Source organism: Vibrio sp. Vb2960 (assembly GCF_033337665.1).
In the GTDB taxonomy this organism is placed as follows: domain Bacteria; phylum Pseudomonadota; class Gammaproteobacteria; order Enterobacterales; family Vibrionaceae; genus Vibrio; species Vibrio alginolyticus.
Genome location: NZ_JAWORD010000004.1, coordinates 1 through 115,343 on the forward strand (window position 1 = coordinate 1; position 115,343 = coordinate 115,343).

At 45.6% G+C, this 115,343-nt stretch carries 95 protein-coding genes, 1 tRNA gene and 1 riboswitch (1 of these 97 running past the window's edge); of the genes, 52 read left to right on the plus strand and 44 right to left on the minus strand.

The annotated features are described in order from the left end of the window. Nucleotides 1-89: 89 nt before the first annotated feature. Nucleotides 90-728, minus strand: a complete 639-nt coding sequence (gene msrA, locus R7O03_RS04480; protein WP_005379620.1) for a peptide-methionine (S)-S-oxide reductase MsrA — start codon at nt 726-728, stop codon at nt 90-92. A 167-nt stretch (nt 729-895) separates the two neighbouring features. Here msrA and R7O03_RS04485 point away from each other — a divergent pair, with 167 nt between their 5' ends. The 4 genes from R7O03_RS04485 to R7O03_RS04500 are packed head-to-tail and all read left to right on the plus strand — an operon-like array spanning nt 896 to nt 7,173. Beyond that, entirely contained in the window at nt 896-2,608 is a 1,713-nt protein-coding gene (locus R7O03_RS04485) for an autotransporter assembly complex protein TamA (protein ID WP_005383121.1), read from the plus strand. After that, a complete protein-coding gene (locus tag R7O03_RS04490) occupies nt 2,605-6,369 on the plus strand; it encodes a translocation/assembly module TamB domain-containing protein (RefSeq protein ID WP_225473404.1) in 3,765 nt (1,254 codons plus the stop codon). Before R7O03_RS04485 ends, R7O03_RS04490 begins: the two co-directional genes overlap by 4 nt. 44 nt (nt 6,370-6,413) lie before the next feature. After that, nucleotides 6,414-6,761, plus strand: coding sequence for a gamma-glutamylcyclotransferase (locus tag R7O03_RS04495; protein ID WP_005379626.1), 348 nt, complete (start codon nt 6,414-6,416; stop codon nt 6,759-6,761). Nucleotides 6,762-6,810: 49 nt separating this feature from the next. Next, nucleotides 6,811-7,173 (plus strand): DUF2799 domain-containing protein, encoded by a 363-nt coding sequence (locus R7O03_RS04500; protein WP_042522443.1) that lies wholly within the window; start codon nt 6,811-6,813, stop codon nt 7,171-7,173. 73 nt (nt 7,174-7,246) lie between these two features. On the opposite strand, the gene ppa is transcribed toward R7O03_RS04500, so the two are convergent. Both ppa and fbp read right to left on the minus strand, forming a co-directional pair. Beyond that, a complete protein-coding gene (ppa, locus tag R7O03_RS04505; RefSeq protein ID WP_005379635.1) occupies nt 7,247-7,777 on the minus strand; it encodes an inorganic diphosphatase in 531 nt (176 codons plus the stop codon). A gap of 127 nt (nt 7,778-7,904) precedes the next feature. Then, entirely contained in the window at nt 7,905-8,921 is a 1,017-nt protein-coding gene (gene fbp, locus R7O03_RS04510; protein ID WP_005383114.1) for a class 1 fructose-bisphosphatase, read from the minus strand. A gap of 312 nt (nt 8,922-9,233) precedes the next feature. On the opposite strand from fbp, the gene mpl reads away from it, so the two are divergent. The 5 genes from mpl (at nt 9,234) to thiQ (ending at nt 14,807) form a co-directional block, all read left to right on the plus strand. After that, a complete protein-coding gene (gene mpl / locus R7O03_RS04515) occupies nt 9,234-10,592 on the plus strand; it encodes a UDP-N-acetylmuramate:L-alanyl-gamma-D-glutamyl-meso-diaminopimelate ligase (protein WP_225473405.1) in 1,359 nt (452 codons plus the stop codon). 5 nt (nt 10,593-10,597) lie between these two features. Continuing rightward, a complete protein-coding gene (locus tag R7O03_RS04520; protein WP_025768362.1) occupies nt 10,598-11,236 on the plus strand; it encodes a flavin prenyltransferase UbiX in 639 nt (212 codons plus the stop codon). Nucleotides 11,237-11,273: 37 nt separating this feature from the next. After that, a riboswitch (TPP riboswitch) is annotated at nt 11,274-11,410 on the plus strand. A 72-nt stretch (nt 11,411-11,482) separates the two neighbouring features. Then, nucleotides 11,483-12,475: a thiamine ABC transporter substrate binding subunit gene (thiB, locus tag R7O03_RS04525; protein ID WP_104978741.1), complete on the plus strand. Its 993-nt coding sequence runs from the start codon at nt 11,483-11,485 to the stop codon at nt 12,473-12,475. A gap of 41 nt (nt 12,476-12,516) precedes the next feature. Continuing rightward, nucleotides 12,517-14,103 (plus strand): thiamine/thiamine pyrophosphate ABC transporter permease ThiP, encoded by a 1,587-nt coding sequence (gene thiP / locus R7O03_RS04530; protein ID WP_017820277.1) that lies wholly within the window; start codon nt 12,517-12,519, stop codon nt 14,101-14,103. Beyond that, a complete protein-coding gene (gene thiQ / locus R7O03_RS04535) occupies nt 14,103-14,807 on the plus strand; it encodes a thiamine ABC transporter ATP-binding protein (protein ID WP_005379648.1) in 705 nt (234 codons plus the stop codon). The genes thiP and thiQ overlap by 1 nt, the downstream gene beginning before the upstream one ends. 18 nt (nt 14,808-14,825) lie before the next feature. Here the strand turns inward: thiQ and R7O03_RS04540 are convergent, their stop codons facing one another. After that, nucleotides 14,826-15,773, minus strand: coding sequence for a LysR family transcriptional regulator (locus R7O03_RS04540; RefSeq protein WP_042522435.1), 948 nt, complete (start codon nt 15,771-15,773; stop codon nt 14,826-14,828). A 92-nt stretch (nt 15,774-15,865) separates the two neighbouring features. Between R7O03_RS04540 and R7O03_RS04545 the strand changes: the two genes are divergently transcribed. After that, on the plus strand, nt 15,866-16,942 hold the full coding sequence (locus tag R7O03_RS04545; RefSeq protein WP_025768366.1) for an alkene reductase: 1,077 nt from the start codon (nt 15,866-15,868) through the stop codon (nt 16,940-16,942). Between the two features lie 63 nt (nt 16,943-17,005). On the opposite strand, the gene R7O03_RS04550 is transcribed toward R7O03_RS04545, so the two are convergent. The 4 genes from R7O03_RS04550 to argR form a co-directional block, all read right to left on the minus strand. After that, complete coding sequence (locus R7O03_RS04550) at nt 17,006-17,443, minus strand: universal stress protein (protein ID WP_005379654.1); 438 nt, start codon at nt 17,441-17,443, stop codon at nt 17,006-17,008. 45 nt (nt 17,444-17,488) lie between these two features. After that, on the minus strand, nt 17,489-20,068 hold the full coding sequence (locus R7O03_RS04555) for a TRAP transporter permease (RefSeq protein ID WP_017820274.1): 2,580 nt from the start codon (nt 20,066-20,068) through the stop codon (nt 17,489-17,491). Nucleotides 20,069-20,359: 291 nt separating this feature from the next. Beyond that, nucleotides 20,360-21,328, minus strand: a complete 969-nt coding sequence (locus tag R7O03_RS04560; RefSeq protein ID WP_005379657.1) for a TAXI family TRAP transporter solute-binding subunit — start codon at nt 21,326-21,328, stop codon at nt 20,360-20,362. 405 nt (nt 21,329-21,733) lie between these two features. Beyond that, complete coding sequence (gene argR, locus R7O03_RS04565) at nt 21,734-22,204, minus strand: transcriptional regulator ArgR (RefSeq protein ID WP_005379659.1); 471 nt, start codon at nt 22,202-22,204, stop codon at nt 21,734-21,736. A gap of 359 nt (nt 22,205-22,563) precedes the next feature. On the opposite strand from argR, the gene mdh reads away from it, so the two are divergent. Both mdh and R7O03_RS04575 read left to right on the plus strand, forming a co-directional pair. Then, complete coding sequence (mdh, locus tag R7O03_RS04570; protein WP_005383098.1) at nt 22,564-23,499, plus strand: malate dehydrogenase; 936 nt, start codon at nt 22,564-22,566, stop codon at nt 23,497-23,499. 113 nt (nt 23,500-23,612) lie between these two features. Further along, nucleotides 23,613-23,804 (plus strand): hypothetical protein, encoded by a 192-nt coding sequence (locus R7O03_RS04575; RefSeq protein WP_005379661.1) that lies wholly within the window; start codon nt 23,613-23,615, stop codon nt 23,802-23,804. A gap of 93 nt (nt 23,805-23,897) precedes the next feature. Here the strand turns inward: R7O03_RS04575 and ispB are convergent, their stop codons facing one another. Then, nucleotides 23,898-24,869, minus strand: coding sequence for an octaprenyl diphosphate synthase (gene ispB, locus R7O03_RS04580; protein ID WP_005383097.1), 972 nt, complete (start codon nt 24,867-24,869; stop codon nt 23,898-23,900). A 256-nt stretch (nt 24,870-25,125) separates the two neighbouring features. Between ispB and rplU the strand changes: the two genes are divergently transcribed. The 6 genes from rplU (at nt 25,126) to folA (ending at nt 29,061) form a co-directional block, all read left to right on the plus strand. After that, on the plus strand, nt 25,126-25,437 hold the full coding sequence (rplU, locus tag R7O03_RS04585) for a 50S ribosomal protein L21 (RefSeq protein ID WP_005383096.1): 312 nt from the start codon (nt 25,126-25,128) through the stop codon (nt 25,435-25,437). Between the two features lie 20 nt (nt 25,438-25,457). Then, nucleotides 25,458-25,715: a 50S ribosomal protein L27 gene (gene rpmA, locus R7O03_RS04590; protein ID WP_005383095.1), complete on the plus strand. Its 258-nt coding sequence runs from the start codon at nt 25,458-25,460 to the stop codon at nt 25,713-25,715. 212 nt (nt 25,716-25,927) lie between these two features. Continuing rightward, nucleotides 25,928-27,103 carry an Obg family GTPase CgtA gene (gene cgtA, locus R7O03_RS04595; protein WP_005383091.1) on the plus strand — a complete coding sequence of 392 codons (1,176 nt, stop codon included), beginning with the start codon at nt 25,928-25,930 and terminating at the stop codon, nt 27,101-27,103. A 195-nt stretch (nt 27,104-27,298) separates the two neighbouring features. Beyond that, nucleotides 27,299-28,099 (plus strand): threonine/serine exporter family protein, encoded by an 801-nt coding sequence (locus tag R7O03_RS04600; RefSeq protein WP_005383089.1) that lies wholly within the window; start codon nt 27,299-27,301, stop codon nt 28,097-28,099. Further along, complete coding sequence (locus R7O03_RS04605; RefSeq protein ID WP_005379665.1) at nt 28,099-28,572, plus strand: threonine/serine exporter family protein; 474 nt, start codon at nt 28,099-28,101, stop codon at nt 28,570-28,572. The genes R7O03_RS04600 and R7O03_RS04605 overlap by 1 nt, the downstream gene beginning before the upstream one ends. Nucleotides 28,573-28,581: 9 nt before the next feature. Continuing rightward, entirely contained in the window at nt 28,582-29,061 is a 480-nt protein-coding gene (folA, locus tag R7O03_RS04610) for a type 3 dihydrofolate reductase (protein WP_005379666.1), read from the plus strand. A gap of 269 nt (nt 29,062-29,330) precedes the next feature. Here folA and apaH read toward each other — a convergent pair whose 3' ends face one another. The 6 genes from apaH to lptD form a co-directional block, all read right to left on the minus strand. Continuing rightward, nucleotides 29,331-30,137 (minus strand): bis(5'-nucleosyl)-tetraphosphatase (symmetrical) ApaH, encoded by an 807-nt coding sequence (apaH, locus tag R7O03_RS04615; RefSeq protein ID WP_005383087.1) that lies wholly within the window; start codon nt 30,135-30,137, stop codon nt 29,331-29,333. A gap of 15 nt (nt 30,138-30,152) precedes the next feature. Then, complete coding sequence (gene apaG / locus R7O03_RS04620; RefSeq protein ID WP_005379668.1) at nt 30,153-30,533, minus strand: Co2+/Mg2+ efflux protein ApaG; 381 nt, start codon at nt 30,531-30,533, stop codon at nt 30,153-30,155. 75 nt (nt 30,534-30,608) lie between these two features. Beyond that, nucleotides 30,609-31,418 (minus strand): 16S rRNA (adenine(1518)-N(6)/adenine(1519)-N(6))-dimethyltransferase RsmA, encoded by an 810-nt coding sequence (gene rsmA / locus R7O03_RS04625; protein ID WP_005379669.1) that lies wholly within the window; start codon nt 31,416-31,418, stop codon nt 30,609-30,611. Beyond that, a complete protein-coding gene (pdxA, locus tag R7O03_RS04630) occupies nt 31,415-32,413 on the minus strand; it encodes a 4-hydroxythreonine-4-phosphate dehydrogenase PdxA (protein ID WP_005383085.1) in 999 nt (332 codons plus the stop codon). The genes rsmA and pdxA overlap by 4 nt, the downstream gene beginning before the upstream one ends. Then, on the minus strand, nt 32,403-33,686 hold the full coding sequence (gene surA / locus R7O03_RS04635; protein ID WP_005379672.1) for a peptidylprolyl isomerase SurA: 1,284 nt from the start codon (nt 33,684-33,686) through the stop codon (nt 32,403-32,405). Before surA ends, pdxA begins: the two co-directional genes overlap by 11 nt. A 59-nt stretch (nt 33,687-33,745) precedes the next feature. Beyond that, a complete protein-coding gene (gene lptD, locus R7O03_RS04640) occupies nt 33,746-36,091 on the minus strand; it encodes an LPS assembly protein LptD (protein ID WP_005379673.1) in 2,346 nt (781 codons plus the stop codon). 266 nt (nt 36,092-36,357) lie between these two features. Between lptD and djlA the strand changes: the two genes are divergently transcribed. Beyond that, nucleotides 36,358-37,212 carry a co-chaperone DjlA gene (djlA, locus tag R7O03_RS04645; RefSeq protein ID WP_005383076.1) on the plus strand — a complete coding sequence of 285 codons (855 nt, stop codon included), beginning with the start codon at nt 36,358-36,360 and terminating at the stop codon, nt 37,210-37,212. Between the two features lie 138 nt (nt 37,213-37,350). On the opposite strand, the gene R7O03_RS04650 is transcribed toward djlA, so the two are convergent. The 5 genes from R7O03_RS04650 to leuA form a co-directional block, all read right to left on the minus strand. Next, nucleotides 37,351-38,133 (minus strand): DUF547 domain-containing protein, encoded by a 783-nt coding sequence (locus R7O03_RS04650; protein WP_318131547.1) that lies wholly within the window; start codon nt 38,131-38,133, stop codon nt 37,351-37,353. 335 nt (nt 38,134-38,468) lie between these two features. Next, nucleotides 38,469-39,071 carry a 3-isopropylmalate dehydratase small subunit gene (leuD, locus tag R7O03_RS04655; protein ID WP_042522424.1) on the minus strand — a complete coding sequence of 201 codons (603 nt, stop codon included), beginning with the start codon at nt 39,069-39,071 and terminating at the stop codon, nt 38,469-38,471. Nucleotides 39,072-39,082: 11 nt separating this feature from the next. Continuing rightward, nucleotides 39,083-40,483, minus strand: a complete 1,401-nt coding sequence (gene leuC, locus R7O03_RS04660; protein WP_005383069.1) for a 3-isopropylmalate dehydratase large subunit — start codon at nt 40,481-40,483, stop codon at nt 39,083-39,085. 110 nt (nt 40,484-40,593) lie between these two features. Next, nucleotides 40,594-41,685, minus strand: coding sequence for a 3-isopropylmalate dehydrogenase (gene leuB, locus R7O03_RS04665; protein ID WP_005383068.1), 1,092 nt, complete (start codon nt 41,683-41,685; stop codon nt 40,594-40,596). An 82-nt stretch (nt 41,686-41,767) separates the two neighbouring features. Then, nucleotides 41,768-43,315: a 2-isopropylmalate synthase gene (gene leuA, locus R7O03_RS04670; RefSeq protein WP_005379685.1), complete on the minus strand. Its 1,548-nt coding sequence runs from the start codon at nt 43,313-43,315 to the stop codon at nt 41,768-41,770. A gap of 519 nt (nt 43,316-43,834) precedes the next feature. Between leuA and R7O03_RS04675 the strand changes: the two genes are divergently transcribed. The 8 genes from R7O03_RS04675 to R7O03_RS04710 all read left to right on the plus strand — a co-directional run bounded on the left by R7O03_RS04675 (nt 43,835) and on the right by R7O03_RS04710 (nt 54,661). After that, a complete protein-coding gene (locus R7O03_RS04675; protein WP_025768373.1) occupies nt 43,835-44,632 on the plus strand; it encodes an SH3 domain-containing protein in 798 nt (265 codons plus the stop codon). A gap of 152 nt (nt 44,633-44,784) precedes the next feature. Then, nucleotides 44,785-45,333 (plus strand): phosphatase PAP2 family protein, encoded by a 549-nt coding sequence (locus R7O03_RS04680; protein WP_033906038.1) that lies wholly within the window; start codon nt 44,785-44,787, stop codon nt 45,331-45,333. Between the two features lie 3 nt (nt 45,334-45,336). After that, on the plus strand, nt 45,337-46,383 hold the full coding sequence (locus R7O03_RS04685; protein ID WP_005379691.1) for an MJ1255/VC2487 family glycosyltransferase: 1,047 nt from the start codon (nt 45,337-45,339) through the stop codon (nt 46,381-46,383). Between the two features lie 555 nt (nt 46,384-46,938). Beyond that, complete coding sequence (gene calR / locus R7O03_RS04690; RefSeq protein WP_005379693.1) at nt 46,939-47,898, plus strand: LysR family transcriptional regulator CalR; 960 nt, start codon at nt 46,939-46,941, stop codon at nt 47,896-47,898. Between the two features lie 293 nt (nt 47,899-48,191). Next, the gene (locus R7O03_RS04695; protein WP_005383062.1) at nt 48,192-50,000 is read left to right on the plus strand and encodes an AMP-dependent synthetase/ligase; all 1,809 of its coding nucleotides are present in this window, start codon (nt 48,192-48,194) and stop codon (nt 49,998-50,000) included. 449 nt (nt 50,001-50,449) lie between these two features. Beyond that, a complete protein-coding gene (locus R7O03_RS04700; protein ID WP_005383061.1) occupies nt 50,450-52,174 on the plus strand; it encodes an acetolactate synthase 3 large subunit in 1,725 nt (574 codons plus the stop codon). A 1-nt stretch (nt 52,175) separates the two neighbouring features. Next, entirely contained in the window at nt 52,176-52,670 is a 495-nt protein-coding gene (gene ilvN, locus R7O03_RS04705; RefSeq protein ID WP_005379697.1) for an acetolactate synthase small subunit, read from the plus strand. Nucleotides 52,671-52,780: 110 nt separating this feature from the next. Beyond that, nucleotides 52,781-54,661, plus strand: a complete 1,881-nt coding sequence (locus R7O03_RS04710) for a diguanylate cyclase (RefSeq protein ID WP_031780797.1) — start codon at nt 52,781-52,783, stop codon at nt 54,659-54,661. Nucleotides 54,662-54,715: 54 nt separating this feature from the next. On the opposite strand, the gene R7O03_RS04715 is transcribed toward R7O03_RS04710, so the two are convergent. Continuing rightward, nucleotides 54,716-55,402: a GntR family transcriptional regulator gene (locus R7O03_RS04715; protein ID WP_005383058.1), complete on the minus strand. Its 687-nt coding sequence runs from the start codon at nt 55,400-55,402 to the stop codon at nt 54,716-54,718. Nucleotides 55,403-55,559: 157 nt separating this feature from the next. After that, nucleotides 55,560-56,972, minus strand: a complete 1,413-nt coding sequence (pykF, locus tag R7O03_RS04720; protein ID WP_005392243.1) for a pyruvate kinase PykF — start codon at nt 56,970-56,972, stop codon at nt 55,560-55,562. Nucleotides 56,973-57,405: 433 nt separating this feature from the next. On the opposite strand from pykF, the gene R7O03_RS04725 reads away from it, so the two are divergent. Next, on the plus strand, nt 57,406-58,167 hold the full coding sequence (locus R7O03_RS04725) for a DeoR/GlpR family DNA-binding transcription regulator (RefSeq protein WP_005379701.1): 762 nt from the start codon (nt 57,406-57,408) through the stop codon (nt 58,165-58,167). Nucleotides 58,168-58,277: 110 nt separating this feature from the next. Then, nucleotides 58,278-60,110, plus strand: coding sequence for a glutamine--fructose-6-phosphate transaminase (isomerizing) (glmS, locus tag R7O03_RS04730; protein WP_005383056.1), 1,833 nt, complete (start codon nt 58,278-58,280; stop codon nt 60,108-60,110). Nucleotides 60,111-60,194: 84 nt separating this feature from the next. Here the strand turns inward: glmS and R7O03_RS04735 are convergent, their stop codons facing one another. Then, nucleotides 60,195-61,277: a glycerol dehydrogenase gene (locus R7O03_RS04735; protein ID WP_171344397.1), complete on the minus strand. Its 1,083-nt coding sequence runs from the start codon at nt 61,275-61,277 to the stop codon at nt 60,195-60,197. Between the two features lie 353 nt (nt 61,278-61,630). Between R7O03_RS04735 and dhaK the strand changes: the two genes are divergently transcribed. From dhaK to ptsP, 3 genes are read left to right on the plus strand one after another with little or no spacing between them, the layout of a single operon-like run. After that, the gene (gene dhaK / locus R7O03_RS04740; RefSeq protein ID WP_213970544.1) at nt 61,631-62,689 is read left to right on the plus strand and encodes a dihydroxyacetone kinase subunit DhaK; all 1,059 of its coding nucleotides are present in this window, start codon (nt 61,631-61,633) and stop codon (nt 62,687-62,689) included. 14 nt (nt 62,690-62,703) lie between these two features. Continuing rightward, entirely contained in the window at nt 62,704-63,339 is a 636-nt protein-coding gene (dhaL, locus tag R7O03_RS04745) for a dihydroxyacetone kinase subunit DhaL (protein WP_213903651.1), read from the plus strand. Between the two features lies 1 nt (nt 63,340). Further along, nucleotides 63,341-65,740, plus strand: coding sequence for a phosphoenolpyruvate--protein phosphotransferase (ptsP, locus tag R7O03_RS04750; RefSeq protein WP_318131548.1), 2,400 nt, complete (start codon nt 63,341-63,343; stop codon nt 65,738-65,740). An 80-nt stretch (nt 65,741-65,820) separates the two neighbouring features. On the opposite strand, the gene dhaR is transcribed toward ptsP, so the two are convergent. The 5 genes from dhaR to R7O03_RS04775 all read right to left on the minus strand — a co-directional run bounded on the left by dhaR (nt 65,821) and on the right by R7O03_RS04775 (nt 74,080). Then, on the minus strand, nt 65,821-67,746 hold the full coding sequence (dhaR, locus tag R7O03_RS04755; protein ID WP_054728466.1) for a dihydroxyacetone kinase operon transcriptional regulator DhaR: 1,926 nt from the start codon (nt 67,744-67,746) through the stop codon (nt 65,821-65,823). A gap of 145 nt (nt 67,747-67,891) precedes the next feature. Further along, nucleotides 67,892-68,422, minus strand: a complete 531-nt coding sequence (locus R7O03_RS04760) for an MltR family transcriptional regulator (RefSeq protein WP_005379708.1) — start codon at nt 68,420-68,422, stop codon at nt 67,892-67,894. 86 nt (nt 68,423-68,508) lie between these two features. Then, nucleotides 68,509-69,657: a mannitol-1-phosphate 5-dehydrogenase gene (locus R7O03_RS04765; protein ID WP_053306863.1), complete on the minus strand. Its 1,149-nt coding sequence runs from the start codon at nt 69,655-69,657 to the stop codon at nt 68,509-68,511. A gap of 111 nt (nt 69,658-69,768) precedes the next feature. Further along, nucleotides 69,769-71,721 carry a PTS mannitol transporter subunit IICBA gene (locus R7O03_RS04770; protein WP_005379710.1) on the minus strand — a complete coding sequence of 651 codons (1,953 nt, stop codon included), beginning with the start codon at nt 71,719-71,721 and terminating at the stop codon, nt 69,769-69,771. A gap of 595 nt (nt 71,722-72,316) precedes the next feature. Then, nucleotides 72,317-74,080 carry a lysophospholipid acyltransferase family protein gene (locus R7O03_RS04775; protein WP_318131549.1) on the minus strand — a complete coding sequence of 588 codons (1,764 nt, stop codon included), beginning with the start codon at nt 74,078-74,080 and terminating at the stop codon, nt 72,317-72,319. Between the two features lie 233 nt (nt 74,081-74,313). On the opposite strand from R7O03_RS04775, the gene R7O03_RS04780 reads away from it, so the two are divergent. Continuing rightward, complete coding sequence (locus tag R7O03_RS04780) at nt 74,314-75,033, plus strand: SIMPL domain-containing protein (protein WP_054576654.1); 720 nt, start codon at nt 74,314-74,316, stop codon at nt 75,031-75,033. A gap of 43 nt (nt 75,034-75,076) precedes the next feature. On the opposite strand, the gene R7O03_RS04785 is transcribed toward R7O03_RS04780, so the two are convergent. Further along, nucleotides 75,077-76,126, minus strand: coding sequence for a DUF4382 domain-containing protein (locus tag R7O03_RS04785; RefSeq protein WP_318131550.1), 1,050 nt, complete (start codon nt 76,124-76,126; stop codon nt 75,077-75,079). Between the two features lie 229 nt (nt 76,127-76,355). Here R7O03_RS04785 and R7O03_RS04790 point away from each other — a divergent pair, with 229 nt between their 5' ends. Next, nucleotides 76,356-76,631: a D-fructose-6-phosphate amidotransferase gene (locus R7O03_RS04790; RefSeq protein WP_213970540.1), complete on the plus strand. Its 276-nt coding sequence runs from the start codon at nt 76,356-76,358 to the stop codon at nt 76,629-76,631. 95 nt (nt 76,632-76,726) lie between these two features. On the opposite strand, the gene R7O03_RS04795 is transcribed toward R7O03_RS04790, so the two are convergent. From R7O03_RS04795 to rpsU, 6 genes are all read right to left on the minus strand, one after another. Beyond that, nucleotides 76,727-77,530 (minus strand): MetQ/NlpA family ABC transporter substrate-binding protein, encoded by an 804-nt coding sequence (locus R7O03_RS04795; RefSeq protein ID WP_017633488.1) that lies wholly within the window; start codon nt 77,528-77,530, stop codon nt 76,727-76,729. Nucleotides 77,531-77,786: 256 nt separating this feature from the next. Continuing rightward, nucleotides 77,787-77,862: transfer RNA gene (locus tag R7O03_RS04800), tRNA-Ile, on the minus strand. A 155-nt stretch (nt 77,863-78,017) separates the two neighbouring features. Further along, on the minus strand, nt 78,018-79,880 hold the full coding sequence (gene rpoD, locus R7O03_RS04805; protein ID WP_005395986.1) for an RNA polymerase sigma factor RpoD: 1,863 nt from the start codon (nt 79,878-79,880) through the stop codon (nt 78,018-78,020). A gap of 99 nt (nt 79,881-79,979) precedes the next feature. Beyond that, nucleotides 79,980-81,746, minus strand: a complete 1,767-nt coding sequence (gene dnaG / locus R7O03_RS04810; RefSeq protein ID WP_054576656.1) for a DNA primase — start codon at nt 81,744-81,746, stop codon at nt 79,980-79,982. Nucleotides 81,747-81,895: 149 nt separating this feature from the next. Beyond that, nucleotides 81,896-82,339: a GatB/YqeY domain-containing protein gene (locus R7O03_RS04815; protein ID WP_054574265.1), complete on the minus strand. Its 444-nt coding sequence runs from the start codon at nt 82,337-82,339 to the stop codon at nt 81,896-81,898. Nucleotides 82,340-82,366: 27 nt separating this feature from the next. Further along, nucleotides 82,367-82,582, minus strand: a complete 216-nt coding sequence (gene rpsU, locus R7O03_RS04820) for a 30S ribosomal protein S21 (RefSeq protein WP_001145625.1) — start codon at nt 82,580-82,582, stop codon at nt 82,367-82,369. 230 nt (nt 82,583-82,812) lie between these two features. On the opposite strand from rpsU, the gene tsaD reads away from it, so the two are divergent. Both tsaD and R7O03_RS04830 read left to right on the plus strand, forming a co-directional pair. Then, complete coding sequence (tsaD, locus tag R7O03_RS04825) at nt 82,813-83,829, plus strand: tRNA (adenosine(37)-N6)-threonylcarbamoyltransferase complex transferase subunit TsaD (protein ID WP_005379854.1); 1,017 nt, start codon at nt 82,813-82,815, stop codon at nt 83,827-83,829. Nucleotides 83,830-84,005: 176 nt separating this feature from the next. Further along, entirely contained in the window at nt 84,006-84,821 is an 816-nt protein-coding gene (locus R7O03_RS04830) for an alpha/beta fold hydrolase (RefSeq protein WP_065274166.1), read from the plus strand. Nucleotides 84,822-84,855: 34 nt separating this feature from the next. Here R7O03_RS04830 and plsY read toward each other — a convergent pair whose 3' ends face one another. Further along, on the minus strand, nt 84,856-85,467 hold the full coding sequence (gene plsY, locus R7O03_RS04835) for a glycerol-3-phosphate 1-O-acyltransferase PlsY (protein WP_005379857.1): 612 nt from the start codon (nt 85,465-85,467) through the stop codon (nt 84,856-84,858). Nucleotides 85,468-85,717: 250 nt separating this feature from the next. Here plsY and folB point away from each other — a divergent pair, with 250 nt between their 5' ends. Genes folB through R7O03_RS04850 form a run of 3 tightly spaced genes read left to right on the plus strand, consistent with a single transcriptional unit; the run spans nt 85,718 to nt 87,374 of the window. Continuing rightward, nucleotides 85,718-86,077, plus strand: coding sequence for a bifunctional dihydroneopterin aldolase/7,8-dihydroneopterin epimerase (gene folB / locus R7O03_RS04840; protein ID WP_005387458.1), 360 nt, complete (start codon nt 85,718-85,720; stop codon nt 86,075-86,077). Then, complete coding sequence (gene folK / locus R7O03_RS04845) at nt 86,074-86,556, plus strand: 2-amino-4-hydroxy-6-hydroxymethyldihydropteridine diphosphokinase (protein WP_005387457.1); 483 nt, start codon at nt 86,074-86,076, stop codon at nt 86,554-86,556. Before folB ends, folK begins: the two co-directional genes overlap by 4 nt. Before the next feature lie 14 nt (nt 86,557-86,570). Continuing rightward, nucleotides 86,571-87,374, plus strand: a complete 804-nt coding sequence (locus R7O03_RS04850) for an undecaprenyl-diphosphate phosphatase (protein WP_137281697.1) — start codon at nt 86,571-86,573, stop codon at nt 87,372-87,374. Nucleotides 87,375-87,426: 52 nt separating this feature from the next. Here the strand turns inward: R7O03_RS04850 and R7O03_RS04855 are convergent, their stop codons facing one another. Next, nucleotides 87,427-88,647: a multifunctional CCA addition/repair protein gene (locus R7O03_RS04855; RefSeq protein WP_213962863.1), complete on the minus strand. Its 1,221-nt coding sequence runs from the start codon at nt 88,645-88,647 to the stop codon at nt 87,427-87,429. 138 nt (nt 88,648-88,785) lie between these two features. Here R7O03_RS04855 and R7O03_RS04860 point away from each other — a divergent pair, with 138 nt between their 5' ends. The 3 genes from R7O03_RS04860 (at nt 88,786) to ggt (ending at nt 93,092) form a co-directional block, all read left to right on the plus strand. Beyond that, nucleotides 88,786-90,402: an ExeA family protein gene (locus tag R7O03_RS04860; RefSeq protein ID WP_005387440.1), complete on the plus strand. Its 1,617-nt coding sequence runs from the start codon at nt 88,786-88,788 to the stop codon at nt 90,400-90,402. Beyond that, a complete protein-coding gene (locus tag R7O03_RS04865; protein WP_005387437.1) occupies nt 90,402-91,088 on the plus strand; it encodes a general secretion pathway protein GspB in 687 nt (228 codons plus the stop codon). Before R7O03_RS04860 ends, R7O03_RS04865 begins: the two co-directional genes overlap by 1 nt. Before the next feature lie 273 nt (nt 91,089-91,361). Further along, a complete protein-coding gene (gene ggt / locus R7O03_RS04870) occupies nt 91,362-93,092 on the plus strand; it encodes a gamma-glutamyltransferase (RefSeq protein ID WP_318131551.1) in 1,731 nt (576 codons plus the stop codon). 88 nt (nt 93,093-93,180) lie between these two features. On the opposite strand, the gene R7O03_RS04875 is transcribed toward ggt, so the two are convergent. The 3 genes from R7O03_RS04875 to R7O03_RS04885 all read right to left on the minus strand — a co-directional run bounded on the left by R7O03_RS04875 (nt 93,181) and on the right by R7O03_RS04885 (nt 96,042). Further along, nucleotides 93,181-93,792: a TIGR04211 family SH3 domain-containing protein gene (locus tag R7O03_RS04875; protein WP_154204849.1), complete on the minus strand. Its 612-nt coding sequence runs from the start codon at nt 93,790-93,792 to the stop codon at nt 93,181-93,183. A gap of 178 nt (nt 93,793-93,970) precedes the next feature. After that, complete coding sequence (locus R7O03_RS04880) at nt 93,971-95,230, minus strand: inorganic phosphate transporter (RefSeq protein ID WP_005379898.1); 1,260 nt, start codon at nt 95,228-95,230, stop codon at nt 93,971-93,973. Nucleotides 95,231-95,361: 131 nt separating this feature from the next. After that, nucleotides 95,362-96,042, minus strand: a complete 681-nt coding sequence (locus tag R7O03_RS04885; protein ID WP_005379896.1) for a TIGR00153 family protein — start codon at nt 96,040-96,042, stop codon at nt 95,362-95,364. Between the two features lie 212 nt (nt 96,043-96,254). Here R7O03_RS04885 and R7O03_RS04890 point away from each other — a divergent pair, with 212 nt between their 5' ends. Continuing rightward, nucleotides 96,255-97,787 carry an inorganic triphosphatase gene (locus tag R7O03_RS04890; RefSeq protein ID WP_005379894.1) on the plus strand — a complete coding sequence of 511 codons (1,533 nt, stop codon included), beginning with the start codon at nt 96,255-96,257 and terminating at the stop codon, nt 97,785-97,787. A 41-nt stretch (nt 97,788-97,828) separates the two neighbouring features. On the opposite strand, the gene R7O03_RS04895 is transcribed toward R7O03_RS04890, so the two are convergent. Further along, the gene (locus R7O03_RS04895) at nt 97,829-98,602 is read right to left on the minus strand and encodes a potassium channel family protein (protein WP_005387432.1); all 774 of its coding nucleotides are present in this window, start codon (nt 98,600-98,602) and stop codon (nt 97,829-97,831) included. Between the two features lie 105 nt (nt 98,603-98,707). Between R7O03_RS04895 and R7O03_RS04900 the strand changes: the two genes are divergently transcribed. The 3 genes from R7O03_RS04900 (at nt 98,708) to hldE (ending at nt 104,419) form a co-directional block, all read left to right on the plus strand. Continuing rightward, entirely contained in the window at nt 98,708-99,964 is a 1,257-nt protein-coding gene (locus tag R7O03_RS04900) for a methyl-accepting chemotaxis protein (RefSeq protein ID WP_005379890.1), read from the plus strand. A 113-nt stretch (nt 99,965-100,077) separates the two neighbouring features. After that, nucleotides 100,078-102,921: a bifunctional [glutamate--ammonia ligase]-adenylyl-L-tyrosine phosphorylase/[glutamate--ammonia-ligase] adenylyltransferase gene (glnE, locus tag R7O03_RS04905; protein WP_238844406.1), complete on the plus strand. Its 2,844-nt coding sequence runs from the start codon at nt 100,078-100,080 to the stop codon at nt 102,919-102,921. 67 nt (nt 102,922-102,988) lie between these two features. Beyond that, complete coding sequence (hldE, locus tag R7O03_RS04910; RefSeq protein WP_017633601.1) at nt 102,989-104,419, plus strand: bifunctional D-glycero-beta-D-manno-heptose-7-phosphate kinase/D-glycero-beta-D-manno-heptose 1-phosphate adenylyltransferase HldE; 1,431 nt, start codon at nt 102,989-102,991, stop codon at nt 104,417-104,419. A gap of 178 nt (nt 104,420-104,597) precedes the next feature. Here the strand turns inward: hldE and tolC are convergent, their stop codons facing one another. Beyond that, complete coding sequence (gene tolC, locus R7O03_RS04915; protein WP_005379884.1) at nt 104,598-105,926, minus strand: outer membrane channel protein TolC; 1,329 nt, start codon at nt 105,924-105,926, stop codon at nt 104,598-104,600. 229 nt (nt 105,927-106,155) lie between these two features. Between tolC and nudF the strand changes: the two genes are divergently transcribed. The 6 genes from nudF to parC all read left to right on the plus strand — a co-directional run bounded on the left by nudF (nt 106,156) and on the right by parC (nt 113,168). After that, nucleotides 106,156-106,806: an ADP-ribose diphosphatase gene (gene nudF / locus R7O03_RS04920; protein ID WP_017633602.1), complete on the plus strand. Its 651-nt coding sequence runs from the start codon at nt 106,156-106,158 to the stop codon at nt 106,804-106,806. Then, on the plus strand, nt 106,806-107,249 hold the full coding sequence (locus R7O03_RS04925) for a DUF1249 family protein (protein WP_017633603.1): 444 nt from the start codon (nt 106,806-106,808) through the stop codon (nt 107,247-107,249). Before nudF ends, R7O03_RS04925 begins: the two co-directional genes overlap by 1 nt. A 61-nt stretch (nt 107,250-107,310) precedes the next feature. Further along, nucleotides 107,311-108,117, plus strand: coding sequence for a 3',5'-cyclic-AMP phosphodiesterase (gene cpdA / locus R7O03_RS04930; protein WP_047101984.1), 807 nt, complete (start codon nt 107,311-107,313; stop codon nt 108,115-108,117). Between the two features lie 47 nt (nt 108,118-108,164). After that, the gene (yqiA, locus tag R7O03_RS04935) at nt 108,165-108,749 is read left to right on the plus strand and encodes an esterase YqiA (RefSeq protein ID WP_005379875.1); all 585 of its coding nucleotides are present in this window, start codon (nt 108,165-108,167) and stop codon (nt 108,747-108,749) included. Nucleotides 108,750-108,998: 249 nt separating this feature from the next. Further along, nucleotides 108,999-110,879 carry a DNA topoisomerase IV subunit B gene (gene parE, locus R7O03_RS04940; RefSeq protein ID WP_005387417.1) on the plus strand — a complete coding sequence of 627 codons (1,881 nt, stop codon included), beginning with the start codon at nt 108,999-109,001 and terminating at the stop codon, nt 110,877-110,879. Between the two features lie 3 nt (nt 110,880-110,882). Then, entirely contained in the window at nt 110,883-113,168 is a 2,286-nt protein-coding gene (parC, locus tag R7O03_RS04945; RefSeq protein WP_318131552.1) for a DNA topoisomerase IV subunit A, read from the plus strand. A 37-nt stretch (nt 113,169-113,205) separates the two neighbouring features. On the opposite strand, the gene degS is transcribed toward parC, so the two are convergent. Then, the gene (gene degS / locus R7O03_RS04950; protein WP_017633606.1) at nt 113,206-114,270 is read right to left on the minus strand and encodes an outer membrane-stress sensor serine endopeptidase DegS; all 1,065 of its coding nucleotides are present in this window, start codon (nt 114,268-114,270) and stop codon (nt 113,206-113,208) included. A 190-nt stretch (nt 114,271-114,460) separates the two neighbouring features. Further along, nucleotides 114,461-115,343, minus strand: the 3' portion of a protein-coding gene (locus R7O03_RS04955; RefSeq protein WP_025768400.1) for a Do family serine endopeptidase. Its footprint extends 485 nt past the window's final position; only the last 883 of its 1,368 coding nucleotides appear in the window; its start codon lies beyond the right edge, outside the window — the gene reads right to left on this strand; its stop codon occupies nt 114,461-114,463.

Sequence of the window (115,343 nt, forward strand, 5' to 3'; positions counted from 1 at the left end):
ATTGGCGCTGGACTAAACAAAGGCCCCCTTTTAGGGGGCTCACACAAAGCCACCTTCTTTAGAAGGTGGTAATTTACTGCTGGTTAGGTTTATCCTTGGAGGCTTGGTGGGAAGCAAACTCCCGTTCCTCCGATGCCACAGTAACCATCAGGGTTTTTCGCCAAATATTGCTGGTGGTAGGTTTCCGCAAAGTAATACGGACCTGCTGGTTGTATTTCGGTGGTGATGTTCGCGCGTTGCTCTTCTTGCAGTGCTTGTTGATACAAGAGTTTCGATTTCTCTGCGCTCTCGAGCTGCTCCGTCGAATAAGTGTAAATTGCAGAACGATATTGAGTACCTAAGTCGTTACCTTGACGCATTCCCTGAGTTGGGTCGTGTTTTTCCCAAAAAACAGCCAGTAGCTTTTCTAATGAGATGACGCGTTCATCGAAAACGACTCGTACGACTTCTGTATGACCCGTTTTACCTGTACAGACCTCTTCATAGGTGGGATTGGGTGTGTACCCCCCAGCGTAACCGACCGAAGTAGATACAACGCCGTCGAGTTGCCAAAATACGCGCTCAGCGCCCCAAAAACAGCCCATTCCGAGCAAAATCTGCTGTTGGTGTGACGCCAGAGGCGCCTTTAGGTTAGATTTGTTTACAAAATGATGATCGTCAATCTGCATTGGTTGATCTCTACCTGGCAAGGCATCTTCTATACTGATCAATGTTTGTTTGTTGAGCATGGTATTTGTCCTTCAATACGTGTCTTAAATTTGCGAACTTTTTCATTTCGTCTGTATCTGATGCTGTGATGACATAGACCGCGTTAAACCTATTAATATTACAGACTTAGAATCTAATTGGCGTTATCATTATTTACGTTTACTTAACCTCATTCAGCCATAAAAGCATGATAAAAAAAGCTCTCCCCACCATTGTTGGCCTGTTTGCCTTTTCTCATGGTGCCTATGCCGATGTTTCTTTGACTTTGAAAGGCATTGATGGCGCTTTAGAAGAGAATGTCAGTGCGTATCTATCATCTATTCCAGAGAAGGATTACTCCACTTCTCTGCGTTTTCAAGCGAGATTAGATCAAAGTATCACTGAAGCGCTTAACGCGCTTGGGTATTATCATGCAAAAATTTCATACTCTATTCCTGAAGCGAATGATGAGTTAATTGTGCTCATCAAGCCGGGCTTGCCAGTGAAAGTGAAAGTCATGGATGTGGTCATCACTGGAGAGGCCAAGGACGATGAAGAGTTTGCAAAACTTATTGAGCGCTCTCCGCTCAAAGTTGGTCAAGTTTTGAATCAAGGCCAATACGACAGCCTTAAGTCAGGCATTCGTAACTTGGCGCTTCAGCGTGGTTACTTCAATGGTGAGTTTACGCTAAGTCGATTAGAGGTTATCCCTGATCTGAACGAAGCTAATGTCCGTTTGCACTACAGCAGTGGAATACGTTTCAATTTTGGCGACGTTTCTTTTATTGGCAACCACATCTGGGAAGACCGTGTCGCATCATTACAACCTTTTAAAGAAGGGGACCCATACAACGTTTCGAAGCTGGGCGAGTTTAATCAGAAGCTATCAAATACGGAGTGGTTTTCCTCAGTTTTTGTTGAGCCTGAATTGGATAGGCTTGATGATGGCCGAGACTTGCCAATTAAAGTGTCTTTATCTCCTGCTTCGAAGAATCAGATCGAGACGGGTATTGGTTACTCAACGGATGTCGGCGTTCGAGGAACGTTGAAGTGGAAGAAACCTTGGGTGAGCTCCCGAGGACACAGTTTCAACACTGCTTTATCCCTATCTAAGCCAGAGCAAACCGTGACTGCTTCTTACAAAATTCCTTTAGAAGATGTCGCTAACGATTATTATCAAGTTCAATATGGGCTTAAAAACCTAGACAACCGTGACACGCAGAGTATCGAGTCTAACCTTGCAGTGGAGCGTCATTGGTTAGCAGACGGTGGTTGGCATAATACCGTTTATGTTCGTCATTTGTACGAGAGCTTTACGCAAGGTTTACAAGATGATGAATTCAACTTCGTACTTCCAGGTGCGACATTTTCTCGGACTAGGGTTCGAGGGGGCAATATGCCAATGTGGGGAGACAAGCAAAGCATCACTATTGAGTATGGTGATACCGCTATGCTTTCTGAAACTAGAGTGCTCCGCTTAATTGGCTCGACTTCTTGGATTCGTGGTATTGGAGAGAATCATCGTGGTTTGTTCCGCTTAGAAGGTGGTGCGAATATTACCGATGAACTTGAAAAGCTATCACCGTCGCTGCGTTTCTTCGCAGGTGGTGACAATAATATTCGTGGTTACGGCTATGAATCTATTTCACCTGTGGATGAGAGTGGTGCTTTGACGGGTGGTAAATACATTGTTAGCAGTACATTAGAATACCAATATCGTGTTTATGGAAACTGGTGGGCTGCAACGTTTTACGATATTGGTGATGCGTTTAATGAAACACCAGATTGGAAATCAGGTGCTGGTGTTGGTATCCGCTGGGCGTCTCCGGTGGGCCCTGTTAGTTTTGATTTTGCATGGGGGTTGGATGCAAAACCAGAACGAGAGTTTCGTATCCACTTCTCATTGGGGCCTGAGCTATGATCAAAATGATGTTTAAGTGGACCAAATGGCTGTCGCTCAGTTTGATTGGTCTATTGCTGTTGCTCATCATTATTGTCGCGACAGTTTTGTTTACCCACCCAGGCCTCAAATTTGCCTTGTGGGGAGCTGAAAAAGCATTACCACAATTGCAGATTGAAAAAGTGCAGGGTTCATTGTTTCCTCGCTTCGAACTGCATAACGTCAGTTTTGTCGATGAGTCTTTGAATATCGACGCCAAAGTCGAGCGTTTAGCTTTGGCAGTGAACTTCCGCTGTTTCTTTGACCCTAAGGTCTGTGTCGATGAGTTAAGACTGCAGGGGCTTGACTTTAAGATGCCAGAGCTACCGCCAGCAAGCGAGGAGCAAGAGGAAACACCACCACTGCGTTCTATCAGTACGCCAGTGCCAATTTTTGTTAATAAAGTCAGCTTTAATGACATCAATGTCAATGTGCTGGGCAATCAAATTGATTGGCAAACATTCTCGACCGCTTTGTCGATGCAGGGTGATCGTTTGGTGATCGCACCTACCGCGTTGAAAGACATTAATGTGGCTTTAGCACCAAGTGAGGCTGAACCTGAAGCGGCTGCCGAGGAGCCGAAAGAAACTGACGTTACGCCGCAAGATATTGTGTTACCCGAAGTATGGATTCCACTGACGGTTGAAGCGCGTCGTCTTGATATTCACAATTTCAAACTGGCGGGTGAAACGCCAGTGATCGTCAATCATCTTGGTTTGGTTGCAAGAGCAGGCGGTGAACGTGTTGATGTCAAAACGTTAGAGCTCGACATGCCAGAAGTGGAAGGCAAGTTGAGCACACAAGTGACGCTTTCTTCTGATTACCCTATCAAAGCGCAACTGGACGCGTTAGTGAAGCAAGCGGATGCGAAGGGACAAAAACTGTCGCTTTCGGTCTCGGGTTCGGTTGGTGATTTGTCACTAAATGCTACGCTTTCTGAGCTTGTACAAGCGGAGATCAAAGGTGATATTCAACCGCTTAAAACGCAGTTACCGTTTGATGTCGTGATTAAAAATGTACAGGCGCAATGGCCGCTATTTGGACAAAGCGATTACCAGGTTTCTGTACCAAGCTTGGTGGCAAAAGGCTCACTTGATGGCTATGAAGTCGCATTAGAAACCAAAGCGTCAGGCAAAGATATTCCCGCCGTTGATGTCGCACTAAACGGCAAAGGTACGTTAGAGCAAATTGACCTCGAAAGCCTTGTAGTGAAAACCTTAGGGGGCGAACTCTCTGGGAAAGTCATGGCCAATTGGGCCGCGCCAATCAACTGGCAAGCTGACTTAAACCTGAAAAACATTCAACCAGGTTTAAAATGGAAAGAAGCCGAAGGGGATATTAGCGGTAATCTTTCGACTTCGGGGTCGTTAACAGAACAAGGCGGTTGGCAAGTCAGTTTGCCTAAGTTAGACATTGACGGCATTTTGCGAGGTTATCCGCTGAATGTTGAAGGGCAACTTGAAGCGTCTGATAAAAACGGCAAAGGCGAAGACATCCAACTTACCACTCAGGGTTTAGCGCTTTCTCATGGTCCAAACCAACTCAGTGCAAAGGGTAAGATCGATAAGCAAATTCTGATGGATGTTGAGGTTAACTTCCCTGATTTTGCGAAAAGTGTTCCGGATCTTGCAGGTAAAATGCAAGGTAAAGTCGCACTACGTGGTAGCTTGAAAGAACCAGACATCAATCTTGATCTCGCTTTAAATCAGATAAACTGGCAGCAACAGGCGAACGTAGAAACGATCACCTTAAAGGGTGATGTGAAGCCTCTGCCAGCACCAAAAGCGAACATAAGCCTAATTGCGAACAACATTACCTATGACGACATAAAAGTTGATAGTGCTGACCTTGAAGTCTCTGGGGATGAAAAACTGCATCAACTGACGCTCGATGTAGTGTCTGACCTGGTGTCGACCAGTTTAGAAATTGAAGGGACATTCCAGCAGAAACCAGAAATGATTTGGAATGGGGCGCTGCGCCGCTTGACGCTGAGCTCGCAACAAGGCCCGTGGGCGTTGCAAAAATCGACCGCGGTGAAGGTCAATATCGACAAACAGATCGCGAACGTTCAAGCGCATTGTTGGTTGCAAGCGGAGTCGAGCGTATGTCTAACCGAAGACATTAGTGTCGGTAAGAGTGGCCAGGCGAAGTTAGCTATCAATGATTTTGATTTTGACCAAATCAAACAATTCCTGCCGCCAGAAACCAAGCTGCAAGGCTCGGTTAATGCACAGGCTTTTGCTAAATGGGCACCAGAGAAAAAGCCTGAAGTAACCTTAAGTGTCAATATGCCAAAAGGCCAAGTTGAACAAGCGCTTGAACAGCCAATTAAAGTCGGTTGGGAAAGCTTCAACTTTAAAGCAGCATTAGCGAAAGACAAGCTTGATGCCGAGTGGCTATTTGATGTGAAAGATAACGGTGACTTGTCTGGTAAGGTTTCTTTACTGAATGTCTCGTCTGAAAAGCCCACTATTGATGGTAAGGTTTCACTCTCTACGTTCCACTTGGATTTCTTGGCACCGTTGATTGGTGAGTACAGCTTGTTTAAAGCAAACATGAATACTGACCTAGCGATATCAGGTGACGTCATGCATCCGAAGGTGAACGGCCAGTTCTTGATTGACCAAATGAAGCTACAGGGTGAAGTCACACCGATAGATATAAACTCAGGGCAGGTCGTCATCAACTTTAAAGGCCATCAAGCGGACTTGGATGCCGGAATTTTAACCCCGGATGGTGAGTTGAACGTTACCGGTGATGCCGACTGGCAGGACTTACAGAACTGGCGCACTAAAGCGCGTGTATTTGCTAAAGAGCTCAATGTTGATTTGCCTCCAATGGTAAAAATCAAAGTGGAGCCTGACATGACAATAGATGTGACCCCTCAGCTTGCGAAAATTGAGGGTGATATTAATTTGCCATGGGGCAGAATTGTCGTCGAAGAGCTTCCACCAAGTGCGGTAGGCGTATCGAGTGATACCGTTATTCTCGATAAAAACTTGCAGCCAGTGGACGATGTGGCTGCGATGCCGTTTGATGTGGAAACGAACATCAACATTAAAATTGGTGATGACTTCCAACTTGCCGCTTTTGGTTTAAAAGGTGGGTTGAAAGGGAACCTAAACGTGACACAAAAAGACAAAGGTCCTTTCATCGTTGGTGAAGTGAATGTTGTCGACGGTTCTTATCGTTCGTTTGGTCAGGACTTATTGATTAAAGAAGGTAAGATTCTGATGAATGGTCCACCAGATCAACCTTACTTGTCTATCAAAGCGATTCGTAATCCAGACAATACCCAAGATGATGTCATTGCGGGGGTACAAGTGTCAGGCCCAGCATCTGATCCGAGTATAGAAATTTTCTCAGAGCCCGCGATGAACCAAGCCAATGCACTTTCTTATCTACTTCGTGGTCAAGATATTGATGGTGAAGCCGGTGGTAATGCAATGACGACTACCTTAATTGGTTTAAGCTTGGCGAAGAGTGGTCGTGTGGTTGGTGAAATCGGTGAAGCCTTTGGCGTACAAGATTTACAGCTGGACACTGCTGGGTCGGGCGATGATTCGCAAGTGACGGTGAGTGGTTATATTCTGCCAGGTTTGCAGGTGAAATATGGTGTCGGCATCTTTAACTCCCTAGGTGAGTTCACTGTGCGTTACCGATTGATGCAAGACTTGTATTTAGAAGCAGTATCTGGTGTAGATAGCGCCGTTGACCTACTCTATCAGTTTGAGTTCGATTAAAGTGCTTTAACCTAAGCATACACAGTCATGACTAAGGAGTGGTTATGCAGCATTTGATTTTTGTCTACGGCACGTTACGCAAGGGAGAGTACAACCATCAGTATTTGCGCTCGGCGCAGTTTCTTGGTTTACATGAAACGGATGCTCAATTTGCAATGTATGACTTAGGCCCTTATCCAGCGTTGTCTGATGGGCAACGCTCGATTCAAGGTGAAGTGTACCTGATTGACAGTGAAACCTTATCTGAGCTAGATAGGTTAGAAGATGTGCCAGTGGAATATCGCCGAGAGAGCATCGTTACGCCTTTTGGCCAAGCTTGGATCTACTTATATCAAGATACTGAGCAATTAACCGAAGAAATCGCTTCCGGAGATTGGTGTCAAAAGGTGTGAGCTATACTGACATTATCAATAGCAACGAGCTAAACACTAAGGAGTCACGATGAAAGCATTCGTAATTGGAGTAATGGCGTTGCTTCTTGCTGCATGCGCACAAACAACACTACCGACTTCGAATAATGTGACCGATTGGCAAGTGTTTGGTAGGCAGTCAGCTTTAGATGGATTACGGGAGTTATCTGAGGAGCGAATTGCGAAGCTGGATGATGTTAACCATGCGACGCCAGAACTGATAATGGCTTATCAAGCGGGTTACCAGCAAGGCAAACAAGAGTATTGTGAGCAAAGTGCTTATATGCTCGGTGTTATCGGGCGGCCGTATTTTGGCATTTGTGATGATGTTGACCCCTTCTTTCAACATGACTACGACGCTGGACGAATGTCTTCAGCAGGCGCACCTATCTAGTTGACACAGGTAAGATGAAAGCAAAAGAGCTGCCCTAGAGCAGCTCTTTTTAATTTTGTATCAGCAGTGATGCTTATTTTTTCTGAGCTCGTTCGTAAGATTCTAGGATTTCAGCTTTGGCGGCAGCAACATCTGCCCAACCATCCACTTTCACCCATTTGCCTGCTTCAAGCTCTTTGTAACGCTCAAAGAATTGCGTGATCTGCGCTTTCAATAGTTCTGGGATATCGTCCACATCTTGGATGTGCTCGTACTCTTTCGAGATTTTTGAGTGGGGAACCGCAAACACTTTTGCATCTTCACCCGATTCATCTGTCATCTTCAAAACGCCAACAGGACGGCAGCGAATGACTGAACCTGGCATGAGTGGGTATGGTGTTGGTACCAATACGTCGACTGGGTCGCCATCAAGAGACAGGGTATTGTTCACGTAGCCATAGTTGCATGGGTAGAACATTGGTGCAGACATGAAACGGTCGACAAATACAGCACCAGAGTCTTTATCTACTTCGTACTTGATTGGATCTGCATTTGCAGGAATTTCGATAACGACATAGATATCTTCAGGCAGCGACTTGCCTGCTGGTACATGGTTTAAGCTCATTAGAATATTCCTTTTCATTAACGATGAGTCACACAAAAGCGGCTTCATCTGATGATAAATTCGCGTTTCACTTTAGCGACAAAAACGCGGCAGGTAAACACCTGCCGCGTTGGACAAAGGTCTGAAATTATTCTTCGTCGCGGTGCAGTTCAAGGAACTCTTCAACTTTGCGAACCATGTTCTTCGAACCCACAAAGAAAGGTACACGCTGGTGCAACTCAGTAGGCTTGATGTCCATAATGCGATTCACGCCGTCCGATGCAATGCCGCCAGCTTGCTCAATGAGGAATGCCATAGGGTTACATTCGTAAAGCAGGCGTAGCTTGCCTTGCGGGTGGCTTTGTGTGCTTGGGTAAAGGTAGATACCGCCTTTCAGTAGGTTGCGGTGGAAATCAGCAACCAGCGAGCCAATGTAGCGAGAAGTGTATGGGCGACCGTCTTCTGGCACGTTTTCTTGGCAGTACTTGATGTACTTCTTCACCCCTTGAGGGAAACGAATGTAATTACCTTCGTTGATGGAGTAGATCTTACCATCATCAGGAATCATCATGTTTTCATGAGAAAGACAGAAGCTGCCGATAGATGGGTCGTAAGTAAAGCCGTTTACGCCGTTACCAGTTGTGTATACCAACATGGTGGAGGAGCCGTAAATCACGTAGCCCGCAGCCACTTGTTTGTGACCAGGTTGTAGGAAGTCTTCTTCAGTTGGTGGAGTACCGATTGGAGAAACACGACGGTAAATCGAGAAGATAGTACCAACAGAGACGTTCACATCGATGTTAGAAGAACCATCAAGTGGGTCCATCAATACTACATATTTGGCGTTTTGGTTGAGTTCTTTATTGAACGCAACTGCTTCGTCTTCTTCTTCACTGGCAACGCCACACACTTGATCACGAGCTTCAAGCGCGGCTTTGAACTTATCGTTCGCGTAAACATCGAGCTTTTGCTGATCTTCACCTTGGACATTTTCCGTGCCTACAGCACCAGTGATATCACCGAGACCCGCTGCGTTGATTTCGCGGTTAACGATTTTTGCAGCTAAACGAATGGAGGCTAAAAGGGATGATAGATCACCGCTAGCGTGGGGGAAATCCGCTTGTTTTTCGACAATGAACTCGCCTAGGGTGCGCAGTCCTGACATGGTTAATCCTTACATTTTCATTTCATTGGGGGTAGTGCGCAAGTGAGCATCTCTTTATGGATGTTAAACGATTGCGCTGGATGTAAGTTTAAGTCGCAGATCTTTTTAATGGTAATGAAGTAACTGTTTGAGATCTCAATTTATTTGTAGACTTGTTTGAGGGATTCATCAGTAAGCAAGAGGTTGTACAGTCTGTGTTCAACCTTGTCATATTTGTGAAAGGGACTGCAAGAAGAAGGCTAAAGTCACTCGCTTTTCAGGCGGTAATCGCGATAATGAAAGCATTAAAGAACGCATTACAAGGTTTAGTTTATGCACATTCATATCTTGGGTATCTGTGGCACATTTATGGGCGGCGCTGCGATTTTAGCGCGCCAATTAGGGCATAAAGTCACTGGTTCTGATGCCAACGTTTACCCACCGATGAGCACGTTGCTTGAGTCTCAAGGTATTGAAATTATTGAAGGCTTCGACCCGTCTCAACTCGACCCTCAACCAGACCTTGTTGTGATTGGTAATGCCATGAGCCGTGGCAACCCGTGTGTCGAGCATGTGCTCAACACTAACATGCGTTACACCTCTGGCCCGCAGTGGCTCAACGAGTTTTTGCTGCATGATCGGTGGGTATTGGCGGTATCGGGTACACATGGGAAAACGACTACGTCGAGCATGCTTGCTTGGATACTTGAAGATTGTGGTTATCAACCGGGTTTCTTAGTCGGTGGGGTACTCGGTAACTTCGGAGTGTCTGCTCGTTTGGGTGAAAGCATGTTTTTTGTCGTTGAAGCGGACGAATATGACAGTGCTTTTTTCGATAAGCGTTCTAAGTTTGTGCATTACCATCCTCGCACTTTAATCATGAACAATCTTGAGTTTGATCATGCTGATATCTTCGATGATCTAGAAGCGATCAAGCGCCAATTCCATCATTTAGTGCGAACGGTTCCCGGCAATGGCTTAATCTTAGCTCCGAAGCAAGACCAAGCTTTGGCGGATGTATTCGAGCGTGGTTGCTGGACAGAAAAGCAGTTTTCAGGTGTTGATGGCGACTGGCAAGCGCACAAATTAGTGCTTGATGGCTCAAAATTTGACGTTGCGTTGCAAGGCGAGAAGGTTGGTACCGTCGAATGGAATTTGGTGGGTGACCACAATGTGGATAATGCGCTGATGGCAATCGCTGCTGCACGACATGTTGGAGTCACTCCGGATCTTGCTTGCCAGGCATTAGGGCGTTTCATCAATACCAAGCGCCGTTTAGAGCTGAAAGGTGAAGAACAAGGTGTGACGGTTTACGATGATTTTGCGCATCACCCAACGGCAATTGAACTTACTGTCGGTGGTTTGCGTAACAAGGTAGGTGAAAAACACATCCTTGCTGTGTTGGAGCCGCGTTCTGCCACCATGAAGCGAGGTGTACACAAAAACACACTTGCAGAGTCACTACACAGTGCAGATGAAGTCTTCTTGTTCCAGCCAGATAATATCGAGTGGTCTGTGCAAGACATTGCCGACCAATGCACACAGCCAGCGTTTGTCGATGCGGATATAGATAACTTTGTAGCCAAGATCGTCGAACGTGCGCGACCAGGTGACCAAATTCTAGTCATGAGTAACGGTGGCTTTGGTGGTATTCACGGAAAACTTCTTGAGCAGTTAAAACAAAAAGCCTGATTGATATGCAAAACAAAACACAACCCTCTCATAAAAAAGCCATCACGTTGGCATTAACGGGTGCTTCTGGTGCTCCCTACGGCCTTCGTCTTTTAGAATGCTTGGTTGCGGCGGATTATCATGTCTACGTTCTGATTTCTTCGGCGGCTCGTGTTGTGATGGCAACCGAGCATAATCTTAAGTTGCCAAGTGGCCCAGAAGCGGCGCAGCAAGCATTGGTAGAGCACCTGAACTGCAATCCAAATAACATCACCGTTTGCGGTAAAGACGATTGGTTCTCGCCGGTTGCGTCTGGTTCTGCTGCACCTAAGCAAATGGTGGTTTGCCCATGCTCTGCGGGAAGCGTTGCGGCCATAGCACATGGTATGTCGGACAACTTGATCGAACGGGCCGCTGATGTAGTAATGAAAGAGCGCGGGCAGCTGTTGCTCGTGGTTCGCGAAACGCCATTTTCAACGCTACATCTGGAGAACATGCACAAGCTATCGCAAATGGGCGTCACCATCATGCCAGCGGCTCCGGGTTTCTACCATCAGCCAAAGAGCATTGAAGACTTAGTGGATTTTATGGTGGCGAGAATTCTCGACCACTTAGGTATTGAGCAAGGTTTAGTGCCTCGTTGGGGTTATGACCAGCGTTCGTGAGCTGATTGTGTAACCACTCAAATACCTTTACAATCCATCCAACTCATCGGGGAGCAAACCCATTTAGCATTGAGTCAATCAATGCATTGGGGCGCTGAGACCTAAGTGTTTAACTAGGGACCCGTATTACCTGAACCAGATAATGCTGGCGTAGGAATTGAGTCTGGATATTGGAAGTCCTTAATAGCCGCCTCAAACCCTGTGCCGCTCAACTTATTTCTCTGAAATACTCATGGAGAGCGAGCAGTGAAACCCACTCTAAATCTGATTGCCCTAGCTGCAATTACTTCAACTTCAGCGTTTGCTGCTGAAAACCCATTAACTATTTATACCTACGATTCTTTTGCCGCAGATTGGGGGCCGGGTCCTAAAATCGAGCAAGCTTTTGAAGCAAAATGTGGCTGTGACGTTAACTTCGTAGCGTTGGACGATGGTGTGTCGATTCTGAATCGTCTTCGTCTTGAAGGCGGTAATAGCAAAGCGGACATCGTATTAGGTTTGGATAACAATCTGATGGCAGAAGCGAAGAAAACCGGTCTGCTTGCCGAGCACAATGTAGATACGTCCAATACAGTGTTACCAAACGGTTGGAGTGACACGACGTTTGTACCGTACGATTACGGCTACTTCGCGTTTGTGTACAACAAAGAGAAACTGGCTAATCCGCCGAAAAGCATGAAAGAGCTGGTGGAAACGCGCGACGATCTGAAAGTGATTTACCAAGATCCGCGGACTTCAACGCCGGGCCAAGGCTTAATGCTATGGATGAAATCTATTTATGGCGACGATGTGACGCAAGCGTGGCAGAAGCTAGCGAGCAAAACCGTAACGGTCACGAAAGGTTGGTCTGAGGCGTATTCTATGTTCCTCAATGGTGAGTCCGATTTAGTGCTTTCTTACACCACTTCACCTGCGTACCACTTAATTGCGGAAAACGATTCGAAGTTTGCTACGGCGAATTTTGCTGAAGGCCACTACATGCAAGTTGAAGTAGCCGCCAAAGTGAAAGGGGCAAAAAACTCAGAACTTGCTGATCAATTTATGAGTTTCATTTTAAGTGATGAGTTCCAATCGGCGATGCCAACGGGTAACTGGATGTACCCAGTCACTGACGTTGAGTTACCTAAAGGTTTTGAAACTTTGAGTGTTCCAAGCAAGTCGTTGAGCTTTAGTGCTGATGAAGTGGCAAAAATGCGTAAGTCTTGGATTCGCGAATGGCAAAGCGCATTGACGTTTTAGCTGACGTTTCCATCCTCATCTGAATGAGATAGGTTTTACCTTTGAATTCTGTTCCAAAAATAGGTTTAGGGGTCGCGATGATCATCGCGACCTTTGTTATTTCTGCCCTAGGTGCTTTGATTGTTCAAGCCCCTTCACTTGATGTGTCTGTGGTATGGGGCGACCCGTACTATCAACATGTCACCAAGTTCAGTTTCTACCAAGCGTTTCTTTCCACATTGCTCAGTGTTGGCTTTGCCATTCCAGTAGCGCACGCACTTTCGCGTCGCCAATTTATTGGTAAATCATTACTGCTTAAGCTGTTTGCATCGACACTGGTTTTGCCGGTTTTGGTTGGTGTTTTTGGGCTGTTAGCGATTTATGGCAACAGTGGTTTGTTGGCGCAGTGGTTGCAAAGTTTCGACACTAAACTGCCATTCTCTATTTACGGTTTGAACGGCATTTTACTCGCCCATGTGTTCTTTAATTTACCTTACGCGGCACGATTGCTTCTGCAAGCCTTGGAGTCTATTCCTGCCGAGCAGCATAAGCTTTGCGCGCATCTTGGGATGAGCCATTGGGATAAGTTTCGCTGGGTAGAATGGCCGCGTTTAAGGCAGCAGCTTCCCCACGTTTGTGGGTTGGTGTTTATGTTGTGCTTTACCAGTTTTGCCACTGTAATGGCGTTGGGGGGCGGGCCAAAATCCACCACCATTGAATTGGCCATTTACCAAGCGATTAAGTTTGATTTTGATTTACAAGCTGGGGCGTTATTGGCGCTGTGGCAGATGCTGTTATGTGGACTGCTTGCTATTGGAGTGCAGAAGTTAACAAGGCCTGTTTCTATCAGTGCTGGAAGCACATCGGTACAGCAATATTTAACGAAGGATCATGGGTGGTCAAAAGCTTGGGATAGCTTTTGGATCATAGGTGCCTTTTTACTGGTAATACCGCCGTTATTGATGGTGTTACTGAGTGGCATCAACCAACAAGTTTGGACAGTATTAACCGATGAGCGTTTTTGGTCTGCGCTATTGAACTCCCTCAAAGTCGCCTGTGTCGCTAGCGCGCTTGCGGTCGCTGCAGGGGTGTCCATACTATTGACCAGTCGCCGTTGGCGGTTGCAGTACAAAAACACGCGAGCCGATCAGATTGAGTTAATCGGCACCGTTATTTTGGTGACTCCAGGTCTGGTGATTAGCACCGGTTTATTCTTACTACTGCGCGCATTTACCGATGTTTTTAGCTTGGCATTTTTTGTCGTGATTTTGGTGAACGGTTTAATGGCTTTGCCTTACGTGATCAAAACGCTAGCGCAGCCAATGCTGCACATTGAACAACAGTATCAGTATGTATGTGCCAGCTTAGGCATGCGTGGCTGGCAACGGTTTAAAGTGGTGGAGTGGCAGGCGCTACGCAAGCCGTTTGCACATGCGTTTGCGATCAGCTTTATGTTTGCAATAGGGGATTTAAGTGCCATAGCACTGTTTGGTGGACAAGAGTTTCGTACCTTACCTCTGTATTTGTTCCAGTTGCTTGGCAGTTATCAGATGGACGCAGCTGCGGTGGTATCGGTGACCCTATTGTTGTTGAGTGTGGGCTGTTTTGCCTTGATTGAGAAAGTATTGAAAACGAAGGAGAGAGCGTAATGTTAGTGTTGGATGATGTGCAGTACACCTACCAACGTGAACTGTTTCGTTTTGACTTAACGATTGAGCAAGGACAGATTGTATCGCTGATGGGACCAAGTGGGGCAGGGAAGTCAACCTTGCTGGCGTTGGTGGCAGGATTCATCCATCCTGACCGTGGTGATATTTGTGTTGATGGTGAGTCCATTGTGCGTAAAGAGCCTTATCTGCGTCCGTTCTCTATGTTGTTCCAAGAGCACAATTTGTTTGCTCACTTATCGGTGCGTGACAACATCGGTTTGGGCTTACACCCAGGGCTAAAGCTTACGGTGGACCAAAATCGTCAGATTGAACAAGCCGCGCAGCAAGTTGGTGTTGCAGAGTACCTCGACCGTTTGCCAGAGCATCTTTCTGGTGGCCAGCGTCAACGTGTTGCCTTAGCGCGTTGTTTTGTTCAGCCTCATCCCATGTGGCTGTTGGATGAGCCGTTCTCGGCGCTTGATCCGGTGTTGCGTGAAGAGATGCTGAGCTTGGTAAAAAAACTGGCAGCAGAGCGGGGAATAACCGTATTGATGGTCACGCACCATTTAAGCGATGCCAAAGCGATTGCCAGCCACTTTGTGTTTGTGGCGGATGGTAAAGTGGAAGCCGCGGGTGATATGTCTGCATTGAGTGAACAGCATGCTAGTGAGAAGCTTGCGGCATTTATCCGAGCCGCATGCTAGTGCCTGATAGTTGCTAGGTCATGCTTCTCCGCAACACAAACCATGCCTAGGGCCAAATTCAAATTGAGATCTTAAGCTCATGATATGGTCAATCATTGCTTGTACGCGCCGTGGGCGGTTTGCTCCAGGACGATAGACTAGATAAATAGGCATTGGTACCGTGTGCCATTGCGGCAACACTCTGACTAAGGTGCCACTTTCTAGCTCTTGCGTCATGTTTTGCACAGGTAAGTTAGCGATGCCTAGTCCTTTAAGTGCGCCTTTTAATATTGCTTCTACAGTTGTACTTGAGAAGTTACTGGTTATTGAAACATTGACGGTATTATCGTGTGAGATCAGCGTCCAAGGCCCTATTTCTGAAACATATTGATACCTCAAACAGTTGTGTTTTGTCAGGTCTTCTGGCGTTTCAGGTACGCCGAACTCAGCTAAATACTCAGGGCTAGCAGCCAGGACTCGAGTCGTATAGCCTAATTTTTTTGCGATCAATCGATCATCAACTATCTGACCGACTCGAATTGCCATATCAAAGCCGTGTGAAAACAGATCAACAAAATCGTTCGATGCTTCTAACGCAATTTGTACTTTTGGCCATTGTTTTAAAAATGGCAAAAAGATGTGTTCCGCCATATACGCATCCAACGCTGGTGGCGCGGAAATACGCAGCCGGCCTTGGATCTGTTGTTCCATCTCCAGTACGTCATGGCCAATTGAGTGGAATTCCTCAACTAAGCTTGCAGCACGCTCTAAAACCATTTGGCCAGCTTCGGTGATCACTAACTTTCGGGTTGTGCGCTCTAGGAGTTTGGCTTCAAAGTGTTGTTCGAGTTTGGTTATGGCTTTACTAACAGTAGATTTCGGTAGGTTTAACTCCAGCGCGCACTTGGTTAAGCTCAGTAGTCGACAGCTTGTGACAAAGATAGAAAGCGTTCTAAAGTCAATTGTTTCTAAATTGCGAACAATCACTTTCAATTATCCATATTGTTTCAATATTAATCTGATTATAGTCTGGCACCTCATCCTTAGCCATCAAGTTATTGTCATTTGAGGTAAACAACATGTCCAACTCTGTAGACTTATTTTCTCCTATCGAACTCGGTCAATTAGCATTAGATAACCGTGCTATTATGGCGCCTTTAACGAGAGCTCGTGCTGGCGCAGACCATATTCCTAATGACCTTATGGTTGAATACTACGCTCAACGTGCGAGTGCCGGACTTATCATTGCTGAATGCACCATGGTGATGGAAGGTACGTCTGCTTTTATGGCAGAACCGGGCATTTACAACGAAGAGCAAATCGCAGCTTGGAAAAAGGTAACGGATGCGGTTCATGAGAGAGGCGGTAAGATTGTACTGCAAATTTGGCATGCGGGACGAGCTTGTCATCCTGATCTGAATGAAGGAAAAACACCTGTAGCGGCGAGCGCATTGGCCATTCGTGATGAATTAGTCCATACCCCTTCGGGTAAGCAAGCATATACGGTACCACGAGCACTCGAAGTGGATGAGATAGCTTCCATTGTTGCGGCGTTTAAACAAGGTGCAGAAAACGCCAAGAAAGCCGGCTTTGATGGGGTCGAGATACATGGCGCCAATGGTTATCTTATTGATAACTTCCTTCGTGACGGCTCAAATTTACGTACCGATGAATACGGTGGCTCGGTTGAAAATCGTGCTCGATTTTTACTTGAGATAGTGAAAGAAGTCGTTGAGGTGTGGGGACCCGGAAGAGTCGGTCTGCGTACATCTCCGCTAAATGGATTTAATGACATGAAAGACAGTGATCCAGTTGGTTTGGTGCGTTACTTAGCAGAGCAACTTAATTCTTTCGATCTTGCTTATTGGCACGTGATGCGTGCGGATCTGAAAGGCGTACAAAAAGCAGATGTTCTCAAGCCAGCACGCGAAAACTATCAAGGTCACTTAATGGCGAACGTGGGCTACAGTGCACAAGAAGCGGCAACAGCAATTGCAGAAAACAAAGTTGATGTGGTCGCATTTGGCGTTCCCTTTATCGCAAACCCAGATTTAGTTGAGCGATTTAAGAAAAATGCACCTCTTAATGAGGCGAAACCAGAACACTTTTATTTGGGGGGAGCAGAAGGTTATACCGATTACCCAGTGATGGCATAACCCTTACTTGTTTCATATAAAAAGGACGCTAATGTTAGCGTCCTTTTTCGTTTCTGTATTTACTTAGCCTTGCGGTTTTACGACCATCACATTGATTGGAGAATATTCCACAACCTTACTCGCGACAGAGCCAAGCATTACTTTATTGATTTTAGAGCGCTTGTGGCTTGGCATAATGATGAGATCAGCGCCTAAACGTTCTGCATAATCAAGAATGGTCGCGTAGGCCTTGCCTTCAGCAACATGCACTTGGTAAACCACATCTTCAGCAATATGCTCATTAGCGAAAGTTTTTAGTTGCTGCTTCACGTCTTGCTTCATTTTGGCCGCAGCATCTTTCGGAAAGTATGTGGCAACCATCGACATGTGAATACCAGGTAGTACAGTCAGAAGATGGATTTGAGCATTTGCTTGCTTTGCCTGCCAAACCGCTAGTTCAACCGCTCGGTCTGAAAAGCCTTGGTCATTTAGATCAACCGGAACAAGAATTTGTTTGTACATTCAATGTCTCTCATTAAGGCCCCTTTATCCTCGGGGCCAAATCGGTTATGCGCTCAATTGTTCCTTACGAGCACGACGTTTTTGGTTCATTGCAAGCACCAGCAAAATCATTAAGCATGGTACAAACACCCACTCTTTCATCGGACGGTCTGCATCCTGGATAACCCACTTGATTTCCCAATCAAAGTCGATACCTGCGGACTCTGCTGGACTACCAAATTCAACCATATCGACAATCATTTTGTTGTCACTTTCGGTCAGCATCAGACCCATAGATGAAATACGTGCGTCTGCTGTTGTCGCACTGTCTTCGAATGGAAGACGAACCGTTTTCTCAATGTAGTCGCCCTCAAGGTTTTCACCGGCAACACGTAACTCCAATGATTCTCCTACATTTAGTGTTTCCGTGATTTGAGCTACCTCAACGCCAGGAGAAAGAACTTTCGCTGGGTACAGCATGTCCCACCAAAAACCTGGACGGAAAAACGAAAATGTCAGTACTAATAATAGGACTGTTTCCCACCACTTGTTACGCGTGAACCACCACCCTTGAGTTGCCGCAGAGAATATCAGCATTGCAATGATCGATGAGATGACTGTGAGTGCCAAATGCCACCAAGAGTCGATCCCCATTAACAATAGCTGGGTATTGAACACAAACATGAACGGCAAAATAGCGGTTCGAATATCGTAAGTAAAACCTTGGATACCAGTACGAATTGGATCTGATTTCGCAATTGCTGCTGCTGCAAAAGCCGCAAGGCCTACAGGTGGGGTATCGTCGGCCAAAATACCAAAGTAGAAAACGAACAAGTGCACCGCTATCAACGGAATAATTAAGCCATGCGCTGCGCCGAGCGTAACAATAACCGGCGCCATTAGCGTAGAGACCACGATGTAGTTCGCCGTTGTTGGCAGACCCATCCCCAGAACCAAGCTAATGATGGCGGTAAACAGCAGCATAAGAATGATGCTGCCACCAGAGATAAACTCGACGAAGTCGGTCATCACTAGGCCGATACCCGTTAGTGTAACAACACCAACAACGGTGCCCGCTGCCGCGGTTGCAACGCCGATACCAATCATATTGCGCGCACCAGAAACTAAGCTCTCGGCAAGATCGACAAAGCCATCTTTGGTTTGCTGAAGCATGTCTCCTTGCTTTGACAGCAGTGCAATCAACGGACGTTGAGTCAGCAAAATGAAAATCATGAATACCGTTGCCCAGAATGCCGAAAGGCCAGGTGAGAAACGTTCGACAGTCAAACACCAAACCAATACGACGATAGGGAGTAGGTAGTGCAAGCCTGACTTAACGGTTGGGCCAGGATCAGGTACTTCTGTTAATTCTGCATCAATCTCAATTGCGCCATCTTGCACGTGATTTGCTGAGACTTTCACCAACCCAACGTACGCGATTAATAGTGCGACGGTAACAATTGGTGTCGCGGCATCACCAAAGACGTCCTTTGTCCAACCCACTCCGTAGTAAACCAATGCGCTGATCACACACAATCCTAAGATTGTGCCAGTAAAGGACAGCAGACTTTGTACTAGTGTTGGATTGTGGCGACGAGGAAGGCCTGTCATGCCTGCTTTACATGCTTCAAGGTGAACAATGTAAATTAAAGCAATATAAGAGATTAGCGCTGGAAGTAGGGCAGCTTTAATCACCTCAACGTAGGAGATACCGACGTATTCCACCATCAAAAATGCTGCTGCACCCATGATTGGCGGTGTTAACTGACCATTGGTTGAAGCCGCTACCTCTACCGCACCCGCTTTTGTGCCGGGAAAGCCAACACGCTTCATCAGTGGAATGGTAAAGGTGCCAGTTGTTACTACGTTTGCGATTGAAGAACCAGAAACCAGACCAGATAAACCTGATGCAACAACGGCCGCTTTAGCAGGGCCACCTTTCATATGGCCAAGCAACGAGAAGGCAACTTTAATGAAGTAAGCACCAGCACCAGCGCGTTCCAGCATTGCTCCAAACAATACAAACAAGAAGACAAAAGAGGTAGAAACACCTAGCGCAACTCCAAATACGCCTTCAGTTGTTAGCCACAAGTGAGACATGGCCTTGTTCAAGCTTGCCCCTTTGTGCGCGATAACGTCAGGCATGTAAGGGCCTGCAAAGGTGTAAGTAAGGAAAACAGCAGCCACGACCATTAATGGTGGACCAAGTGCTCGGCGTGTTGCTTCTAAAAGGAGGAGCATACCGATAACAGCAACAACGATATCAACTGTTGTCGGTGCGCCTGAGCGTCCTGCTAGCTCAGTATAAAAAAGGTATATATAGGCTGCTGAAAAGCTGCCTGCCAACGCGAGTATCCAATCAACAAGAGGGATATGATCGCGAGGAGAATTCTTCATCGCTGGATAAGCAGTGAAAGCCAAAAAGATCGCGAAAGTAAGGTGGATAGATCGCGCTTCCGTGTCGTTCAGTACGCCAAAATTGAAAATAAATGGTAACGGGGATGCGTACCATAATTGAAATAGTGACCAACACAGAGGAACAAACCAAAGGATTCGTCCTTGCATTCCCGAAGGGCTACGTGCACCTGTGTCTGCCTGAGCCACCATTTCTTGCACATCTTGTGACGGAGCTTGATTCGTCGCCATGTACTTTTTCCTTATTATTGATGGTCCTGTCTGATTTTTATCGAGAACCACACTTCGCCTCTATCAGTGTAGTGAATGGAGCGAAGTTTGCTTTCGAGTATTTTGCTGCCTGAACTCAAAGTGTTGATTGTTGGATACTCTGTTAGGCGGCGTTTAAGTTTTCTTGGGTATGAGCTCGCAGTTTTCAGAAGAAAACTGGCGAATGAAGCATGCAGTTAGAACGTGCTACAACCTGTATGCTCAAACAGGCAGAAAATATTCTTTCCTGCCTGTATGTAGAGTCTGAGGTAATTACTTAATTAGACCCATTTCTTTGTAGTATTTTTCTGCACCTGGGTGAAGAGGAATAGAAAGACCAGCTTTCACCATGTCTTCTTTCTTCAAGTTTGCGAATGCAGGGTGTAGACGTTTGAAGGTATCAAAGTTTTCAAACACAGCTTTTGCCACGTTGTAAGCGACATCGTCTGAAACATCAGAGGTCGTTACCATTGTTGCTGCAACACCAAAGCTGTTTACGTCTTTGTCTGTACCGCGGTACATACCAGCCGGTACTGAGCTAAAGGCGTAGTATGGGTTGTCGGCAACAATTTTATCGATTTTAGGGCCTGTTGCTGAAACTAGCTTCGCATCACATGATGTGGTTGCTTCTTTGATTGAACCGTTCGGGTGGCCGACCATGTAAATGAAGGCGTCAATTTTGTTATCACAAAGTGCCTGAGAGCGTTCAGAGCCTTTTAGCTCAGACGCCAATTTGAAGCTGTCGTTTGTCCAACCCATCGCTTCCATGACAACGCCCATCGTTGCACGGTCACCAGAGCCTGGGTTACCGATGTTTACTCGCTTACCTTTCAGGTCTTCAACGTTTTCAATACCTGAATCTGCACGCGCAATGATGTTGAAAGGTTCTGTATGAAGAGAGAACATTGCGCGTAGCTTCTTGTACGGGCCTTGTTCTTCAAACTTGCTCGTACCGTTGTAGCCGTGGTACTGCCAATCCGATTGCACGATACCAAAATCTAATTCGCCTGCACGGATAGTGTTAACGTTGTAAATTGAGCCACCAGTCGATTCTACTGAACAACGGATGTTGTGGTCTTTACGACCTTTATTTACCAACTTACAGATAGCACCACCAGTTGGGTAGTAAACACCTGTCACAGAGCCAGTACCGATGGTAATAAACTCTTGAGCGTTAACTGCGCCTGCGCCCATTACGGCTGCAGCGATAGCGCCTACTTTGAGAAGTTTGTTAAATGCCATGAATTTCCCTTCCTTATATTCATTATTTACCCGGAAATAACCATAAATCACTTCTGGAGTTTCCTATTTGGAAACGGCACCTTTTTCAATCCAATCGTTTGAAAAAGCGAGCGAATCATAACAAAAAATTGGCAGAAAATTATCCAATTGTTAAATGTTATAGTTGATAAGTCTGAATTTTGTATCAGGGGATAGGATTCAATTTGTGATTTAATTCTTTTTATAACAATTACTTAATTAACGTTTAGTGACTGAAATGAAAAAGATCAATTGCGTGATGTTAATCACAAAATGGGTGGTTAAAGAACGAGCGGAGTAAGCAAAAAATTTACATAAATTATGGGCTACAAAATGAGACTTCTTTTATAACCCACAATGAGTTAGCTGATTGAAGCTTTATAGAACTTAACCAGTATATTCGAACAGCTCGCACACTGATTTGAAGAGTTGCTCAGTCGTAATTGCCATGGTTGGCGTAATGAAAATGGTATCGTCACCCGCGACAACGCCAAGAATACCTTCGGATTTACCGAGTGAATCAAGCAAGCGAGCAATCAACTGTGCTGCACCTGGGCCGGTGTGAATTACCACTAACGCTGCATTACGATCGATGTCTAGTACCAGTTCACGCAGAGAGCTGCTGACTGTTGGGACACCTAGCTCAGCAGGAAGACAGTAAACCATTTCCATTTTTGCATTGCGCGTACGGACGGCGCCAAATTTAGTCAGCATACGTGAGACTTTAGATTGGTTGATACTCTCAAACCCTTGCTGTTTGAGTGCGTCAACAATCTCGCCCTGTGAGCCAAAGCTTTCTTCTTTTAACAGGGCTTTAAAGGCGCGAACTAAGTTGTCTTGTTTTTCTGAATTGCGCATAGTCATTACAAATCTCTTATTACGGGTCAGCAATTTTGCATATTCTCGCATATATATTCAGGCGGTGCCAAAGAGTCCCAGGATTATGTTAGATGCGTCACTGTAAACTATATACCACATAGAATTCTTTAGCGCGCTGAAGTAGGGCTGTATCTGTTTTCTTGAATTCCTTGTCATTTCAACAGAATAAAAGAATAATCCAAGCCCCATTTGTAGCACGGTAACAGCGAGTTGCGCGAGGTCGCAAAGCTAGCGTTAATTGATTGTAATCAAGTTGTGATTCCGATAGCTTTATTTAAGTTGGTTACAAACTACCCTACGAATACGTTTATAAGAGAAATACTCTCAAGGAGAACTACATGAAAGTAGCCGTTATTGGTGCCGCTGGTGGCATCGGTCAAGCCCTGGCCCTTCTACTTAAGAACCGTCTTCCTGCTGGTTCTGATCTAGCCCTATATGATATTGCTCCAGTAACTCCTGGTGTGGCCGCTGATCTTAGCCACATCCCTACGCCAGTTTCTATCAAAGGTTACGCTGGTGAAGATCCTACTCCAGCACTAGAAGGCGCGGATGTTGTGCTAATTTCTGCTGGTGTTGCGCGTAAGCCAGGTATGGATCGTGCGGATCTATTTAATGTAAACGCTGGTATCGTTAAATCGCTAGCGGAGAAGATTGCGGTTGTTTGTCCGAAAGCTTGTGTTGGTATCATCACAAACCCTGTAAATACAACAGTGCCAATTGCTGCTGAAGTTCTTAAAAAAGCGGGTGTTTATGATAAGCGTCGTCTATTTGGTGTAACAACGTTGGATGTTATCCGTTCAGAAACGTTTGTTGCTGAGCTAAAAGACAAAGATCCAGGTGACGTTCGCGTGCCAGTAATTGGTGGTCACTCTGGCGTAACGATCTTACCTCTACTGTCTCAAGTGGAAGGTGTTGAGTTTACAGCTGAAGAAGTAGAAGCATTAACGAAACGTATTCAAAATGCAGGTACTGAAGTTGTAGAAGCGAAAGCGGGTGGTGGTAGTGCAACACTATCAATGGGCCAAGCTGCATGTCGCTTTGGTCTGTCTCTGGTTCGTGCTCTTCAAGGTGAAGAAGGCGTAGTTGAGTGCGCTTACGTTGAAGGCGACGGCGAACACGCGACTTACTTTGCGCAACCTGTGAAACTGGGTAAAGAAGGCGTTGAAGAAGTACTAAGCTACGGCAAACTCAGCGATTACGAAAAGTCTGCATTAGGCGGTATGCTAGAAACACTAAATGGCGACATCAACATTGGTGTTGAATTCGCAAAGTAATCTAGAAAGCCTATATAAGAAGAAAGCCGATCATTTTGATCGGCTTTTTTGATCCTTGATTTCTCAACTTCGTAAAAATGGTCGAATAAAACCACGTAGTGAAGGAGAAGATGATGGAAGCGAGTCGAATCCGTAAAGGCATGGTTGTTGAGTGCCAACAAGGCGTCGGTACGATATTAGTGGTCGACCATGAAGCAGAGACGGTATTGTTGTCCAAACAAGGGACTGAACAGCAACTCGCCGTTAGCTTTGATGAAATAGAAGATGATCCACAACTGCATGGCGGTAGTGACAGATATTACTAGCGCCTCGGGCGTCGTCATTAGGTATCAAACGTAAAAAAGGAAGAGTATGCTCTTCCTTTTTGCTATAAGTCTTGCGTTATGGGTAGCTATTGATTACTTCGTGCGTTGTACTGCGACATGAGCCAGAGTAACAAGCGCTTGTTTGTATTCAGACTCTGGCAACACTGATAGTTCTGCGATTGCTTTGTCTGCTTCTTCTAGAGCTTTTTGCGTTGTGTATTCCAGAGAGCCTGCTTCTTTCATGACCGCAAGAATTTCTTCTAAGCGATCCATGCCATTCGCTTTCTCAATCGCTTCACGAATCATGATGGCGTTTTCTGGTGTGGTATTACGCATAGCATGGAGTAGAGGTAAAGTTGGCTTGCCTTCGGCCAAGTCATCACCCACATTTTTACCCATGTCTTCGCCATCAGAAGTGTAATCCATGACGTCATCAATGAGCTGAAACGCAGTGCCTAGATACTTACCGTAATTTTGCATTGCGATTTCCACATGCTCAGGAGCATCATTTAAGATTGCACCGATTTGAGTTGCGGATTCAAATAAGCGCGCAGTCTTAGAGTAGATGACTTGCATGTAGCTTTCTTCTGTCGTGTCAGGGTCGTTACAGTTCATCAACTGCTGTACTTCACCTTCGGCGATCACGTTTACGGCATTGCTCATTAGTTTAAGGATCTTCATGGATCCTAGTTCCGTCATCATCTGAAATGAGCGTGTATAGATAAAGTCCCCAACTAATACGCTAGCCGCATTGCCAAATGCTGCATTCGCAGTGGCTTTACCACGGCGCATGTCTGATTCATCTACCACGTCATCATGCAGCAAAGTCGCTGTATGGATGAACTCAATAAACGCAGCTGCCATTGTATGACCATTGCCTTGGTAACCAAGTGCACGGGCTGACAGTATCGCTAAAAGCGGTCTTAGACGTTTGCCTCCACCACTCACGATATAAAAACCGAGCTGGTTGATTAAAGAGACATCAGAATTAAGTTGGGCTTGAATTGTTTCATTCACTTTTGCCATGTCATCGGCAGTAAGCGCTTGGATAGTTTTAAAATCCATCGTATATCCGGCTGAAGTTAGACCCTGCAAGGCTTATTCGATTTATATAATTGTCGAATAATACACTAAAAAACGTTGATTAATACATTACTAAAGGGCATGATTGCCGCACTTTTCTTTGGCGATTAGCTTTTCGCCAATTTTTTCAAAATATGGCTTGTCATAGGAGCATCTATTCTGTAGAATCTGCGCCCTATTGATGATTAGTTTAGCGCACACCCTCAAGAAAGGCTGTGCGGAAAAAGCGGAGTAAAATATGTACGCTGTTTTCCAATCTGGTGGTAAACAACACCGTGTAAGCGAAGGTCAAACTCTTCGTTTAGAGAAATTAGACGTTGAAACTGGTGCAACTGTAGAATTTGATAAAGTTCTTCTTGTTGCTAACGGCGAAGACATCAAAGTTGGTGCTCCTCTTGTAGAGGGCGGCAAAATTGTTGCTGAAGTTGTACAACACGGTCGTGGCGATAAAGTTAAAATCGTTAAGTTCCGTCGTCGTAAGCACTCTCGTAAGCAACAGGGTCACCGTCAGTGGTTCACTGAAGTGAAGATCACTGGTATCAACGCTTAATCTATTAGGAGAGTTTAACAATGGCACACAAAAAAGCTGGTGGTTCTACTCGTAACGGCCGCGATTCAGAAAGCAAACGTCTAGGTGTTAAGCGTTTCGGTGGTGAATCTGTACTTGCAGGTAACATCATCGTTCGTCAACGTGGTACTAAGTTCCACGCTGGTAACAACGTAGGTATCGGTAAAGACCACACTCTATTCGCTCTTACTGAAGGTAAAGTGAAGTTCGAAGTGAAAGGTCCTAAGAACCGTAAGTTTGTAAGCATCGAAGCTGAGTAATTAGGTTTTTAACCAAATTACTTAATAGCTTTAAGCTGAATTCAAAAGCCCTGCCGAATCGGCGGGGTTTTTTATTTGTGGCAGTCGACATATCGAAGTTTCTCGCTAAGATCCTAAGCGATTTGAATCTGGGAGCTTAGATCTGTCATCTGCTAAAATTGTCGGATGACATAGTAAGATTTAATCCACGCACGAAGTAGTCGGAGTAAAAGATGAAGTTCGTAGATGAAGCGGTAGTAAAAGTTCAGGCTGGTGATGGCGGTAGTGGCGTTGTCAGTTTCTGGCGTGAAAAATTCATCACTAAAGGTGGCCCTGATGGCGGTGATGGCGGTGACGGTGGTGATGTTTATATCCAAGCCGATGAAAACCTAAATACCCTGATTGATTACCGTTTCCAGCGCTTCTACGAAGCTGAGCGTGGTGAAAACGGTCGCGGTGGTAACTGTACAGGTAAGCGTGGTAAAGACATCGTTCTTCGTGTACCTGTGGGTACGCGCGCTGTGGATATCCACACAAATGAAATCGTGGCGGAAGTTGCTGAACACGGTAAGAAAGTGATGATCGCAAAAGGCGGTTGGCACGGTCTAGGTAACACGCGTTTCAAATCTTCAGTAAACCGCGCGCCTCGTCAGAGAACATTGGGTACAAAGGGTGAAGTACGCGAAATTCGCCTTGAGCTATTGCTTCTTGCTGATGTGGGTATGCTTGGTCTACCTAATGCTGGTAAATCAACCTTTATCCGCGCAGTATCAGCAGCAAAACCGAAAGTCGCTGATTACCCATTCACGACTTTGATCCCAAGCTTGGGTGTCGTAAGTGTCGTACCAGAGAAAAGTTTTGTTGTTGCAGACATCCCTGGTTTGATCGAGGGTGCAGCAGATGGCGCTGGCCTTGGTATTCGATTCTTGAAGCACTTAGAGCGTTGTCGAGTGTTGCTGCACATGATCGATATTATGCCAATTGATCAGTCCGATCCGGTGCAAAATGCATTGACGATCATTGATGAACTAGAACAATACAGCGAAAAACTGGCAAGTAAGCCGCGCTGGTTAGTGTTCAACAAAGTTGATCTAATGCCTGAAGAAGAAGCGAATGAGAAGATCCAAGAAATCTTAGACGCACTAGGTTGGGAAGACGAGTACTTTAAGATCTCGGCGATCAATCGTAACGGTACTAAAGAGCTTTGTTACAAACTGGCTGACTTTATGGATAACCTACCTCGCGAAGAGGAAGAAGTGGCTGAAGAAGATAAAGTTAACTTCATGTGGGATGATTACCATAAAGATGCGATGGCGGGTAAAGACGTTATCACTGAAGATGACGACGACGATTGGGATGACTGGGACGATGAAGAAGATGACGGTCACGTTGTCTACGTTCGTGACTAATCAGAACGGTCAAACAATGCCTGTTTGCCTATAATTCATTAAGCCGCAATTATTTATTGCGGCTTTTTTTGTATCTAAATCATATTTAGGTGATGTGATTTACGGCACAATAACCGATACGTCGTGTTTTTTGAGGGTTAGTTTGGCCCTCGCGCGTATGAATGAGTAACACCCTAAAAGGAATTAGACTTATTTATGACTCTAGAAACCATACCGCCTAGAGAGTTGGCGGTATCTACTCAACGATCGATTTCTCGTCTTGTCGCCCAAGCCGGACAAATGCTACTTGCTCATGGTGCTGAAAGTACTCTTGTGAGCGATATTATGCGTCGTATTGGCCTAGCTTGTGGGGTGAATGAAGTTGCGGTAGCACTATCAGCTAATGCATTGGTTGTGACGACGGTAATGGATGGGCATTGCATCACCACCACCCGAAGCTGCGCTGATCGTGGCATCAATATGCGCGTTATTACGCAAATTCAACGAATCTGTATCATGATGGAGCGTGGTCTGCTCGATGCAACCATGGCGCAGAAAAAGCTGAACGCTATCAGTCCAGAGCGTTATAACCGCTGGTTGGTGGTGTTTATGATTGGCTTGTCTTGTGCGGCATTCAGTCATCTAGCTGGTGGTGATTGGGGAGTCTTCATCATGACCTTTTTAGCTTCAGCTGGTGGCATGATCGTTCGCCAAGAAATTGGTCATCGTCATTTCAACCCTCTATTGAACTTTGCTGCGACCGCTTTTGTGACTACCTTAATTTCAGCACAGGCGGAAATTTACCAAATCGGTAATCTACCTACCGTAGCAATGGCATCGTCAGTATTAATGCTTGTACCTGGTTTCCCACTCATTAACTCTGTCGCAGATATGTTGAAAGGCCACATTAATATGGGGATTGCTCGATTTGTGATGGCTAGTTTACTAACGTTGGCGACATGTTTGGGGATCGTTGCTGCGATGAGTGTAACTGGAATTTGGGGGTGGGCTATCTAATGAGTTTATTTGATTTGATGTTTGGCCTTTTGAATGACATGTTTTTTGCGGCGATTCCCGCCGTAGGATTTGCATTGGTTTTTAACGTGCCACAAAGAGCCTTAGTGTATTGCGCTGTTGGTGGCGCGATTGGTCATGGTAGCCGCTACTTGATGATGCAGTTTGGCATTCCTATTGAGTGGGCAACCTTTTTTGCTGCGACGTTAGTTGGGATGATTGGTGTGTACTGGTCTCACCGTTTTCTCGCGCATCCAAAAGTGTTTACTGTGGCTGCTTTGATCCCGATGGTGCCGGGTGTGTTTGCGTACAAAGCAATGATCGCTATGGTAGAAATCAATCATGTTGGCTACTCACCCGAGCTTGTCGCAACCTGTATGGAAAACTTTCTTAAGGCCATGTTTATTATTGCAGGTTTAGCAGTTGGTCTTGCGGTTCCAGGGCTGTTATTCTATCGCCGCAGACCTATTGTATAAGGACCTAACATGATCATTAGTATGATTGCCGCGATGGCCGACAATCGCATCATTGGCAAAGACAATCAAATGCCTTGGCACCTTCCCGCCGATTTCGCTTGGTTTAAGCGTTGTACCATGGGAAAACCGGTTGTGATGGGACGCAAAACCTATGAGTCTATTGGTCGCCCTTTACCTGGTCGCTTGAATATTGTTATTAGCCGTGATGAGACACTAAAGATCGAAGGTGTCACTACCGTAACATCGATTGAGCAGGCTCTGGAAGTCGCAGGTGATGTGGAAGAAGTGATGATCATTGGTGGTGGTGCGATTTACACCACTTGTCTGCCTATGGCCAATAAACTGTATGTAACACACATTGAAGCGGCCATTGATGGTGATACTCAGTTCCCAGATTGGGGAGACGAGTTTAAGGAAACTTACTCAGAAATGTATCAAGCCGATGAGAAGAACGCCTACAACATGCGCTTTACTGTGTTAGAAAAGTAATTCGAGATTAACACCGCGTAGTTAATACGGTAATGCCGTTCGTATAACAGCGAGCGGCCATCCCAACCTACCGTCATCCTGAAAAGCGACGAAAGAGCGAGATTCAGGAGCCTCTATACGAGTACTTTGTTGTCAAAGGTATTTCTATCTATTCGCAGCGCGAGGATATTAGATTTCTAGTCTCGTTAAGGCTCGTTGGAATGACCCTACAGGAGGTGTTAAGTGACAGGTATTCCTCCTACTATGGATTATCGACTGTTATTCAGTGTTTAACTTAACGCATCCTGAGTAAAAATTTTCTTATCTTCCCAACGGATCATGGTTAGGCTTCCGCCCCAAACACAGCCAGTATCTAGCCCGATGACTTCGCTGTTCATATAACCTTGCAGTGCAGCCCAGTGCCCAAAGAGCACCGCTTTGTTTAAGTGGATACGTTTAGGCACCTCAAACCATGGAATAAGTTCGTTACCGGAAACTTGTTGCGGTGGCAATTTACAATCCATATCCAAACGACCATCAGGGAAACAAAAGCGCATCCGCGTAAAAGCATTGATAATATAACGGTATCGGTCCAAACCCTGTAGATAGTCATCCCAGGAATCAGGTTGATTGCTGTACATGTTTTTTAATAGCCAAGGCAGCTCTTCACTTTGGATGATGCGCTCAACTTCACGGGCACACTTTCTCGCTGTTTTTAGATTCCACTGCGGTGATATGCCAGCGTGACACATCACGAACTCGTCATGCTCGGCCATTAGAGGTTGCTGAGCTAGCCATGTCAGTAGTTCCTCTTTGTCAGGGGCCGTGAAAATAGGTGCGGTTCTATCTTTGTCTTTGACCTTTTTTATCCCGTGAGCCACTGCAAGAAGGTGAAGGTCGTGATTACCAAGCACGACGATTGCGCTTGCGCCAAGTGACTTCACAAAGCGTAACGTTTCTAATGATTTAGGCCCTCTGGCGACCAAATCACCAGCAAGCCAAAGTTGGTCTTTTTTCGCAGAGAAAGATACTTTTTCTAGTAGTCGCTGCAATTCATCAAAACAGCCTTGGATGTCACCAACAATATAGGTAGCCACTGAATCTCCAATTTACTAATTTAAAACATTTGGAACAGCCAAGCGAAATGGTTCAATTTCGGTGATGAACTCTTGCCCTTTCTCATCCAGCATTTTGTAGTGTCCTTGCATAACGCCGACAGGGGTTTCTAACGCGGTTCCGCTACTGTACGTGTATTCATCATTGCTTGGAATAAAGGGCTGCTGGCCTACAACTCCGTCACCTTCAACCGTCATTTGCTTGCCATTCGAGTCTGTGATTAGCCAGCGGCGGCTCACTAACTGTACGGTTTGTTGGCTAAGGTTTTTGATGGTGATGATATAAGCGAAAACGTAGCGTTGTAGCTCTGGGTTGGACTGTTCTTCGATGTATTTGGTGTGAACTTGAATTTTGATGCAAGGTTGAATGACGTCCATGTGCACTCCTCAGAAACGTAATATCCCAATAATAATAAGCCAAACCTACAAGGGTTTGGCTCATTGTTTGAGTTCTTAGTGCTGCGGGTTATCCGCAAGCCAGTTCGCCATTGCGACGAATTGTTCTAGCGTCAGGTTCTCTGGACGCATGCTTGGATTAACACCTAGCTCTTCTAGTACTTCTGTGCTTAACAACGATTTGTAGCAGTTACGAACTGTTTTACGACGTTGGTTAAAGCCTTCACGACAAACGCGATCGAGCAAACGCAGATCTTTCGCCGGGCATGGCAGCTCTTCGTAAGGCACTAAACGAACAACGGCAGAATCCACTTTCGGTGGTGGAACGAATGCCGTTGGCGGTACTTCCAGTACCGGTACCACTTTACAGTAGTACTGAGCCATTACCGTTAAACGGCCGTAAGCTTTGCTGCCAGGGCCGGCGGCTAAGCGGTTTACCACTTCTTTTTGCAGCATAAAGTGCATGTCTTGAATGTCTTTATGGAACTCGAAAAGGTGGAACATCAATGGTGTAGAGATGTTGTACGGTAAGTTACCAAAAATGCGCAGCTTGTTGTTTGGCTTCACTAGTTGAGTGAAGTCAAAACGCATAGCGTCACCCTCATGGATGGTCAACTTATCTGCCAGTTCAGGGTGAGTACGTAGGCGTTCCGCCAGATCGCGGTCTAATTCGATAACTGTGAACTTATCTACTTCACGACCTACTGGCTCAGTGATTGCACCAAGACCAGGACCGATTTCAACCAGGTTTTGACCTGGTTTTGGGTTAATCGCTGATACGATTCCATCAATAATGTATGGATCGTTCAGGAAGTTTTGACCAAAACGTTTACGCGCTTTGTGTCCTAAATGGACATCATTTCTCATTGTTTCTTCTCTACCAAATCTATCGCATGCGTGAGCGCTGTTCGGAAACTCCCTGTATCCGCTTGACCTGTCCCTGCCAGATCTAATGCAGTACCGTGGTCCACCGATGTTCTAATAAAAGGTAGACCAAGAGTAATGTTTACTGAACGACCAAAGCCTTTGTATTTTAATACTGGCAACACTTGATCATGGTACATGCCTAAAACAGCATCAGCATCATTTAAATATTTTTCATTGAAAATGGTATCAGCCGGCAGAGGGCCGATCAGGTTGATACCTTTTTCTTGTCGAATTTTTTCCAGTGTCGGAGTTATGGTCTCGATCTCTTCACGACCTAAGCAGCCATCTTCGCCAGCATGAGGGTTAAGCCCGCAAACGTAGATGTTTGGTTGTGCGATAGCAAACTTTTCTACAAGGTCTTTATGAAGAATATCGATGATTTTTTCTAATCGCTCTTCGGTGACAGCTTTGGACACATAAGCTAAAGGAATATGTGTTGTAACCAGCGCCACGCGTAGTCCTTCCGTTGCTAGCATCATTACGACTAGCGGCGTTTGTGACTTCTCGGCGAAAAATTCAGTATGGCCACTGAATGCAACACCTGCGCGATTAATCACCCCCTTATGAACAGGGCCGGTGACAATAGCATCAAATTCATCATTCATACAGCCTAAAGCCGCTCTTTCTAGCGTTTTTAATACATAGTGGCCATTCGCTTCATTGAGCTCGCCTGCGACCGCAGGTTCCGATATTTGGATATGATCAACGATAAGCGTGCCCGCTTTTTGTGCTTTAGGTGCTTCTTCTGGATTGTAATCAGACAGTTGGACTTCGATGCCAAGCTGCTTGGCTCGCTCCGTCAGCATATTCTTATCGGCACAGACGACAATTTGGTGCGCCCAATCTTCTTTCGATAGGGCAAGCACTAAGTCTGGGCCGATACCCGCAGGTTCCCCTGCGGTTACGACAATTCTACGAATTGTATTAGTTGTCATTGTTGTCATCCACGATTTCAACAAACGCACTTGCGCGTAGCTCTTGCATCCATGCGCCCGCTTCTTCATTAAATTTACGGTTAAATAGAATACGGTAAGCTTTGTTCTTCATCGCTGAGTCAGTACGGTCCACTTGGCGACGATCCAACACTTCAACGATATGCCAGCCGTGAACGGTTTTGAACGGTTCGCTGATTGAGCCAACTGGCAGAGTTTCTACTTGGTGCTTGAATTCTGGCACGTAAAGATCTGGTGTTTGATAACCTAGTTCACCGTCTTGTGCTGCCGAGCCAGGATCTTGACTGTATTGTGTTGCCAATTGAGCGAACGTTGCTTCACCGGCTTTGATGCGGCGTACAAATTCATTCAGTTGCTTCTTCGCCCCTTCGTCGCTCAGAATCACGGTTGGTTTAATCAAAATATGACGCGCATTTACTTCCGTTACCGCAACCGTTTCTAGGCCTTTTACATCCTCTATTTTTAGGATGTGGAAACCAACGCCACTACGGAATGGACCAATAATGCTGCCTTTGTTTTGCATCTTGATCTGATCAGCAAAGATGGTTGGCATCTCTTCTTTACGCATCCAGCCCCAGTCACCACCTTGTAAAGCTTTAGGACCTTTTGAGTAGGTGTAGGCCATCTCCGTAAAGTCTGCACCTTCGTTTAGCTTTTTCGCGAGCGCTTTAGCTTCTGCTTCTACAGCTGACTTTTCTTTATCGTCAGAGAAGCGCAGTTGAATGTGTCCAATTTTGTATTGAACAGTCGCATTGGTTTCTTGTGATAGTTGCTCAGCAAGGCTATCGACCTCTGCTGGAAGGATATTAATACGGCGACGAACCAGTGCATTGCGAGCTTCTGATGCGGCGATTTCCTTACGAATTTGTTCGCGGAATTCTGGGTAACTTAAACCTTCACTTTCTACAGAAGCGGCGAGTTGTTCTACCGATTGCTCATTATTACGTGCGATCTCTGCAATCGCTTGGTTTAAACGGTTGTCGTCAATACGCACACCAATACGGTCTGCTTCTTGGCCTTGCAACGTATCAATGATAAGTTTTTCAACGACTTGTTCTTTTAACACGCTGGTGGAAGGTAAGCTCTTTCCACTTTGACGAGCGTTGGCTTGCAGCGTTTTCATCGCTGTTTCGATGTCGCTTTGTAGAACTACACCGTCGTTCACGATGACCGCAACCTTATCGATCTCTACTGGTGCTGCAACCGCTCCGCAAGAGAGTAGGGTCGTGAATAAGATTGATTTCCAAATTTTCATTTAAAATTCCGTCAGTATTTTTGAATAGGCGTCTTATTCATTTAAGACGCCTATTTTGATTAATTGTTCAGATAGAATGGGCGGCCGTACTTAATCGCGTTGTCAGAACCATCCAGTTCTTTGACAGCAGTGTCTTCACGCTGGTTGGTCGCAAAGCCTTGAATACCGAAGTTAACGCTGAAGTTATTTTCGTATTCAGGTGATGCCCCGGTGCTGCCGATAGCTTGGTCTTCCCAACCAAGCAATTGGTTTGAGTAAGTGACGCCAATGTACCAACAGTCAGATTGGTAACGCAGGCTCGCTAACCATTCTAGGTCCGCATTTTCATTGAGGTCGTAGTAGTATTGACCACTCGCAGACCAGTTCGGGTTGAACTCGTAGGCCGCTACAATACCTGCTTGAGAAATACCTTTACGAGTAATTGTGTCTAGGTTTTCGAGAATGATCGTATCTTCGATGTATTCACGCGTAACGTAGCGATAGTTACCCTGAATAAAGCCGCCGTTGAATTGGTATTCCAAGGTACTGTTTGCCAACTGCATGGAGCTCAAATCAATATCGTATTGAATTCCACCGTGATAGAACAAGTAATCGTTGTAGTTGAAATCAGCTTCAATCGCCCATGATGAGTAATTGGTGGTCTCATCCGGAAGGTTTGGGCTGTTGCTCAGTTTGGTCTTTTTATCGAAGTAGTAAATCTGACCAAATGAAACGTTAAGACGCTCTTTATAGTCATCATCAAAGAAGCGAGTACTCGCACCGTAGCTTAACTGGTTCGCCGAGGCGATTTTATCAATGCCACTGTACTTACGACTGCGGAATAGCCCGTAGTAGTCGGTTTGTAGCAAGGTGGTATCGTAGTTGTAGATGTTGGTTTGATCTTCTTCAGGTACGTACAAGTACTGCAGCTGAGGCTCCAGTGTTTGGGTGTAGCCCTTGATCCAGCTTGTATCTCGTTCTAAGTAAAGTTGCGCATGCGTACGGAACTCAGGAATAACACGAGAAACTTCATCATCCAACTGGTTTTGCAAGTTTACATCTGTCAAACCCGTTAAGTCTTGAGAGTAATACGTAGAGAGCACGCGCGCTTCTGTTGTCCACGTTGCCCATGAGTTTGAGAGCGGTAATGTAAGCCCTGGTTCAATGTGAACACGGGTCGCATTTGGTCGCGCAGCATCGCTGGTATCGAAGCGGCTGACTTGGCTCTTCACGTCAAAGTTAAGGTAGTCTCCCCACAACGGCGTGTAGTAGTTCAAGTCTAACTGAGGAAGCAGGCGATAAGGGCGGTTCTCTTCTTTCAATAAGATTTGGAAGTCACGAACGGTTAACGAGGCATCCCAGAAGTCAGAACGATATTGTACTTGTCCTTCTTGAACCAGTTGACCATCTTCACGGTTACCAATGTCGGAGTCGAGATCGAGGAAGTAATCAATATCACTCACTTTTGAGTAATCGACTTTGACTATCCACTGTTTATTGATGATACCGTCGTGTTTAACTTGGTAGCCCCAACGAGACTCGTCCTGATATTTGCGATCACTATTGAGGTATTCGCCTTTGATTTCTCCATTTCCCCAACCATCTGTTAGGTAGCGGAAGTCAGTATCGAGTTTTGTACCACGTTGCTGCATATAGAGCGTGGTGAGTGTCATGTCATATTGAGGCGCGATGTTCCAATAGAATGGCACCTCGACTTCCATACCATCACTAGAACCGTACGATAAAGAAGGGAAGAGGAAACCCGTTTTACGCGTATCTCCAATTGGCATGGTTAGATACGGCACATAGAAAACAGGCACATCTAACACTTCAAATCGAGGATGGTGCAGCGTCGCTGTCTCTTCATCTTGGTCAACATCGATGCCTGACGCAACCAATCGCCATGAATTATCGCCTTGAGGGCACGATGTGATAGAGCCGTCTTCGAGTTCATAAACCGACTGACCTGTGCGAGCGATATAGGCTGCAGTGCCTCGGCCTTGTTGGCAAAGGAACTGATAATCGGTGTTCTCAAGTGAAAACGTATCTTGATTAATGTCGTTAGTAACACGATCAGATCGAGCTTTGACTTGGCCGTCATTGAAAGTCACGTTGCCTTCGGCAACCACGACGTTGTCTTGTTGGTGCAGCGTTACGCTATCTGCGGTAATTTTCTTCTGGCCTTGGGTGACTTGTACATTACCTGAGTACTGAGCTTTGTCACCATTGATGGCTTGCAGGGTGTCAGCTTCTACCACTACTGGGGTATTAAGAGCGTCCTCCTCGCCACTTGTATCGACCAAACATTGATCTGTGGCGGGCATTTCCTGCACACTATCATGGATATTCGCTTCAGCTTGAGTGGTGGGTACAAACAAGGCGGTGCTGATAGAGGCCGCTAAAAATGTGCGGGAGAAATGTTGCATTGAATTGAACTTTCCTGTGTCACTACTACTCGATGGCTATAGGGCTTGTTGTACCCTAGCGTAATAGCCAAATGAATCAACTATAGTCGCATTTATCCCAGCGTATTGATTCACTGTGGCATAATGACGACAAAATAGCTGCAAAGATAAGCAGGCGAAATGGCCTAGCCGAAATAAAACTAATTCCATTATCATAAAGGAAATCGTTGCATCCGGCACTATAAGACCGCCGTCGTCGATAAAAATTCATTGATAGAGAACACATAATGCATATTTTTGGCAAAATTCTGGGTGCCTTTTTTGGCTTGTTACTTGGCGGGCCGCTAGGTTTACTCTTTGGCTTATTTATTGGCCATCAATTCGATAAAGCACGTCGCTTGAGTCAAGCCGGGTTCTCTACTGGCGGCTTTGGAAAAGGGCCAAGTCAAGCTCAGCGCCAAGAAGAGTTTTTTAAAGCGGCGTTTGCGGTAATGGGACATGTGGCAAAAGCGAAAGGCCAAGTCACCAAAGAGGAAATCCAACTGGCTTCTGCCATGATGGACCGCATGAATTTGCATGGCGAACAGCGTCGCGCAGCGCAAGACGCGTTTCGTGAAGGTAAAGACAGCGACTTTCCGTTAGAAGATGTTCTTGTTCGTGTGAAAATTTCGACAGCTGGTCGCTTTGACTTGTTGCAATTTTTCTTAGAGCTGCAAATCTCGGCGGCCTTTGCAGATGGCTCGATCCACCCGAGTGAACGAAATGTACTACACAAGATTGCACGTGGTTTGGGTTTCTCTTCTGAGCAATTAGAGCGTCGTTTGCAAATGCAAGAAGCCGCATTTCGTTTCCAAAGCCAGGGCGGTTTTCATGGTCAGCATCAAGGCCAATCTTCAGGTGGTAGCTGGCAACAAGCTTCACAAGCGGATCAGTTGGCCGACGCGTACAAAATTCTGGATGTGTCTTCAGATGCAGACAGTAAAACCGTTAAGCGTGCTTATCGTAAACTGATGAACGAGCATCACCCGGACAAATTGATGGCTAAAGGTTTACCACCAGAGATGATGAACGTCGCGAAAGAGAAATCTCAAGAGATTCAAAACGCTTACGATCTGATTAAGAAAGTCAAAGGCTTCAAGTAGTCGGACGTTTTCTATCAAGTATTGGATTTAAAAAGGGCACTCAGTGCCCTTTTTTATGTCTTAGTTTTTGAGTTGCCGGTGTCTTTAGCTTTTGGCCTATCATGATCCTAACGCTAATTGACCTCAAATCTCTCCAGTTTAGTTGGCTTGATTCAAGTCCCAATCGTATTCGTATTTCACTTTACCAGAGAAATTTTTGTATTGCGGTGCGTACTTTGCGATGTGGTTGAAGACTTGTTTTTCTCCACCAAAGTCCGTTGCAAACCAATCATAAATAGAAGACAGCTGTGCCGTGTTACCTTGGATAGATACGCCTTTGCTGCTGTTAATAAATGTTTTGGCGGCACTATCCAGTAGAACTTGCGTGTTGTCAGCAGTGAATGCTTGAGACTGCAGATTAGGGCATCCCAAGCTGGCACAGTTAACCGCGTAATGTGTTCTCGGGTCATTCCAAATTGGACGTAAAATGCGATGTTCAATATCGTTTAAAGTTAGATCCTTCCCGTTGACTACGACCACATCGTCTCCCCAAGGACCAAAGCTAAATAAGCCACCTAGCTTGGTGATTGATTCGACTGGATAGTTATCCAAAATAAGATCTACCGTGATGGCGTTGTAAAGGTTTACCCAATAGGCATATTGCTCTGCTTGGCTGTATTGTAGAGGGTCTAGTTTTGCCAAACGCTGGATGTATTGTTTCAGCTTAGTTTTATCGGCAGAGGAGACTTGGCTATAACGAAACAAGGTATTCTCGCCTTGTTCAACTAAATAAGTATCGAGTAGTTGTTGCCATTCTTGATGAGAAATTTGGGTTTGGTTGGCTTGATTCGATTGTTTCCAATATGGCCATAAGTCGGATTTTGGAGCGGAAAATGTCGAGAAAGAAACCAGAGCACACAACAGCAATAACAGGCGCTTCATAGAGATACCTTTGAATGAGATATTGTTGATAGTGTAGACCAGTTTAGTGCTTGTTTTCTTTCAGTAATCAGTGGCCTTTATTCGCCGTCATTCTGAGGAGCATAAGCGATATCAGGAATCTAATACCCACAAACTCTTGAGTAAAGACAGTATGAATCTGCACAGTGCGCTCTGGCAGTAGATCCTAAATCACACTCCTTCGTCGCTGTTCAGGATGACGAATTTCAACAGAGGCGTTCGGTATTCCGTAAGCAAAGCGATATAAAATCAGTTGTCTAAATAATTAAAAGGGCCGACAATTGCCAGCCCTTGATTTGTGTATTTACTAACACGTCTTAACGCAAGAAGCTCGGGATATTTGCCTCGTACTCGGCAATCTTATCTTCATGCTGAAGGGTTAGGCCAATGTTGTCCAAACCGTTTAGCAAGCAATGACGACGGAACGAATCGATTTCAAAGCTGTACTCTTTGCCGTTGGCGCGAACCACATTCGCTTCTAGGTCGACCTCGACTTCTGCACCTTCATTCGCCTCAACAAAATGGAAGATTTCATCCACTTCTTGCTCAGTCAAGCGAACTGGTACCATTTGGTTGTTGATCGAGTTGCCGTAAAAAATATCGGCAAAGCTTGGAGCGATCATCGCTTTGATGCCGTAATCCGCTAGTGCCCACGGTGCGTGCTCACGAGATGAGCCACAGCCGAAGTTCTCACGAGCCAGCAAGATAGACGCGCCTTGGTAGCGAGGTGCGTTCATCACGAACTCTGGATTTGGCTGTTCGCCAGCATCGTCTAGGAAGCGCCAGTCATGGAATAGGTGCTTACCAAAGCCTAGGCGGGAGACCTTTTGTAGGAACTGCTTTGGAATGATGGCATCAGTATCAACGTTCGCTGCATCTAGAGGAACAACTAAGCCTGTGTGTTGTTTAAAGCCTGACATTGGTTTGCTCCTTAGTCTAGTTCACGAATATCTACAAAGTGACCAGCAATTGCTGCTGCCGCTGCCATCGCAGGGCTCACTAGGTGGGTACGGCCATCACGACCTTGGCGGCCTTCAAAGTTACGGTTTGAAGTAGACGCACAACGTTCATGTGGACCCAAACGGTCATTGTTCATTGCTAGACACATCGAGCAACCTGGTAGGCGCCACTCAAAGCCCGCTTCTTTAAAGATAACGTCCAAGCCTTCCGCTTCTGCTTGCGCTTTTACTTGCTCAGAGCCAGGAACGATTAGCGCTTGAACGTGAGGCGCGACTTTGCGACCTTTCGCTACTTCAGCGGCTGCGCGCATGTCTTCGATACGTGAGTTAGTACAAGAACCAACGAAGACTTTATCGACGTTGTAATCAGACAATGACTTGCCTGCCTCTAGGCCCATGTAAGCCAATGCTTTTTCTGCCGATGCCTTTTCTACTGGGTCGGCAAAGCTTTCTGGTGCTGGGATAGGTTGATCTACCGCGATCACTTGGCCTGGGTTAGTACCCCAAGTGACTTGTGGTCTGATATCCGCTGCGTTTAGTGTCACGACTGCATCAAACTGAGCATCATCGTCCGTTTTTAATGTCTTCCAGTATTCTACTGCTGCATCAAAGTCGGCACCTTGAGGTGAGAATTTACGGCCTTTGATGTATTCGAACGTGGTTTCATCTGGCGCAATCAAACCGGCTTTCGCTCCTAGCTCAATCGCCATGTTACATACGGTCATGCGCCCTTCCATTGAAAGGTCAGTGATCGCTTCACCACAGAATTCAACTACGTAACCGGTACCGCCTGCTGCTGTGGTTTCACCGATGATTGCTAGCACAATGTCTTTCGCAGTAATGCCCGGAGCTACTTTGCCTTTCACTTCGATCTTCATCGTTTTAGCGCGCGCTTGTTTTAGCGTTTGAGTCGCTAATACGTGCTCAACTTCAGATGTACCAATACCAAAAGCGAGAGAGCCGAATGCACCGTGTGTAGCAGTGTGTGAGTCACCACAAACAATGGTCATGCCCGGTAGGGTAATACCAAGCTCTGGGCCCATAACATGCACAATACCTTGGTATTTGTGGTTGATGTCGTAAAGCGTAACGCCAAACTCTTCACAGTTTTTCGATAGCGTTTCCATCTGGATACGAGCCATCTCACCCGATGCGTTGATGTCTTTGGTGGTTGTCGAAACGTTGTGGTCCATGGTGGCAAAAGTTTTGCTGACCTGACGCACTTTACGACCTTTTTCACGCAAGCCGTCAAATGCTTGCGGAGACGTCACTTCATGTACCAAGTGACGGTCGATGTACAAGATTGGGTTTTCCCCTTCTGCTGCGACGGCAACGTGTGCGTCGTAGACTTTTTCGTATAATGTTTTGCCCATTGTTTGCTTCCTTTCCTCGTTATCCTTGTTGCTTTGTTTTAGCACCAATGACTTAGAGGTAAGTCATTGGTGGATAGAGGATTTAGTATTTATTATGAATCTGTTTTGTATTAAGAGTTTAAGATGTACTCAGCGATCTTATCGCCCATCTCAGACGTCGAAAGTGCAGGGTTGTCACCAGCAAGGTCACCCGTTAGCTCACCCGCTGATAGTGCTTTTGAAACTGCCGTTTCGATGTCTTGTGCCGCTGTTTCCTCACCTAGGCTATAACGCAGCATCAGTGCAGCAGATAGGATTTGTGCCACAGGGTTAGCGATGTTCTTACCTGCGATATCTGGTGCACTGCCGCCTGCTGGCTCGTACAGACCGAATTTGCTTTCGTTTAGACTTGCTGATGGCAACATACCCATAGAGCCTGTGATCATCGCGCATTCATCAGAAATGATGTCGCCGAAGATGTTTGAACACAGCATTACGTCGAACTGAGCAGGGTCTTTGATAAGCTGCATAGTCGCGTTATCAATGTACATGTGTGACAACTCGACATCTGGGTAGTCTTTTGCGATTTCTTCGACTACTTCACGCCATAAAATAGAGCTTTGTAGAACGTTCGCTTTGTCGATAGAGCACACTTTCTTGCGACGTAGACGAGCAGACTCAAAAGCGATTTTTGCAATACGTTCGATCTCAAAGCGGTGGTACACCTCAGTATCAAATGCTTTTTCTGTTGCGCCTTCACCTTCACGACCTTTCGGTTGGCCGAAGTAGATACCACCCGTCAGTTCACGGACTACCACGATGTCAAAGCCGCGACCCGAGATGTCTGCACGTAGCGGTGAGAAAGCTTCAAGACCTGAGTGAATTTGCGCTGGACGTAAGTTACAGAACAGTTGGAAGTGTTTGCGTAGTGGAAGTAGGGCACCGCGTTCAGGTTGGTCGTTTGGTGGTAAGTGCTCCCACTTAGGGCCGCCAACCGAGCCGAATAGGACTGCATCAGACTCTTCACATGCTTTTATTGTGCTCTCTGGAAGTGGACAACCGTGATTGTCGATCGCGATACCACCTACATCATGCTCGTCACGCTCAAACGCAATACCATGTTTCTTTTCGATTGCATCCAATACTTTATGTGCCTGCGCCATTACTTCCGGGCCAATGCCGTCACCGGGTAGGACGGCAATTTTGTACGATTTGTCTGTCATGTTAATCCTTTAAGTTTTCTAATTTTGAGCTTAATTATTTCAACGAGCGTGTTCTTTCCTGAGCCGTGTAGCCCGGTTGTTATTACACAGTCGCAATCTTTTTCTGCTTCATTTCTTCGATTTTATCTGCACGATGAATGCTGTTAATAACGTGCAATAATGCTTGGCCGGAAGCCTCAACGATGTCGGTGGAAACACCCGTACCGTGGTATTTGCGACCTTTGTAGTTGGCAATGATGTCTGCTTGACCCAAACCATCTTCACCTTCACCTTTCGCGGTTAGGTCGAATTTATCCAGAACGATGTCGTAGCCTGTCACGCGGTAGATACATTGGTATAGCGCATCAACTGGGCCATTACCGACCGCTGCTTCACACATTTCTTCATCACCGCATTGCATTTTGATGCTGGTGGTAGCCATTACGCTGCCAGACTGCACGCTTAGGTAGCTCAATTTGTAGAAGTCATCTTCTTCACGCAAGTTCGAGAAGTGCATTAGGGCTTCTAGGTCGTAATCGAACACTTGGCCTTTGCGGTCAGCAAGTTTCAAGAAATCCGCATACAGTGCGTCTAGGTTGTACTCGTCTTCGTTGTAACCCATGGTGTCCATATGGCTCTTCACGGCAGCGCGACCGCTGCGGCTGGTTAGGTTCAGAGCTTGGTTTTTTAGGCCAATAGACTCAGGGGTCATGATTTCGTAGGTATTCTTATTCTTCAACATGCCATCTTGGTGGATGCCTGAAGAGTGGCTAAACGCATTTGCACCCACAATTGCTTTGTTGCTTTGAATAGGCATATTGCATAGCTGGCTAACCAACTTACTGGTGCGGTGAATTTCATCATGCTTAATGCCAGTGTGAACGCCCAAAAACTCTTGACGAGTCTTGATGATCATTGCGATCTCTTCAAGTGAACAGTTACCCGCTCGCTCTCCAATGCCATTGATCGTGCCTTCTATCTGACGTGCGCCAGCTTGAACGGCGGCAATAGAGTTGGCAACTGACATCCCCAAATCGTCGTGACAGTGAACGGAGATGATCGCTTTATCAATGTTCGGAACGCGGTTAAATAGAGTTTCAATAATCCCACCAAACTCACTTGGTACGGTGTAGCCAACGGTATCTGGAATGTTGATTGTACTCGCACCTGCATTGATGGCGGCTTCTACCATGCGACATAGGTTGTCGATTGGAGTACGACCAGCATCTTCACAAGAAAACTCGACATCATCAGTGTAGTTACGTGCATGTTTAACGGCGTTGACTGCCATTTCTAGTACATCGTCGTAGCTGCGGCGTAGTTTGTCTTCTACGTGAATGGTGGAAGTGGCTAAAAACGTGTGGATACGGAATTGGTCAGCCACTTTTAATGCTTCAGCGGCAGCATCAATGTCTTTCGCAACGGCACGCGAAAGGGCACAAACTCGACTGTTTTTTATGTTTTTTGCGATGGTTTGTACAGACTCGAAATCACCTGGTGAAGAGATTGGGAAGCCAGCTTCGATAACATCAACGCCGAGTCTTTCCAGCGCATAGGCAATCTGCAGTTTTTCTTTAACCGTCAAGCTTGCTGACAACGCTTGCTCGCCATCACGCAATGTGGTGTCGAATATAATGACCTGATCGTTCATGTTTGCTTCCTTCCTGATTTCTGCACTTTCGCGCAAGTGAATCGTTTACTTCCAGTATTTAGATATAAAAAAACCCGCATTCTCATGCGGGTTCTTAGAAATTGGTGTGGTTATTTTTCTTCCACAGCCTACCCGCGCGAACTGGTCACGATCAGGAGGAGGCTAAGCAGGATAGAAAAATGAGCTGACATAGTTGTTAAGCTTTCCACATAATTAAGTTAACAAATTAGTACCGCACTCCATGAAGCGCGTCAACCCTAAAGTCGATTTTTTATTCATATCGGATGAGTCTTTTCGTTTGCTTGAAAAAAATGATGCACTAAGTGAAACGACATGATGCGATAGAAACGTGCTAGAAGAAGTAAGTTCTCATCAAGTTTGCGACGTTTCATTACCGAAACAAGCATCGGGATTGCGACTTGTCACACAAAGGTCCGAATTGTTTGGCAAAAGTTTTGAATGACCATTTATAGTAGTGCAGTTGCACTAGGTAAAAGAAATATAAGGGTTAGGGAAAGAATGAGGTTAACAAAACAATTTGGACGTTCAGCCATAGTACTTACTCTGGTCAGCTTGTCGGGTTGTCAGCTGTTTCAATCGCAGACCTATGTGGAAGTGGCTTCCCCCGTTGTTATGAATGATCACTCACAGAGCGTCATGGTCATCAATGATCAAATGGATCGATTTTTGAGTTATGAAGGACGCGAATCGTTCTTGAATCAGATGCTTGTTGCCCTTGAGTCTGACAGCCGAAATAAGTTTAAAGGTAAAGATCCGGAAACGTATTCTTGGTGGAAGATCCGTGTCCAGCCTAGTGAGAAACAGCAAGCGGAAGTTTTCCGACCAACCACTGAAGGTGTCGATACCTCAAACCCAGTAGAGTTTATGGATGTCTCTTACCGCTCTAAGACCACATTAAACCTACGCTCCAAACCGAGTCTTGAAGGGGCAAAGCTTGGCGTATTATCGAAAGGGGAAGTCTTTAATGTGCTAGCAAAAGTGGTTGATCAACCTTGGTTTCTCGTTGAACAGAAAGGAGTGATAAAAGGTTATGTCCATAAGGATTATGCGCGCAGCAATGTGATAAATCGTGACATTTTATCTACTCAGCCTAACCCTCTACTAGAGCCTAACTCGAGTAAAACGGAGAAAACGAGTATAGAGCATGAACTGTCGGGAAACTATACTTGCCGCTCACTGAGCTATGAGCTAACAAAAGATGGTGACATGACGACAGGCTCTTTGCGCGCCTGCCGCAAGAAGAGAAAAGTCTGGTATATAGACACCCCTCAACCGCAACCATCAAACCCTTCTTAATGTTCTATTTTTATGGTTATGCCCAATAGATAAATCGTTGGGCACACCTTAATTTGGCCTTTGTCATTAATTGTCCAAACTCCCGTCATGCTGTTGTCACCTAAACCTCCTACTTTTCACAAAAAGGCGTTGTCAAAGTAAGGAAAGGTCACATGAGAACCATAGAGACAATTACACAGCCAATTGCAACCATTGCTAAGTTTGATTTAGCGCTCTCTAGTGTTTGTCTTAAGCACCGTTTTAATCAACAAGTCGCCAATATCAGTAAAGGAGTTTCCCACAGTGGTGACGGGCATCTTTACTTGGTGTTGGGGTTATTAGCTTGGTATTTAGATAAGGAGCAAGGAGTCTGGTTTTTACTGGCGGGTTTACTTGCTTTTGCTATCGAGCTACCAATTTATTGGACGCTGAAAAATAGTTTTAAGCGTCGTCGCCCTGAAGAGCTTAATGCACTCCTTCCTGCTTTTATTACCCCCTCTGATCGCTACAGTCTTCCTTCAGGACACACTGCCGCTGCGTTTGTCATGGCGACGCTGATTGACCATTTCTATCCGAGCCTAGGCGTTGCTGCATTCTTTTGGGCAAGTTTAATTGGAACCGCGCGAATCTTATTGGGTGTGCACTTTTTTACCGATGTCATCATTGGTGCACTGCTTGGCAGTCTTTGTGGTGGATTAGCGATTGCGATGTTAGGAGGCTAATTGATGAAAATCTTGTACGGTGTTCAAGGGACAGGAAACGGACATATTGCACGCGCAAGGGCGATGAGTCATGCGTTTAAAGAGCACGATGTTGAGGTCGACTTTTTGTTTTCTGGGCGAGCGCCGGAAAAATACTTTTCAATGGAAGCATTTGGCGATTACCAGACTCGCCGAGGCTTCACCTTTATTACCGAAAAAGGCTCTGTAAACTACGCGAAAACAGCATTGAATAACAATTTGGTGCAGTTTTTCAAAGAAGTTAAGCAACTCGATCTGTCGTCCTACGATCTTATCATTAATGATTTCGAACCTGTGACTGCGTGGGCAGCGAGACAACAAAATAAGCCTTCTATTGGTATCAGCCACCAAAATGCTTTCCGTTATCCAGTGCCACTAAAGGGAGCAAGTTGGTTAGATAAATCCGTCATTGAATACTTTGCGCCTTCTCAACATCACCTTGGTTTGCATTGGCATCATTTTGATCAACCTTTGTTACCACCGATAGTGCATACCGTCGATAGCCAAGCAGAAAACGACGACTTCGTGTTGGTGTATCTACCGTTCGAATCGATTGAAGATATCTCGGACTTATTGTTCCACTTTAATCAACAAGCGTTTATCTGTTATCACCCGGATGTGATCGAATGTGAGCAGGTAGAAAACATAGAACTGCGCCCTTTATGCCACAGCAACTTCCAGCATCATTTGCATCGCTGTAGTGGTGTCATTGCTAATGGTGGGTTTGAGCTTCCTTCAGAAGCCTTGTCTTTGGGGAAAAAATTGTTACTAAAGCCACTCGCGGGTCAATTCGAGCAGCAGAGCAATGTTGCGACCTTAGAAGATTTAGGGCTTGCGATGTCGATGGAGAGCTTAGACATTTCCGCAGTACGCCAGTGGCTAAAGGAGCAACAAGCCGAAAGTGTGAAATACCCAGATGTTGCTCAGGCTATTGTTCATTGGGTACTGCAAGGTGCATGGGATTCAAAAGCAGAGTTATCCAGACAACTGTGGGAGCAGGTTGATTTTCCAAGTTACGTGTCGAACATTTAAGTACGTTGTTCTAAGTACATTGTTCCTTCCATTTTTGATACGATTTTGTTGCAGCCTTTCTGTTTGGAAGGCTGCATTTTTATTCTTCCTCTCTCATTTCTATTCAGTGTGTATTTGCTGATAATTTGACTGATAAGTGCAAAATTCAATCAGAGATATAGCTGCTATATGTTGTTCTTATCTCAACCAATAACTGAGCTAAATGCATGCTTGTGTTAACCACCTGTCCTATCAATTTGCTAAATACGTCCTCAAAGAATGCATTTTTACGTGTTTTATAGTTTTTTATGTTTTTATCAAGCTTTTGTTATTTAAAGAATAAATACCTAATTGGCTAAAATTTACTGATTAAATATCAATCTAGTTGCGAAACCGCAATCGATTAGTTGATAGTACAGTTCGAGCCGGAAGTATCCGGACGATAAATATAATAAAAAGTTAGGTTATCTATTCGTAAAATGATTCGAATCCAGCCGCCGTCTTTTGTGCGAGATGGGATTCTATTCGTTATGAATTTAATGAACAAAGTTGACGATTACAAAAGAGGCGCACTCAATGTTAGAGAAGAAAGACGCGATGAGCGCAATTGCTAGCTACCGTATGGAAAGCACTTTGCGTGGTGTAGATTTAAACCTACTGACTGTATTTGATGCTGTAATGCAAGAGCAAAATATTACTCGTGCAGCACATAACCTAGGCATGTCTCAGCCGGCGGTAAGTAACGCCGTGGCACGCTTAAAAGTGATGTTTAACGACGAGCTATTCATGCGCCAAGGCCGTGGTATTCAGCCTACGCAACGAGCACGTCAACTGTTTGGCCCTATTCGCCAAGCACTACAGCTGATTCGCAATGAACTTCCTAGCTCTGTATTCCAACCAGAATCTTCGACTCGCTTATTCAAGCTTGCGATTTGCAGCCCTTGTGACATGCGTTTTGCTCCGAAGATCATGGCAAAAGTGAATCAACAAGCACCAAACGTTCAGCTTCACCTAGATGCAGAATTTGACCGTTTGTTGTCTGAGCGTATGCGCTACCAAGAAATTGATTTCGTGATCGACTACGCTCGTTTTGATGAGCAAGGTTTCTCAAGCACTGAAATCTTCAAAGATGAATTAGTGGTTATCGCATCAAAAACACACCCACGCATTCAAGGTGGTGTGACGGCTGAGCAACTGCTTAACGAAAAGCATGCGAAGTTATCGAAAGTGCATGGCCAACGTAGTTTCTCAGAGCAAGCGTACCGTGAACTGGATTGCCAAGCGGCGTATGAAGGTTCTAGTTTAAGCAACCTACTATACGTGGTGGGTCAATCTGAGCTTGTGACTATTGCACCACGTTGGATGGCGGAAAATGCGGTAAACAGCGATCAACTGCAAATTCTTGATTTCCCATTTGCAAACAAAGAAATCAGCGGCTTCTTAAGCTGGCATGAATCAAGTGAAAAAGATAAAGGCCACATTTGGCTACGCGATCAACTGATGATCACTTGTGGTGAAGTCGTTGCCGCAAAATAAGATGACGTTTGGTCTTCTCGATTAGACCATATTGGTAATCATCAATTTTTACAATTCATTGGTCCCCGAGCGATTTTTGTCTCTCGGGGCTTTTTGTTTTCGTAATCAACAATCGAAACAGTAAGTTAAATAGAGTAATCATTCAGCAATTTGAGGTACGTTCGCGACGTATAAGTGATAGTTGTCTCTTATTAGTGATAAGTTTGATACTGGTCAGTTGCGTTTTAGCAAGCCGTGAGTACACTTGTTCGCTCAATTAGCTTACGCCTGTAAGCCAAAAGGTAAGTAAAAGAATGGCCAAGTTAGATTTTCATATCGTTAAACGTATTCGTGAACAAATTGCGAACGGTGGTACACGCGTTGCACTCAAGCATAAAGTGGGTGAGGAGTGGCAAGGTATTACGTGGACGCAATTTGGTCAGCAAGTTGATGCTTTATCACTTGCACTTTTGGCTCAGGGATTAGGAGTCCAAGATAAGATCGGCATTTTCTCGAACAACATGCCGCAATGGACGATCGCTGATATCGCAGCACTGCAATTACGCAGCGTGACAGTACCTATTTACCCAACCAATACTGCCGCCCAGTCGGCGTACATCATTAACAATGCAGACGTAAAAGTTCTGTTTGTTGGTGAACAGCCTCAATTTGATGCAGCAGTGAGCATTTTCGACCAGTGCGAACAGTTAGAGCTCATTGTTGCGATGTCTGATGATATAGAACTTGGCGATCATGATTTCGTTATCTCTTGGCAAGCATTTGTTGCCAAAGGCGACGCTATATATCAAGTTGAATTGGACGCGCGTTTAGATCAGGCAAAAGAAGATGATCTACTCACGCTGATCTACACCTCGGGTACAACAGGCCAGCCAAAAGGCGTTATGTTGGACTACGCAAACATTGCGGCGCAATTGGAAGGGCACGATCAGCGCTTGAGCCTTTCTCAAAGTGACGTGTCATTATGTTTCCTTCCGTTGTCACACGTATTTGAGCGCGCTTGGACCTTTTATGTATTGTACAAAGGGGCGACCAACTGCTATTTGCAAGACACCATGCAAGTACGTGATGCACTGAGCCAGGTGCGACCTACCGTGATGTGTGCCGTACCGCGTTTCTATGAGAAGATCTTCTCTGCGATTCACGAGAAAGTGTCTCGCGCGCCGATTCACCGTAAGATCATGTTTACTTGGGCAGTCAACATGGGCGCAAAAATGGCCGCTTGTCATCAAGAAAAACGTCAGCCATCGCTCTTGCTGCGTAAGTCATACGCTTTGGCGGATAAGTTGGTTCTGAGCAAACTGCGTGCGCTACTTGGCGGGCAAATCAACTTTATGCCTTGTGGCGGTGCAAAGTTGGATGAAACCATCGGTCGATTCTTCCATGCGATTGGTATCAACGTTAAGTTGGGCTACGGCATGACTGAAACCACTGCGACAGTATCGTGTTGGGATGATAAATGTTTTAACCCCGACTCTATTGGTATGTCGATGCCTGGCGCACAGGTTAAGATCGGCGAAAACAACGAGATTCTGGTTCGTGGTCCAATGGTGATGCGTGGCTATTACAAAATGCCAGAAGAGACGGAAAAGACCTTTGATGAGCACGGTTTCCTAAAAACGGGCGACGCTGGTTACATTGATGAAAATGGCAATTTGTTCATCACCGATCGTATCAAAGAGTTGATGAAAACTTCAGGTGGTAAATACATCGCTCCACAAATGATTGAAGGTGCGATTGGTAAAGACCACTTTATCGAGCAAATCGCAGTCATTGCGGATACTCGTAAGTTTGTTTCTGCGCTTATCGTGCCTTGTTATGACTCGCTAGAAGAGTACGCGAAAGAGCTGAATATCAAATATCACGATCGCGTTGAGTTGATTAAGCACCACCAGGTGGTCGAAATGCTTGAGAAGCGTGTGAACGATCTTCAAAAAGAGTTGGCAAAGTTTGAACAAGTGAAGAAGTTTAAACTGTTACCAAGAGCTTTCTCTATGGATGATGGTGAGTTAACGCCAACTCAAAAACTTCGTCGTAAAGTCATCAATGACAAATACCAAGATGAAATTGAAGAAATGTATAAGGAAAAGTCGGATAAAAAGTAACTTAAGCTGACTTAGATTTTATATTGATGAAAAAATCCCCAGTGATGTGATCGCGCATTGCTGGGGATTTTTGTTTGTATTGATTTTTTCTGTTCTGCTCGTCAAATAACGCTATTTAGCACCCTGTAGCTAAAAGCTTATGAAATAATGTTCTTTTTTTAAGCGTTAATTTTTTAGGTTGTACTGTGAAATAGGAGATGTGTGGCTGCTATTCCTACTAACATTCTAATTACTAGTATCTTGTTTAAAAAGTAGACCAATCTCTCATTAGACCCTTTGATAATAAAACGTTACATTTGTTGGGTAACCTTGCGGGATGTTATGACGAACGCAAGACATAGCCGAAAACGTGGAAGTATTTCGATTAGGCTACGAATAAGACCTAGACTATGTAAAACCAGACCAATCCGTTGACCTTACGGTGAGGAAACTGGCTAAGGAGAGCAATTATGACAGCAATGTTGTCAGGCGCAGAGATGGTGGTTCAATCTCTGATAGAAGAGCACGTAGAGCAGATCTTTGGCTACCCAGGTGGCTCTGTTTTGGATATCTACGATGCACTGCATGCCAAAACCGATCAAATCAAACACGTACTTGTAAGGCATGAGCAAGCCGCCACTCATATGGCAGATGGTTACGCTCGAGCTACCGGTAAACCGGGTGTCGTACTTGTGTGCTCGGGGCCGGGCGCGACCAATACCATTACGGGTATTGCAACAGCATATATGGACTCTATCCCAATGATCGTTATCTCGGGTAACGTACCGAATAGCCTAATTGGTAATGATGCTTTCCAAGAGTGTGACATCGTCGGTGTCTCCCGCCCAGTGGTCAAACACAGCTTTTTAGTAAAAAAAGCGGAAGATATTCCTGAAACAATCAAAAAAGCGTTTTATATTGCGACTACGGGTCGACCTGGTCCAGTTGTGATTGATTTGCCAAAAGATGTGATGAACCCGCAAATCAAACTGCCTTATCAATATCCAGAAACGCTTTCAATGCGTTCTTACAAGCCGACAACTTCGGGCCATAAAGGCCAGATTAAAAAAGCGCTTAAATCGCTATTAGAAGCGAAAAAACCAGTGCTTTATATCGGTGGTGGTGCAGTGATTTCTGGCGCCCATGAACATATTTTAGAGCTTTCCGACAAACTGAACCTACCAGTAGTGAGTACTTTGATGGGCTTGGGGGCATTCCCGGGTACACATAAAAACTCACTGGGCATGTTGGGTATGCACGGCACTTACGAAGCTAATATGGCAATGCATGAAGCGGATCTTATTTTTGGTATCGGTGTGCGTTTTGATGACCGTACAACCAACAACCTTGAAAAGTACTGCCCAAACGCAAAAGTGATGCATATTGACATCGATCCGTCATCGATCTCGAAAAACGTGAAAGTGGATTTGCCGATCGTAGGTTCTGCGGAAAAAGTGCTGACAACCATGCTCGGGCTGCTTGCAGAGCAAGGTAGTGAAAATGATCAAGATGCTATCACCGCATGGTGGGATGACATTCAAGTGTGGCGTGATCGCAACTGCTTGTCTTATGAAACGTCTCCAGAACGAATCAAGCCACAGCAAGTAATTGAAACGCTGCACAAGCTAACTAATGGCGACGCGTATGTGGCGTCTGATGTGGGCCAGCATCAGATGTTTGCGGCACTGTACTACCCATTCAATAAGCCGCGCCGTTGGATAAACTCTGGTGGTCTTGGCACCATGGGATTTGGTCTTCCGGCTGGCATGGGCGTGAAGTTTGCCATGCCACAAGAAGAGGTCGTGGTTGTGACTGGTGACGGCAGTATTCAGATGAATATTCAAGAATTGTCGACAGCCATGCAATACGACATTCCAGTGAAGATCATCAACCTGAACAACCGATTCTTAGGCATGGTAAAACAGTGGCAAGACATTATTTATCAAGGCCGTCACTCTAATTCTTACATGAGTTCTGTTCCTGACTTTGCAGCGATTGCAGAAGCTTATGGTCACGTCGGTATTCGTATCGAAACGCCTGATCAGCTCGAAGAAGGGCTACAAAAAGCGTTGGATATGAAAGATCGTCTGGTGTTTGTAGACATCAACGTAGACGAAACCGAACACGTATACCCGATGCAAATCAAAGGTGAGGGTATGGATAAAATGTGGCTAAGCAAAACGGAGAGAACTTAATATGAGACACATTATTTCATTACTATTGGAAAACCAACCGGGTGCGTTGTCTCGTGTTGTTGGTTTGTTCTCTCAACGTGGTTACAACATTGAATCTTTGACGGTATCACCGACTGATGATGAAACCCTGTCGCGAATGAACATTACCACGACATCTGATGAGATGCAGTTGGAACAAATTCAGAAGCAGTTACACAAATTGATCGATGTGCTGAAAGTGCAAGAAGTCACCGAGTATGAGCACATTGAGCGTGAACTGATGATGGTGAAAGTGAAAGCCAGTGGTTTTGCGCGAGCAGAAGTGAAGCGGACGGCAGACATCTTTCGTGGCCAGATCGTGGATGTCACGGCTTCCCAATACACCGTACAACTTGCGGGTACGAGTGAAAAGCTAGATGCCTTCATTCAAGCGATATCCGAAGTGACCGAAGTTGTCGAAGTTGCTCGTAGTGGTGTCGTTGGCATTGCGCGAGGAGAGCGAGCCCTCAAACCTTAACTCTATGATTGCATATAGAAAAGCCACTTAATCTAAGTGGCTTTTTTGTTTAGAAAATAACAATTAATGATATAATTGTCGTTTTAGTAAGCATGATAGGCATTAGACGTGTGAAAGTACCTAAGCGAGTCGGCACCTTATTGGCGACAGCACTATTTTTTAGTGCACTCACTGCCGCTTACTACTATCAGAAATATCTGACATTGTTAGAAAACAATGTTGAGAACACCGCTCAAGAAGCGTTACATCAATTGGCCTATACTGGCCGTGAATACAGCAATATTCAGGATCAAATCGAAACGATCAGTGACCTACTTGGTCACAGCCAAAGTCTGTATGAATATCTGCGCCAACCTAACCGGGTGAACCGTTCCATCTTAGAAGACATGTGGATCTCGGTCGCAATCAATCAAAAGTTGTATAAGCAAATTCGCTTTCTTGATGTTTCTGGTCGAGAAAAAGTGAGGATTAATTATGATATTGAAACAGGCGCTGCGTTGCCCGCGATCAAATTGCAAAATAAGTCAGAGCGAGATTACTTTCAATTCGCTAAGAACTTAGACGATGGCGAAATCGCTTCGTGGGGGATAGGTTTAGAACGAGAGTATGGCGAGTTAGTCTATCCCTATAGCCCGTCACTGCGTATTTTGATGCCTATTTCGCTTAACGGAAAGCGCGAAGGGTATCTTGTGCTTAATGTTGATATTGACTATTTATCCTCTCGACTCAACTATTCGTCAGTGCTTGATTTCCATATTGAGCTGATTAAGAGTGACGGATTTTACATTGATAGCCCTAAATCAGCTCGTTTGTATGGCCATATAATTCCCGCTCGCTCTCAATTTAATTTTGGCCGGATGTACCCAAACATTTGGCGTAGTTTAAATTCAAAAGATTCGGGCTATGCTTACAATGGTTCGAATTTGGTCGCGTATCGCACCATCCAGTTTGTTTCTAGCGAACCTCTTCATCTGGTTATTGATCTTACCAATGAGCAGTTATTATCCCGAGCTCAGAGGGATATTGATGACTTAATCCAAGAAGCGTTTTTTGTTTTAAGTTTGGTGCTCGGCTTCACTTTGCCGACGGCAGCCCTTGCTCTGCATTATCGGCGTCATAGTATGGAATCGAAGTTGGCTCGAGCTGCTCTTGATGGTATGACTGCGGTGATGATCTCGGATGCTTCACATAGAATCATCATGGTTAATCAAGAGTTTGAAAATATGATGGGTTACTCAACCAAGCATGCCCAAGGTTGGAGTGCACATCATTTAATTCTCTTACCTGAAGATCTCGAAGCAAACCTGAGTATCTGGAAAGCATTGAAGAGTGAACACGTATGGGAAGGGGAGATTCGTTGTCGAACTAAGTTTAATCAAGTCTTTACCGCAATAATGCGTATTCAGGCGAATTTAACCAAATCAGGTAAAGTGAGTTATTACATTACGTCGCTGGTGGATATCTCTGGGCAAAAAGAGTTAGAAGAAAAATTACGAAACCTAAGCGAAAAAGATGGCTTGACGGGGTTGTGGAACCGCCGAAAATTTGAAGAGCAATTGGCGCAATATGCGGGGATTATTGAACGCTATCCTGATAGCCCTCCTGCTTGTTTGGCGTTGTTTGATATTGACCACTTTAAACGTATTAATGACGAGCTTGGCCACGACGAAGGAGACAAGGTGATTTGTAGTGTCGCAGAAACCCTCCTAGAAGAAGTCCGCAGCACAGACTTTGTATCTCGTGTCGGTGGTGAGGAATTTGCAGTGATTATGCCGCATACAACACTAGAAGAGGCTGAAATTGTATTGAACAGGCTACGTGTCGCGGTTCAAATGCATAGTGATAGAGGCATTACTGTCAGTGCTGGGTATAGTGATTTAACCTCTGATCGTACAAGAACGTATAAATGTGCTGATATTGCTTTGTATGAGTCAAAAAGTGCAGGGCGTAACTGCGTATCGCTATGTCATAGTTATGATGATATTGCTTAGTGCTTTTACAAAAACGAAAAAACGGGGATAGACCCCCGCTTTTTAGTCTCAGCGTTATTCGCTAGCCAGTATGCGACATTGGTTGTCGATGACGGCTTCGATACACTGTATTGACTGTCTCAAATAACGCTCTAGATAACCTAAAGCATCCTGACTCTTTTTGTCTAGCGATGCCTTCATCAGTATTTCTTGCTCATCGAGATTACAGTGCCCAGGGTTCCCTGTGCCTAAAATCTGCATCGCGAAGTATTGGTAGCGTTTAATTTGCGTGAGTAGATCGCGGAAAAAACCAAACATATTGACAGAGCCAGCACCTTCAAACAGCGCAGTAAGAAACTGATTTTGGCGCGCTTCCCATTCCCTCCAACAAAAGCTTTCGCCAGGTTTTACTCGGGATAACTTGTGATAAGCAGTTAGTACATCCAGTTCCCATTTTTCATCGCCAATCATAATTGCCTTACTGAGTAAGCATGCGGAGACCATTTGCAGGCTTTCGTACAAGTCATGTAACTCATCTTTACATACAGGTGCAACCCAGCAGCCTTTTTGCGGCTCGAGTTTGACGTATTTGCTCCAAGATAATTGCACCAATGCTTCTCGAATGGGTGACGCTCCTACGTTGTACTTCTCTTTGAGTTCGGCAACCACGAGTTTTTGACCTGGTTTAAGCTCGCCATCGAGAATATCCTGACGGATCATTCTTAATACTTTGTCGGTAAGAGTGGGACTAGACACATACACCTCATAGAAACTTTAATCGTGACGATAAAATTAAACAGTACGAAATTCTGATAGAGGTAAATAATACAATTAGCCTATTATGAGAGCAAGAAAGCCATATAAAAAAGGAGGGCATAAGCCCTCCTTCTCAAGAAACTGAAGTGTTAAAAGTTCAGTCTTATAGCACGTGTACAGAAGCTGTGTTCGTAGTACCTGAAGCAACTAGAGCGCCAGAAACCATAACAACGATATCGCCTTTGTTACCTAGACCTGATTCTAGAGCAAGTTCTTTACCCGCTACGTAGAATGCGTCAGTGCTTTCGATTGAATCAACAACTACAGGAGTAACACCTTTAGTTAGAACTAGCTGTGCAGCAGTTTTCTTGTTAGTTGTTAGCGCTAGAATGTTTGCAGTTGGGAAGTACTTACGTACTGAACGTGCAGACTTACCGCCTTCAGTTGCAACAACGATAAGTGGAGCAGCTAGTTTCTCAGCTGTGTCTACAGCGCCTTTACATACTGCTTCAGTGATGCGAAGACGTGGGCTGTCTAGTCGAGAACCTAGTTCAGCTTTTAGCGCTGAGTCAGTACGGTTCGCGATTTGAGCCATGATAGTTACCGCTTCAACAGGGTATTTACCTTTCGCCGTTTCACCAGAAAGCATTACTGCGTCAGTACCGTCCATTACTGCGTTAGCAACGTCGCCTGCTTCCGCACGAGTAGGACGTGGGTTGTTGATCATAGAATCAAGCATTTGAGTTGCAGTGATAACCATCTTACGTGCACGGTTACACTTCTCGATCATCATTTTCTGAGCGAAGATTACTTCTTCAGCTGGGATTTCAACACCTAGGTCACCACGAGCAACCATGATGCCGTCAGAAAGCTCTAGGATCTCGTCGAAGTTATCAACACCTTCTTGGTTTTCGATCTTAGAGATGATATGGATGTTCTCGCCGCCGTTTGCAGCAAGTACTTCACGGATTTCTTGAACGTCAGACGCTTTACGGATGAAAGAAGCTGCTACGAAGTCAACGCCTTGCTCACAACCAAATTTAAGGTCGTTCTTATCTTTTTCAGATAGTGCAGGTAGGTTTACAGAAACGCCAGGAAGGTTAACACCTTTGTTTTCGCCTAGTGCACCGTTGTTAAGAACTTTACATTTAACTTCAGTTTCAGTCTTAGAGATAACTTCCATCTCGATTAGACCGTCGTCTACTAGGATAGTGTTACCTACGTTTAGGTCGGCTGCGAAACCAGCGTAAGTTACTGCAACTTTATCTTTGTTACCTACAACTGAAGTGTCAGTTGTGAAAGTGAATTCTTGACCTGCTACTAGATCAACATCGTTACCGCCTTCTAGCTTGATAGTGCGGATTTCTGGACCTTTAGTATCTAGAAGAATTGCTAGTGGTTTGCCAGTAGCTTCCATTACTTTACGGAAGTTCGCGATACGAGTGCCGTGTTCTTCGTAGTCACCGTGAGAGAAGTTAAGGCGCATTACGTTCATGCCTGCGTTAACTAGTTCAGTTAGCTTCTCTACAGATTCTGTTTTAGGGCCAATCGTACATACGATTTTGGTCTTTTTCATGGAAGATACTCTCCGGTAAGTATAGTTACAATTTGAAAGTCGGTTATTTACTCTGAAGTCAGGACGTTTTTGATGACATTTAGTACCTGTCACCCACCGATTTTTCGTCTCATTATTAGAACTTCAGATTCTGAAAGTCTTTCACCAAGTTTAGTCATTTTATGACTAAAAGATCGGCGATTTTGGTTACCTTTTTGTGACTAATCCCACTTTATATGCAGAAAGTTGCAAAAAAATAGCCTTCAATTCTGTAATTTTTTTTCTTTTCGGTGGCGAATTCTACCACTGAATGAATCCAATATCACTGTTTAAGAATTGTCTTAGGACAAGGTTTTATCGAGAAATATTAATTTTTTGGATCGAAATAAATGGACTTAAAAGTTTCGGTTTGACTATAATAAGTTTCACATCGAAACTTAAAATCAAAACTTAAATGTCGAAACGAAATACTCAATTAAGAAGACACGCCATTTCTAACTTGGTTTCTGAACTAGGAGAAGTCAGCGTTGATGAACTTGCTCAGAAATTCGAAACCTCAGAGGTCACGATTAGAAAGGATTTAGCTTCTTTAGAGAAAAACGGCCAACTTCTACGCCGCTATGGCGGTGCGATTGCTATCCCAAAGGAAGTCATTCACGAAGAATTGGGCGCTAATGTTTCGACTCGAAAGTTAAGCTTAGCAAAAGCAGCAGCATCATTGATTCGCGATCATAATCGCATCGTGATCGACAGTGGCAGCACGACTGCCGCGCTGATTCAACAGTTGAATGATAAACGTGGCTTAGTGGTCATGACCAACTCGTTGCATGTTGCTAACGCCCTAAATGAATTAGAGAGCGAACCGACACTGCTGATGACTGGCGGTACTTGGGATACGCACTCAGAGTCCTTTCAAGGCAAAGTAGCCGAATCTGTATTACGAGCTTACGACTTTGACCAACTATTCATCGGTGCGGATGGCATCGATCTCGAGCGTGGAACCACGACATTTAATGAATTGGTTGGCTTAAGTAAGGTAATGGCAGAAGCGTCACGTGAAGTGATCGTAATGATCGAGTCCGAAAAAATCGGCCGTAAGATCCCAAACTTAGAGCTCGCTTGGCATCAAGTTGATGTGTTGGTGACCGATGCAGATATCCAAGCAGAGCATAAAGTACAGATTGAACAACATGGCGTGAAAGTCATTTGCGCCTAACAATGTAATCAGTTTCATATTTCACTTCCCTCTGGATAAAGGCCTTTGCTTGCTGCCTCTATTTGAAATCATGGCTAGGGAAGAACAAAACTACAAACGGAGATAAACACATGTGTGGAATCGTAGGTGCAGTAGCACAACGAGATGTTGCAGAAATTTTGGTTGAAGGTCTACGCCGCTTAGAGTACCGCGGTTACGACTCTGCTGGCGTTGCGGTTGTTGATGGCGAATCAAACCTAACGCGCGTTCGTCGCTTGGGTAAAGTACAAGAATTGGCTGATGCAGTAGAAGAAGCAAAAGTGATCGGCGGAACTGGTATTGCGCACACTCGTTGGGCGACGCACGGTGAACCTTCTGAAATCAATGCTCACCCACACATGTCTGGTGATATCGCAGTGGTCCATAACGGCATCATCGAAAACCATGAAGAGCTGCGTGAGCTGCTTCAATCTCGTGGCTACGTGTTTGAATCGCAAACGGATACAGAAGTTATCGCACACATGGTTGAGTGGGAACTTCGTACTTCAGAAACGCTATTAGAAGCGGTACAAAAAACAGCAAAACAACTTGAAGGCGCATACGGCACGGTAGCGTTGGATCGCAAAGACCCATCTCGCATCGTAGTAGCGCGTTCAGGCAGCCCGATCGTGATCGGTTTTGGTGTAGGTGAAAACTTCCTAGCGTCTGACCAACTTGCATTACTTAACGTTACGCGCCGTTTCATGTACCTAGAAGAAGGTGACGTAGCAGAAATTACTCGCCGTGAAGTCACTGTGTTTGATGAAACGGGTGAGCCAGTTGAGCGTGAAATTGTTGAATCTAATGCAGAGCATGATGCAGGTGATAAAGGCCAATACCGTCACTTCATGCAAAAAGAAATCTATGAGCAACCTAAAGCGTTGATCAACACAATGGAAGGTCGTATCACGTCAGATTCTGTTGTGACAGACGCGATCGGTGTGCACGCGGCAGACATTCTAAGCAAAGTAGAACATGTACAAATCGTGGCGTGTGGTACGTCTTACAACGCAGGTATGACGGCACGTTACTGGTTTGAAGACATTGCAGGCGTTAGCTGTGATGTAGAAATTGCGTCTGAATTCCGTTACCGCAAGTTTGTGACTCGTCCAAACAGCCTATTGATCACGTTGTCTCAGTCTGGTGAAACCGCTGATACCCTAGCAGCACTTCGCCTAGCAAAAGAGAAAGGTTACATGGCGGCGATGACCATCTGTAACGTAGCGGGTTCCTCTTTGGTTCGTGAATCAGATTTTGCATTCATGACTCGCGCTGGTGTTGAAATCGGTGTGGCTTCAACCAAAGCGTTCACGACTCAACTTTCTGCACTACTTATGCTGGTAACGGCACTGGGTAAAGAGCAAGGTCGCATCAGCAAAGAGAAAGAAAAAGAGATTGTTGAAGCGCTACACGCACTTCCTAAGCAAATCAACGCGGCACTTTCTTTCGAGAAAGAAATTGAAGCACTAGCAACGGATTTTGCAGACAAGCACCACACATTGTTCCTAGGCCGTGGCGAGTTCTACCCAATCGCGATGGAAGCGTCTCTAAAACTGAAAGAGATCTCGTACATCCACGCAGAAGCGTACGCGGCGGGTGAACTGAAACACGGTCCTCTGGCCCTAATTGATGCTGACATGCCAGTTGTTGTGGTTGCACCAAGCAACGACCTACTTGAAAAGCTAAAATCAAACGTTGAAGAAGTGCGTGCGCGTGGCGGCCTTCTATACGTATTCGCAGATGCAGACGCAGGCTTCGAAGGCGATGAAACAATGAAGATCATCACGATGCCTCACGTTAGTGAAATCACGGCGGCGATCTACTACACCATCCCAATGCAGTTACTGTCTTACTACGTAGCACTGATCAAAGGTACGGACGTAGACCAACCACGTAACCTAGCGAAAGCGGTAACGGTTGAGTAATTACGCTTAACAGCAAAAATCCAAGCGGCACATGCGAGAGTATGTGCCGCTTTTTTTATTTAAACCCACTTTAAGGTTTGTGAGTTATTGACCCAACTGGTGAGCGGTTAGAATTGCAGAGTAGACATTTTCTGCCGTCACTGGGAATGGCATATTGTGGATTGTTTCTCCCTCGGCCGTTGAGGCTTCGGCGACCTCGCGCAACTTAGTGTGGTTAAGCTCTTTAACGCCCATATCAAATAAGTTGGTTGGTAGACCTACAGAGCGGCAGAATGCAAGAACCGTATTAATCTCTTCCATCGCTGCGTTTTCTAGTACCAGCTGAACTAGTGTGCCGAACGCGACTTTCTCACCATGATAGAGATGATGACACTCTTCAAGCTTAGTTAGGCCGTTATGAATAGCGTGAGCACCCGCTAGACCACTGCTTTCAAAACCGATACCGCTTAGGTATGTATTGGCTTCAATAATGTTTTCTACCGCTTTGGTGCTCACACCATTTTCTACCGCAGCTTTTGCTTTTACACCATCTTCAAGCAAGGTTTCATAGCAAAGTTTCGCAAGCGCTTGTGCTGAACGCGTCGCTAACCCACCAGCCATTGTTGCCTTACCAGAAGTCATGTTGGCACGAGCTTCAAAGTAGGTGGAAAGCGCGTCGCCCATCCCCGATACAAGTAAGCGAACAGGGGCTTTGGCGATGACTGACGTATCCATGATGACCATGTCTGGGTTTTTAGGGATCATCAAATATTCTGCAAATTCACCTTCAGGTGTGTATATCACCGCAAGCGCTGAGGTTGGTGCATCTGTCGAGGCAATCGTAGGAACCACCACGACAGGAATTTTTGTGTAAAACGCAACAGCCTTTGCTGTATCTAACGTTTTACCACCACCAATACCGACAATGACATCGTGTTTCTGAGTGGCACAAATGTCCGTGATGCGTTCAATCTCAACGCGCGAACATTCGCCACCAAAAATGTTCATAGTGAGTGGAAGCTTTTCGTCAGCAAAGCTTTGCTTGACGTCATCACCAACCAGGTTAGTCACGAACTCATCGGCAATTACTAACGGACGTTCACCTAATGTTTTCACATAGTGAGCGATAGATGTAAGTACTTGTTCACCTTGGACGTATTTGCTTGGGCTGATAATAATTTTGTCCATAATTCAAACCTTTAACCTTTTTTATGTGTGTTTTGGACTGCAATGAATATCCATTGTAGGGATAAGGTTTATATTAGGTTTGGTGTGGTAAGTGGTGAAGGATATCTCTGGTTTTGTTCCATGCTTTTATGACCTCTGTGTCAAACCGACTGTCAGAAGTAATAAGCATCAGCATGCTTTATGGCGACGATCACTATTCAGGACAATTTGTCGTTTTACGTTTCATATTGAAACAAAAATGCCGAAGTTTTTGTTTCAATATGAAACGGATTGATTTTTGTTGAGCACGCTTTTTCTCTGTTTAAGATGAATTCATACCCTACATAAAAATATAAATGGAATGAGATAGAACGATGAAAAAGTTAATTAACCACGTTGATGATGTTGTATTGCAGCAAATGGAAGGCCTGGCATTGTCCCGCCCTGAGCTAAAAGCGAACTACGAGCCTCGTTACATGTGGCACGAGGAAACGCCGGGGCAAGTGGCACTGGTTTCTGGTGGTGGCTGTGGTCATGAACCTTTGCACGCTGGTTTTATTGGTAAAGGCATGCTGACAGGCGCCTGTCCTGGTGAGGTATTTACTTCACCTACACCTGATCAAATGTACGAATGTGGCAACCAAGTGAATACTGGTGAAGGCGTGCTATTTATCATTAAAAACTACACCGGAGACGTATTGAACTTTGAAACGGCCGTGGAGCTCCTTCATACCGATGGTATCAAAGTTGGGTCGGTGTTGGTGGATGACGATGTTGCAGTCAAAGACAGCCTATACACCGCTGGTCGCCGTGGCGTTGCTGGAACGGTATTGGTTGAAAAGTTAGTTGGGGCTGCCGCGAACAAAGGTTATTCGCTGGAGCAATGTGAAGCACTGGCTCGTCGCGTGAATAATCACTGTCGTTCATTTGGTGTGGCACTTAATGCTTGTGTTGTACCAGCGGCGGGTAAACCATCTTTTGTTCTGGAAGATGATGAAGTTGAGTTTGGTGTTGGTATCCATGGTGAACCAGGTATCAAGCGAGTGAAATACACCGATGTCGATACGTTAGTGGATGAAATGTTTGCTGAAGTTGCTGAAAACACGCCTTATCAGCGCACATTGCGTATTTGGAATCGTGACGAAGGTGAATGGGATGAAGTGGAATCCAGCATTGAGCCTTTCGCCGCTGAACACGACTACATCGTGATGGTGAATGGTATGGGTGGTACGCCAACTTCAGAGCTTTACGGAGTGTACCGCCGTCTGGCTCATAACTGCGAGCAAGCAGGGTTCCGTATCGTACGTAATATGGTTGGCAACTTCTGTACGTCACTTGATATGGAAGGCGTTTCGATTACGTTGCTGAAGGCAGACAAAGAGATGTTGGAGCTGTTTGATGCTCCTGTCGATACGGCCGCGATCAAGTGGTAACAGGGGGAGCAAACATGCAAATTGAAAAACAACATATCGTTCACTGGCTAGAGTTATGTGCAAAAACGTATCAAGAGAATCAAGATTTTCTGACCGACCTTGATCGTGATATTGGTGACGCCGACCACGGTCTCAATATGAACCGTGGCTTTAAAAAAGTTGCTGAAAAACTGCCGCAATTTGCGGACCAAAATATCGGCAGCATTCTCAAGAATACGGGCATGACCTTGCTTTCTAGTGTCGGTGGGGCAAGTGGCCCGCTGTATGGCACGCTGTTTATTCGCACGGCTGCCGCTGTCGGAACCCGAGAGCAACTAACGTTTGAAGAGTTGGTGGATGCACTAAAAAGCGGTGTGGATGGCGTGGTGTCTCGTGGTAAAGCGGAACTGGGTGATAAAACCATGTGTGATGTTTGGTTACCCGTTTTAGTTAGCGTGAAGGCGTCGTTAGAAAATGGCATGAGCGCCGATCACTTACTGAATGAAATGGTTGAACTAGCAGAAACGAGCGCGGTTGCCACGATTGAAATGTTGGCGAAAAAAGGGCGAGCAAGCTATCTGGGGGAACGTAGTATTGGTCACCAAGATCCCGGTGCAACCTCTTCTTTGTTAATGATTAAAGTACTACAGCAGGCAATAGCAGGTAATTAAGATGGTGGGAATTGTAGTTGTATCTCATAGTCGTCGCCTTGCAGAAGGGGTGGCCGAACTTGCCACCCAAATGACGCAAGGCAAAGCCAAGCTTGCGATTGCTGCTGGGATTGATGATCCAGAGAACCCGATCGGAACCGATGCCATTGCCGTGATGGAAGCGATTGAGCAGGTACAAGATCAACAAGGGGTTGTTGTGTTGATGGATCTTGGCAGCGCGTTGCTTAGCACGGAAATGGCTCTGGATCTGATTGATGATCATGTGAGGGAAAATGTCACCCTTATCTCGGCACCTATTGTTGAAGGGACCATGGCGGCGTCGGTGGCTGCTGCTGCCGGGCTACCTTTATCGACGGTAGTCGAAGAGGCACAGAATGCGTTAAGCGTAAAACGAGAGCATCTTGGTGATCAGCCACTAACATCCGCTGAGATAGCGCCAGTATCAGAAAACTTTGAGCAAGAACGGACATTTGATTGGGTAGTGCAAAATCCGCATGGATTACATGCTCGTCCCGCTGCGGCCATTGTTGGTGCACTCGCGCCTTTCGACTGCCAATTATGGTTGAAAAAAGGCGAGCGCCGTGTGAACGCGAAAAGCTTGAACAGCATTGCGAAACTTGGCGTTCGTAGTCAAGAGACGATCACCTTATGCGCACTTGGACCTCAATCCAGTGAAGCAATCAAGGCATTTGAAGCCTTAACTAGTGAGCACTTCGGAGAAAAAGAGGCGGTTGAGCAAGGCATTATCGAACCTGAAGAAAGTTCAGATACTCTGCTCGATGGCATGGCCTCAAATCAGATTGAAGGTGCTGTTGTTGGTATTCGAGTCAATGACGGTATCGCTACTGCTCCTGCTGTCCTTTTTACTCATGAAATGCCAGCAGTGCCTGAACGTGATTTCCAAAGTGAACAAGATGAAATTGAACGGGTTAAGCGTGCGATAGGCGTGGTTTTTCAACACTTGCAGGAGCAAGCGAAGCTGCCGAAAGGGGAAATATTTTCCGCTCATAGCATGATGCTCAGTGACCCAGAATTATGGGCATCGGTCGAGTCGCGAATTCAAACGGGCATGATAGCCGAGCAAGCTTGGGTAGAATCACTGCAAACGTTGGCCGAAGAGTTTCGCCAGGAAGAAAGTCAGTACATGCGGGAACGCGAAGCAGATGTGCATGATATAGCACGCCAAGTTATGGTCGAAATGACAGGCGTAACGCCTAATGCCATCGACATTCAGGAACCGAGTATTTTGTTGGCCCGCGACCTGATGCCTTCTGATGTGGCCGGGCTTGATAAATCGAAAGTGCTTGGTATCTGTTTGAGTGAGGGAGGGAAAACCTCTCACAGTGCGATTCTTGCTCGTGCGATGGGGATTCCTGCCATCGTTAAAGCTCAGGGCTGCCTTGATGCTGTGCGTGCTGGTCAAGTGGTGACTATTGATGGCTTCCGAGGGCATTTATGGTTCTCTCCTTCAGATGCCGTACAGCAGGAATTAGAAGCTCAGCAAATTGAGTGGCAAAGCATCCGACAACGTGCATTAGCGAGTGCTCAGCAAGCCGCAGTCACCTGTGATGGTGTCCATATTCCAGTACTCGCCAATATTGGTGGACCGAAAGATATTGATGATGCACTAACATCAGGAGCTGAGGGCGTTGGTCTATTTCGGACTGAGTTTCTATTTCAAAACAGTGATGAGTTGCCGACTGAGGAAGCGCAATACCAAGTGTATCGTGATATTGCAGCCGCACTTGGTGATAAGCCACTTACGATTCGTAGTCTAGATGTTGGCGGTGATAAGCCTTTAGCCGCTTATCCTATGCCAGCAGAAGATAATCCATTTTTAGGTTTGAGAGGGGTGCGGTTGTGCCTTCAACATGAGTCATTGTTTACCGCTCAACTTCGAGCCATTCTGAGAGCCTTTCACGAGCAACCGAATATTCAATTGATGATACCGATGGTGGCTCAGGTTGAAGAAGTGAGAAAAGTAAAAGTGCTGTTGGCGCATCAAGCAAACCAACTCGGCTTGGATGCGACTCATTTGCCCGTTGGTATTATGATTGAGGTACCAGCCGCGGTGTTAAATGCTGATGCGTTAGCCCAAGAAGTCGACTTTTTCTCTATCGGCACCAATGATTTGACTCAATATGTTATGGCCGCCGATCGAGGTAACGCCGCTGTTGCTGAATTGGTGAACTACTTTGAACCATCGGTACTAAAAGCCATTGAGCTCACGTGTGCAGCAGGCGATCGCGCGGGCATACCGGTTAGTATGTGTGGTGAGATGGCTGGCGATCCAAATGCCACAGAAACATTGCTTCGCGTGGGGTTGCGAAAATTCAGCGCCAGTTCAAGTATGCTCCCGGGACTAAAAGCGCAGATTCGTCAGTTGTCTGTCGATGTTTAATCGAAACCGTATCGTTAGTACATCTGTACCGGCGTGCTTACGCCGGTTTTACTTTTGTTATAGGAACGCCAATTCACGACTTAATACAGTTTCATTTGCTCCTGCAGCCCAAACTTATTAATTTTTCTCCATAAGGTCGTGCGGCCAATTTGCAATGCTTTCGCCATATCATGCATTTTGCCATCACACTGATTCCAAGCCTGAACAATAGCTCTTCTCTCGGCTTCTTCTAACGTGATTACTGGCGTATTTTCTGCGGTATGGCGAGAATTCAGTTTAATGTCTTCAGGAATATCGTTCAGCTTGATTAAGTTGGAACTGCGGTTAAGCAAAATTCGCTCAGTTCGATTTCTTAATTCAGAGTTGTTGCCTGACCAACGAAAATTCATCAACGCTTCCAGTGCGACTGGCTCTATCGAGATCGTCACATTGTGGCGGCGTTCATAATGGCTGATAAGTTGCTGGACGAGAAATTCAATGTCTTCTTTACGCTTTCGTAGTGGTGGAATATGCAGCTCGTTCGAGGAGATTTCATAATAAAGTTGCCGACCAAATGAGCGCTGAGTGACATACTCGCTGATCTCTGAAGCGGTGCTGGTAATAAGTTGAAAATCTACGGGGATCAATCGCAAACTGTCGCTGCGGCTGACGAGCCCAGTTTTTAACAACTTAAGTAGCACGGCTTGTAAATCGGGCGACAGATATTCCACCTTTTCTAAAAAGAGCGTACCGCCATGGGCGAGCTCAAACTTTGAAGGCATGCCTTGCCCTTCGTCGTACCCCAGGGTTTCTTTGACCAGTTGCTCTGTATTGATGGAGCGGCAGTTGAGCGTAATGAATGGTCCTTCTTTGTAGGCGCTTTCGTTATGAATCGCCATGGCGAGAGTGGCTTTTCCTACGCCTTCTTCACCTGTAATTAGAATCGGTGATTTTGACTTTATGGCCCGTTTTGCCACGGTAATGACATGCTTCATTTTTCGTGAAATGACGGGCAAAGTGCTGAACGTATAGCGCGCACTGCCACCTATTTGTTGTTGAGCAAGTTCGCGAATTTTATCGATAGGGTGCAAGAACAATAAGTGTGTGCCGTCGTTGAGTGGACGCAAGGTGATGATCGCCTCAACAAACTCGCCACGAACCTCTACCGTTGTGAGTTTTCGGTTGATGCTCGCACCTGACTCAATACTAGTAAGGACATTCGGTGGGAAGCGCAAAACAGAAAAGACTTCTTTATCCAAGACCTGACTGGCTTCAATGTTTAACAAACGCTCGGACTGGTGATTTACCATGGTGATGCGATTTTCTTCATCCCACGCTAGAAGGCCGTCATCCATGCACTCTAACGTTGCGTTATGCGCACAAGTGAGGCGGTTCATGTTTTCTTGTTCCGACTGAATGTGGATTTGCAAGCTGACTTCTTTCGCGCTCGACGCGATGATGACTAAGTCTTCTTTCTTATAGCTTTCCGCTTTTCTGAAAAGGCATGTTGTACCGCGTAATTTTCCAAATTGGTCAAAAACAGGCGCAGCTACAGAGGCATAAGAGTGCAAGTGGCGATTGAAATGTTCGGCAGCAAAAACTTCACACGGGATATGAGTATTGATACAGAGATTGACTGCATTTGTGCCTATCTTTCCTTCGGAGAGAAAACAGCCTTGTTTTATGCCGAGCGTTTGCATCTCTTGTCGCATAGAGTCGTGCCCGACGGTGGAGAGAATACAGCCGTTGCCATCGGTTACCATCAATAGCAGGTCTTCGTCCCCTAGCATGTCGTAAGTGTCTTCAAGTACGGTCGTGGCGCATTCGATGAGGTGCTCGTTGCGTTTCATCAGAGATGAGAAGGTAAATCCAGAGGCAATATGTGGCTTTGACCAGGTGTAAGGGCTGCATTGCTTTATGCAACGCTCCCACGACTCGAGGACGGGAGTGCGGGAAAATTCTGGAGATACCCAGTGGTGTTTCTGGAAAAACTCCCACTTAGTTTTAGTGTCTTCGATTGAAAGCATGCGATCCCGTTTCAATACTAGCGATAGATTGGTCTGATGTTACAGAGACATCGGAATATGGACTGTGATGGCTTTCACGCACGTTGTATAGAAGAATGTGCAAAAAGAGGGGCGAGTTGAGGAGGCTTCCTTGCCAGTTTTTCGATTAAAAAGGGCTGTCTTTGCCGAGCTCATTGCAAATCTCGACAATGGCAAGTGAGAGCCCTGACTTAATGATTTGTTGTTGACGTTGCAGCTGTAGCTGATAAAACTCAAGGTCGATGTCGTCATCTGGTTCGCTGACTTCCAGTTGCACCATGCCCATTTTCTTCACCAAGTGCAGTTTCTTAATTGGTTCTAGAATATTCGGGTCAGTGAATTCGTAATCTGAAGCGTCACTATTGAGTTGGTTTTTGAGTTTGATGATGTCTTCGATGTCGTGGTAAATGTCATCGGGGAGCACTCCCAAGCCAAACAATAACTTCAAACGAACAGATAGATCGCCCAGCGGTCCAGAGTCTTGTAGCAGCGGACCGACAACCGATTGAACAGCGAAGTTATCTTTACGAAAGATTCTTTGCACCAACCCGTCGATCGAATCGTTAAAAACGTCGACTGCTGCAATGAAAAAGCCTCGTACCGATGGTGCGCTGTTTAATCGCTCAATGATCTCGGTTTCGTTGATGTTATCTGCCATATACTGAATACATTTCTAATTATTAGCTATCCCAACTCTTCAAGCAGAGAAGGACATAGAAGGGGAGCCAAGCTCCCCTAGGTAAATCAAAGTTGGTTGTAAAGTGTCTCGATTTGAGCCACTTCATCACTGTCTTCTGCAAGACCTGTGTATGTCGCTAGCGTCTTCTTCACACCCACTTCTTTTAATGAGGTTTGCAGCTCTACGGCTTGTGGGTCGGTGTCGTTAGTGTACTTCAACGCAGCGGCAATGCCTTTCAAAAGTGTTTTATTTTCAGTGCCATACTCAATTGTACCGAGTAAAGGCTTCACTAATCTATCGTTTGCACCCAATTTTCTAATTGGTTGACGACCTACGCGATCCACCTCATCCACTAAGTATGGGTTGGCAAAGCGTCCTAAAATCTTCTCGATGTAGGCGTTGTGCATGTCACGGTCGAAGCCGTAGCGTTTGATCAGCACTTCACCACTCTCTTGCATCGCCTGTTTTACTTCAGCGTGAATGCTAGGGTCTTCAATTGCTTCACGAATGGTGCGATGGCCTTTCAAGCAACCTAGGTAAGCGGTAATGCAGTGGCCTGTATTGAGAGTGAATAGCTTGCGTTCTACGAATGCCATTAGGTTGTTGGTTCTTTCCATGCCAGCTATGTCAGGGATTTCGCCCTTGAATTGCTGCTCATCCACAATCCATTCGCTAAAGCTCTCTACCGTCACTTCTAGTGGGTCATCGTTCGCTGCTTCTGCTGGTGGCACGATGCGGTCTACCGCTGAATCGACAAAGCCAACCAATTCGTCTGCTTTCGCGTGCAATGATTCATCCAAGTGTTTGTACACTTCACCTTTTAGGTGTGTGGTGCCACGAACCATGTTTTCACACGCGATGATGTTCAATGGCTTATCGTTACCTGCTGCAAAGCGCTTAGCAATGCCGGTAGCGATGGTTTTTGCAATGATGTCCAGTACGTTAGGGCCAACCGCTGTTGTGACCAAGTCGGTTTTTACAATGCGGTCAATGACATCTTCACTGGCTGAGTTTACCGCGGTGACGTGAGTTACTGTGTCGATTTGGCACTCAGTACCGACCACTTTTACTTTGTATTCTTGCTTGTGACTCAGTTGGTCGACGAGTGGAGCGTCAACGTCTGCAAATGTGACCTCGACTTCTGCATCTGCTAAGAGTTTTCCGATGAAGCCACGACCAATGTTACCTGCGCCAAAATGAACTGCGTTTTTCATAATTCTTACCTACCAATGTCTAAAATGTTGACTTACGAAACTAGGGGGAGGCCAACCGCATAGGGGGTGACAGCTGACCTCATTTGCCTCAGGAGCAAATTAAAGGGGTAATTAAGCCGCTTGTTGACCGCCAAGGATGTTCAGAATCTCTTCCACATCGTTGGTGCTGGTTAGCTTCTCAATTGCCTCCGGCTCATCGAGCGCGTTCGTAATGGTGGTAATCACCTGGATGTGCTCATCGTTCTTAGCGGCAATGCCGATAACCAGTTTCGCTACATCATCGTCGTCTTCAGTAAATTGGATACCCGATGGGTATTGGCAGATTACAATGCCGGTTTTCTTCACGCGGTCTTTCGCTTCTACCGTGCCGTGAGGCACTGCGATAGATTCGCCTAGGTAAGTTGGAACCAATGCTTCACGCTCAAACATCGCGTCTACGTATTCTGGTTCTGCGTAGCCAAGTTCGACCAACTTGTTGCCCGCGAAGCGAATCGCTTCTTCTTTGTTGGCAGCTTTCAAACCTAGGTGAATGTTTTCACGCTGGATTTGGAACACCGACGTTTGCTGTGGCTCGAAGTTGTCGTCGTTTGCTGCCACGAGCGAAACTTTTACCATTTGGTCGTCATTGGCTGCGGATTGGTTTTGCGCTGCTAGTAGTTTGGTGACTAGCTGGTTGTACATCTCGCTGTCTAGGAAGTTAGTCAATGAAATGTGGTGTGCGTTTGGAGCATGCTTACGTGCACGATCCGTTAAGTCTTTATGAGTAATCACGATATCTGCACTCTCTGGTAAGCTGTTAATGGCAAGGTTGGTTACGTGGATGTTCAGACCTGCGTCTTGAACCTTTTTGCGTAGCATGCTCGCGCCCATTGCACTCGAGCCCATGCCCGCATCACAAGCGACAATGATGCTTTGTACTGTCGCTAGGTCTACGTCACCTTTGCTTTGGCTGTTTACCACCGCATCGTTTTTAGATGCAGATTTCATGTCTTTCATTTGTGATGTTGCTTTTTCTAGTGCTGCTTCATCACCGTCTTCTTCTGTTGACGTTTGAGTCTTCATTAGCAGTGCTGCTACGGCGAATGACACGCCTGTTGCTGCTGCGATAGACGCTAGAACACCAACGATTGAGCCTTTCTGAGTCATCAACAAGATTGCAAAGATTGAACCTGGTGATGCTGGAGAAACAATACCTGCGTTAAAGATAGTTAGAACGAATACGCCAGTCATACCACCTGCGATAGCCGCAAGGATTAGGCGAGGGTTCATTAGGATGTATGGGAAGTAAATCTCGTGGATACCGCCGAAGAAGTGGATGATTGATGCACCACCTGCAGTTTGACGAGCCGTACCTTTACCAAACACCATGTAAGCTAGCAGGATACCTAGACCAGGACCTGGGTTTGCTTCGATTAGGAAGAAGATCGACTGACCTGTTTCAGACGCTTGCTGGATACCCAGTGGAGAGAAAATACCGTGGTTGATCGCATTGTTTAGGAAAAGGATCTTCGCAGGTTCAACGAAGATTGAAGTCAGTGGTAGTAGGTGAGCAGAAACTAGGAAGTTAACGCCGGCCGCCAAGCCACCAGAAAGAATTTTTACGAATGGACCGATAAAGATGAAAGCAAGGATCGCACATAGCATGCCGATGATGCCCGCAGAGAAGTTGTTAACCAACATCTCGAAGCCACTTTTTACTTTACCATCGATGTAGTTATCGAATTTCTTGATAGCCCAGCCGCCCATTGGGCCGACCATCATTGCCCCCATAAACATTGGGATGTCTGTGCCGACAATCACACCCATTGTTGTGATTGCACCGACTACCGCACCACGATCGCCACCAACTAATTTACCACCGGTGTAACCGATAAGTAGTGGCAGCAAGTAGGTAATCATTGGGCCAACCATAGAGGCTAACGTTTCGTTTGGTAGCCATCCAGTTGGGATAAATAGAGCAGTGATAAAGCCCCACGCGATAAACGCGCCGATGTTTGGCATTACCATGTTTGACAGAAAACGACCAAAATTTTGTATCTTGATCTTGGCATCTGGTGATATCATAACAATTCCCCGTTCGATGTTCTGATGAATCTTGTTGTAGTAAACGGTTCGCCAAAACCGTTTGTTTGATTGCTTAGTACCCAATCAATTTACCACACATTTTCCAATTGGAACTGACAACGGGTTTTTTGTGATCTACGCCCGCATTTCTTAGGCTGAGAAACGGTTTTTAAGTGACCAAGTTCAACTTATTAACTTGTAACTTAATAACAAAAAGCCACTTTCAAATCTGTCAATAAAAATCTTAGTGATCAATCCGATCTTATGACAAAATTAAAATCAAAATACTTTGTGACTTTGATCACTTTTGATTTTTTTTGAAATTCGAATTAAATACTTGCGATGATCAATGTCACGTTTTGTGTTGAGTTGTGTTAGATTTAAATTGTGACTTGGATCTGTTTTTGTTTTTTGTGAAAGTTTGTGACGGAATTGGTGAGATAAATGCTATCTAGATCTTTCGATAGATTGTATCTATAAGAGTCTTTCCGGCGCACTTCACGGAGCACGCCTAATTAGTTGATGAAAGGGTAAATAAAGAGAGTCGCCACACGGTTCTTCTTGTGATTCCCAACTCTCTACTTAATCACTGTTCTTAATCATCGTTGCTATTAGTATGATAGACGAGGTAGTCATGAGCTTGCTCGCGTCCCATATACCTTGCCAACGTCTTTTCTTGAACATCGCGCAAATCCACCATAATCAATCCATCTAGAGCGTTATTGAATGCAGGGTCGACGTTGAAGCATACCAGCTTGCCATTGAGGCTTAAGTACTGACGCAGCAAAACGGGCACTCCTTTCCCTTCATCGATTCTGGCAATGACACGTGACAATAGCTGTAAATCACCCAGAGCAGTGAGCATGCTGGTGTTCCAGTCACGGTGGTGCTCAGGAAGTGGGTTAGAAGGTGTGACGTACTCTGCGCAATTGTTGTCGTAGTGGTGCAGTGTCATTGATTGAGCCAGTAATTGACGTGCAGTATCGCTATAATCGTTGCTAATGCTTACCGGACCAAATAGGTGAGTGTAATCTGGGTTTTGATGCACGAACGTTGCGATGCCTTTCCACAGCAGCAGTAGCGCGCTCATGCTCTTTTGATATTGCTGTGCAATCACAGAGCGCCCCATCTCAATGGATTTACCCATTTGGTCGATAAAGCGTTGGTCATAGTTAAACAACGTTCGTGAATACAGACCTGCTACGCCGCGCTTTTCAATCAGTTGATCAACCAGACCTAAACGATACGCGCCCACCAAGCATTGATTCTCTCTGTCCCACACAAACAGATGCAGGTAATCATGATCGAAATGGTCAATGTCTATTGCTAGTCCCGTCCCTTCGCCAACTTGTCGAAAATTGAGCTCACGTAGACGACCAATTTCATGCAGTAGGGAAGGGATATTCTGCGACTCCGTGCAGTAAACATCGAACTCACCACTTGTTAGCAGCTTGGACTCTTTTGATAAGTTGTTCAGTTCTTCAAGCAATTCGCCCACGGGTAACCCTGCCGCTATTGGTGAGAGCCGTTCTGATGAGGAAGAGGGCTTCACCGATTGGATTTCACGATTGAGTAAGTAAGTGTTGAGCCGCAAATAGTTCACCACTTGATCATCGCTAAGTGTGTTCAGCTCTTTAAATTTTATCGCTTGGCCAAAGGATAAGTTGATGGTTTGCGCCTGTTTGTTCAGCAGTTCTCGCCCAAGCAGTAGGGTGCGCAAAAGTGGATGGATTCTCCCTGCCATATAGAAGCGTTTCGAGTTCTGACCACTGATGAATACTGGAACTGTCGTTGCTTTGTTTTTGCGGATTAGGCTACTTACGCTTCGACTCCACGCTTTATCTTCCAAGCGTTGCTGTTTGGCATCGACTAACTGGGAAACCTCACCGGCAGGAAAGACAAGCAATAAGCCGCCACTTGCGAGGTGTTTATTAGCCGCTCTGAGGGCCTTCATATTCGATTTGACGGCGTCTTTTCCTTCAAACACATCGACACCAATGAAGAGCTGATCTAACTCTGGTACGGTTTTCAGGTATTGATTGGCTAGAATTTGGATATCGTCTCGTACCATCAACAAGAGTTCGGCCAAGATGACGCCTTCCACACAACCAAGCGGGTGGTTCGCCACAATGACGGTAGCTCCTTGTTTAGGTACTGAGTCGAGTGAACCATGAGCAATGCGATAATCGATACCTAAGATATCCAGCGTGAAGCGGAGAAAAGTTTTGGTATCGGCATTAACGGGGCGTTGGGCGTAGAACTTATCAAGTTGGTTTAAACCGGTTGCCCATTCAGCAACGTTTTCACCAATGCCAAACGGCGTTTTACGAGGGAGACGAAAAGGGGTTGAACTATCCATATTTACCTCAGCGTACAAGTTGCTGATTGGATAGTAGAAATTACAGATGACAGTTAAGAGGCAAAAGCATGAGCCTTTGGTGACAAACCAATGAAGCTTTATTGACTAAAGAAAACGGTATATCACTGTGCTATGAATCAAAACTCGCGTTATGTCTCCCTCTTAAAATAATAGATAGGCTATCTTATCTAGAACAAAGATTAAGCTAAGTTGATATTTATCAGGGGGAAATAATGGAACGAGTTTCCAATAAAGCAGCACTTTGGATTGGGCTAAGTTTGATACTTGGTCTTGGCATCCTTGGCTATTTTATGCAGCAGACGGCGGTGAAATACCGAGCCTATGAAAGAGTCGTGACAGTAAAAGGTTTGTCGGAGCGTGAGTATCCTGCTGATACGGTGATTTGGCCGATTCAATTTACTCTAGCGAGTAATGATATGGGGGCCATGTTTGATGAAATTGACCAGCAAACCCGTTTGATTTTGGACTTTCTAACTGCCAAAGGGCTTCCTGAAACCAGCGTTTCCCTCTCTTCCCCAGCGGTCATTGACAGAAAAGCACAGCAATATGGGAGCGAGCAAGACATTGAGTATCGTTATTTGGCCTCGCGAACCGTTACGGTTTACAGCCAGAGTGTTGATGTTGTTCGAGCGGCAATCAATGAAATAGGTGAGTTAGGAAAACAAGGCGTTTTGCTTAACCAAGATCCTTATGCAAATCGTGTTGAGTACAGCTTTACTAAGCTGAATGATGTGAAGCCAGACATGATCGAAGAAGCGACTAAGAATGCGCGTGAAGTGGCTGAGAAATTTGCGAAAGACTCACAGAGTTCACTGGGTAAGATCAAACGTGCAACTCAAGGGCAGTTCTCGATTTATGACCGAGACAGCAACACGCCTTACATTAAAAAAGTCCGAGTGGTATCGACGGTTCAATATTACCTTTCTGACTAAGTAAAAAGCCGCTCAGTACGAGCGGCTTTTTTAATGTGGTGACTTAAAGAATTGGATTAATGTCCTGAGTTGTCAGCTCTGCCTCGACAACATCAACTGGCGTGTAGTGCTGGTAAATCAAGAAACCGTCTTCTGAAGTTTCATGAGCGTCTGGCGTATCAATATACGCAGTACATGTGTAGCCAATGCTGTAAGTACCCGGGCCGATGTAACCAAACTCGTAGCTGTAGGTTGTATTACCTTCTTCGTCTTGCGATTCATTCACGTTAGCTACCGCAACTGGCGCGTTGAGTGGATCTGTCGCACCCATATCGCCCATGGTTGAGCGATCCATTGAACCTGCATATAGGTAAACAGAGTGAACGGCAGGAACGTCATTTATTGCATTTGATGCTGCACTGTCTGCTTCACACGCTTGATACTGAATTTCACTGACTTCACCACCGATATGACCTGATTCTGATGCGTTTACTAAGCTTACCGCATTAGAGTTCATGTTCATGTAATCTTTGCCTGTTGGATCCGCCAGACCTTTGCGTAAGTCAAACTCGACAACATAGCTATTATGACCAGTATGAACTTTTACATACTGACCATTTTGCGAAAACTTTAAGCGACCTTGATCGCTCGTATCTGGTTTAAAACCAAAACAGCTGCCTCGGCTAGGTACAACTAAGCCTTTGATGTTGCCGTCTGTCTTCTCTACGTATGACAGTGTTGTATCGTTTAATTGTTTGCCGTCTTTAGCGTACACACACATAGCATAATCACCAGGAGCGATGTCCTGTTCGTGAATGATCGTTTTAGCGTTGCTTCCCTGATATTCCATTAGATCAACTTGGTGTAGTGCTCCATTGTCACTAGCATCTAACAGAATGTGTTCTCCAGTTTGCTCGCCAGTTTCAGGGTCAAATGGTACAAGGACAACATCTTGAAACGCTAAAACGACTTTGTTGGCATCGTCGACAGGAGCATCGGAAACGCTGAGAGAAAAAGTGGCTGCTTCTGTATCGGATGAAGAGTCGTCGCTACCGCAGCCCGTCAATAAAAGACCACCTGAGATAGCAAGTAAAGGATAGGTATATTTTTTCATTATGACCTCTTGTTTACACTGCTGATAAATGTAAAAGGCTAGTCTCAAAGTCGAGAAATGATGTCATTGTATTGTGATAGAGAGGTCAATCTTCAATGGTGCTATATACAAGTCCTTTTTTATAAAACTAAGTTCTTAACTGTGATGAGGGGAGTTTGATGATAGTCAAGCTGGCTTCTTTCTTATGAGCGTAAGTTAGTATGACTTATTGCTAGAAGGAATTAGTATCATGGCATACAAGCACTTTATTAGAGAACTACTGGGTTTAGCGATTGTTGTCTCTGTCGTCTTTGGCGTATTAGGCGTGATGTTAGAGCTCTTTGCACTGACGGCACTTTTGGAGCATCAGCAAACGATAGCCGATGTTTTCTTCCATGAATCTCTCTACTTCATCGTATTTTTAATCCCACCATACTTCCTCTGGAAGTTGATTAACCGTCCTGAATTGGTTTCTGCTGACCAAGCTTATTTGGCAATGAAGTTAGAGGCTGAAAGTCGACAATGAGTCGATTTAGTGAGTAATGAAAAGAAGAGGCTATGAGAAAACATTAGCCTCTTTTCTATCTGATTCGTGGGGCAAAGTATTCGCTGCTTTATTGATTAAAAAGCTGCTTCGATTGTGCCTTTGAAAGTGCGATCGAGATAATCACGAATCGCTTGAGATTGATAAATAGAAACGAACTTTTTATACGCTTCATTATTTTTGTCTGCGTCACGAGTGGCGATGACCATGACTGCTAATGGGGCGTCTTTTGCTTCAAGATAGATACTTTGTTTCTTCGGATCTAAACCAGAAGACATTACGTAGTTCATTGTAATCGCAGCCGCGTCCACATCATCTAATGTTCTTGGTAGCTGAGCGGCATCTACCTCGACAAATTCAAATGATTTTGCGTTTTTTGTGATATCAGTTAGGGCGGCTTTATGGCCAACACCCTGTTTCAGCTCAATTAAACCTGCATCGGCGAGTAGCAACAGACCACGACCACCGTTGGTAGGGTCATTTGGAAGCGCTATACGTGCATTGTTTGGAAGCTCTTGCAGTGAGCGATACTTATTGGAATAAAGCCCCATACGCATAAGAATGGACTGACCAATTGATACTAATTGGGCGTTATGGCTACTGTTGAAGTTGTCTAAAAATGGCTGGTGCTGATAGCTATTAATATCGATGCTACCATCGCTAAGAGCGGCATTAGGTGTCACGTAGTCAGAAAACTCAATGACTTCGACATTCAAACCTTGCTTCGCTGCCTCCTTCGCTACCGCCTCGACTACTTGTGCATGTGGTCCAACTGTCGCGCCCACTTTAATGACAGAGTCATCTTTTTCTCCACAAGCGCTTAAGCCGACTACTGCCGTGAGAATCAAAGCTAGTTTCTTTAAGTGACCAATACTTTTCATTGTAGCTCCATTTTTTATTTTAGACGTCCATACGTTTATATGTCCATCCTATCAGAAGTTGTCTGAGGGTCAATGGTTTAAATCACGAGCGGACATTTTGTTTCATTGCTACATATAGAAAGCCAGATAATAGTTAAAGAAAAGGGGAAGAGGAAAAGCTATTACGAGGTTAGTGACGAGTTACCGCAACTGTACCCAAAGATATAAGATACAAAAAAAGCGTAGTAGGTATTAACCTGCTACGCCTTTCGGAATATGGTGGCCCCTCGCAGACTTGAACTGCGGACCAATCGATTATGAGTCGACTGCTCTAACCACTGAGCTAAGGGGCCTTAATAGGACAACGATTATAGGGGAAGCGTTGCAAGGTGTCTAGATACCAACTAGGGCAATTGCGCTTAGTTTTTATCCACTTAGAACAGTAGATAATAAAAAAGGTGACCTAAAGTCACCTTTTTTGATTTCTAAAAGCTTGTATGTGCTGCGATTATTCGTCTAGGAAGCTGCGCAGAGTCTCTGAGCGGCTTGGGTGACGAAGTTTACGTAGTGCTTTTGCTTCGATCTGACGGATACGCTCACGAGTAACGTCGAACTGCTTACCAACTTCTTCTAGAGTATGGTCAGTGTTCATGTCAATACCAAAGCGCATACGAAGTACTTTCGCTTCACGTGGTGTTAGACCTGCAAGCACGTCTTTTGTTGCCACTTTAAGGCTAGTTGCTGTTGCAGAATCTAGCGGAAGTTCTAGCGTTGTATCTTCGATAAAATCACCTAGATGCGAATCTTCGTCGTCACCGATTGGTGTCTCCATTGAGATAGGCTCTTTAGCGATTTTTAGAACTTTACGAATCTTGTCTTCTGGCATTTGCATGCGCTCTGCCAGTTCTTCCGGTAGTGGCTCGCGACCCATCTCTTGCAACATTTGACGAGAAATACGGTTTAGCTTGTTGATCGTTTCGATCATGTGTACCGGGATACGAATCGTACGTGCTTGGTCCGCGATTGAACGAGTGATTGCCTGACGGATCCACCACGTTGCGTAAGTCGAGAACTTGTAACCACGACGATATTCGAACTTATCTACCGCTTTCATCAGACCGATGTTACCTTCCTGGATCAGATCCAAGAACTGTAGGCCACGGTTGGTGTATTTCTTCGCGATAGAAATTACAAGACGCAAGTTCGCTTCAACCATCTCTTTCTTCGCACGGCGAGCTTTTGCTTCACCGATAGACATACGACGGCTGATGTCTTTAATGTTCTGTACGTTTAGAGAAGTCTCTTCTTCAATCATTTTTAGCTTAGCGATTGAACGACGGATTTCTTCTTCGTTACGTTTGATCTTTTCAGCGTATGGCTTGTCTGAAGCAAGAACTTCATCCAGCCAAGCTTCACTTGATTCATTACCAGTGAACAGCGCGATGAATGATTTCTTCGGCATTTTGCCGTATTCAACCACTGACTTCATGATCAGACGCTCTTGTGTACGAACGCGATCCATAGCAGTACGCAGTTCATTCACTAGGTGATCAAACTGTTTAGGCGTTAGACGAAACTCGCGGAATACGTCTAGCATCATTTCATTAGCAACGGTTGCTTTCGGGCTGTTATAGCCGTACTCGTTGATTGCTAATTGAAGATTTTGATAGGTGCTGCGTAGTTGGTTGAATTTCTCTAGCGCTAATTCTGGATCGATACCTACATCTTCTTCAGAATCATCTGAATCGTCATCGCTATCTTCGTCGTCATCAACGTCTTCATCGTCTTCTTCTTCTAACTGAGATTCAGTCAGTTCAGAACCGATGTGTGTTGCCGTTGGTGCAGCGGTGTCGTCAGCATCTGGATCTACAAAACCTGAAATTAGGTCTGTAAGACGTAGTTCTTCAGCTTGAACTTTGTCAAATTGCTCAAGAATGTACGGAATTGTGCCTGGGTATTCAGCAACAGACGATTGAACTTGGTTAATACCTTCTTCAATACGTTTTGCGATGTCGATTTCGCCTTCGCGAGTTAGAAGTTCGACAGTACCCATCTCACGCATGTACATACGTACTGGGTCTGTTGTACGACCAATCTCACTCTCTACGCTAGAAAGTGCAGCGGCTGCAGCTTCGGCTGCATCTTCATCGGTAATATTTGTGTCATCGTTCAGTGCTAAATCATCAGCATCAGGAGCAGTTTCTACTACCTTAATGCCCATGTCGTTGATCATCTGAATGATGTCTTCTACCTGTTCTGAATCTACGATTTCAGCAGGTAGGTGGTCATTTACTTCGGCGTAGGTCAGATAGCCTTGTTCCTTGCCTTTAATAACAAGTGACTTTAGCTGTGACTGCGGATTGTGATCCATAGACGGTATCCAACTTCGTAATCTGGTGAAGGAATCAGTATGCGAAATGCAAACCACTTACTATAACAAATTAAATCGTTGCTGACTAATTAAACAGGGTTACGCTTTTAAATCTAGCATAAGTGCTAGCAGCTCCCTTTTCTCTTCGGCTGATAAACCGACACTTCTTGCTTTGGCCTGCAGGTTTTCAATTTGTTTTTCTACGCACTGGGCAATAATTTTATCCAGTGAGTCTAAAAAGATTTCTTCTTGGTTGTCCTCATCGAGTGGAATGTCCCAACTCGCGAGACGAGACAGAAGGGTCTCATTTTGGCTGTTTCGCCAATGCTCTAATAATTGGCCTGTGTTGATATGGGGATGCGCTTGGCATTTATCAAGTACATCAACAAATAAACTTAGACCAGGAATGGGCAAATCTCTAACGCTAGTTAGATCTGGCACCATACTTACGTATTGTGGGTTTTGAATCAGTAACGCGATCACTTCTCGCATCGGCGTTCGCTTGATTTCTTTATGAGGTTGAGGCCTTTTATCCTCTTTACCTTGTTTTGAAATTAGCTGCTGTAGTTGGCGTTCATCAACCAAACCCAAACGGCGGCCAAGCAATTCTCTCAAGTATAGTCTTAAAGTGCCGCCAGGGACTTTATCAATGAGAGGAACCGCAAGAGTACTCAGTTTTGCCATGCCTTCTTTCGTGCTCATGTCGACCTGCTGAGTCAATGAGCTGAACATGAATTCAGACAAGGGCATCGCATTAGACACTTGCTGCTCAAATGCTTGTTTTCCGTTTTGTCGGATATAAGAGTCGGGATCTTCTCCATCCGGCAAAAACATGAATTTTAACTGGCGACCATCCGTTAGGTAAGGCAATGCATTTTCCATGGCACGCCACGCGGCTTCACGGCCTGCGCGGTCACCGTCATAACAACACACGACGGTGCTTGTTTGCCTGAATAACACCTGCAAGTGATCGCCCGTTGTCGAGGTTCCTAATGAGGCAACGGAATAATCTACGCCATATTGAGCAAGCGCGACAACATCCATATAGCCTTCAACCACTAAAATTTGTGGTGGCTCACGATACGCTTGTAGTACTTCATAAAGGCCATACAACTCTTTACCTTTATGAAATATCGGGGTTTCGGGTGAGTTGAGATATTTTGGTGTCCCATCACCTAATACTCGACCACCAAAGCCTATTACTCGGCCGCGTCTGTCTCGAATAGGAAACATCACTCGACCACGGAATCGGTCGTAGCGGTTGCCTTTATCGTTTTCAATCAACATGCCGCCTGTGACGAGCATGTCTTGGTTTTCTTTATTCTGGCCAAAGTTCTTACGAACTAAATCCCATTCATCAGCCACATAGCCGATGCCAAACTTCTGGACGATTTCACCAGACAGGCCACGATCTTTTAGATACTCAATCGCCACCTTACTTGCTGGCTGTTTGAGTTGGTTACGATAAAATTGAGCAATGCTGCCCATTAAGTCGTATAGGTTACGTTTTTCACTGCTGCTTGCTTGTGGGCCTGACTGAAACGAACCATTACCGCCGCCACGTTGTTCTCGAGGAACATCTAAACCCAAGTATGAAGCGAGTTCTTCAATGGCTTCGACGAATTCTAGTCGGTCGAATTCCATCAAAAAATCGATGGCATTTCCGTGCGCGCCACAACCAAAACAATGGTAGAACTGCTTTTCTTGACTGACACTGAATGAGGGTGTCTTTTCGTTGTGGAAAGGGCAGCATGCGCCGTAGTTTTTGCCTTTTTTCTTAAGTTTCACACGTGCGTCGATGATATCGACAATATCAAGTCGAGCTAGAAGGTCATCGATAAAACTGCGAGGGATGTGTCCAGCCATAAAACCTAACAAAAAAAGAAGATGATGAGTGGAGTGAATGCCTTAAAAGAATGAGCGTATTGCCCATTGATTTCATTCCATCCATCCAGATACAAACAAGCCGTGCGCTCCAAAGGATAGCACGGCTTGCTGCAATTGGGTGGGGTACCTTAAGCCAATTTAGCGCGAACTAAACCGCTTACTTTACCCATATCTGCACGCCCTTGAATTTGCGGTTTCAGAACGCCCATTACTTTGCCCATGTCTTGCATGCCAGCTGCTCCAGATTCAGCAATCGCGTTCTCGATGAGAGCCGCTACTTCTTCGTCTGTCAGTGGTTGAGGCATAAAGTCCTCAAGAACGGTAATTTCTGCTTGTTCCGCATCAGCAAGATCTTGACGACCCGCTGCTTCAAACTGCGTTACAGAGTCGCGACGTTGTTTAACCATCTTGGTCAATACTGCAAGAATGTCGTCATCGTTCAGAGTAATCTGTTCGTCAACTTCACGTTGCTTGATTGCTGATAGGGCTAAACGAATAGTACCAAGGCGCAATTTGTCCTTGGCTTTCATCGCTAATTTTTGCTCTTCTTTGAGTTGATCAATCAGAGCCATAACTAAATTCCTTTTGGAGCTCAGTTATTAGTACAGGCGAACGCGACGAGCGTTTTCACGAGCTAGCTTCTTAGCGTGACGCTTTTGAGCTGCTGCTTTAGCGCGTTTGCGAACTGTAGTTGGTTTTTCGTAGTGCTCACGACGACGCACTTCAGAAAGGATACCTGCTTTTTCGCAAGAGCGCTTAAAACGACGTAGAGCAACGTCGAACGGTTCGTTTTCACGTACTTTAACTACTGGCATATGCCTTTCACCTCAGGGGTTATTCGTTAACGCTGGTATTCAACAGACCAAATCACAATTGTTAGGTCTCTTACCAGCTTGATCAAAAATGGTGCGGAATTTTAATCCGATCACAACTACTTTGTAAAGCCTTTTGTCGATTATTGTCTGTACAAAATTTGTTTGCAGCACCAAGGCGAGGTAATATGACGCCCAAATTTCCTCTATACAGAAAGCATACTGAGAAAACCATGCGCATTATTGGTATTGAAACCTCTTGTGACGAGACTGGCATCGCAATTTATGACGATGAAAACGGTCTCTTGTCACACAAGCTATACAGCCAAGTAAAACTGCACGCAGATTACGGCGGTGTGGTGCCTGAGTTGGCTTCACGTGACCACGTAAAGAAAACCATTCCTCTTATTAAAGAGGCACTAAAAGAAGCGAACTTAACTTCAAAAGACATCGATGGTGTCGCGTATACCGCAGGGCCTGGTCTTGTTGGGGCGCTATTAGTGGGTGCGACTATCGGTCGCAGTATTGCTTATGCTTGGGGAGTGCCAGCGGTACCTGTTCATCATATGGAAGGTCACCTATTGGCCCCAATGTTGGAAGATAACCCTCCACCGTTCCCGTTTGTGGCGGTATTAGTATCGGGCGGTCACTCTATGATGGTGGAAGTGAGAGGCATCGGTGAGTACAAAATTCTAGGTGAGTCGATTGATGATGCGGCGGGCGAAGCGTTTGATAAAACAGCGAAGCTAATGGGTTTGGATTACCCAGGCGGTCCACTATTATCTAAACTGGCGGAAAAAGGTACACCGGGCCGCTTTAAGTTCCCACGCCCAATGACGAATGTGCCAGGTTTGGACATGAGTTTCTCTGGTCTAAAAACCTTTACGGCTAACACGATTGCTGCAAACGGTGATGACGAGCAAACCCGCGCGGACATCGCATTGGCATTTGAAGAGGCTGTGTGTGCTACGTTGGCTATTAAATGTAAGCGCGCGCTTGAGCAAACAGGCATGAAACGCATTGTTATTGCTGGTGGTGTTAGTGCTAACCGTCGTTTGCGAGCTGAGTTAGAGAAGTTAGCGAAGAAAGTTGGTGGCGAAGTTTACTACCCACGTACTGAGTTCTGTACAGATAACGGTGCGATGATCGCTTACGCAGGCATGCAGCGCTTGAAGAATGGCGAAGTGGCTGATATGTCAGTAGAGGCTCGTCCACGTTGGCCAATTGATCAACTAACACCTGTCGCTTAGTCAAATTTATGCGGTAGGTTTGAAACCGGTTCTGTGTAATAAAGGTCTCTGCTCCTCAGAGGCCTTTATTTTTAATTATTCAATGAACCGCCTCGTTTTACATTCTGACTGATGCGAGCAGTTCGCTATTGTTTCAGTGCTAGGATGACGTGGAAGAATAAGAAATGGATATAACAATGAATAAGTTTGAAATTGAAGGTCAGCAACTTGCTTATCTAGATAAAGGTGAGGGCCCTGTGCTTCTATTTGGTCATAGTTACCTTTGGGATAGCCAAATGTGGGCGCCGCAAGTTGAGGTTTTAAGCCAGTCATTCCGTTGTATTGTGCCAGATCTTTGGGCACATGGTGAATCGGACGCTGCACCTGCATCGACACAGTCATTGGCCGACTATGCACAACATATGTTGGCATTGATGGATCATTTAGATATCGAAGAGTTCTCGATAGTGGGCTTATCTGTTGGCGGCATGTGGGGAGCAGAGCTAACGGCTCAAGCGCCGCAACGTGTTAAGTCACTGGTATTGATGGATACCTTCATTGGCTGGGAGCCAGAAGTTACGTATAAGAAGTATTTTGCAATGCTTGATACCATCAGCCAAGTCCAAGCAGTGCCTGCGCCAATTATTGAAGCCGTTGTGCCGCTGTTCTTTGCCAACAACGTCAATCAGGATAACCCTAAACTTGTCGCTTCATTCAAACGCAGTTTAGAAGACCTGAATGGTGAGCGTGCGGTGGAAGTAGCTCGCATAGGGCGCATGGTGTTTGGTCGCCGGGATGTGATTGAGGATTCGGAAAAATTTGCTCTGCCGACGTTAATTGCAGTGGGCTGTGAAGATAAACCCCGTCCAGTTTTTGAATCTTATTTAATGAAAGACTGTATCACAGGCAGTGAGTTGGTAGAAATTCCGCAAGCGGGACACATCAGTTGTTTAGAACAGCCGGAGTTCGTCAACCAAATGTTGTTGAACTTCCTGAATCGAGTTCATGCATAACCAATGCATCCCTCTTTAAACGAAAAACTCGGCATTAAGCCGAGTTTTTTTGTGTCAGTTTCTTCTCGCCGATTTTTGGCTCGTCGCCAGACAAAAGCCGACGAATATTTTGATGATGCTTAAATACGATTAAGCAACACAGCATAGCAACAGGTAACGTGTATTGCGGTTTAAACATCCAAGTATAAAACGGAGTGACCAAAACCGTGACGAGAGCCGCTAAGGATGAATAGCGGAATAGCGCGGCTACTGACAGCCAAGTTAACATCACCAATCCTGTTAAGTCCAAACCAATCGGAGCGATAGCGCCAAGCGCGGTTGCGACACCTTTTCCGCCTTTAAAGTGGAAAAAGATGGGGTACATGTGGCCAAGACAGGCAGCAATGGCGATGACGCCAAGAATGATAGGGTCGATACCAAGAAAGTATCCGCCCCACACGGGGATAGTGCCTTTGAGCATATCGCACAACAAGACTGAAACAGCGGCTCCTCGTCCGCCAATACGCAATACGTTCGTTGCTCCAGGATTGTTAGATCCCACACTGCGTGGGTCTGGCAGTTTTAAGAGTCGACAGATCAAAACCGCACTGGAAACCGAACCTAATAAATAGGCGGCCATTGTCATTATCAGTGCCAGTGCGTCCATAGAAGTCCTTGATGGATTGGAATTTAATGCTCGGTTCCCGCGTAGTTGCTATCATACCCCGAATTTACATAATGCAGAAATCCTCACTGTGATAGAGCTTGCATTATGTGATTTCTTGTATATAAAGATGCTTTCGCAGTTTATACCTAAGTAACATTGTGATGACCAAAGTAAATGTTACTTAGGTATAGAATACTACGATCAAATTACCCCTCACGGGTATCCGACCTCTGTAATAGAAGGACATAAGATGGCTCTGGATAAAGTTTTTATTGAACAGTTAGAAGTAATCACCACCATTGGCGTGTACGACTGGGAACAACAAATCAAACAAAAGTTGGTTCTAGATATTGAAATGGCACACGATAATAAACCTGCGGGCAAAAGTGATGATGTGCAAGATGCACTGGATTATTCGCAGGTGAGTGAGGCGGTACTTAACCACATTGAAAATGGTCGTTTCTTACTGGTCGAGCGCGTGGCTGAAGAAGTAGCAGAGCTTATCATGCAGCGTTTCTCTGTGCCTTGGGTGAAAATCCGCCTAGCGAAGCCTGGCGCCGTGCCGCAAGCACGTGCTGTTGGTGTGGTGATTGAGCGAGGACGAGCATGATCACCACTTATATCGGTGTTGGGACGAACGTAGAAAGAGAGCAACATGTGCTTGCTGCGTATCAGGAGCTGCAACGGCTTGGAGAAAATCTCCTCGTATCACCGATATATGAATGCGAACCTATTGGCTTTAGCAGCAAGAATTTCTACAACTTTGTCGTTGCAATGCGTACCGAGTTGTCATTAGAAGAGTTGAGCCATCAACTACGCGAGATTGAATTTAAGTGGGGACGCGAAGAAAACGCGCAAAAGTATCAGGATCGAACACTGGATCTCGATATAGTGTTGTTCGGTGAGCGCGTCTCCAAGAAAAAACCTGAGCTACCTCGCAGTGATATCTACAAATATCCTTTTGTCACAAAGCCGCTGTATGATCTCGAACCGCAATTAGTGATCCCAGGCGATGGACGCACAGTCGCAGACATTTGGCATGCTATGCAGCCAGTCGATTCGCTCAAACCCGTTTCCTTTCATTTTTAATTTGAGTTGTTTACATGAGTTATTTTGAAGCCTTTATTTTGGCTCTGATTCAGGGGCTGACAGAGTTTTTGCCTATCTCAAGCTCTGCCCATTTGATCCTGCCTTCCGCTATTTTAGGATGGGAAGACCAAGGTCTAGCCTTTGATGTTGCTGTTCACGTCGGTACATTAATGGCTGTCGTGATCTATTTTCGTCATGAAGTAATCACTTTGTTTCAAGCGTTATTTGCTTCGATCTTTAAAGGAGATCGCAGTAAAGAAGCTAAATTGGCTTGGATGATCGTGATTGCGACGATTCCAGCTTGTGTGTTCGGCCTATTGATGAAAGACATCATTGAAGTGTATCTACGTAGCGCTTACGTCATCGCGACTACCACGATCGTATTTGGCTTGTTGCTATGGTGGGTAGACAAAAACGCTGAACTCGTTGCCGATGAATACCAAACGGGTTGGAAGAAAGCTGTATTTATCGGTATTGCCCAAGCCTTAGCGATGATTCCTGGAACTTCACGTTCAGGGGCGACCATTACAGCAGCGCTTTACCTTGGCTTTACTCGAGAAGCGGCTGCCCGCTTTTCATTTTTAATGTCGATCCCAATCATTACATTAGCTGGTAGCTACTTAGGTATGAAGTTAGTGACCAGTGGTGAACCTGTCCATGTTGGTTTCTTACTTACTGGCATTATCACATCGTTTATTAGTGCGTACATCTGTATCCACTTCTTCTTGAAGATGATTTCACGCATGGGCATGACACCGTTTGTGATTTACCGTCTGATTTTGGGCGTCGGTTTGTTCGCTTTTCTATTAAGTGCATAATTGATGTTAACGAAAAACGCCCGTGAAATCCGCGGGCGTTTTTGTTTGTTCGTTACTTCTTAAGTGCTGCTTTCACTGCTTCAATACGTCGTTTTTCTTGCTCGTCACGAATCGCAGGGCCTTTAAAGCCCTCTTTGATTATGGTTTGAACGTCAACTGCCGCTGCTGCTTGGTAGGCTTGCCTAAAAATATCCGCCTGTGGATATGGTTGCGTTTCCAGTCCTTTACGACCAGCGTGATCCGCTTGGCAGGAAAGCAAGATATCTTGCAGACGTTCGGACTTACGCCACACATCAAGTTTATTGAGTATTTTAATTATGGTTTGTGGTTTAAGTTCAGCCGCGCGATGAATATTGGAGTGCTGTTCGCACACCATCAAGGCTAAATCACGAAACTCATTTGGTACCCGGACACGTTCGCACAGCTTTTTGATCAGTTTTAATCCTGTATGGCAATGCATTTTGTGGCTTGGCCATTCGCTCTCTGGCGTCACGCCTTTACCCAAGTCATGCACTTGGGCGGCAAACCTGACGGGGAGTGAGTTACTCAATTTTGCGGCTTGCTCTGCCACCATCAAAGTATGGATGCCAGTATCGATTTCTGGATGCCACTTCTCAGGTTGAGGTACGCCAAATAGTGCATCAATTTCAGGTAACACCACGGTTAATGCACCACAGTCTCGTAGAACCGATAAGAAAATATCAGGGCGAGGAGTAGAGAGAGATTTATGCCATTCTTGCCAAACACGCTCGGGAGTCAGTGTGCTCAGCTCTCCGGACTCTGCCATGTGACGCATTAACCGCATAGTTTCGTCGGCAACCGTAAAGTTTAGATCAGCAAGCTTCGCTGCGAAGCGAGCGACACGTAAAACGCGTAGAGGATCTTCAATAAAGGCGTCTGATACATGGCGTAGCAGTTTATCGTTGAGATCTTGCTGGCCACCATATGGGTCATGGATCGTGCCATCACTCTCCATTGCCATCGCGTTAATGGTTAAATCACGACGTATCAAATCTTCTTCTAAGGTGACGTTTTGATCGAAGAAACATTCAAAACCAGTGTAACCAGAACCTGACTTTCTCTCTGTTCGTGCAAGGGCATGTTCTTCTTTACTTTTGGGATGCAGAAATACAGGAAAGTCTTTACCAACGGCGGTGTACCCTTGGGACAACATCATCTCAGGCGTCGCGCCTACGACCACCCAATCATTGTCATAACTATCAATTCCGAGCAATTTATCTCGAACTGCGCCACCTACTAAATAAACTTGCACGAATTACCTCTTAATTTATGGATATGCCGTTGGACATTGTAGCAAGCAATGGTACTTTTCTTTACTCCCGAGAGTAGATGCGGCTATGTTTATATTATATCTGACTATTCTCAGGTGGTTTTTTAGCTGGAGAGCCTAATGTATAAGGACTTTTTTGGGTTTGTCGAACAACCATTTTCGATTGTTCCAAACTCACGTTATTTGTATTTAAGCCAACGTCACAAAGAGGCAATCACACATCTCCAAGCTGGGCTAGGCGATGGCGGTGGCTTTGCTATGCTTACTGGCGAAGTAGGTACAGGCAAAACGACCGTCGCAAAAGCGATGCTGGCGAATTTGGGTGATAACACCAAAGCGGGTCTTATTCTCAATCCCACGTTTTCGAGTAGAGACTTGCTCGAGGCCATTTGTGATGAGTTCAAAATCACCTATCCGCCAGACGCAAACCTCAAACAGCTAAACCAGGTTATCCATCAATATTTGCTGCGTAATTATCGTTCAGGTTGGCAGACATTGCTGGTCATTGATGAGGCTCAACACCTTGCTGCCGACGTTCTAGAGCAGTTGCGCTTGTTGACCAACTTGGAAACCGATACCAGAAAACTGCTCAAAGTGTTGTTGGTCGGGCAGCCTGAATTGCAGCGGTTATTACAAACAACACAACTACGCCAACTTGCCCAGCGTATTACTGGGCGTTATCACCTGTTGCCGTTGGATGAAAAAGAGACAGAAGATTACATCGCATTTCGACTACATACAGCAGGTGGCAACCAGCAACTGTTTAATCGTGCTTCTTGTAAACTTATAGCCAAATACAGTCACGGTATACCGCGGCTCATCAACCTTATCTGTGACAAATCCCTCAACATTAGTTATCACCAGGGTAATGTGGTTGTGGATAAGCAAACCGTTCAGCAGGCCTGTGAAGAGGTGATGCAGTTTCAGGCAGATATTTATCAGCAAGATAAAAAAGAGCGCCGGACTTTCCGTTGGCCTGCTTGGGGCTCTGTCACGGTAGGCCTTATTGCTGCATTAAGTACGGGGTGGGCGGTCGTGAATTATATGCCAGCTCAAGCGACGTCAGTGTTGACACAAGTGACGGAGCCAAGAGTAGAGCCAACACCAACCGTCGTCAGCCAACAGTTAACGGATGAGCAGCGTGCTTTATTGTTAACACAAAAACAGTCGAACCTCGCTGTAAATGATTTGTATCGTTTGTGGGGATATCAAGCATCGGTTCGCGATAACCTTTGTTTGTCAGAACCGCAGTCGACTATGCGTTGTGAGCGTAAAATGGCGACTTGGCCGCTGTTGATGCAACAAAATCGCCCTGTGATCTTGGAGTTGAATTATCAAGGTGATGTTGGGTATGTCATTCTATATGCCGTCGGTAATGACCAAGCTGAAGTGCTCAATGGTAAGCAGCGTCTCCGTCTGCCAATTTCATGGCTAAAGCCGTTGTGGCAGGGCAATATTATCGAACTGTGGCATGCTCCGCTGAATGAAACATTACGTTTAGACATGGAAGGCCCTGCGATTGAAGTATTAGACCGATTATTAGCAGAAGCGGTGAGTGAGCCACTGCTTGAAACGTCTATTTTTGATGGTGCGATGAAAGAGCGAGTCGAATTATTTCAACGTTGGCAAGGAATTGGTGTCGATGGTATTGCAGGTAAGCGAACGCTAGACCGACTTCAGCAAAATGTTCAGCCAGATGCGCCTCAACTGGCGAGAATCGAGAAGGAGGACGCATAATGTCAGCTGTGAAACATATAGGTCTGTTCTTGCTGCCAATCACTGCTTCTGCTATCGGAGTCGCTTGGTACTTAGATCTCTTTGCACCGAGTGTTGAAGTAGATACAACGTCCCCGATAGAAAAGGTCGAAGTGGTATCACCTTTCAAAGTATTGGACTATCCAGAGAACACCCAGTTGGCCCAATTGCCAAGAGAGTGGCCAAGTGCAGAGCTATCGCGTGATTTTGGTACATTTACCACCCCCGATGAATACACGAGCCATACACCAAGCAGAGATGAAACACGCAACTCAGCATCAACCCAAACGACTTCTGCTGCTGAAGAGGACCTCGGGTTGTCTTTGGATGATCTGGATTTATCCTCATTATCTCCTGATTTAGCTAGGAAGGTCGAAAATGCCTTATCCCGAGATGATGACAATTCATCATCACAAACGGCACGCGTGAACGATTTAGAGCGCAACGCTCACCAGTGGCAAGGGCGTCTACCTGCGCTTAATTTGCAAACCCATATGTATGCTAGTGATGAAAATCGCCGTTGGGTGAAAATTAACAATGTTGAGTATCATCAAGGGGATGTCGTTGATGATCAGGTCACTCTAAGAGAAATACAACCGCAAGCTGTGATTGTTGAGTTCCAAGGTGAGCAAATTCGTATACCAGCGTTGTATGAGTGGAAAGGGTAACTCTTGTAGAAACACATCAAGCCAGCGAAATCATATCGCTGGCTTTTTATTTTTCAGAGCATCTTTTGCATCTATTCTGGTGATGATTTTTAGATACTCAAACAAGCAAAATATACCTTTTCTCAGTCGTTTAAATAGCACCAATATCATTCATCTATTGATAGCGCGATTCCAGTCAGCGTTGTGTAAAAAGACACCATCTTCACGAACTTCGGAGTAATGACTTGGTCCACGTTAGACCCCATCACATAATAGGAGTCTAAACAGAGACACATGCGTATTCTGATTTTTTCTTTAAGTATTGTTGCATCGACAAGCTATGCAGCAAAGCCAGACCCATTCCCAGTTACACCAGATAGTCGCGGGCAAGATTTCATGGTCAGTGCGACGAATCCTTACGTGAGCAGTACCGGTTACTCAATATTGAAAGAAGGCGGTAACGCTGTTGATGCTATGGTCGCGATGCAGATGGTGATGTCTGTCGTTGAGCCAGATATGACCGGAATTGGCGGCGGGACTTTCGCGCTGTTTTATCAACATGACGAGAAAAAATTTCTGGCCCTTGATGGTCGAGATGAAGCGCCCTCTAGCGCGAACCCTGAAATGTTTGTTGAGAATGGGGAAGTACTCAGTCGCAACGAAATATTAGGCCCTCGTTCTGTTGCGGTTCCGGGCACATTGCGGTTGCTTTACACCACTCATGAACAATACGGCAAGTTGCCATGGGCAGAGCTGATTAAGCCGGCGATTACATTGGCGAGCAATGGGTACGCGATGAACAGCTACACCTACGACATCGTAGTAAGAGAGCAAAGCCGACTTGAGCAAGATCCGGAAGTGAAAGCCTTGTATTGGCAAGGGGACGATATTAAGCCGACGGGAACCTTGATGAAGAACCCTAAGATGGCTGAGACGCTGAGGAAAATCGCGCAACAAGGCGATAGTTACCTTTATGGTGGTGAGCTTGGTCAGCACATCGTAGAGACGGTTAATAGTCGTATTGACGACCAACACGAGAAGTTGTCTTTAGAAGATTTTAAACATTACCAAGTGAAGCAGCGTGACATTATTGAGAGCGACTACCGTGGGAATAAAATAGTCTCTTTTGGTTACCCAGCTTCGGGCGGTGTGATGGTCGCTCAGAGTCTTGAACTGCTTGCACCCTATGGCATTGCCCATATGGCGAAAACGGATGTGGAACCTTGGCGTCTCATGACTGAAGCGATGCGAATTGCAAAAGCCGATCGTATTGCGTATGCCGGAGATCCGGATTATGTGGAAGCGCCAGTTGAACAATTGTTATCTAAAACCTATTTGGACCAGAGACGTGATTTAATCCCTGATAATGGCACCTCAAAAGAGGATCCAAAAGCAGGACAGATAACGCAAACTCAGTATGCGCAATATCAAGGCTTCGAGAGCAAAGATACAGGGCACATTTCTATCGTCGATAGAGATGGAAATGCAATAGCGATGACTAGTACGGTAGGAACGGGTATGGGCTCGGGTGTGATGGTCGATGGCGTTATCTTGAACGCGCAGATGGCTAACTTCTCACCTCAGCCAACGCTTAACGGTAAACCTACGCAAAACTCAATTGAAGCGGGCAAGCGTCCACGTTCGGCTATTACGCCATTAATGGTGATGGACAGTGATGATAATTTGCGTTTGGTGGTTGGGTCACCAGGTAGTTCACAAATCCCGGGGTATGTACTCAAAACCGTGGTTGGGGTGCTGGATTGGAATTTATCAGCGCAAGAGGCTATTGACTTACCAAACATCCAGTATGGCACTAAGATAGACCGCACCAAGTCTTATGACCCGACTGGTTTGCTGGTGGAAAAGAAAACGTTCGCAGAAATGTTGGTGCCTGAGTTTATGGAGCTTGGCTACCCAGTGCACGTTATTCCAGTGGTAAGCGGTTTGAATGCAATTGAGCTAAAAGATGGCAAGCTTTATGGCGCAACGGATCCTCGTCGAGCCTCTAGTTCAATGGGGGAGTAGTACTCACTTCTGTCAAACGAAGCAAACTAAAAAGCCAGTCAATATCGACTGGCTTTTGCGTTCTTTTTAAAGATAAAAGCGTAAGGGTTTATGCCCAACCCGCAGGAGAGCGCTTTCTACGAGGCATGACATGCGGAAGAATCAAACCAAATAGTAAACCTAAACCTGCAACACCGCCGCCATAAGTGAAGTACTTAAGCAGCATGTCATCTTTTTGTGTATCCAGTTTTGCGCGTAGCTCGCGGTTTTCTGTTTCAACAGAAGTAAGCTGATCGCTGATCTCAGAGTATTTATTTTCTAGATCTGAAATTTGTTGGTTACGTGTTTTGAGAGAGGTAACAAGACCGGCTTTCTCTGCATCAGAAGTTTGACGAGCATTAGCAAGCTGCTCTTTTACTTCGGCTAGCTCTTTCTCAATGCGAGGAAGGCGAATTGCCATGCTCTCTTGGTTTGTCACAAACTTGCTTTGTACCCAACCAGTGCGACCACGGTCATCACGAACTTGCGTGTAGCCAGTATCTCGGTTGGTTTTAATCAGTTGTACTTTAGAACCGGCGTTAACACTACCAATAATACGGTAGGTGTTATTTGGACCTGAGTGCATAAAAGTGAAGAGGTCATCAGAAATATAACGGTCTGCTGCTAGGGCCGCTGGCGCTGCTAGCAAAGTAAACAAAACCGTGATGATTAGTTTTTTCACAGTAAATCCCTTAACGATTTTTCTTGGAGACAGCGTTGGCACCGAATGATTGGAGCCGGAAATAGACGAATAGTATGCAGTTTCAAACTTCGGTGCAACAAAGAAGGGAGGCAAAGCCTCCCTTTCTGTGCGTTTGAGTCAATAATGACAAAGCGCTTACATTCTATTGACGAGTGTCTTAAGCGAACATCGCTTGAAGTCCGTAGAAGAATACTACGGCCAATAACGCACCCGCTGGTAGTGTAACGATCCATGATGCCACGATGTTACGAACTACGCCTAGGTTCAGTGCTGCGATACCACGAGCAAAGCCAACACCGAGAACCGCACCAACCAATGTTTGAGTGGTTGAAATTGGCAGGCCTGTACCAGACGCTAGAACTACCGTACATGCTGTTGCTAGCTGTGCTGCAAAACCGCGGCTAGGCGTTAGCTCAGTGATGCCTGTACCAACGGTTGCCATTACTTTGTGACCTAGTGTTGCAAGACCGACCACGATACCAATACCACCAAGAGGTAGAATCCACCAAGCGATGGTGCTTTTCGTGCTGATTTCGCCCATGTGTTCAACAGTCGATACGACAGCAGACAGTGGACCAATGGCGTTTGCAACGTCGTTTGAACCGTGTGCAAATGCCATCGCACAAGCGGTGATAACCATCAGAACGCTGAAGATACCTTCCACGCCAGAAAAGCTGCGGTCTTCTTCGCGATTAGCGAATTTTTTCTGGATGTATACGTAGCCGCCAATCATCACAAGTGCTGAAACTGCTGCTGCCCACATCCAGGCTTCACCATTGGTCAGGTGAAGACCAACGTGTTTTAGACCTTTTTTGATGGTTACAAGTGCAATCACCATTGTTGTGATGAACATGTAAACAGGTACAAAACGTTTTGCGTTAAACAGAGGGTTCTCAGTATCAAAAATCAGGCGCTGTGCGCTGACAAAGATAACGTAAGCAAAGAAACCTGAAATCACTGGCGTAATAATCCAGCTACCAACAATGCCTTGAACGCTGCCCCAGTCAACCGCTTCAGTACCTACTGATACGCATGCAAAACCAATGATTGCACCGATGATTGAGTGAGTCGTTGATACTGGCCAGCCCATGTAAGAAGCAAGAAGCAGCCATGTACCTGCTGCTAAAAGCGCAGACATCATGCCGTAGACAAGAACATCTGGTTGACTAGCAAATAAAGAAGTTTCGATTACACCTTTACGGATAGTGTCGGTTACTTCACCGCCTGCAAGGTAAGCACCTGCAAATTCGAAGATCATCGCAATGATGATAGCTTGTTTTACAGTTAGCGCTTTTGAACCTACAGATGTACCCATCGCATTAGCAACGTCGTTCGCGCCAATACCAATCGCCATCATGAAACCAAAAATCGCTGCAACAATAATCAGGACAGTGCCGTAGTTCGCAAGGATATCCATCGTAATACCTAGTTGTTTTATAACAAGCGGAACAAAATTTTACGCGCGCCAAACCATAAGACGATGAAAATAGTCATCGTCCCTATGACACGTGTTAATTATGCTCTTCGTTATGTCGTTAACTTTATGTTTTAAGATCGAGATAGCATGACTTCCAAACGAGCACCTACGCGCTGCGCTTGGTCGGCAATACCACCTACCCATTCAAGAATCTTGTATAGGAACATGACATCGATAGGGTTCATGTCAGCTTCAATCACCATCAACTGTTGGCGAAGTTCAATCTGCATGGCATCGGTATCATCTTCGATAACGTCTAATTGATGAATCATTTCAGCGACGAGCGTCACTTCACGGCCTTTGAAGCCGGTTTCTAGCAATTCATCAAGTTCATTGATTACCTTTTGCGCCTGATCGGCAGCATCAAGACAACGTTGAACGTAAGCGAGGAAGTTTGGTTGGAGAGCCTCAGGGATGACAAGTTGACGACCATATACACGGCCAGCAATGTCTTTTGCCAGGTTTGCAAGTTTGTCCTGTTGAGTCAAAAGCTCAAGCATGTCAGTACGGTCGACTGGCATGAACAAACCGCGAGGCAGTTTTAGACGGATTTCACGTTTCAGCACATCCGCTTCTTTCTCTAGGTGAGAAATTTGTGCACGGATTTCTGCTGCTTTTTCCCAATCACCCTTTGAAGATACTTCAAAGAATTTCACCAAGTGTGAACAACATTCGTTGACACACACAACGTGGCGTTGCAAAGGCTTAATTGGGGACTTTGCAAATAACCCCATAATTGTATTTACTGGCATGGTCATTCAACCTAATAACTATAACCTTAAAAAAACATACACCATTTCTGAGTGCTTGGCGAAATGTTGAACGATGGCTATAAAGGCGCGCATGGTAACGCATTAAATCGCTCATTAAAACTGTTTTAGATCATCATTCCGGCGATATTTCTCTCTTGCTGTGTGAGAAATTACGCAATATCCTGTTTCTATCTGCTTTGAAAGGTATAGCTATGGAAACCGAAATAGAACTGAAGTTTTTTGTTTCTCCTGAATTTTCAGAAACTTTAAAAGAAAAAATTTCTGAGACAAAAGTACTTCAGCATAGTTGTCGTGACTTGGGTAACACCTATTTTGATACTGCCGATAAATGGCTTCGAAAGCACGACATTGGTTTAAGAATTCGCCGTTTTGATGATGTATTCGTCCAAACCGTAAAGACAGCAGGACGCGTCGTCGCAGGCTTACATCAAAGACCAGAATACAATGCTGAGCACACTAGCGACGAGCCTAATCTGTCGCTTCATCCTCTAGATATTTGGCCTCCAGGTAAAGATGCAGAAACGCTGCAATCCGAGCTTATGCCATTATTCTCGACCAACTTCACACGTGAACAATGGCTGATTGGCATGCCCGATGGCAGTCAGATTGAAGTTGCCTTTGACCAAGGCTTAGTTGTAGCCAAAGGTGAAGACGAAGAAGAGAAGCAAGAGCCGATTTGCGAAGTTGAACTGGAACTTAAGTCTGGCCAAACCGAAGCTTTATTCACGCTGGCACGCAGCTTTTGCGAGCAAGGCGGTATGCGCTTGGGTAACTTGAGCAAAGCGGCGAAAGGTTATCGACTTGCAAGCGGTTATGCGGGTGATGAAGTAAAATCATTGGCACTTGTGGACAGTAGTCCGACGGATACCGTTGAATTTTGCTTGATCAACTCTTTAGAGCACGCTTTGTCTCATTGGCATTATCACGAGCAAATTTATGCTGAGCGTGACAGCGTGGAAGCACTGCGTGAAATCAGTAATGCCATTCGTTTCATTCGTCAAACATTGACTATTTTTGGCGGGATTGTCCCTCGTCGCGCGAGCGCGATTCTGCGCCAAGAGCTTAAATGGTTGGAAGAAGAACTGAGTTGGTTGGATGAACATGCACACCTTGAAGAGCTCTTAGATGACAAAGGTAATGTGCTGCGTAAGTTGGATGCGCGTAAGTTCTTAGTATCTGAGTTGACTCAGCAGTTACAAGAGTTGCCAAGCCGTGAAGAAGTGCTAGGGTTGCTCAATTCCGCGCGTTACACAGGGTTACTGCTGGATCTAAGCCGCTGGATCTTGGCGCGCGGTTGGCAGCCATTTCTTGATGAAAAAGCACGTGAAAAAATGGCAAGTAACATCATGCCGTTTTCAGTTACTCAGCTCGATCGCACTTGGGCTGAGCTAATGGAAGCTTTCCCAGCAGAGCGCGATTTGACGGCGCAAGAGTACGTTGATCAGCGTTATCGCTTATTGCGTAATCTCTATACCGGTATTGGTTTCGCGAGTTTGTATAACTCGGATGAGCGTAACAGCTTCCGTTTACCATGGGCGGATCTGGTGCATGGTATCGATGATCTTCTAATGCTGAACCACTTGCTCCCGTTGGTTGATATGCTGGAAGACGCAGAAAAAGAGCAGTTAGAACGCTGGTTGCACCGTCAAGAGCGCTCAATTTTACATGCAATGGATCAAACCCGAGCGATTAGTGTGGAAGTGCAGCCTTATTGGCGTGAATGATCGTTCTGGTGATAAGAACAAAAAAATAGGACCGCATGGTCCTATTTTTTTGTCTCTGTTTTACGTTGTTGTAGCTCTTTTTCCATGAAATCGAGTCGTTCTAGTATTTGCGCTTGTTGGCTTAGGAGCTGCTCGAGCATACGTTCTTTATTGATTGAACTGTGCGTCTGTTGTTTCGTTGGGGCAGTAAGGATAGATGTGATAAGACCCGAGATCATACCAAAGATACCCACCCCGCAAACAATGATGATGACAGCCAAAAACTTTCCTATGGAGGTCACAGGATAATGATCGCCGTAACCAACCGTTGAGATCGTTACAAATACCCACCACAAAGCATCGGCGCCAGTGCGAATATTCGCTTCTGGGTTTTTCGCTTCGATAAACAGCATTGCACTAGAACCGAGCGTTATGAGGATAACCATCAATAGCAGTATAGAGGCGACCGTAGTTTCGCGGCGGTTTTCTTTGAGCTGATGCAAAATGAACTTTGACGAACGCAGTACTAATACCACTCGCATAATATGAAAAATACGAGCAAAGCGCAGGGGCTCTATCAATGGGATGCTCGCCACGAAATCTATCCAATGACGTTTAAGGAATAACCAGCGATCTGTGGACCGGATCAAATCAATGGTGAGCTGTAGTAGAAAAATACTACAGATTATGAAATCCAGACCGATAAGAACTTGACGGGTTTCGTGATCGATCGGGAAAAACAACAAGCCAGAGATCACAAATAGTGCCATAAAAGACAATATTAGTGACAACAGGCCCATCGGTCGTGTGCTGTCTTTGATATCATTGTTTTTCATACGAAGCTCAAAATAAATCGCGTAACCACGCAAAGCGCGAACATAACTATAAGTAATATAAAGATTATAGATAAAGACTATATAAGACTCGGTGGAGAACTGACAATGGAAAAGCTGGCATTTAAGCCATGGGAAAGGGTCATATCCGACATTCGACTGGTGCCTAAAATGGTCATGTTGATGGTCTTCAGTACTGTCCTGATCGTGGCAAAACAACTGTGGGACGCAAACACTTTTTACGACTCACTTTTAGCGGCGACACAAAACGCGCAAGTTGCCCAACAGCATTATGAAGCATACTTAACGCAAGTTGCTTGGCAAACCGCCTTATTGATAGTGGTTTTTGTCGTGCTCTTATTAGCGGCGGCTAGAGTGATGTTGCGTCAAACACAGTATCTGAGCGACGCGATCAAACTGATGGCGAGCAAGAACCTCTCTGTTCCATTTGGTATGGATTGTAAAGATGAATACGGAGACGTGGCACGTGAATTAGAAAAGACACGTCGACAATTGCACGATGTGATTCAAATGCAAATTAATGCGTCTGATGAATTATCAACGCTCACCGAAGTCATGACACTGAGCATGTCGGAAACGAAGGAATCGGCGCAAGAAGAGTTTAACGAAATTGATCAACTTGCTACGGCGATGAGTGAAATGTCGTCGACGGTCCAAACGGTTGCGGAACATGCCCAGACGGCCTCTTCTCTGACAGAGCAAGCTTCCGCACAAGCAATTTCTGGTCAGCAGTTCTTGCAAAGTACAATGGCGAAAATGAGTGAACTTTCGTCGGATATCGCTTCATCGGCACAAGCGGTTAACCAAGTTGAAGAACGTGTTGAAGCCATTGGTAGCGTTGTAGGGACGATTCAAGGCATTTCTGAACAAACCAACCTGCTTGCACTGAATGCGGCGATTGAAGCGGCGCGAGCTGGCGAGGCTGGGCGGGGTTTTGCTGTGGTTGCAGATGAAGTTCGTAACCTTGCCCAACGTACACAACAAGCGACGGTAGAAATTCAAGAGATGATCGCACAGCTGCAAACCAGTGCTGAATCTGCGGTAGAACTCATGGAAAAAAGCGTTGTAGAAGCGGCAGATGGAAACGAGCTGGTTTCTAATGCTGGATCTGAGCTCGATGGTATTGTTGGGCAAGTGACGCAAATCAATGACATGAACTTCCAGATCGCGACGGCGTCTGGTCAGCAAAGCAGTGTTGCAGAAGAGATGAGCCAAAACCTCACCAATGTACGTGAGTTGGTGGAAGCCTCAGTTGTTGTTGTTACCGAGCTGCTAGAAACCTCTGAAATGATGCAAAATAATGCAGGTGAGCTAGACAAGAAGATCAAATCTTTCCAAGTTTAATATTCGATCCCGAACTTTTGATAAAACGCCCACAAACCTTTTGTGGGCGTTTTTATTTGCTTTCAGTCTGGTATAAAGAGTGAGTTACCGTGCTTTTCAAACAAGGAAGAAAAATGCAGCTGCCTTCGCCACTGATTTCTATCGCTGAATCTGCCGTACAAGACGCCCAAGACGCAGGTTATTTTCCCCTTTGGCCCGATGAGGTTGCGCAGCAATTTCGTTATGTGGCGGGCTTAAGCCAGTTTATAACTGAAGCCATTCATCGCGATGAAGTCCTAGCCCGTGAGTTGCCAAGTATGTTAGCGCAGCCAAGTCGTCAGGAGTCTTACCGCTCACGCCTTGCTGAACTGTTGGAACAATGTCCTGATGAGATGTCTGGTCATCGCGTATTGCGTCAGTTTCGCAACCGAGAAATGGTGTACATTGCGTGGAAGGATTTCACGCATGCATGGTCGCTAGAGACGTCTTTAAGCCACTTATCTGAGTTGGCAGAAGCGATGATTTTTGAAACCTATCAATGGCAATATCAAGTGTGTTGTCAGGAGTGGGGCACGCCAACAAGTGAGGACGGTGAAGTGCAGCCGATGTTAATTATCGGCATGGGGAAACTGGGTGGTGGCGAGTTAAACTTTTCTTCCGATATTGATCTAATTTTCACGTACCCAGAGAATGGCGAAACCCAAGGCGCACGCCGCAGCATTGCCAATGCCCAGTTCTTTACTCGTCTTGGTCAACGCATCATCAAAGCGCTCGACCAACAAACCTTCGATGGTTTTTGCTACCGCGTCGACATGCGACTTCGCCCATTTGGAGAAAGTGGCCCCTTGGTAATGAGCTATGCCGCACTTGAAGATTATTACCAAGAGCAGGGGCGAGATTGGGAACGTTACGCGATGATCAAAGCTCGGGTGATGGGATGTGAGATGTACCCGCAGTATCAAGAGCTACGCCAAATGCTGCGCCCTTTTGTTTTTCGTCGTTATATTGATTTCAGTGCGATTCAATCTTTGCGTCGAATGAAGTCGATGATCAGTAGCGAGGTTCGCCGCCGAGGGTTGAATAACAACATTAAGCTAGGTGCGGGTGGCATTCGAGAAATTGAATTTATCGCTCAAGTTTTTCAATTGATTCGAGGTGGTCGAGAACCTTCTTTACGTAATCGAGGGCTGTTGGAAACGCTGCAAGGCATTGAAGAACTGGCATTGCTTACTCCACAAGAAGTCAGCGATCTAGAAGCCGCATACAAGTACTTGCGTCAATTAGAAAACTTGTTGCAAGCAATGGCGGATAAGCAAACCCAGACGCTGCCTGATTGCGAAACCGAACGCTTAAAGCTCGCCACCGCGATGAAAATGAGCTGTTGGGAGCAATTGATTGAGCAAACCCAGCAGCATATGGCAAATGTTCACCAAGTTTTTGAATCACTAATTGGTGATGATGAAGAAGACGAGGGGACTACCGTTGCTCGTCATTTTCATGAGCTATGGGATATGGCCGACAAACAAGATGTTCTTGAGCATATCTTGCAGCAGGATATTCAGATTGAAGACTTTGCTTCATGCGCGAAAACCATCATCAACTTTAAAACCGATCTGGCCAAAAAAACGTTAGGCCCACGTGGACGCGAAGTGCTCAATCGTTTGATGCCGAAAGTGTTTGATGCGGTCTTTGCCCATCCTGATGCACAGTTTGGTTTATCTCGTGTACTTCACTTGCTACACAACATCTGCACTCGCACGACTTACTTGGAATTATTGGATGAGCATCCAGCGGCTCTGGTGCAGCTCGTACGTTTGTGTACCGCAAGCCCAATGATTTCAGAGCAGCTGTCTCGTTATCCTATCTTGCTTGATGAGTTGATCGACCCTGCGCAGCTGTACAATCCCATTCCATTAGACAGTTACCGTACAGAGCTACGTGATTATTTGGCGCGTATTCCTGAAGATGATATGGAACAGCAAATGGAAGCGTTGCGTCAGTTTAAGCAAATTTGTATTTTGCGTATTGCAGCGGCAGATATTGCTGGCGCATTGCCAGTGATGAAAGTGAGTGACCATTTAACTTATTTAGCGGAAGCTATCGTTGATGCGGTGATCAGTCAGGCTTGGTTGCAAGTGTCTGAAAAGTACGGCGAGCCAACGCATGTGAAAGATCGTGAAGGTAAAGGCTTTGCTGTAATTGGCTATGGTAAAGTCGGAGGGTGGGAGCTCGGCTATAACTCCGACTTGGATATTGTCTTCATGCATGACTGCCCAGTCAATGTCTACACTGACGGCAAAAAAGAGATTGATGGTCGTCAGTTCTACCTTCGTTTAGCACAGCGTATCATTCATATTTTCTCCACTCGCACCGCTTCCGGTATTTTATACGAGGTCGATACCCGATTGCGTCCGTCGGGTGCATCGGGTTTGTTGGTTAGTCCAACGGACGCGTTCGACGACTATCAACATCAAGACGCGTGGACATGGGAGCATCAAGCACTTGTCCGCGCGCGCATGATTTATGGTGATGAACCACTGGCAATTGCATTTCACAATACGCGGCATGATGTGCTGTGCAAAGCACGCGATCAAGCTGAACTGAAAAAAGACGTTGTCGAAATGAGAGAAAAAATGCGCGGTCATCTTGGGGGGAAAAAGCCAGGCCGCTTTATGCTCAAGCAAGATGTAGGTGGGATTACCGATATCGAATTTCTCGCTCAGTACCTAGTGCTCAACTATAGTCACGATAAGCCGAAATTGACGCGTTGGTGTGATAATGTGCGCATCTTTGAAACGCTCATTGCGCAAGATGTTATGGACGAAGACCAAGCAATGCAGTTGATACGTGCTTACACGACAATGCGCAACGAAATACACCGCCGAAATCTACTCAATTTAGACGCTGATGTGGTGGAAGATAAGTTTGTTGCCGAAAGGGAGTGGGTAAAACAGGCTTGGAATCAGTGGTTCAGTTAAGACCATATATTTAGCCTCGATAAGGGCTGTGATAAACTCACTTCGATTTAATTTTTGGAGACCAACAATGAAACCAATTCTACCTGATTACAACAGCGCTGGTGTGCTCATCATCGGTGATGTCATGCTAGATCGTTACTGGTATGGCCCAACCGGGCGCATTTCTCCTGAAGCGCCGGTTCCTGTTGTAAAAGTAGAAAACAATGAAGAGCGTCCTGGTGGTGCTGCGAACGTTGCGATGAACATCGCATCATTAGGTGGCCATGCTCACATTGTTGGTCTAACTGGGGAAGATGAGCCTGCAAAAGTGCTGACGGAGACGCTGAGCTCGCTCAATGTGAAGTGCGATTTCGTTGCGCTGCCTGATTACCCAACGATTACGAAGCTTCGTGTAATGAGCCGTGGACAACAACTGATCCGCCTCGACTTCGAAGACAAATTTGAAAACACAGATTCTGCACCTGTGCTATCGCGTATGGATGCCGCACTGCCAAACGTTAAAGCCGTGATTATGTCTGACTACGCAAAAGGTTCGTTAGAGCATGTTCAGGCATACATTCAAAAAGCGCGCGCAGCAAATATTCCGGTTTTCATTGACCCGAAAGGTGCGGATTTTGAACGCTACCGTGGCGCAACACTTCTTACGCCAAACATGAAAGAGTTCGAAGACGTTGTAGGTAAAGTGAAATCTGACCAAGAGCTAGTAGAGAAAGCGCTGGCTTTGGTTGAAGAGTTTGAATTTGAAGCGCTTTTAGTGACACGCAGCGAAAACGGAATGACCTTGATTCGTCGTGGTCAGGAACCGTTCCACCTTCCAACTCAAGCGAAAGAAGTGTACGACGTGACAGGTGCGGGCGACACGGTTATCTCTGTATTGGCAGCGTCTGTTGCCGCAGGCAAATCATTTGAAGAAGCGTGTGCACTAGCAAACGCAGCGGCAGGTGTTGTAGTTGGTAAACTAGGCACGTCAACGCTTTCTGAGATTGAATTAGCAGAAGCGGTACATGGCAGCCAAGACACGGATTACGGTGTGATTTCAGAAAAAGCACTGATCGAAGCGGTGAAAAAAGCACGAGCTCGTGGCGAGAAAGTCGTTATGACAAATGGCTGCTTTGATATTCTGCACGCTGGGCATGTGTCTTACTTAAACCATGCTGCTGAACTGGGCGATCGCCTAATCGTTGCGGTAAATACCGATGAGTCAGTAAAACGCCTTAAAGGCCCTGGTCGTCCGGTAAACCCAACCGATCGCCGCATGGCGGTGTTGGCAGGTTTGGGCGCTGTGGATTGGGTTGTACCATTTAGTGAAGATACGCCGCAGCGTTTGATCTCAGAAGTTCTACCAAGCTTGCTAGTAAAAGGCGGTGACTACAAACCAGAAGAGATTGCTGGTGGTAAAGAAGTCATTGCGGCGGGTGGTGAAGTTCGTGTATTGAACTTTGAAGATGGCTGCTCGACCAGTGAAATCATTAATGCAATCAAAGGCGGTAAGGGCTAAGCCTGCTGTTTGTTAGCATTGAAATGCTATTTGCTCATAAAGGTCGCTAAGTGCGGCCTTTTTGATACTTGATGCTCAGAGACACTTTTAGGCTCTGAACTACAAGTAATAAAAAACGCCAGCTGATAACTCAACTGGCGTTTTTTATTTATTAAGACCTGAAGTATTCAGTTAGCGGTTATTTTGCCGCTTTCAAACCTGCATCAACGTCCAAGATGTCTTGTTCGCTTAGCGTACCAACTGCTTGGCGTAGCTGAAGAACACTTAAAATGTAGTCGTAACGAGCGTTCGATAGGTTTTTGTTCGCATCGTATAGACGACGAGTCGCGTCCAGTACATCAACGATAGTACGAGTACCTACATCAAAGCCAGCTTCTGTTGCTTCTAGTGCAGAGCGTGCAGAAATAACCGCTTGCTCATACGCACGTAATGCGCCGATAGAGGCGTTAATGTTGTTGTTTTGTGCGCGAACATCTTTGACTACGCTACGGTACTGTGCTTCAAGATCTTCGCTTGCTGCCACGTACGCGTATTCAGCTTGTTTGGTTTGAGAGGTTACGTTACCACCTGTGTATAGCGGTACTGCAAGGTTCACACCAATATTGAAGTTGTCTGTCGTGTTATCACGAGAGCTATGAGAAGTATCACCGTAGTTGTAACCACCGTCTAGAGAGAGCGTTGGTAGGTGGCCAGAGCTTGCTAGTGAAATATTGTCACGCGCAATGTCTTGAAGAATACGTGAAGATAGCAAGGTCAGGTTTTTGGTTTTTGCTTCATCAATGAGCGATTCAGCTGGTACGGTCGATGGGCTAGCAGTGAAGCGGCCAGTGTCCAAAATGTTGAGATCTTTGTGCTCTTGGCCTGTAATTTCACGCAGTGACTCGTAGCTATTAGTTAGCGCGTTTTCTGCCAACACTTCGTCCGCTAGCACTTGGTCGTACTGAGCTTGTGCGTCATGCACGTCAGTGATTGCAGACAAACCTACTTCAAAACGTTGTTTAGTTTGCTCAAGTTGACGGCCAACCGCGGCTTTTTCTGCACGTACGAAAACAAGATTATCTTGTGCGCGTAGAACTTCAAAATACGCTTGTGACACGCGAAGAATCAGTGCCTGTTGCGTCGCTGCGTAAGTTGCGTCTGCTTGGCGAGCACTTTTCTCAGCAGTATCTAGAGAGATCCAAGATGCGCGGTTGTAAAGTGCTTGTGAAAAGCTAACGCCAGCGGTTAGCGCGTTGCCATCGTTTGATACGTCACTAATTAGATTTGAATCGTATTCAGTATCACCACGAGTTAAATTGTAACCCGCAGTAAGGTTGATCTGTGGTAATAGAGCACTACGGCTTGAGGTGATTGCTTCGAAAGCTTGGTCACGTTGTGCTGCTACACTGAGCAATTGTGGATCATTTTGTTTTGCCAAGTCGTAGATTTCAGCCAAAGAGTCTGCGAACGCAGACGTACTCATGCTACCTAGCGCTGCACTGATAAATAGTGGAAGCAATTTTTTCATTTTCTATTCCCGCGGTCCATAGATTGGTTAATTCTCAGTAGTTTAACTCAATTTGCACGATATTTACTCTAAAGTTTGCACTTTTTTACACGTAATTATCCACTTGTGCAATAAATTTTTAGCAAAGACTTAAATTAATTTGTAACTATTATACAAAAAGTTGAGCCAAGTCCTTTGAGCAAGCGAATAACAATGAGTAAACTACAGGATTCACTCAGAGAGGTGTTGAATGCAACAGCGTGACAAACAACAACAAGATTTTACTTCGCGAGATGTAAAAGTCATCTCGAAAGAAACCTTATTTGAAGGTTTTTTCAAAATGGTGAAATACCGCTTTCAGCATAGGCTATTTGCTGGTGGTTGGAGTGGAGTTGTCGAACGAGAAATGTTCGAGCGTGGTCACGCAGCAGCGATGCTTCCTTATGATCCAAAGACGGACCAGGTCGTAATCATTGAACAGATTCGTATTGGCGCGTTGGAACATGAACACCCTTGGCAGCTAGAAATTGTCGCCGGTATGATTGACCGCGATGAATCTGCTGAAGCCGTAATTCGTCGAGAGGCTGTCGAAGAAGCGGGGATTCAGGTGGGGCGCGTTGTACCTGTTACGTCCTATTATCCTTCGGCTGGTGGTTGCTCGGAAAAGCTAGACGTCTTTGTTGGTGAAGTGGATGCGTCTAAAGCGCACGGCATTCATGGTTTAGACTATGAGAATGAAGATATCCGCGTTCATGTCATGAGTCGTGAAACGGCGTATCAATGGGTGAAGGACGGAAAATTTGAAAATGGTGCGTCGATTATTGCGTTGCAATGGCTGCAATTACACCATCAAGAGTTAAAGTCAGAATGGGGACTATCCCAAACGGTGGAGAGTGAGTAATGGCACAATTGGCTGAAAAACAACAATATCATGTTGATTTGGCTGGTCTTATGAGAACCTATGAGACCAACTACGCTAAGTTGAACGCCTTATTGCCTGCTTCTGCCGAAGTTGGGGATGTACGTTGCTACCAAGCGGCGAACATGGTTTACCAATTGACCGTGAATGAAATCACAAAATACACCACAGTTGTTGAGATATGTCAGAGTGATGAAACGCCAGTGTTTCCTTTACCGACGATGTCTGTCAGGCTTTATCATGATGCGAGAGTAGCCGAAGTATGCTCAAGCGGAGAGTTCTCTCGCATAAAAGCTAAGTATGATTATCCCAATGACCAACTGATGCAGAAAGATGAAAAGCATCAATTAAACACATTCCTCGGTGAATGGCTGACGTTTTGTTTACGAAGTGGTATCAGTAGAACACCACTTGCCTTCAATTGATCGTCACGTCACTAAAGGAAAATAACAAATATCGATATAGTGGACGAATCAGGTTTTCATTTTGCAATCATCTAGTGACAGCATCAAACTTTTACAAATTACGGATACTCATCTGTTTGCTGCCGATGAGGGAAGTTTGCTAAGCGTAAAAACAGTCGATAGCTTTAATGCTGTTGTTGCTGATGTTTTACGCCGCAACGTGGCGTTTGATTACATTTTGGCGACGGGCGATATTTCCCAAGACCATAGTGCAGAATCTTATCAGCGCTTTGCCAACGGCATTGAACCGCTAGAGAAAGACTGTTTTTGGCTACCTGGTAATCATGATTACAAGCCTAATATGGGCAGTGTTTTGCCTTCGCCACAAATCAAAGCCGCAGAGCATGTATTGCTTGGCGAGTATTGGCAGTTAATTCTTTTAGACTCGCAAGTGGTTGGCGTTCCTCATGGGCGCTTGAGTGATCAGCAATTAACGCTACTCGAAGAAAAGCTAGCCGAACACCCAGAAAGACACACACTTGTTTTGTTGCATCATCACCCGTTACTGGTGGGAAGCGCGTGGCTTGATCAACATACTTTAAAAGATGCCGAAGCGTTTTGGCAGGTTGTCGAGCGTTTTGATAACGTGAAAGGCATTCTCTGTGGCCATGTTCATCAAGATATGAATGTGCTTCACAAGGGCATTCGAGTGATGGCAACACCCTCAACTTGTGTTCAGTTTAAGCCTAACTCGGATGATTTTGCCCTTGATACCACTTCGCCTGGTTGGCGGGAACTGCAACTACACGCTTGTGGCGATATTACGACCCAAGTAGGTCGGCTTCCTGATGGCCAGTTCCAACCAGACTTCTCTTCTAACGGCTACTAACGCGCCCGAGCTCTCTGTTCGGGCTCGCTTTTTTGTGCGAGATATCTATGAGTAAACCTTCACTTCTTCTCTATATCCATGGCTTTAATAGCTCTCCACTCTCCATGAAAGCGAATGTGATGAGAGCCTACTGCGAGCAACATAGGTCTGATATCAAGGTGATTGTTCCCCAGTTACCTTGTTATCCTCAGCAAGCGGCGAAAATGTTGTTGGATATTATCGAGCAATATAAAGATGACTATAAAATTGGTCTAGTGGGCAGCTCATTAGGCGGTTTTATGTCAACGTGGCTAAATGACAAGTTTGGGTTTAAAGCGGTAGTGGTTAACCCCGCAGTCAAGCCTTATGAGTTGCTAGTAGATTATTTGGGTAAGCAAACTAACCCATATACGCATGAAACCTATACACTTGAAGCTTGTCATATTGACGAGTTAAAAGCTCTTGATGTACAAAGCATCGCGTCGCCACATTCTTTTTGGTTATTGCAACAAACAGAAGATGAGGTTTTAGACTATCGACAAGCGGTAGATAAGTTTGCAGACGCTAAGCAAACAGTAGAACAAGGCGGTGATCACAGTTTTGTAGGCTTTGAGCGTTATCCTGCACAGATTATCGAGTTTCTAGAACTGTAATTCGAAAGCGATTGGAAAAGGCTCATAGTTTTTATTGATATATCCAACCGTTTCTTGACATGGGCGGTATGCTTTCCGACTATGTTTTGCCAAAAGATCTTAAGGGTCGAGGACCCTGGCTACTTTGTTATGCATCATGTTTACAAACTCTTAGTGATGTGAACAGGGTGGCTTTTTCGTTTCCTGAGTATGGGTACGCCCATTGGTGATACTCAGGCAACAAGTAAACTTTGAGAATAATTCCGTATTATGACTGAACAATATAATGCTGGTGCCATTGAAGTACTGAATGGCTTAGAGCCAGTACGTCGCCGACCAGGGATGTATACGGATACAGCGCGCCCAAACCATTTGGGCCAAGAAGTTATCGACAACAGTGTCGATGAAGCGCTAGCCGGACATGCCTCAAAAGTACAAGTCATCCTACATGCTGACCAATCACTCGAAGTGATCGATGATGGTCGAGGCATGCCTGTTGATATCCACCCAGAAGAGAAAGTATCAGGCGTAGAGCTAATTCTATGTAAGCTACATGCGGGTGGTAAGTTCTCTAACAAAAACTACCAATTCTCTGGTGGTTTGCACGGGGTAGGTATATCTGTAGTAAACGCGTTGTCAAAACGCGTTGAAGTAACAGTTCGTCGTGATGGTCAAGTGTATGAAATTGCATTTGAACACGGCGAGAAAGTGTCTGATCTGACCGTAACTGGCACATGTGGTCGTCGTAATCGCGGTACCAGCGTACATTTCTGGCCTGATGCGAAGTACTTCGATTCGGCTAACTTCTCTGTGACGCGCTTAGTCAACAACCTGCGCGCAAAAGCGGTTTTGTGTCCGGGTTTAGAAATCACATTAACCGACAAAGTTAATGGCAAAGACTATAAGTGGTACTACGAAGACGGTTTGAAAGACTATCTTGCGGAAGGTGTAAAAGGCTATCCAGTTATTCCTGAAGAACCATTTACTGGTGAGTTCTTGGCGGATACTGAAGCGGCAAACTGGGCGGTAATTTGGCAGCCAGAAGGCGGTGAGATGATCACCGAAAGCTACGTTAACCTAATCCCAACCGCTCAAGGTGGTACGCACGTTAATGGTTTACGCCAAGGCTTGTTGGAAGCGATGCGCGAATTCTGTGAGTTCCGTAATCTATTACCTCGTGGTGTGAAGCTAACGGGTGATGACGTTTTCGACCGCTGTTCTTACGTGCTGTCGGTTAAGATTCAAGACCCGCAATTTGCGGGCCAGACCAAGGAACGTCTCTCTTCTCGTCAAACCGCGGCATTTGTCTCTGGCGTAGTCAAAGATGCGTTCAGCCTTTGGTTGAACGAAAAGCCTCAGCTCGCAGAGCAATTGGCAGAAGTCTGTATCGCTAACGCGCACCGTCGTATGCGAGCGGCGAAAAAAGTCGTACGTAAGAAAGTGGCGTCCGGTCCGGCACTGCCAGGCAAGTTGACCGACTGTTCAGCACAAGACTTAAGTCGCACGGAAATCTTCTTTGTGGAGGGTGACTCTGCGGGTGGCTCGGCAAAACAGGCACGTGACCGTGAATTCCAAGCTGTGATGCCACTGCGTGGTAAGATCTTGAACACTTGGGAAGTCTCTGCCGATCAAGTTCTTGCGTCTCAAGAAGTACACGATATCTCCGTTGCTTTGGGTATTGACCCAGATAGCGACAACCTCGAGAGTCTTCGTTACGGTAAGATCTGTATCCTTGCCGATGCGGACTCGGATGGTCTTCACATCGCAACGCTGCTTTGTGCTCTATTTACTCGTCACTTCCGCGCACTAGTGGAAGCGGGTCATATCTATGTGGCGATGCCGCCTCTGTATCGAATCGACTGCGGGAAAGAAGTGTTCTACGCCCTCGATGATGATGAAAAAGATGGCATTTTAGAGCGCTTGTCGAAGAAGAAAGCCAAAATCAACGTGCAACGATTCAAAGGTCTGGGTGAGATGAACCCACTTCAGTTGCGTGAAACCACCATGGATCCGAACACGCGTCGCTTAGTGCAGTTAACCATTGACGACTCTACGGCGACCATGGAAATGATGGACATGCTGCTAGGTAAAAAGCGTGCAGATGACCGTCGTTCTTGGCTACAAAACAACGGCGACTTGGCAGAGGTGTAACGGATGTCTACAGAAATTACCTACGATGGCGTCGAACAATTGCCAATGCGCAAGTTCACTGAAGACGCTTATCTGAACTACTCGATGTACGTAATCATGGACCGCGCCTTGCCATACATTGGTGATGGCTTAAAGCCGGTTCAACGACGCATCATTTATGCGATGTCAGAGCTTGGTCTCTCTGCATCAGCAAAATACAAAAAATCTGCACGTACCGTTGGTGACGTGCTAGGTAAATACCATCCGCACGGTGATTCAGCGTGCTACGAAGCGATGGTATTGATGGCTCAGCCATTCTCTTACCGCTATCCATTAGTGGATGGTCAAGGTAACTGGGGTGCGCCAGATGATCCGAAATCATTTGCGGCAATGCGTTATACCGAAGCAAAACTGTCTAAGTTTGCTGAAGTATTGCTTGGCGAACTTGGCCAGGGCACGGTTGAATGGCAACCTAACTTTGATGGCACAATGAAAGAGCCACAAATGTTGCCAGCACGTCTGCCTCACATCCTGCTTAACGGTGTAACCGGCATTGCCGTTGGTATGGCAACAGACATCCCACCGCACAACGTTCGTGAAATCGCAGATGCGACTATTCATTTGATCGACAACCCGAAAGCAGAACTGCCTGATGTGATGCAGTTCGTTAAAGGTCCGGATTACCCAACAGAAGCAGAAATTATCTCGCCGCAAGCGGATATCGAGAAGATTTACCGCAACGGTCGTGGCAGCATCAAAATGCGCGCGGTTTGGCATAAAGAAGGTTCTGATATTGTTATCACTTCTTTGCCTCACCAAGTATCGGGTGCCAAACTGCTTGAGCAAATCGCTAACCAGATGCGTGCGAAGAAGCTGCCAATGGTTGACGATCTTCGTGACGAATCGGATCACGAGAACCCAACGCGTATCGTTGTGGTGCCTAAGTCAAACCGCGTCGATTGTGATTTGTTGATGAACCACTTGTTCGCATCAACGGATCTTGAGCGCAGTTACCGCGTTAACTTGAACATGATTGGTTTGGATAACCGTCCTCAAGTTAAAGGTCTGGTGCAAATTCTGTCTGAGTGGATCGAGTTTCGTCGTACGACTGTGCGTCGTCGTCTACAACACCGCCTAGACAAAGTAATGGCTCGTCTACACATCTTGGAAGGTTTGTTAGTTGCTTACCTCAACCTAGATGAAGTGATTGAGATCATCCGTACTGAAGACGATCCAAAAGCGGTGCTGATGGAACGCTTTGGTATTACCGATATCCAAGCGGATGCAATTTTAGATACCAAACTTCGTCATCTAGCAAAACTAGAAGAGATGAAGATCCGTGGTGAGCAAGACGAGCTAGAGAAAGAGCGTGAGAAGCTAGAACAGCTACTCGGTTCTGAGCGTCGTCTGAATACACTACTGAAAAAAGAAATCAAAGCAGACGCAGAGAAATACGGTGATGACCGTCGCTCTCCAATGGTTGAGCGTGCAGAAGCAAAAGCGCTGACTGAACGTGACCTCGTACCAAGTGAGCCAATCACGGTTGTGCTTTCTGAGAAAGGTTGGATTCGTCACGCGAAAGGCCATGACGTGGATGCCGAAGGCTTAAACTATAAGTCGGGTGATAAGTATTTAGCGCATGCTCGAGGTAAGAGTAATCAGCCTGCGGTATTCCTAGGTAGTGACGGTCGAAGTTACTCTCTGGAATCGCACTCACTGCCTTCTGCTCGTAGTCAAGGTGAGCCGATTACCGGTCGCTTGAATATTACGGCTGGTAGCAGTATTCGCCAAGTCATCATGAGTGAAGAAGATCAGCTGTGGCTGGTGGGCTCAGATGCAGGTTACGGCTTTGTATGTAAAGGCGCGGACTTGCTGTCTAAAAACCGCAGTGGTAAAGCGCTCGTCACTTTACCTGCCAACTCTGAGATCATGACGCCAAAAGAGATTGAAGATTTAGACTCTGATGAAATCTTAGCAATCACTAACCAAGGTCGCATGCTGCTGTTCCCAATCAAAGACTTGCCACAACTGGCGAAAGGTAAAGGGAATAAGATCATCAACATTCCTGCTGCTAAAGCAAAAGAGCGAGAAGAAGTACTATCTCACTTAATGTCTTTACCAAAAGGTGCATCGTTAACGCTGTACGCGGGTAAGCGAAAGTTGGGTCTTAAACCGTCTGACCTTGATAACTTCCGTGGCGAACGTGGTCGCCGAGGTGGGTTATTACCGAGAGGTTTGCAGCGAGTCACTCGCATTGAAGTTGAGCTAGATGATTCCGATACGACGGAAACACTGAGCGATAGCGAGTAACGCACAAATAAAAATCCCAGCCAATGGCTGGGATTTTTTATGCTTCTTGCTTGTCTTCAGCAATGGTGACTTTCAAGGTCATCTCTTTTCCTTTACGAATGATACCGACGTCCACGGTGGTGCCAGGACGTAAATCGGTGACGATATCCATAACGCTCTGACGCCCTTGCACTTTATTGCCATCAATACTGATAATGATGTCCTGCTTTTGGAAGCCTGCCGCATTGGCTGGACCATTTGGATCAATACCAAGTACGACAATACCACCTATGTGTTCATTTCCAAGTAAGCGAGCAGTGACCGCATTAATGTCTTGGCCGTCGATTCCAATGTAACCACGAATCACGCGGCCATCAGCGATGATTTTCTGCATGATCTTACTCGCTAGCGGCGCAGGGATCGCAAAAGAAATACCGTAAGTTTCTAAGTCTGTCGCTTGCTGAAAAGAGGCGGTGTTAATGCCGACGAGCTCGCCTTGTGTGTTTACTAGGGCTCCACCAGAGTTACCTTCATTGATGGCGGCATCGGTTTGAATGAATGCTTGACGACCGTCGCTAATAGATGAACGACCTGTGGCAGAAATAATGCCGAACGTTGTGGTTTGTCCAAGGTTGTATGGGTTACCGATGGCTAGTACTACGTCGCCCACTTGTGGTTTGTAATTAGAGTTCAGAGGGATTACGGGCAAATTCGAACCTTCGACACGCAGCACGGCTATATCAGTACGTTTATCTGTCCCTACGAGCTGAGCCGCTGCGGCTCTGCCGTCTTGTAATGCCACAACAATTTGATCAGCTTGAGCAACCACATGATAGTTAGTAATGATGTAGCCTTTCTCACTAACAATGACACCTGACCCCAGGCCTTGAGTCGAGAGTTTACTGCGATCATTCTCAACATACTTACGACTGTAGATGTTTACCACTGCAGGCGCTGCTCTTCGGACCGCTTGATTAAACGTCAACTCGACTGATGCGATATTAACAGGTTGAGGATCAAGCGCGGCAGGAATTACGTTGTTGCGCAAAGATGGAACCGCCAGTAATACCACTGCGGCAGTAGCCAAGCCTAAAAAGACAGAACGTAATAAAAAGCTGAGCATATCCTCTCCATGCGTGAGCGCCAAAATGGCATCGAAGATGAAGAATAGCATTACATTGAAAAATAACAAAAGGGCAGCGCGTCATCGCGTTGCCCTTTTCATTAGTTATTGAGCGATAAGGAAAAGTGTTCGAGCCTTATCACTCAGTACTATGCATCGAAAACCTTATTTTCTATCACTTTGAAAGTGGTTAACGAATGACAAGATAAATAGTACGTTCACCACGTTGAATATTAAGAGCCAGTACACCTTTGTGTTTCTCTACGATTGTACGAAGCTCGGCAAGGTTTTTCACTCGTTGACGGTTCACACCGATAATAATGTCACCTTGTTGTAATTGATATTGAGCAGCCGGAGAGTTATCTGCAACGCTCGATACTTTAACACCTTGGATTACATCACTTGGTGTTGTATTGCTTAACTCCGCACCTTTGAGTCCCTCATGTAATGTCTCCGCTTTAGCTTTCATATTCGTAGATTCGCCAAGCGTTACATCAAAGGTTTTATTCTTACCATCTCGAACCACACCTAATGTGATTTCTTTACCTGCGCCCAGTGTTGCCACTTTTGCGCGGAGCTCTGAGAAAGTATTAATCGCTTTGCCGTTCACCGATACAATTACGTCACCGGCTTTTAACCCTGCTTTATCGGCTGCGCTGTCCGGTACGACTTGACCAATAAAGGCCCCTTTACTCGACTCGTAACCCAATGCATCAGCTAGCTCAGAGGTTACTTCGCCACCTTGCACACCCAACATGCCGCGTTTGACTTCACCAAACTCTAGAATTTGATCAGTGAGGTTTTTCATCATGTTTGATGGAATCGCAAAGCCAATACCCACATTACCGCCGTTAGGGCCTAAAATTGCAGTATTAATACCGATCAGCTCACCATTAAGGTTGACCAATGCACCACCAGAGTTACCGCTGTTAATTGCGGCATCGGTTTGGATGAAGTTTTCGAAGTTTTCAACGTTTAAGCCACTACGACCAAGGGCTGAAACAATACCCGAAGTTACGGTTTGACCGAGCCCAAATGGGTTACCAATCGCAACCGTAAAGTCACCGACACGC

What these genes read in the sequence shown, in the direction of transcription:
- msrA (WP_005379620.1), bottom strand. Translation starts at nt 728, where the DNA reads ATGCTCAACAAACAAACATTGATCAGTATAGAAGATGCCTTGCCAGGT.
- R7O03_RS04485 (WP_005383121.1), top strand. Translation starts at nt 896, where the DNA reads ATGATAAAAAAAGCTCTCCCCACCATTGTTGGCCTGTTTGCCTTTTCT.
- R7O03_RS04490 (WP_225473404.1), top strand. Translation starts at nt 2,605, where the DNA reads ATGATCAAAATGATGTTTAAGTGGACCAAATGGCTGTCGCTCAGTTTG.
- R7O03_RS04495 (WP_005379626.1), top strand. Translation starts at nt 6,414, where the DNA reads ATGCAGCATTTGATTTTTGTCTACGGCACGTTACGCAAGGGAGAGTAC.
- R7O03_RS04500 (WP_042522443.1), top strand. Translation starts at nt 6,811, where the DNA reads ATGAAAGCATTCGTAATTGGAGTAATGGCGTTGCTTCTTGCTGCATGC.
- ppa (WP_005379635.1), bottom strand. Translation starts at nt 7,777, where the DNA reads ATGAGCTTAAACCATGTACCAGCAGGCAAGTCGCTGCCTGAAGATATC.
- fbp (WP_005383114.1), bottom strand. Translation starts at nt 8,921, where the DNA reads ATGTCAGGACTGCGCACCCTAGGCGAGTTCATTGTCGAAAAACAAGCG.
- mpl (WP_225473405.1), top strand. Translation starts at nt 9,234, where the DNA reads ATGCACATTCATATCTTGGGTATCTGTGGCACATTTATGGGCGGCGCT.
- R7O03_RS04520 (WP_025768362.1), top strand. Translation starts at nt 10,598, where the DNA reads ATGCAAAACAAAACACAACCCTCTCATAAAAAAGCCATCACGTTGGCA.
- thiQ (WP_005379648.1), top strand. Translation starts at nt 14,103, where the DNA reads ATGTTAGTGTTGGATGATGTGCAGTACACCTACCAACGTGAACTGTTT.
- R7O03_RS04545 (WP_025768366.1), top strand. Translation starts at nt 15,866, where the DNA reads ATGTCCAACTCTGTAGACTTATTTTCTCCTATCGAACTCGGTCAATTA.
- R7O03_RS04550 (WP_005379654.1), bottom strand. Translation starts at nt 17,443, where the DNA reads ATGTACAAACAAATTCTTGTTCCGGTTGATCTAAATGACCAAGGCTTT.
- R7O03_RS04555 (WP_017820274.1), bottom strand. Translation starts at nt 20,068, where the DNA reads ATGGCGACGAATCAAGCTCCGTCACAAGATGTGCAAGAAATGGTGGCT.
- R7O03_RS04560 (WP_005379657.1), bottom strand. Translation starts at nt 21,328, where the DNA reads ATGGCATTTAACAAACTTCTCAAAGTAGGCGCTATCGCTGCAGCCGTA.
- argR (WP_005379659.1), bottom strand. Translation starts at nt 22,204, where the DNA reads ATGCGCAATTCAGAAAAACAAGACAACTTAGTTCGCGCCTTTAAAGCC.
- mdh (WP_005383098.1), top strand. Translation starts at nt 22,564, where the DNA reads ATGAAAGTAGCCGTTATTGGTGCCGCTGGTGGCATCGGTCAAGCCCTG.
- R7O03_RS04575 (WP_005379661.1), top strand. Translation starts at nt 23,613, where the DNA reads ATGGAAGCGAGTCGAATCCGTAAAGGCATGGTTGTTGAGTGCCAACAA.
- ispB (WP_005383097.1), bottom strand. Translation starts at nt 24,869, where the DNA reads ATGGATTTTAAAACTATCCAAGCGCTTACTGCCGATGACATGGCAAAA.
- rplU (WP_005383096.1), top strand. Translation starts at nt 25,126, where the DNA reads ATGTACGCTGTTTTCCAATCTGGTGGTAAACAACACCGTGTAAGCGAA.
- rpmA (WP_005383095.1), top strand. Translation starts at nt 25,458, where the DNA reads ATGGCACACAAAAAAGCTGGTGGTTCTACTCGTAACGGCCGCGATTCA.
- cgtA (WP_005383091.1), top strand. Translation starts at nt 25,928, where the DNA reads ATGAAGTTCGTAGATGAAGCGGTAGTAAAAGTTCAGGCTGGTGATGGC.
- R7O03_RS04600 (WP_005383089.1), top strand. Translation starts at nt 27,299, where the DNA reads ATGACTCTAGAAACCATACCGCCTAGAGAGTTGGCGGTATCTACTCAA.
- R7O03_RS04605 (WP_005379665.1), top strand. Translation starts at nt 28,099, where the DNA reads ATGAGTTTATTTGATTTGATGTTTGGCCTTTTGAATGACATGTTTTTT.
- folA (WP_005379666.1), top strand. Translation starts at nt 28,582, where the DNA reads ATGATCATTAGTATGATTGCCGCGATGGCCGACAATCGCATCATTGGC.
- apaG (WP_005379668.1), bottom strand. Translation starts at nt 30,533, where the DNA reads ATGGACGTCATTCAACCTTGCATCAAAATTCAAGTTCACACCAAATAC.
- rsmA (WP_005379669.1), bottom strand. Translation starts at nt 31,418, where the DNA reads ATGAGAAATGATGTCCATTTAGGACACAAAGCGCGTAAACGTTTTGGT.
- pdxA (WP_005383085.1), bottom strand. Translation starts at nt 32,413, where the DNA reads ATGACAACTAATACAATTCGTAGAATTGTCGTAACCGCAGGGGAACCT.
- surA (WP_005379672.1), bottom strand. Translation starts at nt 33,686, where the DNA reads ATGAAAATTTGGAAATCAATCTTATTCACGACCCTACTCTCTTGCGGA.
- lptD (WP_005379673.1), bottom strand. Translation starts at nt 36,091, where the DNA reads ATGCAACATTTCTCCCGCACATTTTTAGCGGCCTCTATCAGCACCGCC.
- djlA (WP_005383076.1), top strand. Translation starts at nt 36,358, where the DNA reads ATGCATATTTTTGGCAAAATTCTGGGTGCCTTTTTTGGCTTGTTACTT.
- R7O03_RS04650 (WP_318131547.1), bottom strand. Translation starts at nt 38,133, where the DNA reads ATGAAGCGCCTGTTATTGCTGTTGTGTGCTCTGGTTTCTTTCTCGACA.
- leuD (WP_042522424.1), bottom strand. Translation starts at nt 39,071, where the DNA reads ATGTCAGGCTTTAAACAACACACAGGCTTAGTTGTTCCTCTAGATGCA.
- leuC (WP_005383069.1), bottom strand. Translation starts at nt 40,483, where the DNA reads ATGGGCAAAACATTATACGAAAAAGTCTACGACGCACACGTTGCCGTC.
- leuB (WP_005383068.1), bottom strand. Translation starts at nt 41,685, where the DNA reads ATGACAGACAAATCGTACAAAATTGCCGTCCTACCCGGTGACGGCATT.
- leuA (WP_005379685.1), bottom strand. Translation starts at nt 43,315, where the DNA reads ATGAACGATCAGGTCATTATATTCGACACCACATTGCGTGATGGCGAG.
- R7O03_RS04675 (WP_025768373.1), top strand. Translation starts at nt 43,835, where the DNA reads ATGAGGTTAACAAAACAATTTGGACGTTCAGCCATAGTACTTACTCTG.
- R7O03_RS04680 (WP_033906038.1), top strand. Translation starts at nt 44,785, where the DNA reads ATGAGAACCATAGAGACAATTACACAGCCAATTGCAACCATTGCTAAG.
- R7O03_RS04685 (WP_005379691.1), top strand. Translation starts at nt 45,337, where the DNA reads ATGAAAATCTTGTACGGTGTTCAAGGGACAGGAAACGGACATATTGCA.
- calR (WP_005379693.1), top strand. Translation starts at nt 46,939, where the DNA reads ATGTTAGAGAAGAAAGACGCGATGAGCGCAATTGCTAGCTACCGTATG.
- R7O03_RS04695 (WP_005383062.1), top strand. Translation starts at nt 48,192, where the DNA reads ATGGCCAAGTTAGATTTTCATATCGTTAAACGTATTCGTGAACAAATT.
- R7O03_RS04700 (WP_005383061.1), top strand. Translation starts at nt 50,450, where the DNA reads ATGACAGCAATGTTGTCAGGCGCAGAGATGGTGGTTCAATCTCTGATA.
- ilvN (WP_005379697.1), top strand. Translation starts at nt 52,176, where the DNA reads ATGAGACACATTATTTCATTACTATTGGAAAACCAACCGGGTGCGTTG.
- pykF (WP_005392243.1), bottom strand. Translation starts at nt 56,972, where the DNA reads ATGAAAAAGACCAAAATCGTATGTACGATTGGCCCTAAAACAGAATCT.
- R7O03_RS04725 (WP_005379701.1), top strand. Translation starts at nt 57,406, where the DNA reads ATGTCGAAACGAAATACTCAATTAAGAAGACACGCCATTTCTAACTTG.
- glmS (WP_005383056.1), top strand. Translation starts at nt 58,278, where the DNA reads ATGTGTGGAATCGTAGGTGCAGTAGCACAACGAGATGTTGCAGAAATT.
- R7O03_RS04735 (WP_171344397.1), bottom strand. Translation starts at nt 61,277, where the DNA reads ATGGACAAAATTATTATCAGCCCAAGCAAATACGTCCAAGGTGAACAA.
- dhaK (WP_213970544.1), top strand. Translation starts at nt 61,631, where the DNA reads ATGAAAAAGTTAATTAACCACGTTGATGATGTTGTATTGCAGCAAATG.
- dhaL (WP_213903651.1), top strand. Translation starts at nt 62,704, where the DNA reads ATGCAAATTGAAAAACAACATATCGTTCACTGGCTAGAGTTATGTGCA.
- ptsP (WP_318131548.1), top strand. Translation starts at nt 63,341, where the DNA reads ATGGTGGGAATTGTAGTTGTATCTCATAGTCGTCGCCTTGCAGAAGGG.
- dhaR (WP_054728466.1), bottom strand. Translation starts at nt 67,746, where the DNA reads ATGCTTTCAATCGAAGACACTAAAACTAAGTGGGAGTTTTTCCAGAAA.
- R7O03_RS04760 (WP_005379708.1), bottom strand. Translation starts at nt 68,422, where the DNA reads ATGGCAGATAACATCAACGAAACCGAGATCATTGAGCGATTAAACAGC.
- R7O03_RS04765 (WP_053306863.1), bottom strand. Translation starts at nt 69,657, where the DNA reads ATGAAAAACGCAGTTCATTTTGGCGCAGGTAACATTGGTCGTGGCTTC.
- R7O03_RS04770 (WP_005379710.1), bottom strand. Translation starts at nt 71,721, where the DNA reads ATGATATCACCAGATGCCAAGATCAAGATACAAAATTTTGGTCGTTTT.
- R7O03_RS04775 (WP_318131549.1), bottom strand. Translation starts at nt 74,080, where the DNA reads ATGGATAGTTCAACCCCTTTTCGTCTCCCTCGTAAAACGCCGTTTGGC.
- R7O03_RS04780 (WP_054576654.1), top strand. Translation starts at nt 74,314, where the DNA reads ATGGAACGAGTTTCCAATAAAGCAGCACTTTGGATTGGGCTAAGTTTG.
- R7O03_RS04785 (WP_318131550.1), bottom strand. Translation starts at nt 76,126, where the DNA reads ATGAAAAAATATACCTATCCTTTACTTGCTATCTCAGGTGGTCTTTTA.
- R7O03_RS04790 (WP_213970540.1), top strand. Translation starts at nt 76,356, where the DNA reads ATGGCATACAAGCACTTTATTAGAGAACTACTGGGTTTAGCGATTGTT.
- R7O03_RS04795 (WP_017633488.1), bottom strand. Translation starts at nt 77,530, where the DNA reads ATGAAAAGTATTGGTCACTTAAAGAAACTAGCTTTGATTCTCACGGCA.
- rpoD (WP_005395986.1), bottom strand. Translation starts at nt 79,880, where the DNA reads ATGGATCACAATCCGCAGTCACAGCTAAAGTCACTTGTTATTAAAGGC.
- dnaG (WP_054576656.1), bottom strand. Translation starts at nt 81,746, where the DNA reads ATGGCTGGACACATCCCTCGCAGTTTTATCGATGACCTTCTAGCTCGA.
- R7O03_RS04815 (WP_054574265.1), bottom strand. Translation starts at nt 82,339, where the DNA reads ATGGCTCTGATTGATCAACTCAAAGAAGAGCAAAAATTAGCGATGAAA.
- rpsU (WP_001145625.1), bottom strand. Translation starts at nt 82,582, where the DNA reads ATGCCAGTAGTTAAAGTACGTGAAAACGAACCGTTCGACGTTGCTCTA.
- tsaD (WP_005379854.1), top strand. Translation starts at nt 82,813, where the DNA reads ATGCGCATTATTGGTATTGAAACCTCTTGTGACGAGACTGGCATCGCA.
- R7O03_RS04830 (WP_065274166.1), top strand. Translation starts at nt 84,006, where the DNA reads ATGAATAAGTTTGAAATTGAAGGTCAGCAACTTGCTTATCTAGATAAA.
- plsY (WP_005379857.1), bottom strand. Translation starts at nt 85,467, where the DNA reads ATGGACGCACTGGCACTGATAATGACAATGGCCGCCTATTTATTAGGT.
- folB (WP_005387458.1), top strand. Translation starts at nt 85,718, where the DNA reads ATGGCTCTGGATAAAGTTTTTATTGAACAGTTAGAAGTAATCACCACC.
- folK (WP_005387457.1), top strand. Translation starts at nt 86,074, where the DNA reads ATGATCACCACTTATATCGGTGTTGGGACGAACGTAGAAAGAGAGCAA.
- R7O03_RS04850 (WP_137281697.1), top strand. Translation starts at nt 86,571, where the DNA reads ATGAGTTATTTTGAAGCCTTTATTTTGGCTCTGATTCAGGGGCTGACA.
- R7O03_RS04860 (WP_005387440.1), top strand. Translation starts at nt 88,786, where the DNA reads ATGTATAAGGACTTTTTTGGGTTTGTCGAACAACCATTTTCGATTGTT.
- R7O03_RS04865 (WP_005387437.1), top strand. Translation starts at nt 90,402, where the DNA reads ATGTCAGCTGTGAAACATATAGGTCTGTTCTTGCTGCCAATCACTGCT.
- ggt (WP_318131551.1), top strand. Translation starts at nt 91,362, where the DNA reads ATGCGTATTCTGATTTTTTCTTTAAGTATTGTTGCATCGACAAGCTAT.
- R7O03_RS04880 (WP_005379898.1), bottom strand. Translation starts at nt 95,230, where the DNA reads ATGGATATCCTTGCGAACTACGGCACTGTCCTGATTATTGTTGCAGCG.
- R7O03_RS04885 (WP_005379896.1), bottom strand. Translation starts at nt 96,042, where the DNA reads ATGCCAGTAAATACAATTATGGGGTTATTTGCAAAGTCCCCAATTAAG.
- R7O03_RS04890 (WP_005379894.1), top strand. Translation starts at nt 96,255, where the DNA reads ATGGAAACCGAAATAGAACTGAAGTTTTTTGTTTCTCCTGAATTTTCA.
- R7O03_RS04895 (WP_005387432.1), bottom strand. Translation starts at nt 98,602, where the DNA reads ATGAAAAACAATGATATCAAAGACAGCACACGACCGATGGGCCTGTTG.
- R7O03_RS04900 (WP_005379890.1), top strand. Translation starts at nt 98,708, where the DNA reads ATGGAAAAGCTGGCATTTAAGCCATGGGAAAGGGTCATATCCGACATT.
- glnE (WP_238844406.1), top strand. Translation starts at nt 100,078, where the DNA reads ATGCAGCTGCCTTCGCCACTGATTTCTATCGCTGAATCTGCCGTACAA.
- hldE (WP_017633601.1), top strand. Translation starts at nt 102,989, where the DNA reads ATGAAACCAATTCTACCTGATTACAACAGCGCTGGTGTGCTCATCATC.
- tolC (WP_005379884.1), bottom strand. Translation starts at nt 105,926, where the DNA reads ATGAAAAAATTGCTTCCACTATTTATCAGTGCAGCGCTAGGTAGCATG.
- nudF (WP_017633602.1), top strand. Translation starts at nt 106,156, where the DNA reads ATGCAACAGCGTGACAAACAACAACAAGATTTTACTTCGCGAGATGTA.
- R7O03_RS04925 (WP_017633603.1), top strand. Translation starts at nt 106,806, where the DNA reads ATGGCACAATTGGCTGAAAAACAACAATATCATGTTGATTTGGCTGGT.
- yqiA (WP_005379875.1), top strand. Translation starts at nt 108,165, where the DNA reads ATGAGTAAACCTTCACTTCTTCTCTATATCCATGGCTTTAATAGCTCT.
- parE (WP_005387417.1), top strand. Translation starts at nt 108,999, where the DNA reads ATGACTGAACAATATAATGCTGGTGCCATTGAAGTACTGAATGGCTTA.
- parC (WP_318131552.1), top strand. Translation starts at nt 110,883, where the DNA reads ATGTCTACAGAAATTACCTACGATGGCGTCGAACAATTGCCAATGCGC.
- degS (WP_017633606.1), bottom strand. Translation starts at nt 114,270, where the DNA reads ATGCTCAGCTTTTTATTACGTTCTGTCTTTTTAGGCTTGGCTACTGCC.